This window comes from Nocardia fusca NBRC 14340 (assembly GCF_001618425.1).
Lineage (GTDB): Bacteria > Actinomycetota > Actinomycetes > Mycobacteriales > Mycobacteriaceae > Nocardia > Nocardia fusca.
Genome location: NZ_BDCU01000019.1, coordinates 1 through 96409, shown reverse-complemented (window position 1 = coordinate 96409; position 96409 = coordinate 1). Strand labels below are relative to the sequence as shown.

Here is a 96409-nt window from a genome sequence, read left to right as displayed (position 1 = left end):
ACGGGACCGAGGGGGCCTCGACCCCGCGCCGCCGAAGGCGGCGCCAATAGACTCGTGGCATGGAGGTTCTGCTGCACCAGATCGACGCGTTCGCCGACGCACCGTTCTCCGGGAACCCGGCAGCGGTGATGCCGTTGCCCACATGGTTGCCCGATACCGTGCTGCAACAGGTGGCCGAGGAGAACAATCTCGCCGAGACGGCCTTCTATACCTCCCGGTTACCCCCGGAGGCCGGGGTGCCGCCGGGGAGCTGGCCCGCCTACCATCTGCGCTGGTTCACGCCGATGACCGAGGTGGTGATGTGCGGGCACGCCACGGTGGCGGCGGCGGCGCATATTCTCTGCGATATCCAGCCGGGCGAGGACCGGGTCAGTTTCTTCACCCATAGTGGCTGGTTGCGGGTGGATCGCACCGATGACGACGAGTACGTGCTGGATCTGCCCGCGGTGGCCTCCGTTCCGGCCGAACCGGATGCGGCATTGGTGGCGGCGCTGGGGGTGGAGCCGGTGCGGGTGTACTCGGGCGCGGATGTGGTCGTGGTGGTGGACAGTGAGCGGCAGGTCCGGGAGCTGGCACCGGCCCTGAGCGCCTTCCCGAAGGTGCAGCGGGGTGTGGTGGTCACCGCCCGGGGTGACGAGGTGGATTTCGTCTCGCGGTTCTTCGCGCCGGGGGTGGGGGTGCCGGAGGATCCGGTGACCGGTTCGGCGCATGCCCAGCTGGCGCCGCTGTGGAGTGCCGAGCTCGGGCGCAGCAGGTTGACCGCGCGTCAGCTGTCCCGGCGGGGTGGCTCGCTCGGCGTCGAGCTGGTCGAGGACCGGGTGTTGCTGACCGGTCGCTGCCACCGCTATCTGGACGGTGTGGTGACGCTGGACTTCTGATCAGGCCGGTGGGACGGGCCCGTCGTCCGGCGGCGGGCCCACGGGGTCGGGGCTGTCCGGGAGCAGGGGTTCGACGGCGAACCGTCCGGCGACGGCGTCGGCCGGTAATGCGTGCACCGCGCGGATCCCGGGCTGCTCGGCGAGATCGCGGAGCCGGGGTAGCGGGGCCCGGACGACGACACCGGGAGAGCAGGCGCAGTCCGCGCGCAGGCGCGCGACGACCACGTCCAGGGTGCGGGCGGTGCGGTCGTCGCCGACATAGCGGCGTTGATCGGCCAGTTGCCAGGCGGCGTCCGCGCCGGAGCGCCGCAGTGCGGCGTCACCGGCGGGGGTCTGGACCGCGACCAGGGGAGTCGCGACCCGTGGGAGCGGCACGCGGTACAGCGCCTGTCCGACGCGCAGCTCCCCGACCTGGTCGCGTAACTCCGTGGCGGGCCGGTACTCGGTGAACGACACCAGCGCCCACCGATCCGCCCCATCGGCCCCGGTGAGCGATTCCCGCGCCCGGTCGAGGTATCCGGCGATGGATTCGCCCTGGTCGGGCCCGAGGCGGTCGGTGGAGACGATCTCCTCGGCCGGGGGGATCAAATAGCCGAGCGCGAGGACGAAGACACCGCAGGCGGCCGCGGCCGCGCCGTAGCCGAGCCCCCGGCGGATATTGCGGGGCCGGTGTGGCAGGGCTGCGGATACCTCGGTCATCGGCGGTCAGGCGTCGCGTAATACGCGCAGCGCGTGGGTGAGGTCGTCGGGGTATTCACTGGTGATCTCCAGGTAGCGGCCGTCGGCGGGGTGCTGGAAGCCCAGCGATCGGGCGTGCAGCCATTGGCGCTGCAACCCGAGCCGTTCGGCGAGCCGGGGATCGGCGCCGTAGGTGAGATCACCGCAGCAGGGGTGCCGGATCGCGGAGAAGTGCACCCGGATCTGATGGGTGCGGCCGGTCTCCAGATGGATATCGAGCAGGCTCGCTGCCTGGAACGCTTCCACGGTGTCGTAGTGAGTGACACTGGGCCTGCCGTCGGAGGTGACCGCGAATTTCCAGTCGTTACCGCGGGCGCGGCCGATGGGGGCGTCGATGGTGCCGCTGCTGGGGTCGGGATGGCCCTGGACCAGGGCGTGGTAGCGCTTGTCCACGGTGCGCTGTTTGAACGCGCGTTTGAGTACGGTGTAGGCGTGTTCGGACTGGGCCACCACCATCACCCCGGAGGTGCCGACATCGAGGCGGTGCACGATGCCCTGCCGTTCGTGCGCGCCGGAGGTCGAGATCCGGTAGCCGGCCGCAGCCAGTCCACCGACCACGGTGGGCCCGCTCCATCCGACTCCGGTGTGTGCGGCGACGCCGACCGGTTTGTCGACAGCGACGATATCGTCGTCGGCGTAGAGGATCTTCATACCCTCCACCGGTTCGGCTTCGATACTCAGTTCCCGGCGTGGTTCGGGGAACACCACTTCGAGCCAGGCGCCCGCGGTGAGCCGGTCGGATTTGCCCGCGGCCACTCCGTCGAGCTGCACCGACCCGTCTTCCGCCAGGGCCGCGACCGCGGTCCGGGAGAGTCCGAGCAGCCGCGCGAGGCCGGCGTCCACCCGCATCCCGTCGAGTCCGTCGGGGACGGGCATCGTCCTGGTCTCTCTCATGCGGCGGTCTCCTTGCCGTCGGCGGTGGCGGACATTCCGGGCCCGGCGCCGGTGGTGGACTCCGGGCCGGCACCGCCCGCGGAGCCCTCGGGGGTGGCGTCACCGGCGGAGCGGTCCCGGCCGGGGCCGGGCTCGTCGGACGGGGACGGGGCGGAATCCGCGGCGGAGGCGGCCTTTTCCTTCTCCTTGTAGCGGGTGCCGTCGGGTTCGAAACCGAAGACGGTGAGCGTCACCAACAGGATCGCCCCGCACACGATCGAGGAATCGGCCACATTGAACACCGGCCACCAGCCGATCGAGACGAAATCCACCACATGACCCTGCAGCGGACCCGGCGCGCGAAACAGCCGGTCCATCAGGTTGCCGAGGGCGCCGCCGAGGACCCCACCGAGCCCGATCGCCCACAGCGTCGAGCGCAGGGTGCGGCCGATGCGCAGCACCCCGATCACCACCGCGGTCGCGATCAGGGTCAGCAACCAGGTCATGCCGGTGGCCATGGAGAACGCGGCGCCCGGATTGCGCACCAGCGCCAGTTCCACGAAGTCACCGATGATCGACACCGGTTCGCCGGGACGTATCCGCGCGACCACGATGACCTTGGTGACCAGGTCGAGCGCGAACAGCGTCGCGGCGACCGCCAGCAGTAGCCGCAGCCGCTGCCGCGGTGGCGCGCCGGTCCCGCCGGGGCGGTCGTCGGGGTCCTGCTCTGGCGTAGGCCGGTCCTCACTCACGCCGACCATCATCTCTCGAGGAGAGACGGCCCAGTACCGTGGGCACCCGCGCGCACCGGTGACGGGCCGCCGCCCCGGTGTGTCGCGGCGCGGGCGCCGGTGCCGGGCGGTGTTTCCGGAAGTCGGCGCGATGTCCCAGCCCACGCTCAGGTACGCCTCGTAGGCTGTCCGGCGTGACGGTGTTGTGTTCGTTTCCCACGCCCCGCCTGGCAAGGTCCAGAGTGCTGATGGTGGTTCTCGCGGTGGGTCTCACCGCTTTCGGTTCCGGCTGCGGCGACGGCGGCGACTCCGGAGCGGAGGCCGACGGCACCGAACCGCTCGGAATAGGCGAGGTCACCGTGCCGATCGCGGCGGCCGCGGTCACCACGGTGGACCACGGGGAGGAGCCCCGTTCGATGTTGCGGCCGTCCTACTACGACGGCACGATCCAGGCGGTGACGTTGCGCACCGATCACCGTATCCAGCAGCAGATCGATTCCCAGCAGGTCCGCGATTTCTCCAGTCCGGCGCTGACCATCCCGATGACCGCCACCACCGATGCCGACGGGGTGGAGCTCGCCCTCGGTTCGGTAACGACTTCCGATCCGGCGCTGTCGGAGGCGCTGACCGCCGCCGACGGGACGCACGCCGGGTTCGAGATGAGCGAACTCGGCGGAATCACCGCGCTGCGTCTGGCGCCTGCTCCCGACACCTCGAATTCGGCGCGAGCCGCCCTGGAACAGGCTTTCTACCAGGCGGTCTACCGATCCATCACCTTCCCCGACGAACCGGTCGGGGTGGGCGCGGTATGGCGGGTGCAGCAGACCGTGGGCGGCGGCGTCGACCTCGACCAGGTCACCACGGCCACCCTGGTCGCCCGCGACGGTGGGCGGTTGTCCATCCGGCTCGACGTCACCCAGACGCCGAAATCGAGTATCTGGGATCTGCCCAACGAGGCCGGCATGCTCGATATCGAGGACTACGCGATGCAGGGCAGCGGAGATATCACCGTGGATCTCGGCCTGCCGCTGCCGGTGGCCGGCTCGATCTCGATCGGCGGCCACCAGTTCTACCGCGACCCGCGCACCTCGACGGTGCTGCGCCAGCTCATCGAGACGAAGGTCAGCTGGGGCGGCTGATCCGGCGGCCGTGTTCGTCCACGGCCATCGGCGGGAACCGGGCATAGGCTCACAGGTGTCCGACACAACTCTCCGAGACCGGAGGTCCCGTGATGTCCGATGTCCCCCCTGTTCCCGAAGGCTATCCCACGATTTCCCCCGGTCTGGCGATCGCCGGAGCCGCGGACGCGGTGGAGTTCTACAAACGGGTGCTGGGGGCCACCGAACGGATGCGGATCCCGGGTCCCGACGACACCGTCATGCACTGTGAGCTGCTGATCGGCAATTCGGTGCTGATGCTCGGCGACCCGGCTCCGGATATGGCGTTCCGCGATCCGCATTCGATCGGTGGCACCCCGGTCAACCTCTATGTCTACGTCCCGGATATGGATGCGGCCCACGCCGCCGCGCTCGCCGCCGGCGCCACCGAGATCAGCGCCCCGCAGACCCAGTTCTACGGTGACCGGACCGGTTCGTTCGTGGACCCGTGGGGGCATCAGTGGACCGTCGCCACCCATGTGGAGGATATCGAGCCCGAGGAGATGCAACGGCGGATGGACCAGCTCGGATCCTGACCGACTCCGACCCCCGTACCCGACCCGCGGCCGAACGCCGATGACTACGATGGGCGAGTCGAAGGAGCAGGAAGGGTCTGGCGGATGCGGGTGCTGGCCGTGGATGACGAGCAGCCGGCGCTGGATGAGCTGCTCTATCTGTTGCGTGCCGAACCCGCGGTGACCGAACTGCACGGCGCCGCCGACGCGACCGGCGCGCTGCGGATTCTGCGGGCGCACGCGGTCGACGCGGTCTTCCTGGATATCAACATGCCGGGCCTGGACGGTATGGAACTGGCCGGGGTGCTCGCCGAATTCGTGCACCCACCGGCGATCGTCTTCGTCACCGCGCACGAGGACCACGCGGTGGCCGCGTTCGATCTGGGCGCGGTGGACTACCTGCTCAAACCGGTGCGTCGGCAGCGGCTGGGGGCCGCGGTGCGGCGGATTGCCGACCGCCGGACCCGCACCGAGCCGGAGCCGGAGCCGGGACCGGGTGCGGCCGGGGGCCACGAAGTCATTCCGGTCGAGCTGGGCGGGGTCACCACGCTGGTGCACCGGTCCCAGGTGAACTGGGTGGAGGCCGAGGGCGACTACGCCCGGCTGCACACCGATACCGGTTCCCATCTCGTGCGCATCCCGCTTTCGGCGTTGCAGGACCGCTGGCGCGAGGATTTCCTGCGGGTGCACCGCTCGTATCTGGTGGCGCTCGGGCGGGTGACCGGGCTGCGGACGGTGGGCTCGGGCACGCTGGTGTGTCTGCGCGGGGCGCAGCGGGTGGAGCTTCCGGTGAGCCGTCGCCAGGTGCGCGAACTCAAACAGCGGCTGGTGCACGGACCGCATCCGTCGCCGGACCGGCGATGATCGGCCCCGCCCCGCGGGGGCCCCGCCGGCGGGTGGTGCTCGCCGAACGCCGGGGCGCGCGGCGCGTCCGGACCCGGGTGGAGGTCGCCGAACAGACCGAGATCGGGGAGGCGCTGATCGGTGGGCTCATCCGGGCGCAACTGGGGCTGGCCCTGAGCTGTGGTCTGGTGATCGCCCTGCTCCTCGCCGCACTCCCGCTGCTGTTCGGCGTGACCGTGATCGCCGAAACCGTGGTGCTGGGTATCCGGCTGCCGTGGCTGGTGCTGGGCGGAGCCGCCTACCCGCTGCTGTGGCTCACCGGGCGGGTGTACCTGCGGCTGGCCGAGCGCAACGAGAACGATTTCCTCGAGCTCACCGGTGATTGAGCGGCCCGCGCCGGAGGCCCGGACCCGGCCGATGGGCGGACCGGGATGGTGACCGCGTCCGGCCTCACGGTGGCGGCGCTGCTCGCGGCGGCGCTGGCGACGGTCGTCCTCGGTGTGTACGGGGTGCGCTGGGCCCGTACGACCTCGGATTTCCTGGTGGCCTCCCGCAGTGTCGGCCCGCGCTGGAACGCCGCCGCCGTCTCCGGTGAGTATCTGTCCGCCGCGTCGTTCCTGGGGGTCGCCGGGCTGATCGCCAAATACGGCGCCGATGCCCTGTGGTACCCGGTGGGTTTCACCGCCGGGTATCTGTCGCTGCTGCTCTTCGTGGCGGCGCCGCTGCGGCGGTCCGGGGCCTACACCGTGCCCGATTTCGCCGAGTTCCGGTGGGGGTCGCCGCGGTTGCGCCGCCTCGCCGCCGTGGTGGTGGTGCTGGTGTGCGCGGTGTACGTGATCCCGCAGTTCCAGGGCGCCGGGCTGACGCTGCGCATTCTGCTGGGGGTGCCGGGCTGGGTGGGGGCGGTCGCGGTGGCGGTGATCGTGGTGGCCAATGTCGTGTCCGGGGGGATGCGGTCGATAACCCTGGTCCAGGCCTTTCAATATTGGCTGAAACTGACCGCGGTGGCGCTGCCCGCGCTCGTTCTGCTGGTGCATTTCTTCGCCGCCGACCGGCCCGGTGGCGATCGCGAACTCGGCGCGCCCGCCCCGCCGACGGTGAGCGAACAGACCACGGTGGAGGTGACGACCCCGGTACTCGTGCAATTGGCCGCACCGCAGTGGGTCTCGGTGCACGGGGTTCTGGACGACCGCACGGTGGACGGTCCGGTCCTGCTGGCGGCGGGTATTCACGACTTGGCCCGGGACACCCGGCTGGTGCTCGAACCGGGCGCGGCGGTGCCGGTGGTGGCGGGCGCCCCGGCAGACGGTGCGCACTGGCTGCTGCCCGGCGGCGGTTTCGCCGGACCGCATCCGCGATACCAGGTGTACTCGCTGATGATCGCCACGTTCCTGGGCACCATGGGATTGCCGCATGTCCTCGTGCGCTTCTATACCAACCGCGACGGCCGGGCCGCCCGCTCCACCGCGCTAGCCGTGATCGCGCTGGTCGGCACCTTCTACCTGTTCCCGGTGCTGCTGGGTGTCTTCGCCCGGCTCTACGTGCCGCAACTGCTGATCACCGGGACTTCCGACGCCGCGGTCCTGCTGCTGCCCTCGTCGGCGCTGGCGGGACTGCCCGGGCAGTTGCTGGCGGCGCTGGTCGCGGCGGGCGCCATGGCCGCTTTCCTGTCCACGTCCTCGGGGCTGGTGGTGAGTATCGCCGGCGTGCTGAGTACGGATGTGCTGCGCGGGCGGATCCGGGACTTCCGGATCGCGGCGCTGGTCGCCGGCGCGGTACCGCTGACACTGTCGCTGGGCGTGGTCTCGCTGGACCTGACCCGCACGGTGGGGCTGGCATTCTCGCTCGCGGCCGCGACCCTGTGCCCGCTGCTGGTTCTCGGGATCTGGTGGCGCGGCCTCACCGCGGTGGGCGCGGCCGCCGGTCTGGTGGCCGGTGGCACCGTGGCGGGCGCGGCGACCCTGGTCTCGGTGCTCGGCGGCGTCTCCGGCCGGCTGGCGGACGGCTGGGCCGCGGCGCTGCTCGGATATCCCGCGGCCGTGGCGGTGCCGCTGGCTTTCGCGACCATGGTGCTGGTCAGCCGCTGGACCCCGCGACCGCCGGGGGTGGGCCGGGCGTTCGTCCGGATGCACGCCCCGGAGCGGCTCGGAATGGGGGCCGACCGCGTGCCCGGATACCGGCCGGACTGATCGGCGGGGGCGTCCGGGCCCGACCGCTCGTCGCGGCCCAGCGACCGCTCACCGCACACTTCCCCGTCTCCACCGAGTGACTCCCGTCACAGGGGTCTCGAATTGCCTTCGGGCCGCTACCTTCTGCTCAGGTAATACACGTCACATGGTGAGGGACCCGGCATGACCGATATCGATCTCGACAAAAGCGGAGAGCGGGCCGGCCCGCCGCCCGATTTCGTCGCCGCGCAGGCAAGCCCGGAGTTCCAAGAACTCCGCAACCGGCTGCGCCGCTTCATTTTTCCCATGGCCGCCCTGTTCCTGCTCTGGTACCTCGGTTATGTGCTGCTCGGCGCCTACGCACACGATTTCATGGCCACTCCGGTGTTCGGTGAGATCAATATCGGACTGCTGCTGGGGCTGGGCCAGTTCATCTCGACCTTCGTGATCACCGGTCTCTACGTCCGCTTCGCCAACCGGGAACTGGACCCGCGGGCCGCCGCGCTCCGCACCGAACTGGAAGGAAACCGGTCGTGACCACGCTGTACGCCGCCGACGCCACGGTCGGCAATCCGGTCGCCAATATCGCCATCTTCGCGCTGTTCGTGGTGGTCACCATGATTGTGGTGTTCTGGGCGGGCCGCAACACCTCCGGCGCCACCGACTATTTCACCGGTGGCCGCGGTTTCACCGGGCCGCAGAACGGGATAGCCATCGCCGGAGACTATCTGTCCGCGGCGAGCTTCCTCGGAATCGCCGGCGCCATCGCGGTCTACGGCTACGACGGCTTCCTCTATTCGATCGGCTTCCTCGTCGCCTGGCTGGTGGCGCTGCTGCTGGTGGCCGAAATGCTGCGGAACACCGGCAAATTCACCATGGCCGATGTGCTCAGCTTCCGGCTGAAGCAGCGGCCCGTGCGTACCGCGGCCGCGATCAGCACCCTGGCCGTCTCGCTGTTCTACCTGCTCGCCCAGATGGCGGGCGCCGGTGGTCTGGTGGCCCTGCTGCTGGATGTGTCCAGTAAGACCGGGCAGGCCGTGGTGATCGCCGTGGTCGGTGTGCTGATGATCGTGTACGTGCTGGTGGGCGGTATGAAGGGCACCACCTGGGTGCAGATCATCAAGGCGGTCCTGCTCATCGCGGGCGCCGCGGTGATGACGGTGATGGTGCTGGCGAAGTTCGGGTTCGATCCCTCCGGCATCCTTTCCGGTGCGCAGAGCGCGATCGGCGGATCCGAGAACGCGAAGGTCGCCGCGCGGGATGTCCTCGCCCCCGGCGCGCAGTACGGCGGCAGCGAGATGTCGAAACTGAACTTCGTCTCGCTCGGCCTGGCGCTGGTGCTGGGCACCGCGGGCCTGCCGCATGTGCTGATGCGCTTCTACACCGTGCCGACCGCCAAGGAGGCCCGCCGTTCGGTGGTCTGGGCGATCGCGCTGATCGGCGCCTTCTACCTGTTCACCCTGGTGCTCGGGTACGGCGCGGCGGCCATCGTCGGCCCGGACCGGATACTCGGCGCGGCCGGGGGACAGAACGCCGCGGCGCCGCTGCTGGCCTTCGAACTCGGTGGCGTGATCCTGCTGGGAATCATCTCGGCGGTGGCGTTCGCGACCATTCTCGCGGTGGTCGCCGGACTCACCATCACGGCATCGGCCTCGTTCGCCCACGATATCTACGCCAATGTCCTGCGGCGCGGCAAAGCCGACGACGCCGCCCAGGTCCGGGTCTCCCGGATCACCGCGGTGGTGATCGGCGTGCTGGCCATCGCCCTGGGCATCCTGGCCAACGGCCAGAACATCGCGTTCCTGGTGGCGCTGGCGTTCGCGGTCGCGGCCTCGGCGAACCTGCCGACCATCCTGTACTCGTTGTTCTGGCGGCGGTTCAACACCACCGGCGCGCTGTTCAGCATGTACGGCGGGCTGATCTCCACGATCGTGCTCATCGTGTTCTCCCCGGCGGTCTCCGGGTCGTCGACCGCGATGCTGCCGGATCTGGATTTCGACTGGTTCCCGCTGTCCAACCCGGGGATCGTGTCCATCCCGCTGGCGTTCGCGCTCGGCGTGATCGGCACCTACCTCGGCGGCAAGGACACCGAAGATCCGGCGAAGGCCGCGGAGATGGAGGTCCGGGCACTGACCGGCGTCGGCGCCGAGAAAGCGGTCGCGCACTGAGCGCGGGCCCGGATGCCGTGTCGGCGGCATCCGGGCCCCGCGCCGCTCGGCGCCGGCCGGCCGGTCCCCGCTCTGTGAGGGTGAGCGGGGCTCGGCCGTTTTCGCGTCACGGCCGGATTCCGGGGCGGAACTTGGGCACCCGCATACTCACTCTCGTCCCGGCGCCGGGCGCGGTATCCACCACCAGTCCGTAGTCGTTGCCGAAGGCGGCACGCAACCGGTCGTCCACATTGGCCAGGCCGATATGCGCTCCGTCCGCGGCCGCGTCCAGTGACCCGGATCGCAGCAGATCCGGATCCATACCGGCACCGTCGTCCTCCACGCTGAGCACACAGTCGGTCCCGGCGTCGAGTGCTTCGATGGTGACCGTGCCGCCGCCCGGCGTGGTCGCCAACCCGTGGCGTACGGCGTTCTCCACCAGCGGTTGCAGGGCCAGGAAAGGCAGTGTGACGCCGAGCACCTCGGGGGCGATCCGCAACCGCACCTGCAACGCCGGTCCGAACCGGGCGCGTTCCAGTTCGAGATAGCGTTCGATATTGCTGAGTTCGTCGGCCAGTACCGTGTACTCCCCGGCGTCGCGGAACGAGTACCGGGTGAAATCCGCGAAATCCAGGATGAGTTCCCGAGCCCGGTCCGGGTCGGTACGGACGAACGAGGCGATGGTGTTCAGGGCGTTGTAGATGAAATGCGGGCTGATCTGGGCCCGCAGCGCGCGTACCTCGGCACGGTCGAGCCGGGCCCGGGAGGCGTCGAGTTCGGCGAGTTCCAGTTGGCCGCACGCATACCGGGCGACTTCGGCCAGCGCACCGAGCGCGCCGGGGCCCGGCCGGCTGCCGGTGACCATCCCCAGCGCCCCCACGACGGTGCCGTTGTCGCTGAGCAACGGCTGGGTGACCAGGGTGCGCCCCGGATGATCGGTCTCGGGCAGATGCGCCAGTACCGGGCGCTGCGCCGCGACAGCTCGCCGGGCCGTGCCGGTGAACTCGGCCGCCAGCGGCTCGTGCGCGCCGTCCCAGGCGAGGAGCGCACCATCGGGATCGCTCACCCCGAGCCCCTCTGCCCCGACCAGGGCCCGCAGATGCGGGGCGGCCTCCTGGGCGGATTCCCGGGTGAGGCCCCGGCGCAGCGGCCGGGCCGCCTGGGAGGCAGTGTGCAGCGCCGTGTGCACCGCCCGTTCGGCGGGGGTGGTGACCATTCGCCGCGGACGCGCCCAGACGAGCAGTGCCGCGGCGATCAGCACCGCCGCACCGGACACGGTGAGCAAGGTCGCGGTCATCGCACTCCCTGTCCCGTCCCGGCTGTCGCGCCGCTGTCCGATCCACCCGGTTCGCCGATCCGCCGAGCGGCTCCGCCGGCGAATGACCCGGGCACATGCTACGAGCCGGCGCACCGGCGGCTCGCGCGGCCCGGATCGCCGGGGAGCACCGCGGCTCGGCGTACCTGGCACGCCCGGCCTGCCGGGCCCTGTCGTGGTCCGGCTCACCGGCCGATCATTGCGGTCCGGCTCGCCGACGGGGGCCGGTCATCGTCTCACGCTCCCCGCGGCAACCGCCATTGCCGCGGGGAACCTTCTCCGGAAGCGATGACCGGCCCGCGTCGGCGAGCCGAGGCCGGAGTTCTGGCCTCGCGAGCGCGGCAGGTCGAGGGGGCGACCGCTCGGGGCCGCCAGGGATCGATTACGCCGAACGGGCCGGGTGCTGTCTGCGGGGGCCGGTGATCACCCCTGATATTTCTGGACGACGAATTCCACCGACCCCGATTCGGGGGTGTGGACCGCGCCGACGGTGACGGTCGCGGTGAAACGCCCGATTCCGGGACGGAAGAGGGCGGAGCGGCCGTCGTTCATCCAGTGCCCCGGGCCGTTCGCGTGCTGCGTGGCCGACCCGGTCTCGCCGGTGTCGAGGTTGCGCCAGTTCAGGGTGATCGGCAAGCTGCACGACCCGATGCCGAACATGATGGTCGAGACGGTGAACGACGCGTGCTCCGGATAACCGGGGCCGTTGACCGAGGTGTCGACCTGGGCGACGCACGGGCCCTCGGTGAGGGAGTAGATCGTCTGGAACGAACCACCGTCGGCCGCGGCGGGAGCGGCGGTGGCCATCAGCGTTCCCACCGCGAGTGCTGCGGCGGCGGGCAACGCGAGCGCGGTCCTGCGTGCTGTCATCGTTCACCTCGCTGGTCGGTCGAACACGTGCGGGGTCGATCGTGGGTCGGGCGGCGATCCGCCGGATGTGACGCGGCACGACCCTACCAGTGACCGGGCGTGCCAGGGGCCGAATCGGTTTCCCGCGCCGGGACACCTGGGCCGACACGCCCGGCCCCCGTGGGCACGCCCATCCGGCGCCGAACCGGTCGGACGGTGGGCATAAACTCGCTACACCAACCCCCGCCGAGCCATTGGGAGGAAGGACAGATCTTGGCCGCCTCGTCCGGATTCGTTCATCTGCACAACCACACCGAGTACTCGATGCTCGACGGTGCCGCCAAGATCTCACCGTTGTTCGCCGAGGCCGACCGGCTCGGTATGACCGCGGTGGGGATGACCGACCACGGCAACATGTACGGCGCGGCCGAGTTCTTCCATTCGGCGAAGAAGGCCGGTATCAAACCGATCATCGGTATCGAGGCCTACATCGCTCCCGGCTCCCGGTTCGACACCAAACGTGTCCTGTGGGGTGATCCCAGCCAGAAGAGCGACGATGTCTCCGGTTCCGGTGCCTACACCCATATGACCATGGTCGCCGAGAACGCGACCGGTCTGCGGAATCTGTTCAAACTGTCCTCGCTGGCCAGTATCGAGGGCCAGCTCGGTAAATGGGCCCGGATGGACGAGGAACTCATCGCCGCCCACGCCGAGGGCATCATCGCCACCACCGGCTGCCCGTCCGGTGAGGTGCAGACCCGGCTGCGGCTGGGGCATGAGCGCGAGGCGCTCGAGGCCGCCGCCAAATGGCAGGAGATCTTCGGCCGCGACAACTTCTTCCTCGAGGTGATGGACCACGGCCTGTCCATCGAGAAGCGGGTCCGCCAGGGTCTGCTCGAGGTCGGCCGGGCCCTCGACATCCCGCCGCTGGCCACCAACGACTGCCACTACGTCACCAAGGAACACGCGAGCAACCACGAGGCGCTGCTCTGCGTCCAGACCGGTAAGACCCTGTCGGACCCCACCCGGTTCAAATTCGACGGGGACGGTTACTTCCTGAAATCCGCGGCCGAAATGCGTGCGCTGTGGGATGCCGAAGTGCCCGGCGCCTGCGACAACACCGTCTGGATCGGGGAGCGGGTCCAGTCCTACGCCGAGGTGTGGGAACACCGCGACCGGATGCCGGTCTTCCCGGTGCCCGAGGGCGAGGACCAGTCCGGCTGGCTGCGCAAGGAGGTGCACCGCGGCCTGGAGCGGCGTTTCCCGAACGGGGTGCCGCGCGAGTACGTCGAACGTGCGGAATTCGAACTCGACGTGATCATCGAAATGGGTTTCCCGGCCTACTTCCTGGTGGTCGGTGACCTGATCAACCATGCCCGCGAGGTCGGTATCCGCGTCGGTCCGGGCCGTGGTTCGGCGGCCGGATCGCTGGTCGCCTACGCCATGGGTATCACCAATATCGACCCGATCCCGCACGGGCTGCTGTTCGAGCGCTTCCTCAATCCCGAACGCGTCTCGATGCCCGATATCGATATCGACTTCGACGATCGCCGCCGCGGTGAGATGGTGCGCTACGCCACCGACCGCTGGGGCAGCGACCGGGTGGCCCAGGTCATCACCTTCGGCACCATCAAAACCAAGGCCGCCATCAAGGATTCGGCGCGCGTCCAGTTCGGCCAGCCCGGTTTCGCCATCGCCGACCAGATCTCCAAGGCGCTGCCGCCGCCGATCATGGCCAAGGACATCCCGCTGTCGGGCATCATGGATCCCGAGCACGAGCGGTACAAGGAAGCCGCCGAGGTCCGCGAACTCATCGGCAGCAACCCCGATGTCGCGAAGATCTACGAGACCGCCCGCGGCCTCGAGGGCCTGATCCGTAACGCGGGTGTGCACGCCTGTGCCGTCATCATGTCCTCCGAACCGCTGATGGACGCGATCCCGCTGTGGAAGCGGGCGCAGGACGGCGCCATCATCACCGGCTGGGACTACCCGTCGTGTGAGGCCATCGGCCTGCTGAAGATGGACTTCCTGGGGCTGCGCAACCTCACCGTCATCGGTGACGCGCTGGACAACATCAAATCCAATCGCGGTATCGACCTCGATATGGACAATCTGCCGCTGGACGATCCGGCCACCTACGAACTGCTCTCCCGCGGTGACACTCTCGGCGTCTTCCAGCTCGACGGCAGCGCCATGCGCGATCTGCTGCGCCGGATGCAACCCACCGGCTTCGAGGACATCGTCGCCGTGCTCGCGCTGTACCGCCCCGGTCCGATGGGCATGAACGCGCACAACGACTACGCCGATCGCAAGAACGGCCGGCAACAGGTCAAGCCGATCCATCCGGAACTGGAAGAGCCCCTGAAAGAGATCCTCGCCGACACCTTCGGCCTGATCGTCTATCAGGAACAGATCATGCAGATCGCGCAGAAGGTCGCCGGGTATTCGCTCGGCCGAGCCGATATTCTGCGCCGCGCGATGGGTAAGAAGAAAGCCGAGGTGCTCGAGGCCGAATTCGAGGGCTTCGAGGCCGGTATGCAGGCCAACGGCTTTTCCAAACCGGCGATCAAAGCGCTGTGGGACACGATTCTCCCGTTCGCCGGATACGCGTTCAACAAATCGCATGCCGCGGGCTATGGGCTGGTGTCCTTCTGGACCGCCTACCTCAAGGCCAACTATCCCGCCGAATACATGGCGGGACTGCTCACCTCGGTCGGTGACGACAAGGACAAGGCCGCGATCTATCTGTCGGACTGCCGCAAACTCGGTATCACCGTGCTGCCGCCGGATGTGAACGAATCGGAGACCAACTTCACCTCGGTCGGCGCGGATATCCGCTTCGGGCTGGGCGCGGTACGCAATGTCGGTCAAAACGTGGTGAACTCGATCATCAACGCCCGCACCGAGAAATCGAAGTTCACCGATTTCTCGGACTACCTGAACAAGATCGATACGGTGGCCTGCACCAAGAAGGTCACCGAATCGCTCATCAAGGCCGGGGCCTTCGATTCGCTGAACCATCCCCGCAAGGGGCTCATGCTGGTGCACTCGGACGCCATCGACGCGGTCATGTCGACCAAGAAGGCCGAGGCCATCGGTCAGTTCGATCTGTTCGGCGGAATGGACGACGACAGTGGCGAATCGGTGGCCTCGGTCTTCGATGTGAAGGTGCCCGACGAAGAGTGGGAGAGCAAGCACCGCCTCGCGCTGGAGCGGGAAATGCTCGGCCTCTACGTATCCGGCCATCCGCTCAACGGCGTCGACCATGTGCTCGCCGCCCAGGCCGATACCCAGATCCCGACCATTCTCGAGGGCGATATCAAGGACGGTACCCAGGTCACCGTCGGCGGCATCCTCGCCTCGGTGAACCGCCGGATCAACAAGAACGGCCTGGCATGGGCGTCCTGCCAGCTCGAGGACCTCACCGGCGGTATCGAAGTACTGTTTTTCCCGCAGGCCTATTCCGTGTACGGCATGGATGTGGTGGAGGACGCGGTGGTCCTGGTGAAAGCCCGGGTCTCCATGCGGGACGACCGGATCTCGCTCATCGCCAACGATCTCGCTGTACCGGATCTGTCGGCGATCGGGGTGGCGAAACCGCTGGCCGTCACCATCTCCACCCGGATGTGCACCCCCGATAAGATCGGCGAGCTGAAGCGGGTGCTGTCCCGGCATCCGGGGACTTCGGATGTGCACGTCCGGCATGTGGGCGCGCGCGAGAAGACGACCCTGCTGAAACTGGACGACAGTTTGCGGGTGGAGCCGTCTTCGGCGCTCATGGGTGATCTGAAGGCCCTGCTCGGGCCGGGCTGCCTGGCGAGCTGAACGTCCGGGCGGACGGCTGTCGCGCCGCCTGCTCGACGCCGGTGGCGTTGTTGTCGTCCTGGACACCGAAGTCCGTGGCGACCGCGACCAGCGAAAGCCATGGGACTCATCCTGATCCGTTATCCTGGGGCGGAACTAGGGAGGTCGCCCATGCCCATCAGGTTCCGTAAACGCCAGTCCTTCGGACCGTTGAAGTTGAACTACACCCAGTCGGGGTTGTCCTCGTGGAGTATCAAGATCGGCCCCTGGTCGTGGAACTCCAGGACCAAGAAGAACAGCGTCGATCTACCGGGACCGCTGAGCTGGCGCCAGCGCTGATCAACAATCATCGGCTACCGCCACACCCGACCATTCCAGTGCCTGACCGGGTTCGTGTCGAGGACGGGCGGCCGGACCCGGGTCATCGGACCGGGCGCAGCTCGATCACCACACCGCCCTGCTGCCAGGTCTGGTAGATATCGGCCTTGTTCGGATTGCCCGCGGCATCGAAACCGATGCCGTTGTAGCCCGCGTTGGTCCGGTTGTCCCGGGCGATGATCTCGAACAGCCGCAGTACGTCCTCGGCTTCGGTGTGCACGACCGGATCGAATTGTTCGGGCCGTCCGCCGCGGGTGATGGTGAGTGGGGTGCCGGTCGTCAGGTTCGTCACCCACGGTCGCCGGGCCGTGCCGATCAGCAGCGTCTGTCCGTGCGCGGTGTAGGCGACCGGGATATCGTAGGCGCGCCCGGATTTGCGGCCCACGACGTGCAGGGTCGCCAGTCGTTTACCCACTACGCGGGACAGGCCCGGGAGCCGCAGCAGCGTGCGGACCACCCGGTTCGTCACGCCCTGGGCCCGGCCGGGGTGCCGTGGTCCGCTGGTGGTGGGGGTGCCGTAGGGGTTCGCCGTCGGGGAATCCTCGCTCATGGGTTCAGTATCGTCGCCTCACAGCACTTGGTCGAGAAACCGTCGCAGCCGCGGCGTTCCGGCGTTGTCGAACAATTCGTCCGGACTGCCCGCCTCCACCACCACACCGCCGTCCATGAACACCACATGGTCGGATACGCTGCGGGCGAACCCCATCTCGTGCGTCACCACGATCATCGACATACCGCCCGCGGCCAGCTCCGACATCAGCGCGAGCACACCCTTGACCAGTTCCGGGTCCAGCGCGGAGGTGGCCTCGTCGAAGAACATGATGTCCGGTTTCATGGCCAGCGCCCGGGCGATCGCCACCCGCTGTTGCTGACCACCGGAGAGGTTGGCGGGCCGGGAGTCGGCCTTGCCGGTGAGCCCCACGACCTCGAGCTGTTCCAGCGCCAGGGTGCGGGCCGCGTCCTTGGACAGGCCGCGCAGCTTGCGTGGTCCCAGCGCGATATTGTCGGCCACCGTCCGGTGCGGGAAGAGATTGAACTGCTGGAAGACCATCCCGATGCGCTGCCGCAGCCGGTCGGGGTTCTCGGTGAGCACCGAGTCGCCGTCGATCAGGATGTCCCCGGCGTCGGGTTCGTGCAGGCGGTTGAGGACGCGCAGCAGGGTGGACTTCCCGGAACCGGACGGGCCGATCACCGTGGTGGTCTTCCCGGCGTCGACGTGGATGTCCACTCCACGCAGAATCTGATTACCGCCCAGCCGTAGGTGGAGGCCGGTGCCGGTCAGTGAGGCGCTCATCGGTTACCCCCGGCCTTCGGTGATGGCGGCCTGCTCGACCGGGTCGATCGGCTGATCGGGCCGGCCGGTGCGCATGCGCCGGTCGATGTAGTTCACCAGGTGGGTGAGTGGGACGGTCAGCAGCAGATAGACCAGACCGGCGGCCACCAGCGGTGACAGGTTCCCGGTCTGGGCGTTGAGGTCGCGGCCGACCGCGAACAGTTCGCGCTGGGTGGCCAGCAGCCCCAGGAAATAGATCAGCGACGAATCCTTGATCAACGCGATGAACTGGTTCATCAGCGCGGGCAGCACCCGGCGCACCCCCTGCGGGATCACCACCAGCGTCATCGCCTGCCGGTAGCCGAAGCCGATCGCCCGGGCGGCCTCGAGCTGCCCCGGCTCCACCGATTGGATACCGGAGCGGAAGATCTCGCCGATATAGGCCGAGGCGAGCAGGGCCAGCGCCACCGCGCCGAGCCAGTAGGGATTGTTGCCGGTGAGGCCGCTGACCACCGGTCCGATACCCAGGCCGATGAGCAGGATGATGACCACCGCCGGCAGGCCGCGGAAGATATCGGTGTACACCCGGGCCGGCCAGCGCAACCAGCGGGTCCGCGAGATTCCGGCCACCGCGAGCAGCATGCCGATCAGGGTGCCCAGCACGCCGGAGACCAGCGCGAGGATCAGGGTGTTGGGCAGGCCGGTCTTGAACAGGTCCGGGAAGGCCTGCCGGTACAGCGACCAGTCGAAGAAGGTGTCGCGGAGCTGTTCCAGCGTCGATTTCGGCGCCTGCGCGGTCTGCTGCTGCGGGCCCTGGTCGGCGGCGAGGGCGGCGAAATCGGGCAGTTGCGGGGCCGGTGCGGCCTTCGACCCGGGTTTCCAGCCGGGGGGTAGTTCCCGCGGCACCCAGTCGCTGTAGAGGCGGGCGTAGGTGCCGTCGGCGATCACCGCGTCCAACCCGGAGTTGAGTGCGTCGATCAGCGGCTTGTTGTCCTTGGCGACCGCCCAGGCGACGAAATTGTCCAGGCTGAACGAGTTGTCCACGACCGAGGTCGCATCACCCGGCGCGATCGCGCCCTGGGCCTGCGCGGACGGGGCGACCCACGCGTCCACCTGGCCGGTTTTCACATTCGCGTAGGCGGTGTTGTAGTCGGGGAACTTCACCGGGTCCAGGCCGAGCTCGTTGACGACGTATTCGTCCTGGACCGTGCCCTGCACCACCGCCACCCGGGAACCGGGCCCGAGATCGGCGAACCCCTGCACCGGGCTGCCGTCCTTGACCACCAGCGAGAAGTAGCCGAAATCGTAGCCGTTGGTGAAACCGACCATCTCGCGCCGGGCGTCGGTGGTGGTGATGTTGGACGACCCCACATCGAACCGCTTGCCCGCGACCTGGGCCAGCAGGCCGGCGAACTCGGTACCGGAGAACTCGACCCGCAGCCCGATCTTCGCGGCCACCGCGCGCAGCAGTTCGTTGTCGAAGCCGGTGAACGCGCCGGCGGAGTTCACACAGATACTGGGCGGCGCGTCGGAGAGGGTGCCGACACTCAGCACGCCGGGCCGGATCAGGCCCAGCCGGGAGACGTCCACCGCGGCCGGCGGTTCGGTCGATCCGGTGGTGAAACGATCCTCTTTGCCCGCACCCGGTGCGGTCAGGTCGGCCGGGGCCGCGGTGGCCGCCTCCGGTCCCGGCGGCGCGCACAGGTCGCGGGCGGCGCCGTCACCGCCGCCGCTGCCGCACGCGGTCGCCAGCAGGGCGACGGCGACCAGCAGCACGGCGAGTAGCGCGCGGGCGCGCGGAACGGGCAGACCAGGCATGATCGACAACCCTAGCGTCCGGCCCGACCCGGTCCGGGCACCCGGGTCGGGTGTGGCCGCGGCGCCGCGACCACCGGTTCACCCGGCCGCGAAGAACCGGCGGGGTACCTCGACGAGCATCGTCTGCAGCTGCCGCTCCTCGATACCGCGATCGAGCACATAGGGGAAGACGTCGTCGAACAGGTGGGTGTAGTGCCACTGCGGCAGGACCGCCGCCCGCATGGCCGGTTCCATCCAGTCGATATAGCAGCTGGCGTCCTGCGAGAGCACCATGCGCTCGGCGTAGCCGCGGCGCACCATCTCGATGAGGGTATCGGCGCGCGCCTCGAAGGTGGTCTCGAGATTGATCCCGAATCGATCCATGCCCAGGACGAATCCGGCGTCGGCCAGCGCGGTCAGATAGTCCAGATCCGTGGTGTCGCCGCTGTGGCCCAGGACGATCCGGGTCGGATCGACCCCTTCCTCGGCGCACATGACGCGTTTGACCTCGAAACCGGAACCCGATTCGGGGTGGGTGTGCACGGTGATCGGCACCCCGGTCTCGTGGTGGGCCCGGGCCACCGCCCGCATCACCCGTTCGACACCGGGTGTCAGTCCCTCCGCGTCGATCGCGCATTTGAGCATGCCCGCCCGGACGCCGGTCCCGGCGATACCGTCCCGGATATCGCCGACGAACATATCGACCATCGGATCGGGGACATGGGTGCCGACCAGCGGGTCCAGCGCCGGTCCGCGGTAGTGGAAGAAGAACGGCACATCGTTGTAGGTGTAGAGGCCGGTGGCCACGATCAGTTGCAGCGGAACCCGCTGCGCGATCTGCGCGATCCGCGGAATGTAGCGGCCCAGTCCCACCACCGTCGGGTCCACGATCGTACGCACACCGGCCTCGTAGGCGGTGGTCAGCTGCCGGACCGCGTCCTCGACCCGCTCGTCCTCCGAACCCCACTCCTGCGAATAGTTCTGCTGTACATCGGAGCTGAGCACGAAGACGTGCTCGTGCATGAGGGTGACACCGAGATCGGCGGTGTCCACGGCACCGCGGACGGTTTGGATCGAGGGCACGAAAGTCTCCTGGAAAAGGGCAGCGCGCAGCGCGGCGACGCCGGCACGACGGGTGGGATGCGGTCCGCGACACCACCCGTGGTGGGCGCGGCGAACCGGTTGCCGGCGAGCCAACTGCTCAGGTGGACGCCGGTTTCCGGGGGTAACTGAACCTTACGGCGAGGCTGTGGGGCGGACCATATTCCGGCCGCATGAAAGCTCGGCCGGCATTTGTGCGCTGAGCACATGCCCGCGGCGCACTCGGCGAAATATTCGTCGTGCGCGCAGCATTGCGCCCGCCGGGTCCGGCCGGATTCGGTGCCCGTGGCTCAGTTCTGTCCCGGCTCCGGTCGCAGTACCGCGGCGCCGAGCAGGTGCGTGGCCTGTAGTGCCAGCCGCGGATACAGATCCGCGCCGGGTGCGTCGGTGCTCACGCCGATGAGGTTCAGCGCCTGCCGGACGCGGTACTGGACGGTATTGCGATGGACGGCCAGTCGGGTGGCGGCCGCCGCGTAACTGCGGTTCACCGCGAGGAACACGCGCAGCGTCTCCCGCAGCCAGAGATTGCGTTCGTTGTCCACCGCCAGTTCGCCGAGTTCGTCGGCGACGAACTCGCGCAGCGTATCGATATCGCCGGCGAGCAGCGCGACCGCCGAAACCTCGGGATGGGACAGGACCCGGGCGCCGTGGTCCCCGCCCAGCAGCGCGAGCCGGCGCACCCGGTCGGCCTGACCCGCCGTGCGCCGGAATCCGGCCACCCCGGTGCCGTAACCGCCGAAGGCCACCCGCACCGGCAGGGCGCGGTCGGAGAGCAACTGTTCGATCGCGGCGCTGTCGACGGGTGTCTCGTGCGGGAGGGCGAACCACATCCGGGCCTCGTGTTCGTCCACCGGCACCAGCAGGTTCCCGTGCGCCCGGTCGAACACGGTGGTCAGCGCCGTGCGGAGGTGGTCGAAAACCTCCACGGCGGTGGCGGGGTCGATATGCGGGTCGGTCCAGGCGTCGATCGCGAGATGCCCGCGGGTGAGTGGATAGTGCAGTACCTGCTCCGCGGCCTCGGTATCGGTGGCGGTGCCGTTGAGCAGCCGGGTCACCCACTGCTGCCGTAGCCCGCCCCGGTTGCCGACCCAGCGGTCGCGTTCCTGTTCGTAGGCGACACCGACCTGCTCGCAGACCCGGTCGATGTACACCGAGGTGCGGTTGACGATATGGACGATCGCCGAGGTGGTCACCGGGCCGCCGCCGCCGAATTCGATCGCGTAGCGCATACCGGTGTCCAGGAAGCCGGCCTGACCGATCCGGTACGCCCGGATCAACGCCGACGCCGGCACATCGCGCTGGGCGAGGATCCGGGCGTACACCAGGGCCCGCTCCGGCGCTCGGACATCGTCCTCGCCGGCCTCGTTCTGCAGGAACTGCAGGATTTCCATCAGGTTGTCGGTCGTCCCGTCCTCCATCAGTTCGCGCAGCCGCGGGTCCTGATCCAGCGCCGGCACCTGCGCGCGCATCATCTGCGACAACTCGTCGACGAATTGGTCGCGGTCCCGGAGGAATGTCTGCGCGACCAGTCCGACCACCTCTTCGGTGCTGTGCGCCGCCTGTCGTTGCTCCACAGTGGTAATGATCGCGCGGTCCACCGGCCGGGTGACCGGGCGGGCGGTCGTCCCCGGCCGCGGTGGCCCGGCCGGAGCCGAACCGGTGCCCCGACCGGCGCGGACGGTTAGAGTCGGCGGACAGGTGGACGGCCGGTGTACCGGACCGCACGCGGCAGTGTTGGGCAGGACAGACGGGGTGCGGGGCAGCTGTTATGAAGATTTCCGCCGGTGCGCCCGGATGGTACGACGCGTGCTCTCCGGCCGAACGCGCCGCCACGGTCGCGCTGGCCGCCACCCGCCGGAACTGGTCGGTGCTGTGGTCGGCGCTGGCCGCGACCGGTCTCGTCCTCGCCTGCTATCCGGTGGCGGCCGGTCTACTGCCGCTGCCCGGCCCGGAGCCCGCCGCCCCGCCCGGGGCGCTGTCGTTCGCGATCGGCGCGCTCGTGGTCGCGCTCGCGGTCCTGGTGGTCAACAGTGTGGCCTGGGGGCGGGTGGAGCGCGTGTTCTCCGGGGCGGCACCGGACGAGGTGGTGCGCCCGTTCCGCTGGGTGCGCTGGCTGCCCACCTCGCTGGTCTCGCTGCTGGGGACCGTCGCGATGCTCGTGGTCGGGGTGTACCCGCTCGCGCGATACGGCCAGGCGGGCCTGCGGGGGCTGTCGGCCGCCGATTGGGCGAGCGCCGGCGTGGCGGTGCTGTGTGTGCTGTGCGGTCTGTCGACCCTGTGGCTGAAGGTGATCCTGCGACCGGTCCGGACCGGGCCGTAACGGCGCGGACCGCCGCTACGCCCGGCGGATGGTCAGTTCAGCGGACTGCGCCGCTCCAGCAGTACCGCGTCGCGCCAGCGACCTTCGGAGCGGCCGCTGCGCTCCCGGATACCGACGGTGCGGAAGCCCGCCGCGTGATACAGCGAGATACCGATCCGGTCCTCCGGGAACGCGGTGGTCTGCAGGGCCCGCAGGCCCGCGTCCTCGGCGGCGGTGACCTGGCGGCGCAGGAGGGCGGTGCCGACACCGCGACCCTCGAGTTCGTCGGCGACCATCACGCAACTGTCGGCGACGTCCCGATAGAACTCGTGGCCCGAGACCGGGGTGAGGGCCGCCCACCCGGCGATCCGGCCGTCGGCTTCGGCGACCCAGCGGTGCCCGGGCAGCCACTGGCGGTCCAGGGCCTCCCGGTCGGGTGCGTCGGCGGCGCCGACAGCGGGATAGGCCGTCCCTCGGGCGGCGTGGATGGCGCGCACGGCTTCCCAGTCCGCGTCGGTCAGCGCCCGGACGGTGATATCGCCCGGTGGCTCCTCCGGACAAGGTGGGCGGGGGGTGAGCAGACCCATCACCGCGTCGGCGGTGTGCGGCAGTTCGGTGCAGCGGTGTGGATCGACGGTGACGAGGGTGGCAGTGCCCTCTTTGTGTACTGTCACGAACCCGGCGTCGGTGAGCTTGCGGACATGGTGGGAGACGGTCGGCTGTCCGATACCGAGTGCTTCGGCGATTTCGCCGATGTGGATGCCGGCGGGGCTCGTGGCGACCTGGTGCAGTAGCCGGACCCGGGTCGGGTCGGCCAGGCAGGAAAACCAGCCTGCGTAGATGGCCGCGTCGGCGACCGGGAGCGCGTCACCGCGCACCTGGTCCCGCGCGACCGGCGGTGCCAAGGAGGTCATGGGGCCCACTATATCGACGGAAGATATTCGACCCGAGAAAGTCGACTTTCCGCTGTTTATCCAGTGTCGTCGATATTGCCGGGAGCCGGTCTCGCCGGTAACCGCGATCCCTTTCGGGCGCGATTGCCGGTGGCCGGTGCACGGATATCGAATTATGCTGTCGACCGGGGAATCTGGCGAAGCCGTTTTCGCCGCGCACAGCTACGGCCCGTCGTGGCAGCAGATCGCGGATGGCCGGACGCGCGCCTATTCCCTGCCGGAGCGTGAGCGTGAATTCTTTACCGATTTGTTTCCTGTTATCCGATGGAATTGCCGCCGGGTCCGGGAAAGTGTCCGCGTCGAATTCTCCGGACGGTAGCCGTCCCGGACGATCACATTCGGATGTCCACGCGAAACCGGACGCCGGGGCGGTTCCGGTGGCCGGCCTCGCCGGGCTCGGCAGCGTACCCGGCCGGGACGGACATTGCCGGAAACCTCGGATGACCTTACTGTGTAAGGATGAGCAGCGTCGCTTATTCCGGCAGCGCCGGAGCAGAATTTCGGCGGCTGACGGCCGCATTCACCCGGGTCTACGGCGGCCGGAAGGGCGTAGGTGCGGCGCTGGCGGTGTACCGGCACGGGGAACCGGTTCTCGATATCTGGACGGGGGAGTCCGCGCCGGACCGGCCCTGGAGTCGCGATACCGGTGCGGTGGTCTTCTCGGCGACCAAGGGCATCGCGGCAACGGTTGTGCATCGGCTCGCCGATCGCGGTCTCATCGACTACGACGCCCCGGTCTGTGAATACTGGCCCGCGTTCGGTTGTAACAACAAGGACAAGATCACCGTCCGGCAGGTCCTCACCCATTCGGCCGGTCTGTCCGGTGTCGGCGCCTTGGCGGCGCAGGGTGCCGAACTGCTCGACCACGAACTCATGGCCGAACGGCTGGCCGCCGCCTCCCCGGACCGGCTGCTCGGTGTTCCGGCCTACCACGCGATGACCTTCGGCTGGCTGCTCGCCGGACTGGCCCGGGAGGTCACCGGCGTCAGCATGAAGGAACTGTTCCAGCGCGAGGTCGCGATCCCGCTGGGCACCGACGGTGTGCACCTGGGCCGCCCGCCCGCGGGATCGGTCACCGTGGCGGCCGAGAGCTTCGGCGCGGGCTTCTCCTTCGCCGGTACGCCGCGCGGTTCCCGGCTGGTCACCCTGTTGCAGGCCATTCCCGGCGCGCTCGGCGTCAGCAGCCGCTCCCTGTTCATTCCCGGCGCCGAGGCCATCCTGACCGGCCCGAATCCGCCGCTGCTGGACAGCGAGATGCCGGCCGCCAACGGTGTGTGCAGCGCCAACGGCCTGGCCGCGGTGTACGAACCGCTGGCCTGCAACGGACTCGCCGGAGGCCGGCGGTACCTGTCCGGCGCCGCCGTCCAGGCCATCCGCCGGATCGAACGGTTCCGGCCCGATACCGGGTTGTTCCTCTACATGGGACCCCTGTGGCATCTCGGGTACCACGCCATGCCCACCCTCGGCGCGCCCCGCGGGTTCGGCCATATCGGCCTGGGTGGCTCGTTCGGCTGGGCGGATCCGGATAGCGGTATCTCGCTCGGTTTCGTGCACAACCGGCTGGCGATGGAAACCCTGGCCGTGGACCAGTCCGCGTTCGCCTGGCTGCTGCCGCTGGTCATGTCCGGAGCCCGCACGGCCGCCCGGATCGGCCGCGGCGCACCCCGGGAGGCCGCGGCCTGATCGCTCAGGTCAGATAGCGGTAGGCCGGGGAACCCGGTTCGAGCCGCTCACACTGGATCGGCGAATGGGCGATCCGGTCCAGCAGCGGTTGCAGGCCGGTACGTTCGCCCAGTTCGACACCGACCAGTGCGGCACCGGTTTCCCGGTTGTTGCGTTTGACGTATTCGAACAGGGTGATGTCGTCGTCGGGGCCCAGTACTTCGTCGAGGAACCGGCGCAGCGCCCCTGGTTCCTGCGGGAAGTCCACCAGGAAATAGTGCTTGAGCCCCTGGTGCACCAGGGAACGTTCGATGACCTCGCCGTAGCGGGACACATCGTTGTTCCCGCCCGAGACCACGCAGACCACGGTCGATCCGGGTTCCGGGGGTGATTCCAGCAGCCCGGTGATCGCCAGCGCGCCCGCGGGCTCGGCGATGATCCCCTCGCTCTGGTACAGGTCCAGCATGGCGGTGCAGACGGCTCCCTCGTCCACCCGCAGCAGCCGGAAGGAGCCGGTACCGCCGGGGGGGTCGATCGAAACGAGCAGGGGCAGGGAGCCGTGCGAGACCACCCGCCCGCCGAAACCGGCCACCGCCTCGTAGGGCACCCGGCCGATCCGGCGGACCGCGGCGCCGTCGACGAACGGGTCGACCTCGGGCAGGGTCACCGGCCCGCCCGCGACCAGCGCCGCGGTCATCGAGGCCGCGCCGGCGGGCTCGACCGCGAGGATTGCCGTCTCCGGGGCGCGTTCCCGCAGATAGGTGCCGATACCGGCGAGGCACCCGCCGCCACCGACGGGGACCACCACCAGATTCGGCGCGGTGCCGAGCTGATCGAGGATTTCGGCGGCGATGGTGCCCTGACCGGCAGCGGTCCGGGTGTCGTCGAACGGGGGCACCATGGTGGCGCCGGTGCGCCGGACATCCTCGGCGGCCGCGGCGGCCGCGGCGTCGAAGGTTTCGCCGACGGCGATCAGTTCGACGAATTCGCCGCCGTGGACCCGGATCCGGTCGCGCTTCTGTTTGGGCGTGGTGGTGGGGACGTAGATGCGGCCGGTGATACCCATGGCCCGGCAGGCGAACGCCACGCCCTGGGCGTGGTTACCGGCGCTCGCCGCGACCACGCCCGCCGCGCGCTCGGTGTCGCTGAGCTGGACCACCAGGTTGTATGCGCCGCGCAGCTTGTAGGAGCGCACGACGGTGAGATCCTCGCGTTTGAGGTACACCTGGGCGCCGGTCAGCTGCGATAGGCGCGGGCATAGTTGTAGCGGGGTGGGCTCGATAATGTCGGCGATGCGTTTGGCTGCGGCGTCGATCTCGTCCGCGGTCAACGCGGGACGGGCTTCTGGCAGGTGAGTGAGCACATCGGACACCCCGTCCATGCTGCCACCCACCGCGGCCGGAGCGCGCGGCGGGTGGCCGTGTCCTGCGCTTTCGTTCATCGGTGCGGCGTGGTCCCGGACTGCCGGAACCTCGCCCGGGCCGGTTTCGTCAGCGCGGGGTGAGCACGAAGACCGGGATCTGGCGATCGGTCTTGAGCTGATAGTCGGCATAGGGCGGGTAGGCGGCGACGGCCCGCGTCCACCAGAGCGCCTTCTCCTCGCCGAACACCTCGCGGGCGGTGTAGTCCTTGGTAACGGTGCCGTCCTGCAGTTCCACATGGGGGTCGGCGACCACATTGTGGTACCAGACGGGATGCTTCGGCGCGCCGCCCAGCGATGCGACGATCGCGTATTCGCCGTCGTGTTCGACCCGCATGAGCGCGGTCTTGCGAAGTTTGCCGGTCTTGTTGCCGACGGTCGTCAGCACCACCACCGGCATGCCCTGCAAGGTGGTGCCCTTGGTACCGCCGGAGTTCTCGATCTTCTCGGCCTGCTCGCGGGCCCAGTCGGAGGTGGACGGTGCGTATTCTCCAGTCAATGGCATATCCCGGGAAACGTCCCGGACGGCCCCGCTTGTTCCCGGGGCGGTCCGACCTGGCCGGACAACGCCCGCGGGTGGCGGGGCGCGCCGAGCCGGCCGCCTGCGCGGCGTTTCGCGCCGGACGGCGGAGTCTGTGGGCAGGAAGACAAAAGTTCGATGGACCGAACACCACCTCCACGGGTAGCCTGAACATATGACCGCATCTCGTCTCACCGCCCCGCGCGCCGCTGTCCGCGGTCCGGCGGCTGTCGATATCGCGGGGTCGCGCTGGCCGGTGTACAAGCTGGAGGCGCTGGTCGTGGGGTTGCTGATGTTTCTGGTGGCGGCGATCGTCCTGGGGTCGGCCCAGACCGGGGTGCTGCTGGGGGCGGCCGTGGGCGTGCTGCTGTGGTCCGCCGGGTGGTGGCGCTCGGCGCGCCGGTAGCCGCCGCGCCCGGGCGCCGCGCCGGGTGCAACGAGCCCCGCGCGGTTCCGCTCCGTACTAGTCTGGGCCGAGTTGAACACACGTCCACTTGGCTCCGGGTCGGATATCCGGGACCCCGAGGTACACGCGAGCCGATTCATGACCGATCGAGTACATGCCTTCACCGACGACGCGCTGGGCGAACACGATGCGGTGGCGCTCGCCGCCCTGGTCCGCGCCGGTGCGACGAGTCCGGAGGAACTGGCCCGCGCGGCGCTGGCCCGGGCCGACGTGGTGAATCCGCGGTTGAACGCGATCGCCTACCGGTGCCCGGAGCCACGACCGGCCGCCGCAGCCGGAGACGGCGTGTGGTACGGGGTGCCGGCCTTCGTGAAGGACAACGCCGATGTGGCCGGGCTGCCGAGTTGTTACGGCAGCGCGGCCGTCACGGCGCATCCCGCCGGTAAGCACGACCGGTTCACCGCCCAACTACTGAGCACCGGGGTGACGGTCCTGGGCAAGACCACCATGCCCGAATTCGGCTTCACCTCCACCACCGAGTTCGAACACAGCGACCCGACCCGCAACCCGTGGCACACCGGGTACACCGTCGGCGGTTCCTCGGGCGGATCGGCCGCCCTGGTGGCGGCGGGTGTGGTGCCGGTGGCGCACGGTAACGACGGGGGCGGATCGCTGCGCATCCCGGCGGCCTGCGCGGGTCTGGTCTCGCTGAAACCCAGCCGGTTCCGGCACCTGGACAACGCCCAGGCGCGGCAGTTGCCGATCAAACTCGTCTCCGAGGGTGTGCTGTCCCGGTCGGTCCGCGATCAGGCTGCCTATCACGCCGCCGCCGAAGCCTATTGGCGCAATCCGAAACTTCCGCCCATCGGCACCGTCGAGGGACCTGCCACCCGGAAACTGCGGATCGGTCTGCTGACCACGGCGTGCAACGGTCTGGAACCCGACGCCGAGACCCTGGCCGCCGTGACCGCGACCGCCCGGATCCTGGAGAGCGCGGGACATACGATCGAGCCGATGCCCTCGCCGGTCTCGGCGGAGCTCGTCGCCGATTTCCTGCAGTACTGGGGATTTCTGGCGCAGATGTCGGGAGTCACCGGAAAACTGAGTCACGGCCGCTCCTTCGACGCCGCCCGGCTGGAGACCTTCACCAAAGGGCTTGCCGCCGCCTTCCGTCGGCGGCTGTTCGCCACCCCGGGTGCGCTGTACCGGCTGAACCGGGCCCGCGCCGACTACGACGCGGTGCTCACCCGCTACGACGCCATCCTCTCGCCGGTGCTCACCCACACCACACCCGAGATCGGATATCTGAATCCGGGAGTGCCGTTCGCCGAATCGATCGAGCGGGTCACGAATTTCGTCGGCTATACACCGATCAACAATGTCACCGGGTCGCCGTCCCTCGCCGTTCCGGCCGGTCTCACCGCGGCCGGGCTGCCGGTCGGGGTCATGCTCAGCGGGCCCTACGGTGGCGAACGGACCCTGCTGGAACTGGGTTTCCTGCTGGAAGCGCAGGCGCCGTTCCCGCGGATCGCCGCCGCGGCGACCGGATCCTGACGGCGGCGCGCTCAGCGGACCAGCAGCGCGACCGGAAGGCGGGCGAACAGTTTTTCCGTGCGGGCGCGGTTCTGGAACGTATGCCCGGTGAGACGGTCGGTCCAGGACCCGCCCGAGAGTTCGATATAGGTGTCGCCCCAGCCGGTTTCCCCGATCGCGACACTGTGCCGGGTGACGGCGACGATGATCTCCGGGTCGGCGCCGACCCGGCCCCGGGCGTAGGCGACGAGTTTGTCGGCGTGCTCGCCGTGCCCGAATACCGGGGTGTAGGTACCGCCGACGAAACATTCCGGGCGTTCCCGCCGCAACCACAGCGCGTAGGCGACCAGCCACATCTTGGCGGCGCCGGTGATGTCCAGCGGCGGCGTCGTGGTGAGGGTGTGCAGCATCCCGCCCCGGGATCCGAAATCGACCGGGCGGCGATTGTCGGGGTCGACCAGCGAGTCCTCCCAGAGCTCGCATCCCTGGTAGATGTCGGGGATCCCCGGCGCGCACAGCTGCAGCAGTTTCTGTGCCAGTGAATCCGACCAGGCGTGCGGGGCCAGATCATGGGCGAGATCGGTGAGCTGGCGGCCGACCGGCCCGTCGATCACCTGGTCGAGCCAGGCGTGCACCGCGTTCTCGAAATCGGCATCGGGTTCCTCCCAGGAGGTGTGCTCCCCGGATTCGCGCATCGCCTTCTCGGCGAACCGGTGTACCCGGTCGCGCAGACCCGGCACCGAGGGTGCCGGACGCCCGTCGGCCGGCCACATGCCGAACATGTTCTGCAGCAGGAACAGCGCGGTGGCGCCGTCGGGCGGAGGAAGCTTCTCGAGCCACAGGGTGACCGCACGGGCCCACATCCGGGGGACCTGGGAGAGCACCCCGATCCTGGCCCGCACATCTTCACCGCGTTTGGTGTCGTGGGTGGACAGGGTGGTCATCGACGCGGGCCAGCGGCGCGCGCGCGAGGCGTTGGCGAGATGGAATTCGTTGACGGTGCGGCCGAAACGCGCCGGGTTACCACCGATCTCCTGGAGCGACACCAGGCGGACGGCGCGGTAGAAGAGGATGTCCTCCACGGCTTTCGCGCCGATCGCGGTGCTCACCTGATGGAACCGGGTCCACGCGGTACGGCCGGCGATCAGCGCGCTCACCAGGACCGCCAGCGGTACCCGCAGTTCCGCGTTGCGTTTCTCCACCTCGGCGACCACCGCGCTGACCATTCCGGCCAGCGGGGTGTAGTCGGCCCGGGCGACCGGCAGAAAAGACAGCACCTCGATGGTGGCATTGGTGAGGGCCATGGTGTCGAAATCGTCGGCGCCCGCGTCGGCTTTGATCGCGGCGACCAGGCGGCGCAGCTCCGGCGCCAGGATGCTCTCCGCGACCGCGCGTTTGATGCGGTGTTCCTTCTCGCCGACCCACACCCGATCGCTGCCGTGCCCGGTGATGTGGCGGGACAGTTCGGTGAGGATCTGTTCCCCGGCCGGTTCCAGCAGCACCCCGCCGAAATCGGCGATGCCGTCGTAGCCGGTGGTTCCGTCGATCGGCAGGGTGGGGTCGAGGGGTTCCCGGTTGGCGAGGGTCTTCTCCACCAGCAGCAGCCGGGTGGGTCCGATGAGCTGCCGTAGGCGCTGGAGATATCCGGCCGGGTCGGCGAGGCCGTCGGGATGGTCGACCCGGACACCGTCGATCAGATCGTGTTCGCACCAGGCCGCGAGTTCGCGATGGGTGGCCTCGAACACCACCGGATCCTCCTGGCGCAGCGCCGCCAGCCCGCTGATCGACAGGAACCGGCGATATCCGCAGATCCCGGATTTCCAGCTCACCAGCCGGTAGTGCTGTTTGTCGTGGATCCGCAGCGCGTTGTCGCCGTCGGTGCCGGGCGCGATGGGGAAACGGAGTTCGTGCAGGGCGAGCAGCGGTTCGGGGCCGGACCGGTCGACGGTGAGGGCGGCCGGGTCGTTCGCGCCGCGCAGGACCGGGAGCGCCAGCCGGCCGCCCACACCGTTGCCCGGACTCCAGTCGATATCGAAGAACGACGCGAACTGGGATTTCTGACCGTACTGCAGCACATGCCACCACCACAGGTTCTGCTGCGGATCGGCGACCCCCACATGGTTGGGCACCAGGTCCATGATCAGGCCCATCCCGCGGTTGTGCACCTCGTCGGCGAGTGCCTTGAGTCCGAGCGGGCCGCCCAGCGCGGCGGAGACGGTGGTGGGGTCGGTGACGTCGTAGCCGTGGGTGGAGCCGCGCGCGGCCGTCATCACCGGGGAGAGGTAGATATGCGAGACCCCCAGTTGCTGGAGGTATTCCGCGGTGGCCGCGGCCTGGGCGAAGGTGAGTCCGTCCGGGCGCAGCTGAAGCCGGTAGGTGCTGCGGACCGGAGTGGCGCGCGGGTTGCGGCGGAAGCTCGGCGGGTCTGCGGGCATACGGTTCTCGTCGGGGTCCTGAGGAGCGCGGCGGATGGAAGGGCGCCGGAGCCGTCCGGCGCGGGGTGCGGGGACCGGCCGGAATCAGCGCGGATGCTCGGCGTCGCCCGAGGGCCGGGTGCCACACGGATACACCACCGGCGGTGTCACTTCCTCGATCAGCGAGTTGGACGCGTCCATGGACAAGACACTAGCGCCATTTCGGCGCGCGGATGCCGGGGGTCACTGGCCGATTGCTCGGCTCCGGCCGGCCGGGCTCGTCCAGCGGCGTGCGTAACCGGTTCGCCGGGCGATTGCGGCGAGGCTGCCCAGGGTCGCGCGCTGCAGCCAGGCGGGTATTCCGGCGAGGTAGCCGTCCTGTAGTTCCCAGAGCAGGGCGAGTGCCAGCGGATTGCGGGGGACGCCGGAGCGAGTGGTCGCCCCCGACCGGTCAAGGGCGCTCCACAGCGCGAACATCTCCAGATGCCGCAGCGGTGGGCGGATCTCGTGGTCGAGCACCGTATCGGGCGCGACACTACGGAATTCGTGGACGGTGCGGGCCGCCGCGCGCACCGTATTGCCGGGGCCGGCCGTGATCTCGCGGCCGTCGACGCGGAACGCGAGCGCGCCGCGCCGCACCGTCCAGCTCTCGCCGATCACGGGGTGCCAGTGCGGGCCCGCCTGCCGGCCGGGGGTGGGCAGTTCGTGGCGCAACCGCAGATAGGGGCCGTGCGCGTCGGTGCCCTCGTCGACCACGGTGACGCGGTGACCGTTGCGGAAGGAGATGACCCGGTCTGGCATCCTTCTATTAGAAAGGTTACCTTCTTAATATGTCAACCACCCCGTCGCTGCTGAAACTCCTCACGCTGGCCACCCGGGCCGTCGAAGCGGAACTGAACGACGCACTGCGGACGCGGCTGGCCGCGGAGTTGCGTCCCGCGCACTACGCGGTGTTCCGGTATCTGGATCCGGGGGGATCGCGGGTGGGTGAATTGGCGGAGGCCGCCGGGATGACCCAGCAGTCGATGGGCGAACTGCTGGGTCAGCTGGAGCGGGCGGGGCTCGTGCGCAGGCAGGTCGATCCGCGGGACCGGCGGGCCCGGCAGGTGGTGTGTACCGAGGCCGGACGCGCGGCGCTCCAACTGGCAGGGGAGCGCATCGCGCGGATCGAGGATCGGGTACGGGCGGATGTGGGAGAGGCCGGGACGGTGGAGTTGCGGCGATTGCTGACCCGGGTGGCGGCGGTGCTGGACGGGGCCGGGTGACGATCGGGGTGCGGGCGGATGGGCGCGGATGCGCGGCGGTCGCGCCTCCTGTGACACCGGCGGCTGCGCGCCGGGGTGGGTCCCTGCTGCGCGGCCCGGCCGGTCCGGGTTGGTAACTTGAACGGTGTTCAAGGTTTCGTGCGGCCGGCCGCGGTCGCGCTACGAGTGGAGGATCGCCGTGCTCGCCGCCCCCGCAGAACTCACCGCCGCGCAGATCTCCGACCTCGACGCGCGCTATGTCTGGCACCCTTACGGCGGGTTCCCGCCCACCACCGAACCGCTCGTCGTCACCGAGGCCGCGGGCACCCGGCTGACGCTGGCCGACGGCCGCGAACTGGTGGACGGGATGAGTTCGTGGTGGGCCGCAGTGCACGGCTACCGGCACCCGGTCCTCGACGAAGCGCTGGTGGCGCAGTCACGCCGGATGAGCCATGTGATGTTCGGCGGGCTCACCCACGAACCGGCGGCCCGGTTGTGCGAACTGCTGGTCCGGCACACCCCCGTCGGCCTGGACCGCGTGTTCCTCTGCGATTCCGGGTCGGTCGCGGTGGAGGTCGCGGTGAAGATGTGCCTGCAGTACTGGCGGTCGGTGGGGCGCCCGGAAAAACGCCGGTTGCTGACCTGGCGCGGCGGATATCACGGCGACACCTTCACGCCGATGAGCGTATGCGATCCGGAGGGCGGGATGCACGCGCTCTGGACCGATGTCCTGGCCGAACAGCTCTTCGTCTCCGCGCCACCCCGGGACTACCGCGACGATTACGTGCGGGAGCTGGAACACGCCGTCGCCCGGTACGCGTCCGAGCTGGCCGCGATCGTGGTGGAACCGGTGGTCCAGGGGGCGGGCGGGATGCGCTGGCACGATCCCCGCTACCTGGCCGACCTGCGCCGGCTGTGTGACTTGCACGGGGTCCTGCTGGTGTTCGACGAGATCGCCACCGGGTTCGGGCGGACCGGCACGCTCTTCGCCGCCGAGCAGGCGCGGGTCACACCGGATGTCATGTGCGTGGGCAAAGCACTCACCGGCGGATATCTGACCCTCGCCGCCGCGCTGTGCACGGGCGAGATCGCCGAGTCCGTCAGCGCCGCGCACGGGGGACTCATGCACGGCCCGACATTCATGGGCAATCCGCTGGCCTGTGCCGTCGCGGTCGCGTCGGTGGAACTGCTGCTCGCGCGCGACTGGCAGGCGGAAGTGGCCCGGCTCGGGGCCGGCCTGCGGGCGGGTCTGGCTCCGGCGCGGGAACTGCCGGGGGTGACCGACGTGCGGGTGCTGGGCGGTATCGGAGTGATCGAGCTGGAGCAGCCGGTGGATATGCGGGCCGCCACCGCGGCCGCCGTCGCCGCGGGCGCCTGGATCAGGCCGTTCCGCAACCTGATCTACGCGATGCCGCCCTATATCAGCGACGGGGCCGATATCGCGACCGTCACCGCCGCCATGGTCGCGGCGGCACGCGCGGGCTCCTGAACCGCAACAGACAGCCCCGGCCCGGGTGGCCGAGTGCCACCGGGGCCGGGCCGCGGGCCGGGGATCAGCGCGGTGCGGCGGACCCGGAATCGTCCCGGTGGGCCGCGCTCTCGGCGAATGCCCGGGCGTAGCGGGTACCGGCGATGAGCAACAGCACCCCGACCACCAGGAACGCGGTCACCCGGATGAGTCCGTCGAGGGTGGCCAGATCGAACAGGAACAACTTCGCCAGCGCCGCGGCCGTGACCAGCAGCCCGGAGCCGAGGGCGATCTTGGCGGCCGTCGGCGTCCCCCCGCCCAGCCGGCGCAGCCCGTACAGCAGGGCGGCCAGCGCACCGGCCATCCAGACGATGGTGGCGATACTGTGGCCGACGACGAATCCGTCGGCGATACCGGAGACGACCCCGAGCGATACGGTCGTGGCGGTCACCAGATACAGGGCCGCGACGCTGCCGCCGACCCACAGCAGGGTGGCGCGGGAGTCGGTGGATCCGCCGGGATGCCGCGGCGCGGCGAACCGGCCCGCACCCCACAGCGCCACCACGACCACCGCGAGCCCCGCGATCGCCGAAGCCGCCGTCCCGGCCGAGAGTTCACGCACGGCGATCCATTCGGTGGACAGGGTGCCCGGCCCGGCGACCACCAGGAAGGCGAGCCCGCCGAGGGCGGCGGACCCGGTGCCCAGCGCCGCCGCGACCCGATTGCGGGTGCGGCCCGCGATCCCCAGGTAGCAGGCGGCGACGAGGAACAGGCCCATGGCCAGCGTCGCCTCGGTGGTCACGCCCCAGAGGGTTTCCAGTAGGGCGAACGAACCGGCGACAGCCGCGACGGTGGCGGTATGACCGGGTACGCGGGCGATATCGCGCGGCAGCAGCGCGGTCGCGGCGAGCGCCAGCAGGACGACGGCGTAGCCCGACGAGATCGCGGTGGCGACCGGCCGATCGAACAGGGCGGCCGCGGCGAGCAACGGGGTGGTGGCCAGCGCACAGGTCAGGGTGGCAACGATATCGCCGGGCCGGTGCCGCACCACGACGACGGTGCCCGCCAGGCCCACCGCGGCGACCGCGACAGCGGCCACGAGCACCAGCACCCTCCGGCCGGGATCGTCGGTGCCGATCGCCGCGGCGACGATGGCGATCTGGGTGGCGAGTACGGCCGGAACCGTGCGCACCAGGTGCAGGAACGGCCAGTCGTACCGGTACTGCACCGGCACACAGGCCAGTTGCAGCACGATCAGAAAGGCGAGCAACGACAGCTCGGTGCTGACGAACGGGGCCAGCACCGCGGCACCCGCGACGACGAGAACCGCCAGGGCCTGGGAACGCCACTGCACCGCCAGCCCCACCCCGGCCGCGGCGACACCGAGTGCGACGGCGAAGCCCGGCACCGGGTGCAGCCAGTCGTAGATGGTGGTCGTCGCGATCACATCCAGATAGGCGCCGGCGAAGCCGGTGGCGGCCAGCGCGACCCCGCCGACCCGGCCGCCGGTGCGCCGGTACACCCGCACACCGGCCCCCACCAGGGCCGCCGAGAACGCCGCCCCGGCGACGACGCGGGGGACCGGGCCGAAGATACCGGCCTGGGCGGCCAGCACCAGCAGCATCACGACACCGATGAGGGTCACCGCCACCCCCGCCACCGCGAGCAACCGGCTGATCACGCCTTCGCGCTGCCACCACGGCGTGCGCGGCGCGGCCGGTCCGGCAGGGCCGCGGCCGGGAGGTACCGGTGGTGCCACCGGTGGCCGGTTCCGGTAGATCGGGTACGCGCCGGCATATCTGCTGTGCGGCTGTGGCGGTGGGACCGGCCAGGGCGGCTGTGGCGTGGCGGCCGCGGGGATACCCCAGGGGGCGGGGCCGGGAGGTGCCGGCACCGGTCCGCCGGCCGGTGCACCCGCGGCCCCGCCCGCCCGGGCACCGGACGTCCCCGCCGCGTCCGGTGTGGTGGCAGGCGACTGCGACACGGCCGGCTCCGTGGTGTCCGGAGCAGCCGATCCCTGTTCGGCCGTCGGCGCGGACGCACCGGAGATACCCGGCTCCGATCGCTGCGGGGTCACCGTATGCATCTGCCGGTGCAGCGCCTCCAGATCGCGGCCGAGGGTGCTCAGCCGACCGCCGAGCGTGGTGAAATCACCGGCGATCGAGGTGAACTCGCCGGACAGGCGGGCGACCAGCGCCGGATCGATCGAAGTCGTCATACCTCGATGGTCGGCGGCCCCCGGGCCGCGCGGATGAGTAGGACTACTCGGGCCGGCGCCGGGATCTACCCGAATTACCTGAATCGACTGCGGCTCAGTCGTCGAGCCCCTGCTCGATCACGTAGCGGGTGAGCTCGACCCGATTGGCGAGCTGTAGTTTACGCAGGGTTGCCTGCACATGGTTTTCGACCGTGCGATGGCTCAGATCCAACCGGGTCGCGATCTGTTTCGCGGACAGGCCCTTGGCGACCAGCCGCAGCACTTCGGTCTCCCGGTCGGTCAGCGCGGGCCGGTGCGGGGCGCCGGGATCGGCCGGGGCGGTGGCCATCCGGCGGTACTCACCCAGGACCAGGCCGGCCAGTCCAGGGGTGAACACCGCCTGCCCGGCGGCCGTCGCGCGGACCGCGGCGATCAGTTCGGCGGCCGACGCGCTCTTCACCAGATAGCCGGAGGCCCCGGCCTTCACCGCGTCCAGCACATCGTCGCGTTCGCCCGACGCGGAGAGGATCAGGACCCGGCTCTCCGGGGACACCCGCAGCACCTCGGCGGTGGCCAGCGCCCCGTTGCCGTCGGGCAGCTGCATATCCATCAGCACCACCTGTGGCCGGGTCGCGGCGGCCCGGCGGGTGGCGGCCGCGGCGTCCTCGGCGGTGGCGGCCACCCGGAAACCGGCCTCGGTGAGATCGCGGGACACCCCCTCGCGCCAGATCGGGTGGTCGTCGACCACCATCACCGAAATCGTCTGCGCCGCCTGTCCGCTCACGCCGCCGCTCCTTCCGCGTTCGCGCCGTCCTCATCCTGCCAGAGCCACGGGGCGCGCCCGGGTGCCGGACACCCGGGACAGGTTCACCCGCGGGGAATACGGAACTCCCATTCGGTGCCCTCGCCGACGGTGGCCGCGGTGAGCAGTTCGGCGGTGCCGCCCAGCGCCGCGATCCGGCCGGTGATCGATCGCGACACCCCCATCCGGCCCTCGTTCTCGGCCTCGGTGAGCCGGCCGGGCGCGATCCCGACCCCGTCGTCGCGCACGCTCACGATCAGCTCCGGGCCGGTGTCCTCCAGCAGCACGAACGCCCGGGCCGCCGGGCCCGCGTGCAACTTCACATTGGTGAGGGCGGCCGCGACGGCGGCGGCGATCTCGTCGGCGGTCCAGCGGCCGAGCCGCACCGGATCGCCGGGGGTCGAGACCACCACGTCCGGCGCGGCGTACGCGGTGAGCAGCGGACGCAGGTCGACGGTCGTCGCGTCGCCCCCGGACGCGGCGCCCTGTTCGGAGATGAGCCGCCGTAGCGCGATCTCCTGTTCCTCGGCGCGCTGGGCCAGTTCGGTGGCCGGGCCGCCGATCGCGGTGCCGCGCCGGGTGATGTAGGAGAGGATCTGCAGGACGCCGTCGTGCACCTGCCGCGCCAGCCGTTCCCGTTCCGCGGCGGCCGCGGTGAGCCGCACCGCCCGCTGGAGCTGCGCCTGGGCGCGCCGCGCCGTATTCGCGGCCAGACCCAGCGCCAGGCCCACCGAAACCAGCACCGGGGCGGTGGCATCGGCCCAGACATCCTGGCCCCATTGCTGTCGCATGGTGATGATGGTGGCCGCGACGACCAGGCCCGAGACGACTCCCGCGACGGGGCCGCGCAGAATGGCGGCCGAGATCACCGCGTTCGCCGACCACATGGTGGTGGGTAGGGGCTGATGGCCGTGGTACCAGTCGTAGTCGGCGACCAGCGGTGTCGCCGCGATCAGGCCGAGGACCACGAGATGGTCGCCGACCACCACCAGCGTGCGGGTGCGTGCGGTATCGGGGGTGTGCCACTGGGCGAGCAGCAGTGCCGAGACTCCCGACCAGAGCACCATGAGCGCGATGAAAACCCAGCTCAGCCGCTGGTTCTCGTAGTACTGCACGGAGGCGATCTGCTGACCCACCGCGTACAGCAGAGTAACCAGCCGGAAGGCCTGCACCGCCCGCCACAGCGGCGCGGTCGCGGCATCGGCGGGATCGGGTTCGCCGGTCCGGTGCGGGCGCATACGGTGCCTTCCTCGTACGACTTCCGGCAGGGCAGTGGCGACCGGCCGGTGCCGGGATCGCCCGGCCCTCCGCGAGCGTGACGAGCGTGCCCGGCGTCGCGTGGACCGAGGCGCGCGCCGCGTCTCGCTCGCCCGATTCGCGTGGTGGCCGTACCCGAACCTTAAGGAGCCGAGGCGGCGATCGGTGGATGAATCCCCGGTTCGGTGGCGGCCGGTCCGAGATACCGCTCGGCCCAGGACCGGTCGAACCAGCCCGGGGCCGCCGCCCGGAAACGTTCCGGGCGCCACGACCCCGCACCCGCCGGTACGGCACCGACGAGTTCGACGCCGGTGACCCGCGGCAGGTCCGCGCGGTTGGTCCGGGTCGCGAGGTCGGGTCGTTCGGGCCACGAACCCACCACCAGGCCCGCGCATTCCACCCCGGCCTGCCGCAGCGCCCAGGTGGTGAGTTCGCTGTGATTGAGGGTGCCGAGGCCGGGAGCGGCGACCACCAGCACCGGGGCCGCCAGTTCCCGGGCGAGATCGAGCAGGGTGAATTCGCCGAGCCGGACCAGCAGTCCGCCCGCGCCTTCCACCAGCACCAGGTCGGCGGATCCGAGATCGGCGATGGCGGCGGCGGTTTCGGCCAGGGTGAGCAGCGGAGCGCCGCAGCGGCGGGCGGCCGTGGCGGGGGCCAGCGGTTCGGGGTAGCGGGCCGGTTCGACGGTCCGGGTCACTCCGGCGAGGGCGGTGACGACGGCGAGATCACCGGGTTCGCCGGGGGCGATACCGGTCTGGGCGGGTTTGCAGACGGCGACCTCGCGACCCGCCGCGGCCGCGACCGCGGCCAGTGCGGCGGTGGTGACGGTTTTGCCGACCTCGGTCGAGGTGCCGGTGACGAAGAGCAGGTTGACGTCCTCCCGGCCGTGTTCGACCGGGATTCCTCCTGAACCTTGCGGTTCTGCGGTGGGTTCCTGTTTCACAGGGGCGTGCCTTCCGCTAAGCGGCGGGACTTACCGCCCCTCCGCAGGCGTTCAACCTCTCGGCCCGTCCGGCCGCGAGTATGTTCTCGGCCGCGTTGAGATCGCGGTCGTGAACGGTTCCGCACGTGCATGTCCATTTCCGGACGTGCAGGGGTTTCTTCCCGCTCAAGACCCCGCAGACCGAGCACATTCGGGTGGAGGGGAACCAGCGATCCACCTTGGCGAAGGTCCGCCCGTATCGGGCGGCTTTCTCTTCCAGCATGCGGGTGAACATGCCCCACCCGGCATCGTGGACCGATTTCGCCAACCGCGTGCGGGCCAGACCGGACACAGCAAGGTCCTCGACGAATATCGCTTGGTTGTCGCGGACGATCGTCGTGGAATGCTTGTGCGCCCAGTCCCGCCGCGTGTCCGCGACCCTGGCGTGAGCCTTCGCGACCCGCACGCGGGCCTTGGCTCGGTTCTTCGAACCTTTCTCCTTGCGGGAAAGGCTCTGCTGCGCTTTCCGCAACCGGCGTTCGGCGTGGCGCAGGAATCGCGGCGAGGCGATGGTTTTGCCGGTCGACAGGACAGCGAACGTTGTGAGTCCGAGGTCGATACCCACCTCGCTGCCTGTCTCGGGCAACGGTTGCTCGGTAACCTGCACCACGAACGACGCGAAATACCGCCCGGCCGCATCCTTGATCAAACGAGCGTCCTGACATGCCTGGACCAACGCAACCGATGCTATGTCGCCCAACCATGCACGTTTTGGGGTCTTCTTCGCTTCGGTGACGACACGGCGCTGCACTTCGGTGTCGGAGATCTTCTCCCCGGACACGTACGCGTCCCGGCGGGCGCGGAGCGCGTCGTTGTACACCACCCGCGCGCACCCGAACGCACGAGCCAACAAGACCTGTTGGCCGGGCGTCGGGTAGACGCGATAGTTGTACCGAAGCTGCACAACCCAAACCTACTGTCGACCACCGACACACTCGATACGCAGGCCCGGCCCTGAAGGACCGGGCATGCGCGCTACGCTTCCCGGTCATATCGCCACCGCCCCGGCACCGCGGGCCCGGACGAGAACCGGGGTCAGGACGGCGGCGATGGTGGCGAGATCGGCGGCCGACAGGTCGGCGCGGGCGGTGATCCGCAGCCGGGAGGTGCCCTCCGGCACCGACGGGGGCCGGAAACAGCCGACCTCCAGGCCCTGTTCGCGACAGGCCACCGCCGCCTCGTAGGCGACCCGGGGCTCGCCCAGCACCACCGGGACGACCGCCGAATCAGGGGTGGCCACACCGGCGATCCGGGCTATCTCGGCCGCCCGGTCCAGCACGCGCCGGGGCAGTCCGGGGTCCCCGCGCAGGATCCGCAGTGCGGCGCGGGCGGCACCGACGGCAGCCGGCGCCAGGCCGGTGTCGAAGATCATGGTGCGGGCCGTATCGATCAGGTGCGCCCGGATCCGCCCGGCGCCGAGGACCACGCCGCCCTGGGCGGCGAGGGCCTTCGACAGGGTCGCGGTCACCACCACGTCGGGTTCGCCGGCCAGTCCGGTCTCGTGGACGAGCCCGCGTCCGCCGGCACCGCGCACACCCAGCCCGTGCGCCTCGTCGACCAGCAGTACCGCGCCGTGTGCGCGGGTCACCCGGTGGAGTTCGGCCAGCGGTGCGAGGTCGCCGTCGGCGCTGAACACCGAATCGGTGAGTACCAGGGCGCGTTCCTCGCTGCGGGTGGCCAGCAGCCGGCGTACCGCGCCGATATCGCGATGCGGCGCGATCTCCACCCGGGCGCGGGACAGGCGGCAGGCGTCCACGAGGGAGGCGTGGCAGCCGGCATCGGAGACGATCAGCGAACCCCGGCCGGCCAGGGCGGTGACGGCGCCCAGGTTGGCGGCGTAGCCGGAGGCGAACACCAACCCCGCCGCGAATCCGGTGAACTCCGCCAGTTCGGTTTCGAGAAGTTCGTGGTCGGTGGTCGTCCCGGTGACCAGCCGTGAACCGGTGGACCCCGCGCCCCACCGGTGCACGGCCTCGACGGCTCCCGTGATCACCTCGGGGTGCCGGGCGAGCCCGAGGTAGTCGTTGGAAGCCAGATCCAGGCCGGTCGCGACGGCCGGGCGCGGTCGTAGGCGCCGTCGTAGTCCGGCGGTGGTGCGCGCGGCGGCGTTGTCGTCGAGCCAGGCCAGTGGATCGTGGGTCACGGAGGCACCATACTTGAACGGTGTTCAAGGTTGTGTCGAGTGTCCCTCGGTCGAGGGCCGCGCGCCCCCCGCGGTCAGCGGATCTCGGCGCCGAGGCGGTGCCGGATACCGGCGGTGAACAGTTGCAGGCCGAAATCGAAGCGGGCCGTCGGATCCTCGGACGCGGCGAGGGCGCCGGTCTCCGCGGCCAGGGCGCCGGCCGAGTCCATCTGCATCCGGGACTGTTCGTCGACGGTGTGCCCGAGCACGTAGTACAGCAGCGTGTACGCGGCGAGTTCGGCCTCCGCGCGCGGAATCCCGGCGCGGATGACCGCGGCGGCGAGTCGTTCCCGGCCCTTGCTGGTGGTCAGGCGGGAGGCGTAGGTGGCCGAGACCAGTTCCGCGCCGTCCCGGTAGGTGAGCAGGCAGTCGCGCAGTCGATGGGCCAGCTCGGCGAGTGCTCCCGACCAGTCGCCGGCGCGTACCGGGTGCTCCATCGGGGCGAGGATCCGGTCGGCCACGGCGCCGAGCAGTGCCTGTTTGTTCGGGAAATGCCAGTACAGCGCGCCGGGCTGGACCCGCAGCGCGCCGGCGAGCCGACGCATGGTGAGGTCGGCCAGGCCGTACTGGTCGAGGATGGCGATGGCGCCGTCCACGACGTCGTCCCGGTGTAACTGCACGGTGCGGACCTCCCGATATCGCTGACTCCTCCTGACGCTACCCCAGCCTGAACACTGTTCAAGCTTTGGCGCTACCCTGTCCTGAACACTGTTCAAGTCCTGGATTCCGCGCGGATGGGAGCCAGGAAAACCTTTCGGACGAAGGGAACCGCCCGTGACACAGGCACCCGCCGGGACACCCGATACCGCCGCCACCACCGAGGACGTGCTGACCCTGGCGCGGGACCAGGTCCTGGAGCGCGGAATCGGGCTGACCCGGGAGCAGACCCTCGACGTCCTACGCCTCGGCGACGACCGTCTCGAACCCCTGCTCGAACTCGCCCACGAGGTACGGATGAAGTGGTGCGGTCCCGAGGTGGAGGTCGAGGGCATCATCAGCCTCAAGACCGGCGGCTGCCCGGAGGATTGCCATTTCTGCTCCCAGTCGGGCCTGTTCCAATCACCCGTGCGCGCGGCCTGGCTGGATATCCCGAGCCTGGTGGAGGCGGCCAAACAGACCGCCAAGACCGGCGCCACCGAATTCTGCATCGTCGCCGCGGTGCGCGGACCCGACGAGCGGCTGATGGCCCAGGTGGCCGCCGGTGTCGAGGCCATCCGCAACGAGGTCGACATCCAGGTCGCCTGTTCGCTCGGCATGCTCACCCAGGACCAGGTCGACCGGCTGGCCGCGATGGGTGTGCACCGCTACAACCACAACCTGGAGACCGCGCGGTCCTACTTCCCGAACGTGGTCACCACACACAGCTGGGAAGAACGCTGGAACACACTGCGGATGGTGCGCGCGGCCGGGATGGAGGTCTGCTGCGGTGGCATCCTCGGGATGGGCGAAAGTCTGGAACAGCGCGCCGAATTCGCCGCCGACCTGGCCGCACTCGAACCCGACGAGGTCCCGCTGAACTTCCTCAACCCGCGGCCGGGCACGCCCTTCGGTGACCTCGAGGTCCTCCCGGCCGCCGACGCGTTGCGTGCCGTCGCGGCATTCCGGCTCGCCCTGCCCCGGACGCTGCTGCGGTTCGCCGGTGGTCGTGAGATCACCCTTGGCGATCTCGGCGCCCGCCAGGGCATCCTCGGCGGTATCAACGCGGTGATCGTGGGCAACTACCTCACCACCCTCGGCCGTCCCGCCGAACAGGACCTGGACCTGCTCGGTGAACTCGAGATGCCGATCAAAGCACTCAACGAAACCTTCTGATCGGCGATGTCGTCCGGGGAAGGGCCGAGGCCGTGAGTACTGTCGGCGATATGGACGCGCGCTACAACCCGTTCACGGGCCGGCCGATCGTGCCCGGACTCGACGAACCGATCGCCCGGGCGGTGGAACTCGGGCTGGAACCGCCGCGGTTCTGCGAGCACTGCGGCCGCCGCATGGTGGTGCAGATCGACCCCGACGGCTGGTGGGCGACCTGCTCCCGGCACGGGCGGATCGATTCCGCCCGCCTGGAAAGGCGGTAGCGATGGCCGGGTGGAACCGGGCCGGGACGCGTCGTGAAATGCGCGCCGCCCTCGTCCTGTTGCTCGCGGTGGTTTTGGTCAGCGTGCTGGTAGGCGCCCTGTGGGGGCTACTGGCGCCAACCGAACGGGTGCTGGTGGTCGAGCCGGGCCGCGGCGCCGCGCTCGTCGGAGAGAGTCTGCACCGGTTCGACGCGACGGCGTTGTTCGCCGGTGCCGGGGCGGTCACCGGTTTCCTGTCGGCGGTGGCGGCATGGCGGTGGCGCCGGATGCGCGGTCCCCTCCAGTGCGCCGGGCTGCTGCTGGGCTCGGTGGCCGGCGCCTGGGTCATGGCGTGGTCCGGGAACATGGTTGTCGCGTGGGATAATTCGCGGCCCGAGGACCCACCGGTCGGTCGGATCGTCGCCTTGCCCGTGGAGTTGGGCACTCAGCTCGCGCTGGTGGTGCAGCCGCTGCTGGCCGGACTGGTGATCCTGCTGCTGGCCGGGTTGAGCCCGGCCGAGGATCTCGGGACCGGTTTCGCCAGTGCCTTCGACGACTCCCGGCCCCAGCCCTACGCCGATCCGGAGTCCGACGACATGGCGTATCGCCCCGGCCCACCCGGCACCGCGCCATCCGCCGATCCGGCCCGAGCCGGTGCGGGGGCCGGCTTCGGCGGTGCGGCCGGCGGCGATCCGCCCGCTGCCCCGCCGAGCCCACAGAGCTGAGTGCCGGGCGCGGAGCCGAGGGCCACCACGCCACGCCGGGTAATCGGACCGCTGTCGCGAGCGGAGACACACGCGCGTGCCAGGTCGTCGCCACGGAGGTGCTGCACGGTGATCCGCCGACAGCCCTCCGGAATGTGCAGGCCGACATACGACGGATTCGCATTGCGGTCCTGGCCGATGGGGTTGCGACAGTCGGCCGGCCGGGACGAGGTGTCCCTGTGTCCCTGTGTCCCTGTGTCCCTGTGTCCCTGTGTCCCTGTGTCCCTGTGTCCCTGTGTCCCTGTGGGCGGGGCGGTCCGCGCGGCCGGTTCCCGGGGTCGTCACTTACGGTCGTAGGCTGAGCGAATCCGATGTGATGACAGGGAGATTGCTTCGTGGGGTTCACCAGTGCGCTCGTGGTCGAGGAGATCGATGGGACGTTCTGGAAGGTCCGCGAACCGCTGGGTTACGCGGGGGCGGACGAACATTTCGAAGTACCCGTCGGATTCCGGACCGATTTCGCTTCGGTGCCGCGGCCGGTGGTGTGGCTGATACCGCGCTACGGCGTGTACACGCGGGCGGCCATCCTGCACGACTATCTGCTCCGCTCGGAGTCGGTGAGCAAGGTCGACGCCGACGGGCTTTTCCGGCGAGCGCTGCGCGAATGCGCGGTATCGCTGCCGCGCCGCTGGATGATGTGGGCGGCGGTGCGGTTCGGTAGCCGGCTGCAGGGTGCCTCCCCGGCGGCGCTGGCGGTGTTCACTGTGATCGCGGTGCTGTCCGTCCTGTTCCTGCTGATTCCCACCGTGGTGGTGACGGTATTCCTGCTGCTGTTCTGGGTGATCGAGGTGATCGTCTGGCCGCTGGACCGCGGGGCCCGGCGCCCGGAGAAGCAGCCGGTACCGCGGCCGGAGCTGCGGACCTGATCCCGGTCCGCGCCGCACGAGCGGATCTCCGGTGCGGCCGCGGGCGGCGTCAGGCGCGCGGCCGGAGCGCGGCGAATTCATCGGTGACGCGTAGTCCGGAATCGCTGAACCGGTAGACCGAGGCGGGGCGTCCGCCGGCCCGTCCCGGGGCGGCGGTGTCCCCGGTGGGGGTGATCACCTTGCGCCGCGTCAGGACCCGCTGCAGGTTCGTCGTATCCACATCGTAACCGAGTGCGGCGCAATAGATCTCCCGCAGTGTCGACATGGTGAACCGATCCGGCGCCAGGGCGAAGGAGATATTGGTGTAGGAGAGTTTCGCGGCCAGCCGCGCCCGGGCGTGTTCGACCACGGTGCCGTGATCGAACGACATCTCCGGTAGTGCGGCCACGCGGTGCCAGGAGGTGTCGTCCGGCAGGTGCGGGTCGGCGGTGAGGGGGACCAGGCCCAGGTAGGCCGAGGCGATCCGGCGCGGGCCGGGGACACGGTCGGGGGCACTGAACACCGACAGCTGCTCGAGGTGGTCCACCTCGCGCACGTCCACCTTCTCGGCCAGCTGCCGGCGCGCCGAGGTGTCCAGGTCCTCGTCGTTGCGCAACCGGCCGCCGGGGAGCGACCAGGTGCCGCGCTGCGGGTCCAGCGCACGTTGCCACAGCAGGACCGCGAGTTCCCGCTGTTGGCGGGGCGGACGGCGGTCCCCGGCCGCTGCGCCGCGATGACCTGCGGAGTTGTCGGTGGGGAAGCGGCGAACCTGGAACACCGCGGTGAGCGATTCATGGATGGTGCTAAACTGGTCCACGTTTTCGATCATAAGTCGAAAACCTGGTTGAGTGCGAATCGGCAGAGGGGCCGATCGCGCGGAGGAAGGAGCGACCATGGCGACGATGGGAGCAGAATTGGCCCCGGCGCCGGGTACCGCACTGCGGGAGCGGATCAGCGACGGGCCGTCGGGCTACACCGGGGTCGAGGCGACACCGGAATGGGCGGCCGAGGTGAAACGCCTGGCCCGGCAGCGCAACGCCACCATTCTCGCGCACAACTATCAGCTGCCCGAGATCCAGGACGTGGCCGATCACGTGGGTGACTCGCTGGCACTGTCCCGGATCGCGGCCGAGGCGCCCGAGGAGACGATCGTCTTCTGCGGTGTGCACTTCATGGCCGAGACCGCGAAGATCCTGAGCCCGGAGAAGACCGTGCTGATCCCCGACGAGCGCGCCGGATGCTCGCTCGCGGATTCGATCACTGCCGAGGAACTGCGCGACTGGAAGGCCGAGCACCCGGGCGCGGTGGTGGTGTCGTACGTGAACACCACCGCGGCGGTGAAGGGGCTCACCGATATCTGCTGCACCTCGTCCAACGCGGTCGACGTGGTCGCCTCGATCGATCCCGCCCGCGAGGTGCTCTTCCTGCCCGACCAGTTCCTCGGCGCGCACGTCAAGCGCGAGACCGGTCGCGAGAACATGCACATCTGGATGGGCGAATGCCATGTGCACGCCGGGATCAACGGCGACGAACTCAACGCCCAGGCCCGGGCGCATCCCGACGCCGAACTCTTCGTGCACCCCGAATGCGGCTGCGCGACCTCGGCGCTGTACCTGGCCGGTGAGGGCGAATTCCCCGCCGACCGGGTGCACATCCTGTCGACCGGCGGCATGATCGACGCCGCCCGCGCCGCGAAATCGAACCAGGTGCTGGTCGCGACCGAGGTGGGCATGCTGCACCAGTTGCGCAAGGCCGCCCCGGGTATCGACTTCCGGGCCGTCAACGACCGCGCCTCCTGCAAGTACATGAAGATGATCACCCCGGCCGCGCTGCTGCGCTGCCTGGAGGAGAACCGCGACGAGGTGCACGTCGACCCGGAGACCGCGGCGCTGGCCCGGCATTCGGTACAGCGGATGATCGAGATCGGCACCCCGGGCGGCGGGGAATGACGCCGGGCCGGGCGTGACACCGTCCCCCCGGACGTGGAGTACGTGATGACCGAGCAACTCGATCGCGCGTGGGAGGCCCGCGCCGACCTCGTGGTGGTCGGCGGCGGGGTCGCCGGGCTCACCGCCGCCCGCGCGGCCGCACGGGCCGGAGCGCGGGTGCTGATCCTCAGCAAGGGCGGCCCGGCCGATACCGCCACGCAGTACGCGCAGGGCGGTATCGCCGTCGTGGCCCCGGACGGGGATTCGGTGGACTCCCATGTCGCCGACACCCTCGCCGCCGGCGGCGGACTGTGCGATCCCGACGCGGTGCGCTCCATCGTCGCCGGCGGCCCGGACGCGGTGGCGGCACTCACCGACCTCGGCGCGGTCTTCGACCTCGGCCGGGACGGGCAGGTGTCGCGGACCCGGGAGGGCGGGCACAGCACCCGCCGCATCATTCACGCCGGCGGCGACGCCACCGGCGCGGAAGTGCAGCGGGCACTGTCGGCGGCCGGATTACCGGTGCTGTTCGGGACCTCGGTGCTCGAGGTCGTCACCGGCGCGACCGGGGTCCAGGGGGTCCTCGCCGTCTCCGAGCGCGGCCTCGGCCGCGTGCACGCGCCCGCGGTGCTGCTCGCCACCGGCGGTCTCGGGCAGCTGTACGCGTTGAGCACCAATCCGGCCGGCGCGACGGCCGACGGTGTCGCCCTGGCGCTCTGGGCGGGCGCGGCGGTGGCGGATCTGGAATTCGTGCAGTTCCATCCCACCGTCCTGTACACCCCCGACGGTTTCGGACGGCAGCCGCTGATCAGCGAGGCGGTGCGCGGTGAGGGCGCGCGCCTGGTGGACGCGCGGGGTGATTCGGTGACCGCCGGTGTCCATCCGCGCGGTGATCTGGCGCCCCGGGATGTGGTGTCCCGGGCCATCGCGGCGCGGATGCGGTCGCTCGGCGCCGACCATGTGTACCTCGACGCCCGTGAGGTCCCGGAGTTCACCCGGCGCTTTCCGACGATCACCATGTCCTGCCGCGCCGCGGGTATCGATCCCCGCCGCGATCTGATCCCGGTGGCGCCCGCCGCGCACTATCAGTGCGGCGGGGTGGTCACCGATCTACACGGGCGTACCGGCGTGCCCGGGCTCTACGCGGCCGGAGAGGTCGCGCGCACCGGGTTGCACGGTGCCAACCGGCTGGCCTCCAACAGCCTGCTCGAGGGGCTGGTGATGGGTGAGCGGGCCGGGCTGGCGGCGCTGGAGCGGCTGGGTGAACCGACCGGCGCCACGGGCGGATTCGGGAAGGTCCGGCCGGTGCTGCCGCGCCCGGTGCTCCAGCAGACGATGACCGAGCACGCCTCGGTCGTACGCGACGGCGCCGGGCTGGCCCGGGCGGCACGGCTGCTCGACACCGCGCGGGCCGACGAGCCGGCCGCGTCGGCGACCGCCGTACCGGCGCCCCGATCCGGGACGTCCGCGGACGCCGTGGCCCGGGTCGAGGACGCGGCGCTCACCGTGACCGCGCGGGCGCTGTTGCTGGCGGCGCGAGTGCGTACCGAGAGCCGCGGCTGCCACACCCGCTCCGATCATCCGCGGACGGCACCGGGCCCGGCGCAGCCGATCATGGTGCGCCTCGACGAGGGCGGGGCGCCGCGAGTGGTCACCGAACCGACGCCGCTGGCGGCGCCGTCGTGAGCGGTCGCGAGGCCGCGGCGTTCGCGACCTGCCCGCTACCGGAGCCGGCCGGTCCGGTGTCCGCCGACGAAGCGATCCCGCGCGCCTGGGCGCCCGGATCGAGAACGAGGAGAAGACGATGACAGTGGATCCCGGTCTGGATCCGGCGGAAGTCCGCGCTCTCATCCGTACCGCGCTGGACGAGGACCTGCGCTACGGGCCCGATATCACCACCACGGCCACCGTCCCCGCGGACGCGGTGGTGAAGGCCGCGGTGGTGGCCCGGCAGCCGGGCACCGTCGCCGGAATCGATATCGGGCTGCTGGTGCTCGACGAGGTGATCGGCGCCGACGGCTACGAAGTCACCGAGCGGGTGCCCGACGGTACCCGGATCGCGCCCGGGCAGACGGTACTGGCGCTGGTGGCCCCGACCCGCGGCCTGCTCACCGCCGAACGCACCATGCTCAACCTGATGTGTCATCTCTCGGGTATCGCCACCGCCACCGCCGACTGGGTGGACGCGGTCGAGGGCACCGGCTGCCGGATCCGGGACAGCCGTAAGACGCTGCCCGGCTTGCGCGCCCTCCAGAAGTATGCGGTGCGCGCCGGTGGTGGCGTGAACCATCGCATGGGTCTGGGCGACGCCGCGCTGATCAAGGACAACCACGTCGTCGCCGCGGGTTCGGTGGTCGAAGCGCTGCGGGCCGTCCGCGCCGCCGCGCCGGAGATCGACTGCGAAGTCGAGGTCGACGATCTCGACCAACTCGACGCCGTACTCGGCGAGAACGTGCAATTGGTCCTGCTCGACAATTTCCCGCTCTGGCAGACCCAGGCCGCGGTCCAGCGCCGTAATGCCGTCGCACCGGAGACGAAGCTGGAATCCTCCGGCGGCCTCACCCTCGATATGGCCGCGGACTACGCCCGGACCGGCGTCGATTTCCTGGCGGTGGGCGCCCTGACCCATTCGGTCCGGGTACTGGACCTCGGTCTCGACATGTAGCAGCACCATTCGGCTGTCGTGCGGTGGCTGCTCGGATGCCGGGATGGTGGGATGTGCCCGCCCGAGTCCCGGCTGCCCACGGAGCGTGCCCACCTCGGCCGCCCGGCCCCCGGGGTTGCCGGTTCCCGGAGACCTGGAACATCCGGTGAGTTCGCGCGGTTGCTCGTTTCGTACCCGGGTGAAAGGGATGAGATGTCGAAACCGGCCGACGCCGCGTATCACTGGAACGGCGCAGCACTGGATCTGGACGCGTACCTGGCGCGGATCGGATATACCGGCCCGCGCACTCCGACGCTTGCCGTGCTGCGGGACCTGGTGGCCGCGCACACCACGGCGGTGCCGTTCGAGAACCTGGAGGCGGTGCTGGGGCGGCCGGTGCCGCTGGATCTGGACACCCTGCAGGACAAACTGATCCGGCGGCGGCGCGGTGGATACTGCTACGAGAACGTCACCGTGTTCGCGGCGGCGCTCGAGCGTTTCGGGTTCGGTGTCACCGGCCTGTCCGGCCGCGTCACCATGGGGTCGGGCGGACTGCGCCCGGCCACCCACGCGCTGTTGCGAATCACGGTCTCCGACGACGACCGGGTGTGGCTGGCCGATGTGGGGTTCGGGGCGGGGCCGTCCGAACCCTATCCGCTGGTCGAACGTCCGGACGAGTTCACTCTCGGCGGCTGGCGGTTCCGGCTCGAACGCACCCGGGGTGAGCTGGGTGGTGAGGAGTGGGTCCTGCACCAGTTCGCGTCCGCCGGCTGGGTGGACCGCTACACCTTCACGCTGGAACCGCAGTACCGGATCGACTACGAGGTCGGTAACCATTTCGTCTCCACCTCGCCGCGTTCGCCGTTCACCCAGCGGCCGTTCGTACAGCGGTTCCTTCCGGGCGTCCATCACACGCTCGACGGCCGCACGTTGACCACCGAATATCCGGACGGGACGAGCGATTCCCGGGAGCTGGAACTCGCGGAGTTGGCGAAGGTGCTCGGCGAGGTCTTCGATATCGATCTCTCGGACGGGGATGCCGAGGCACTGATCGCCGCGCCGTGGACGACCCGCTGACCGGCCCGGCCGGGGCGCCGCGCGGTCTGCGTCGGCGGCCGGTTTGTGGGAGTTGCCAACAATTGCTTGCTAGATTCCGGTTATGAAGATCGCGCACGAGGACGTCCCCGGCAGGCTGCGTTCCCTGCCGACCCGACTGATCAACCAGACCGCGCTGCTCGCCGCCCGCGCCACCGAACAGGCGATGGCCGATACCGGATCGCGGCGATACCACTATGCCGTGCTCACCACCCTGCGGGAGTCCGGCGCCGCCAGTCAGGCCGAACTCGGGCGTCGCACCGGAATCGACCGCAGCGATATGGTGGCGGTCCTCAACGACCTGGTCGGCCGCGGTTTCGCGGAACGGGACGCCGATCCGGAGGACCGCCGGCGCAATATCGTCACCCTCACCGAGGCGGGCGGCGCACACCTCGACGACCTGGACCGCCGGCTGGACCGGGCGCAGGACGAACTGCTCGCCGCCCTCACGGCGGCGGAGCGGCGCACGCTCGTCGGTCTGCTCACCCGGATCCTCGACGCGCATACGGAGTCCGCGGCTCGCGGCCGGGCGTGACCGTAGCCGGACCCGGTACGGTTCCGGTCACGCCCGGTGCGGCTACCAGCGGATCACGGTCCGCTGGTAGCCGCGTGCACACCGGGGTCCGGCCGGCGTGGCGGCTGCGGTACGGCCGTACCCGCCAGCAGCTGAACCAGGCACAGACCGGCCAGCAACCAGAGGACCGGCTCCCAGGAACCGCTCCACAGGTGCAGGGCGCTCTGCGTCGCGACCCCCGCACCCGCCAGCGCGTAGCCGATGCCGTGGGTCGTCGCCGACAACACCGTCACCGAGTCCGGGTCGGGCGCGCGCAGCGAGATCAGGCTCAGGGTGAGCGACAGAGTGCCCAATCCGACCCCGATCATGGCGGCCCACAGCCACGGCACCGCCTGCGTCCCGGCGATCAGCAGCCCGGGGCCGCCGGCAACGCGCACGATCTGACCGGCCGCCATGATCGCCAGCGCGGCCGCGAAGGCGTGCGCCGGATCCCATGCCGCCGCCAGCCGCGGGGTCAGCAGACCGCCCACCGCATAGCACCACAGCGGCATGGTGACGATCCAGCCGAGGACCGCCGAGTCGATGCCGGTCGCGGCCGGGACGAATTCCAGCGCCGCCCCCAAACCGGTGATCGGCGGACGCAGGGCGAATCCGGCGAGGACCAGCGCGGCGGCGCCGAGCAACCAAGCCCGGCCGGGGGTACGGGAAACGCTATCTCTCCCCAGCGCCGGCGCTCCGGTCATCTCGGCACCGGGGCGCCGTTGCGCCCGGCCGGCGCCGCCGCGGCCGCGGCCGGACGAGACGGGGCCGGTGTCAGCCCGAGCAGTTCGCTGATATTGCGCCAGGCGACCCGTTCCAGCAGTTCGTCGTCGGCAGCGACACCCAGCTCATCCACCCGCCACCGTGCCCGCAGCGCGGCCAGCTGCGGACCCATCTCCTCCATCGGATAGTCCAGCGCCACGGCCACCCGGTCGGCCCCGGCCCCGGATACCGCCGCCCAGAACGCCATCGGGTCGGTCACCCCCGAGGTGGTGACGAACAAGTTGGTGCGCAGGTAGTGCGACGGTGGATGGTCGAGCCGGAGGCCGTGCCGCTGCGCGTTGGCCACATGCCAGCGGGAGTCCAGCCGGGACGGGGCGGCGAGCAGGCCCTCACCGGCGTGGCCGAGGATCACCGTGAGCTCACGGGTCGCCGGGCGGTCGAAGACGCCCGCGCACAGCAGCCGCAGGAAATGGGCGGCGATCTCGACGCCCCAGCCGAACAGCGGCCCGCGCAACTGTGGATGACCGGCCGTCCAGGCCGCGGCGTCCGGCGCGTTCGCCGGGTGCAGATACAGCGGAACACGCAGACGGCCAGATCCGCACCGGTCCACCCCTGTCGGCTCAGCAGCGCCCGCAGCGCGGGCGCCAGGCCGGGATGGAACGCACCGCCTCGGTGGTGAGCCGGAACCGCGGCCCCTCGTCGGTGACGGCCCAGGTGATCGCGTCCGAAGTGCCGGGCACCTCGTAGCGGGCGATATCCAGCAGCTCCACGCCCTCCTCGAGCGAGGTGGACACGACAGCGGCCGCCGCGGCATCGGAGAATCCAGCGCTGCCCCCGCGGCGGGTACCGCGTAGGCGTGGAACGCGTCCCAGGCCGCGGCGTTGCGGGCCGCGAATCCCCGCATCGCCATGATCTCCTCGATACGCAGGTGCATGGGGTGCATATCGATCGCGAGCCGTCCGGCCATCGTGAGGGCGCGTTCGACCGCGCGGGCCTGCGGGCTGCCGGGCGAGAACACCCGCTCGTACCGGCCGCGTACCGCGTCGACGAGTTCGGTGTGCGGGATCGCGTATGGCGGAACGGTCACCACCGGGACCGATAGCCGGGGATGCCTGGCGGGCGGGTTCACTGCGCGTGCGTCCAATCTCTGCTCCGGCGCGTCGCCGTCTGCCACGAATTTCGTGCCGGCGCCGCTGCCGCCCCCAGGATCACCGATATCGCGGGCCCGCGAACAGTAGGGAGATCCCTACATTCGCGCACCGCCGGCGAGAAACTCGGCGCGACAGAAGGACTCGGGCTGGCTACCATCCTCGGCCAAGGCCCGGAGAGATCGGCGAACCGGGCCGCTGGGCCCGGAGGTAGTGGAGCGGTGATTTCACCGGGACGAGACGGTCGGTCCCTGGTGGGCAGAACGGTGGAACTGCAGGCGATTCAGGCGGCGTTGCTCGCCACCCGGCAGGGCGCCGACGGTGCGATCCTGGTCACCGGTGAACCGGGTATCGGTAAGACCCGGCTGTTGCGGGAGGCCGCCGACCGGGCCGCGGCGCTGGGGTTCCAGATAATGCACGGGGGTGGCACCGAACTCGAGCACGCGATCCCCTACGCCGCCGTGATCGACGCCCTCGACGAGCCGCTGAGCGCACTGCGCCGCGCCGATCTCAGCGCCCTCGGCCGCGACAGCCTGGCCGAACTCGGCCGGCTGCTGCCCTCGCTGGCGGCGTGGGCAACGCCCTTGGCCACCACCCTGCAGATCGAGCGCCATCGCTGCCATCACGCCGTTCGATCGGTACTTCATCGGCTCGCGGCACGGCGGCCGGTGCTGCTGGTGCTCGACGACGTGCAATGGGCGGACCACGCCTCCGTCGAAGTGGTCGTGCACCTGTTGCGGCACGGGTCGCCCCGGCTGATGCTGCTGCTGGCCCATCGCCGCCCGTCGCTTCCCGATATCGCGTCCGCGGCCCTGTACCGTGCCGCCTACGACCGCACCCTCACCGTGCTGGAACTCGAGGCACTGTCGCTGGGCGAGACCGCCGAACTGGTCCACGACGAAGCTCTCGACGCCGGCGAACTGACGCAATTGCACACCCAATGCGGCGGTAATCCCTTCTATCTCCAGGAACTCGCCCGTGTCTGGCGGCGATCGGCGACCGCGGTGGCCGGCGATGCCGGCGCCGGCCACGCCGAGATTCCCGCCGCCATCCGGGCGGCACTGGCGCAGGAGGTCCGCGCTCTGTCTCCCGACGCCCGTCGGCTGTTGCACGCCGCGGCCGTCGCCGGTAGCTCCGTCGAATGGGATCTCGCTGTCGAGATCAGCGAACTGACCACAGTGCAGGCGCGTCGCGCGACCAACGAAGTAGTGGATACCGGCATCGTGCACGGGTCGGCGACACCGGGCCGGCTGGTGTTCCGGCATCCCATCGTCCGCCTCGCCGTCTACGAGGCCGCGGGCTACGGATGGCGGACCCAAGCGCATCGCCGCGCGGCGACCGCGCTGGCACGGCGCGGTGCGGGTCTGTCGATCCGCGCTCACCACTGGGAGTTCTGTGGCACGGTCGGCGACGAACAGGTGATCACCCTGCTCACCGAGGCGGGCGTGGCGGCGGCCCCCCGGGCACCGGTTGCCGCGGCGCGCTGGTTCCGGGCGGCCCTGCGGCTGCTGAGCGACGACGCACCGGCCGGACATCGGCTCTCACTATCCCTTTCGCTCGCCGACGCGTTGAACGCGACCGGTCGCCTCGGCGAATGCAGCGAGGTGTTGCGGCACGCGCTGGACCTCATTCCCGCCGAGGCCGTCACCGACCGCGCCGGTGTGCTGACCCGGATCGCGCTGACCGAGCAGGGGCTCGGCAACGCCGCCGAAGGCGGGCGGTTGCTGACCGCGGCATTGGCACTGACCCCACCGGGGGGTCTCGCCGCGGGCGCGCTCCGGCTCGAGCTGGCGAAGAACCATCTGATGATGCGGCACTGGGACGAAGCGGCCCGCGTGGCCCGGGAGGTGCGCCACAGCGCGCAGGACTGCGCGGACCGGCGGTTGTATCTGGCCGCGACCGCTGCCGGTGCCTACATGGGCACTCTGCAATACGGGGACTCGCTCGTGCACGCGTCGGCGCACCTCGACGAGTCCACCTCGGCGCTGGACGCGCTCACCGACACCGAGGTCGCACCCGACCTGCTGGACGGGCTCACCCATGTGGTGTACGCCGAGGTATCGCTGGAGCGGTTCGCGTCCGCGGCCGCGCACGCGGCGCGCGGTATCCGGCTCTCGCGGAATACCGGTCACGGTAGGCATCTGGTGGAACTGCAGCATCTGCACGCACTCGCCTTTCTCATGCAGGGCCGGTTGGAAGCCGGGCTCGCGACCGCCGCGAGCGCCGTGGAAAGCGCGCTGCTGCTCGGCAACTCGCCGATGGTGGCATTGACCGAGGCGACACGCTGCTGGCTGCTGATGCTGCTGGGCCGGGTCTCCGATTCTCTCGCTTCCGGGGCGCTGGCCGTCCGGGTGAACGCACAGGCGCCGAACGCGCTGTTCGCCTGGCACGCTCCGCTGGTGCACGGCGCCGCGCTCATCGAAGCCGGCCGCTACCGCCACGGCCGCCGGGAACTGCTCGCCGTCGCCGGGGGACACGAGCAGCTGCCGATGTTTCCGACCACGATGCCCTACTTCTACCGTTACCTCGTCGACGGCGAACTCGCCCTCGGGCGTGTCGAGGCCGCCGAACAGACCACGCGCCAGGTCGAGAGCATCGCCGATGCGATGCCGATGTTGTCCATGCGCTCCGGTGACGCCAAATACTGCCGGGCCAGAGTCCAGCTGACCTGTGGCGACAGCGCTGCCCGCGTCACCGCCGAGCAGTCCGTCGCCGCCTACCAGGCGGCCGGAACTCTCGTGGAGGTCGCTCGCGCGCGGCTGCTGCTCGGGCACACGCTGGCCGGCGACGATGCCCCCGCCGCCGAGCGGGCGTTCGACAGCGCGTTGAGCACCGCGGAGCTCTGCGGGGCGGCCCGGCTGGCCGAACAGGCCCGCCTGGGCCTGCACCGGGTGGGCGGGCGCCGGTCGTCGAGGCGCAGCGACCGGCCCCGGGCGACCACGGACCGGCTCGGCGACCTGACCGAACGACAGAGCGAGATCGTGGCCCGCGTGGTGCTCGGGCGGACCAACCGGCAGATCTCGGAAGAACTCCATGTCAGCGAGAAAACCGTGGAGGCTCATCTCACCCGGCTGTACACCAGGCTCGGAGTCTCGTCCCGGACCGAACTCGCCGCCGTGGCCAGCGACAGCTGGTCTTCCGTCGCCGGCGGCCCACCACCTGTATGAAGCGGTTCGAGGCAGCTCGTTTTCTCGGATTCGGGGTGTTCAGGCCGTCAGTTCCCGCTCCAACGGTGTACGGAAACGCGGGATCGGGCGCAACTCACCGAACCAGCCGGCGGCACGCTCGGCCTCGGCCGCCACCAGGGCCGCACCGTCGGCGCCGATATCCTCCAGGAGCCGCGTCACGATCTCGCCGTCCGTGCGCTGGGCCCAGCCGCCCACGATCCGGCCGTCGTACCAGATGGTCGGCCCGATATTGCCGTTGCGGTCGAAGAGCCGGGGCTGATGCCCACCCAGATACCAGGCGCGCGACTGCCAGCCCATCGGAGTCGGGTCCAGTGCGGGCAGCAGCGCGGCCCACGGTGGTGGATCGGCCACCGGTTCGAGGTCGTCGGCCAGGAGTACGCCTGTGCCGGCGTCCAACTCGACCTCCACGATGTCCAGCCCCGCCAACGCCTTGCGTACCTGCCCCAGCGTCCACCCGGTCCACCATTTGATATCGCCGATCGGCGCCGGGCCGAACGCGCGCAACCAGGCCCGGACCAGATCGGTACGGGCTTCGTCGATTCCGGTTTCGGCAAGCGGTCCGGACAGCCAGGACTCCACCGGTGCCCAAGAGTACTGGCTGCTCGACCAGGTGCCGTTCGGCCGGGTCCGCACGATCCGGCCCTCGGTCCCGAGCAGTACCAGCACCCAGCTGGTGATACTCGTCGGCCGTGAATACGCCTTCTCCGGTGCGGTATTGATCTGCGTACGCAGTTCGGGGACGTCCTTGCTCAGCTGGGCCCCGGTCGCGCTGCCCCGGGCCAGCAGTGCCCGGTGGGTGCGATCGGCGACATCGGCGAGCCAGCCCGCCGCGTCGCCCTCGCCGATGCCCGCCTGTTCCAGGTACCGCGCATAGGTTCGGCGCTGTTTGACCGCCAGATCGGTACCGCAGGAGGCATGCAGCACGGGTACCAGCTCGACCGGTGCGACGAACATGGTGCGCCGCATGGCCAGCATGCGCACCAGCGACCGGTCCTCGTACAGGGCCCGCTCCACCTGCGCGGGGCCGAGGTCGTGACCGCGTGCCGCCACGGACAGGTGCACGGTGGCCGGGTCGGTGGCGTGCAGCACCACCAGCGACCGCACGATCTCGGCCGGGCCGGTGCCGCGGTGCGCGCCGGCGAGCCTGTGCCGGACGCCGATCCGGGCCCGGCGCTGCGCGGTGCTGATCGAATACATGGCCCGGATGCTAGCGGCGAGATCCGACATCCCGGCCGGTCGCGGCGCGGTTCCTGCGAATGTGTGCCGCGCCGTGGAATATTCGAAGGATGAGCAGACGCGTGATGAGCTTCCTGGCCGGGGTGCTGTTGGCGTCGGCCGCGGCGCTGCCGGCCGCCGCGCCCGCCGGCGCGACCCAGGCGTGCTCGGTCCAGACCCGGCCGGTCTCGATACCGGTCGACGGCGAGCAGGCCACCGGCCTGCTCTACGAACCGCACGGCTGCGCGGTCGGGAATGCGCTGATCGTCGCGGCGCACGGACACAAGGGGTCGTCCGCCCAGTACGCCGAGTACGTCACCGCGATCGCCGCGCGGACCGGGACCCCGGTCCTGTCCATGGATATGCGGGGCAGCGCTCAGTGGCGTACGGGGGAGTGGAACCTGTGGGCCGGATGGCGGGACCTGGTCGCCGCGACCCAGTGGTACAAGGGCGCCCATCCCGGCGTCGCGCGGACCATCCTGTGGGGCTGGAGCCAGGGCGCGATGACCTCCGGCCTGGCCGCCGCCTACGGCCCGGCCGGGTTGTTCGACTACTGGGTCGATACGTTCGGCCCTTCCGATCTGTTCGCCCACTGGTCGGGTCCGGCCGCGGACTACCCGGCGCTGCAGGCGCAGATCCAGCGGGACGCGGGTGGTTGCGTTCCCGTCGTCTGCCCGCTCGCCTATGCCGACCGGTCGCCGGCCCTGCAGGCCGGGCGGATGGGGATCCGGCACGCCTTCCTCGTCCACGGCACCGCCGACGAGGTGGTGCCGTTCTCGGCCAGCACCCAGATGCGGGCCGCGCTCATGCTCGCGGGCAAACCCAGCACGCTGTACTCGATCGTGAGCGGGCGCACCGTGAACGGAACGGTCGAACCGGGCCGCCACAATGTCGGCCCGGCCCTCTTCGAGGCGGGTTGTGTGGTGGAGCGGCTCGCGCTCGGGACCGAACCACTCGACGGTAACCGCGACTACGTGGTCGATGTCGCCCGCGGCATCGTGGCCGCGCCCCCGCCGCCACCGAACGCCAAATGCGCCGCCTAGCGTTCGGCTGCGGATCAGAGCGATTTCACCCAGTTGGACAGGAGCTGCGCCCCCGCGTCACCGGACTTCTCCGGGTGGAACTGCGTCGCCGAGAGCGCGCCGTTCTCCACCGCGGCCAGGAACCGGCCGGTGCCGTATTCGCACCAGGTCAGTCCGGGGGCGGCGAGGTGGTCGCTGGGCGGCAGCTCCCAGCTGCGCGCGGCGTAGGTGTGTACGAAATAGAAGCGGGTGGTGGGGTCCATACCCGCGAAGAGCACGCTGTCGGCCGGCGCGGTGACGGTGTTCCAGCCCATATGCGGCAGCACCGGCGCGTCCAATTTGTCGACGGTGCCGGGCCATTCCCCGCACCCCTCGGTCTCCACGCCGAACTCGACACCGCGGTCGAACAGGATCTGCATCCCCACACAGATACCCAGTACCGGCCGCCCACCGGCCAGGCGTTGCCCGATGATCCGCTCCCCGCGCACCTCGCGCAGACCGGCCATACAGGCGGCGAAGGCACCGACGCCGGGGACCACCAGGCCGTCGGCGGCGAGCGCGGCCTCGGGGTCGGCGGTGACCTCCACCCGCGCGCCGGCGCGCACCAGCGCCCGCTCGGCCGAATGCAGATTCCCGGACCCGTAATCCAACAAAACCACCGACGTCATAGCACTTCCTTCAGAAGTCCTACATACGGCCCGCGGAGCCCGGAGCGAAGGCGGAGAGATCGCATCATGGCACTTCCTTCAGAGGTTCGGCATACGGTCCGCGGAGTCCGGAGCGAAGGCGGAGGGATCGCATCAGAGCGCTCCCTTCGTCGAGGGCACACCTTGGACGCGGGGATCGGGTTCCACGGCGGCGCGCAGCGCCCGGGCCACCGCCTTGTACTCGGCCTCGGTCACATGGTGCTGGTCGCGCCCGTAGAGCACCCGGACGTGCAACGCGATCCGGGCATTGAGGGCGATCGATTCGAAGACGTGCCGGTTGAGCACCGTCGAATACGGTGCCCCGGGGTCGTTGCGGCCGCGGACCGGTGCGCCGGGGATGACGGCGTGCAGCAGGTGATCGGGTTCGCCGGTGTGCACACAGTAGGGCCGGCCCGAGACGTCCACGGCGGCGTGCGCCAGGGTCTCGTCCATCGGGATGTAGGCGTCGCCGAACCGGCGGATGCCCTTCTTGTCGCCGAGCGCCTGCCCGAGGGCCTGCCCGAAGACGATCGCGGTGTCCTCGACGGTGTGGTGCGCCTCGATCTCGATATCCCCGTCGGCTCGCACGGTCAGATCGAAACTGGCGTGGGTGCCGAGCGCGGTGAGCATATGGTCGTAGAACGGGACCCCGGTGGCGATATCGGTTTTGCCGGTGCCGTCCAGGTTCAGTTCCACCACGATGCCGGATTCCTTGGTGGTGCGCTCCACCCGCGCGGTTCGGTTCATACTCACTTCCGTCTCGGTGCTCAGCTGTGCGCTGTCGGTTCGGTGGCGGCCAGTTTCGCGCTGACCCGCAGGAATTCGTCGTTCTCCGCGGCCAGCCCGATGGTGGCGCGCAGATAACCGCCGATCCCGACATCGCGGATGAGCACACCTTCGTCCAGGTAGTGCTGCCAGGCGCGCGCGGCATCCACGAACTTCCCGAACAGCAGGAAGTTGGCGTCACTGGGGACGACCTCATACCCCATCCCGGTCAGTGCCCGGGCGACCCGGTCGCGTTGCGCGGCCAGTTCGGCGACACTCGCCAGCGTCTCGTCGGCATGCCGCAGCGCGGCCCGCGCCGCGGCCTGGGTGACCACCGAGAGGTGATAGGGCAACCGCACCAGCAGCAGCGCGTCGATGACCGCGGGGGCGGCGACGAGATAGCCGAGGCGACCGCCGGCGAAGGCGAACGCCTTGCTCATCGTCCGGCTGACCACGAGTTTGGCGGGGTATCGGTCGATCAGGCCGACGGCGCTGGGCGCCGCCGAGAATTCCGCGTAGGCCTCGTCCACGATCACGATTCCGGGTGCGGCGTCGAGTATCCGGGCCAGATCCGCGGGTGCGATGCTGTGCCCGGTGGGGTTGTTCGGGCTGGTCACGAAGACCACGTCGGGCTGCCGTTCGGCGATGGCGGCGAGGGCGGCGTCGATATCGATCGCGAAATCGGCGCCCCGCTCGGCCTCGACCCATTCGGTATCGATGCCCTCGGAGATGATCGGGTGCATCGAATACGAGGGCACGAAACCCAGTGCCCGCCGGCCGGGCCCGCCGAACGCCTGCAGCAGCTGCTGCAGGATCTCGTTGGACCCGTTGGCCGCCCACACATTGGCCGCGTCCACGGCGACGCCGGTCTGCCGGGTGAGGTAGGCGGCGAGATCGGCGCGCAGGGCCACCGCGTCGCGATCCGGATAGCGGTGCAGGTCGGCGGCGGCGGCCCGGACCGCCTCGGCCACATCGTCGATCAGCGCGCGGCTCGGCGGATGCGGGTTCTCGTTGGTGTTGAGCTGCACCGGCACGCTGAGTTGCGGTGCGCCGTAGGGGGATTTGCCGCGCAGGTTCTCCCGCAGCGGGAGCGCGTCGAGACCGATGGCGGATCCGGGAATCGCGGTCGCGGTGGTCGCCGCGGCGTCGGGTGCGGTCACGACAGCGCCTCGAAACGCGCGCGGACGGCCTGCCCGTGGGCGGGCAGGTCCTCGGCATCGGCCAGCGCGACCACATGTCCGGCCACATCTTTCAGGGCCGTCTCGCTGTACTCCACCACGTGGATTCCGCGCAGGAAGGTCTGCACGCTGAGCCCGGAGGAATGCCGGGCGCACCCGGCGGTGGGCAGGACGTGATTGGATCCGGCGCAGTAGTCGCCGAGACTGACCGGGGCGTAGGGGCCGACGAAGATCGCGCCCGCGCTGCGTACCCGGGCGGCCACGGCCGCGGCGTCGGCGGTCTGGATCTCGAGGTGTTCGGCGGCGTAGGCGTTGACCACCCGCAGGCCCTGCTCGATATCGTCGACCAGCACGGTGCCCGATTGCGTCCCGGTCAGCGCGGTGGTGACCCGCTCGGCGTGTTTCACCACCGTCAGCTGCGCGGTCAGCGCCGCGTCCACCGCGTCGGCCAGTTCGGGGCTGTCGGTGACCAGCACACTGGCGGCGAGCACATCGTGTTCGGCCTGGCTGATCAGGTCGGCGGCCACGTGTACCGGATCGGCGGTGGCGTCGGCCAGCACGGCGATCTCGGTCGGACCGGCCTCGGCGTCGATCCCGACCAGGCCGCGGCAGAGCCGTTTGGCGGCGGTCACGTAGATATTGCCGGGACCGGTGATCAGGTCGACCGGCAGCAGATCGGCGCCGTCGGTATCGGTGCCTCCGTAGGACAGCAGCGCCACCGCCTGTGCCCCGCCGACCGCCCATACCTCCTCGACTCCCAGCAGCCGGGCGGCGGCCAGGATGGTGGGGTGCGGAAGCCCCTCGAACTGTTGTTGCGGCGGCGAGGCCACCACCAGTGATTCCACCCCGGCGGCCTGGGCCGGGACCACGTTCATCACGACGCTGGACGGGTAGACGGCGTTACCGCCGGGCACGTACAGCCCGACCCGCTCCACCGGAACCCAGCGCTCGGTCACGGTGCCACCCGGCACCACCTCGGTGGTGGTGTCGGTGCGCCGCTGATCGGCGTGCACCGCGCGGGTGCGGTCGATCGCGACCTCGAGCGCGGCGCGTACCGCGGGATCGAGTTCGTCCAGGGCCGCGGCGAGCCGCTGCGCCGGGACACGGACGGAGTCCGGGGTGACACCGTCGAATTTCGCGCCGAATTCCAGCGCCGCGGCCGCGCCGCGGTCGCGGATGGCCTCGACCACGGGCCGCACCTGATGCAGTACCGAGTCCACATCGACACCACCGCGCGGCAGCGCGGTGCGCAGTTGCGCGGTCGTGGGAGTGCGACCGCGCAGATCCACGCGGGCGAGCTCGATACGGGATGTCATGGTGGTTTCGATCCTTGTCTCCGGCCTGGCTACATCAGCACAAGGTGCCGTTCCAGCCTAACGGGCCGCTACCACCGAATATCCGCGTGGTCGGTGATCAGGAGATGCGTGTGTAGGTGAAATCGAGCCAGTGTTCCCAGCTGCGCGGGTCCAATTCGGAGTCCGAGCGCTCCCAGGTGGCGCGGAATGTGGTACTCGTCTCGTCCAGGTTCCCGGTGAACCGCTGCGAATGGCCGGGTGCATCGCGCCACACCCGCCACAGGGGTCCGTCGAAGGAACCCTGGTAGACGCGGTGCTCGCCGAACTGGTCGTAGTGCAGGATGACGAGGCGCTCCTGGTACAGATCGTCGGCGCCGACGAGCCACGTCCAGCTGACCCCGGGATCCGGGACCGTGTAGCGGACCGTCAGGAACCGTGCGTCGGGCATCCACCCGATCGCCGTATGCCCGGTGATATCGGGGTGCAGACTCGTGGTCGTTTTCCACTCACCGACCATCCTGGCCATCGCGGCCAGCGCCGACTCGGTCATCTGCGCGTCTCCCATCGGTGGAGCGAACTCGGATGTTCAGCTGCAGCGGCGACGCAGTTCCGGGACCCCTTCGCCCTCGAGTTCGTCGAGGACCACCGGACGGCCCACCATTGCCAACGCTAGCGCCTCCGCCCGTCCCCGTACCGGAGGACCGGACCCTTTGACCCAGTCGAAATCTGTCGCGGCGAACTGCAACCCCTTCGTATACCGCCACGGGCGGGCGAACGGGTCGGGGCGGTCGAGTACGGCGCGCAACCGGTCGGCGGGGATCTCGCGGGTCCGGCCCAGCGGGCGGCGGATGTCCTGCTGGTGGACGAACAGGTCGGCGAGACCGAGCCGGGGCCACCAGCGCGATACCGATCCCGGGGCCGCGGCGAACTCCGCCAGCAGTTGCGCCGGTGTGCGCTGGGTCCCGATGGCGGCCATGGCGTTGTTGACTCCATCGATGGAGAAGCGATTGCGCATCGTGATCCGGGCGTACTCGGCGAGGGAGATGCTGTCGTAACGCAGATGCCCCACCAGTTCCCGCACCCGCCAGCCGGTGCACAGGGTCGGCGCATCCCACTCCGCCTCGGACAGCTCCCGCAGCAGGGCGGTCATCTCGGCGCGCTCGTCGGCGAGCATCCCCCGAATATCCATGTCGCACACCATAACCCGGCCGGTCTCCGGTGTCCCGGAGCCGACCGGCGGTCAGCGGGTATCGCTGTCGATCAGCAGACTGCCGCCGGAGCTGATGATCCGCAGGGTCGGCGTACGGGTCTGGCCGCCGTAACTCAGGTTGTTCACCCGCATATCCACCGAACCGTCGGGGTTGTTGCCCTTGTATGCCTCGATCCGGCTGAAATTCTGCACGGTGCGGGTCGACCAGTACTGCTGGAACTCCTGCTGGCTGCCGTATACCTGCTGGGCGGCGGGGGTCAGCAGCGACCAGGACCCGGCGGGATCCAGATAGAACTGCTCGATCAGCTGTCCGGCCTGCACCCATTCGACCGAACCGGTGCTGGCCGTGGAACCGACCGTGGGATTGCTGGCGGCCGGGGTATCGGGCGAGTTCGAAACGGTGGCGCTGGTCGTGGTGTCCGCCTGCGCCGAACCGCTGTCACCGGAATCGGAGGAGTTGAAGAACAGCACCCCGCCGACGACCGCGGCCCCGGCGATACCGCCGATGACCACCGCGCGTTTGACTCCGCCGTTACCGCCCGATTTCCGCGCCACCGGCTGGGTGCTCGTGGGCGGGTGGTTCGCCGGCCGGCGCGGCGGCCGCGACTCCTGCTCGTCGCGTCCCGCCGACCGTGGTTCCGGCCGGCGCCGCGGCCGGGGGTCTTCGGCCGGACCGCCGTAGCGGCCGGGAGCCGGCGATTCCATCGTGCTGACCGCGGCGCCGCCGTGCCCGTTGCCGCCGTGGCCGTTGCGGTCGAAGGCTTCGCGCGCCGGTACGAAACCGCCGTGCTCGGCCGCCGCGTTCTCGAACCCGGCGAACCGGGTCAGCGCTTCCCGGGCCTCGCGCATGGTCGGCCGGTCCCGTGGATCCGAGCTGAGCAGATCCAGCACGAAATCGGTAGCGGGACCCGCGTTCTGCGGTTCGCTCACCTGGCCGTTGGCCGCCGCGTAGAGCACCTTGAGCGGATTACCGGATCCGAACGGCGGCTCGCCCTCCAGCGCGTGGAAGAGCGTGGCGCCGAGGGCGAAGACGTCCGCGGCCGGTGTCGGATCGGCGCCGCGCGCCACCTCCGGGGCGAGATACGCGGCGGTCCCGCAGATCAGGCCGGTTTCGGTGAGCGTCACATCGCCGGTGGCCCGGGAAATACCGAAATCGGTGATCTTCACCGTGCCGTGATCGTCGAGCAGCACATTGCCCGGTTTCACATCGCGGTGCACGATGCCGGCCTGATGCGCCGCGATGAGCGCCGAGGCCACCTGTTCGCCGATCCGGGCGACCTGCGGTAGCGGTAGCGGCCCCTGCGCCGACAGCACCTGCGCCAGGCTGCGGGATTTCATGTACTCCATCACCAGGCACGGATCGCCGCCGTGCTCGGTGATGTCGAAGACCACGATGGCGTTCGGATGCTGGAACCGGGCCGCGTTGCGGGCCTCCCGGGTCGCTCGCTGCCGGAGCACATCGCGCTCCGCGGGCGGCAGACTGGGTTTGATGTGGATCTGCTTGATCGCCACCGACCGTTGCAGACGCTCGTCGACGGCACGCCAGACCACGCCTGTGCCGCCGCTACCAATCTGCTCGACCAGGCGGTAGTGATCCGCGATCAACTGACCGGTATCGATGGCGCCTACTCCGAACCTTCTCGAAATCGTGACATGCCGCGTTCTTGACCACTCACGCGTTCGGGACGAGTGTAGCGGGCACCTCGACCGCCCCAGTGGGTGATGTCACCTTAGCGGGCGGCCGGTCGCGTGAGTGCGCCGGCCGGAGGGTGCGCGTGTTCGTCCGCCGGTGCGGCGGGCGAACACCGGGCTAACCGGTCCGCCACCCCTCGGGTCCGGTTGTGCGTGGACTGCGGATGGGTCCTGCCCGGCCTTACCTACTAGGCTGTTCCGAGTGAGTCTTGTGCTGCTGCCCGCTGTCGATGTCGCCAATGGAGAGGCCGTCCGCCTGGTACAGGGCGCGGCGGGCAGCGAAACCAGTTACGGTTCGCCCCGCGACGCGGCCCTGGCGTGGCAGGAGGACGGCGCCGAATGGGTCCATCTGGTCGATCTGGACGCCGCGTTCGGCCGTGGCTCCAACCGTGAACTGCTCGCCCGGGTCGTCGGCGAACTCGATGTCGCCGTCGAACTGTCCGGCGGGATCCGCGACGACGAATCGCTGAAGGCCGCGATGGCCACCGGTTGCGCCCGGGTCAACCTCGGCACCGCCGCCCTCGAGGACCCGCAGTGGTGCGCGCGGGCGATCGCGGAGTACGGCGAGCGGGTCGCGGTCGGGCTGGATGTGCAGAAGGTCGACGGGGAGTACCGGCTGCGCGGGCGCGGCTGGGTCAGCGACGGCGGTGACCTGTGGGAGGTGCTCGAACGCCTGGAACGCGACGGCTGCTCCCGGTACGTCGTCACCGATGTCACCAAGGACGGGACCCTCACCGGACCGAATCTGGACCTGCTGCGCGAGGTGTGCATGGCCACCGACGCACCGGTGATCGCCTCCGGCGGGGTGTCGGCGCTGGCCGACCTCACCGCGATCGCCGACCTGGTGCCCGACGGCGTGGAGGGAGCGATCGTGGGCAAAGCCCTGTACGCGGGCCGGTTCACCCTCCCCGAGGCGCTGGCCGCCGTCCGTTGAGCCGCGACGATCGGGGGCCGAGACGATGACGGGAACAGACAGCGAACTGGCCACTCTGCTGGCCACCGCCGCCGAAATCCTCGACGGGGTGAGCGGCCGTTTCCTGGAGGGCCGGGGCGCGCCCAGTGCGGTGGCCAAGGGGTCGCGGGATTTCGCGACCGAACTGGATTTGGAACTCGAACGCACCATTTCCGCCCAGCTCGTCGACCGGACCGGGATCGAGGTGCACGGCGAGGAGTTCGGCGGGCCCGCGCTCACGAGCGGTACCGCCTGGGTGCTGGATCCCATCGACGGCACCTTCAACTATTCGAACGGGCACCCGCTCACCGGCACCCTGCTGGCGCTGGTCCGCGACGGGGAGCCGGTACTGGGCCTGGCGTGGTTTCCGCCGCTGGGCCGCCGGTACGCGGCGGTCGCGGGCGGCCCGCTGCTGCTCGACGGTAAGCCGCAGCCGCCGCTGGCCCCCGCCGTGCTCGACGAGGCGATGATCGGGTTCGGGGCCTTCAACATCGAATCCACCGGGCGGGTCCCGGGCCTGTTCCGGCATCGGGTCCTCGGCACGTTGAGTGCGCTGTCCTCGCGGGTGCGGATGCACGGGTCCACCGGTATCGACCTGGCCTTCACGGCCGAGGGCACGCTGGGCGGAGCGATCGTCTTCGGGCATCACCCGTGGGACAACGCGGCCGGTGCGCTCATGGTGCGGTGCGCGGGCGGCGTGGTCACCGACCTCGAGGGCGTGGACTGGACCATCGAATCCGGTTCGGTGCTGGCGGCCGCGCCGGGTGTACACGCCGAACTGCTGGATATGATCGCCGCGACCCGGGGCAGCGGGTACACCTCCGTCTCCGACCGGGTGGATACGGCCGGCCCGCGCGGCGAGGAGGAGAACCCATAATGCTTGCTACTCGGGTGATTCCTTGCCTGGACGTCGATTCCGGGCGTGTGGTCAAGGGCGTGAACTTCCAGAACCTGCGGGATGCCGGTGACCCGGTGGAACTGGCGGCGTCCTACGACGCCCAGGGCGCCGACGAACTCACCTTTCTCGACGTCACCGCCTCCAGCGGCGACCGCGGCACCATGCTCGACGTGGTGACCCGCACCGCCGAGCAGATCTTCATCCCGCTCACCGTCGGCGGCGGGGTCCGCACCGTCGAGGATGTGGACCGGCTGCTGCGCGCGGGAGCCGACAAGGTCTCGGTGAACACCGCCGCCATCGCGCGACCCGAGGTGCTGCACGAGATGTCGCAGCGATTCGGGTCGCAGTGCATCGTGCTGTCGGTGGACGCCCGGACCGTGCCCGACGGGGAGCCGGCCACCCCTTCGGGCTGGGAGGTCACCACGCACGGCGGGCGCCGCGGCACCGGAATCGACGCGGTCGAATGGGCCATCCGCGGCGCCGAACTCGGGGTGGGGGAGATCCTGCTCAATTCGATGGACGCCGACGGCACCAAGGCCGGCTTCGATCTGCGGATGATCGGTGCGGTGCGGGCCGCGGTCTCGATCCCGGTCATCGCCTCCGGTGGCGCGGGTGCGGTGGAACATTTCGCCCCGGCCGTGCAGGCCGGCGCGGACGCCGTCCTGGCCGCGAGCGTATTCCACTTCGGCGATCTGACCATCCCGCAGGTCAAGGACGCCATGCGGGCGGCGGACCTGGTGGTGCGGTGATGGACCAGATCCTCGATCCGGCGATCGCCGCCCGGCTCAAACGCAACGAGGCCGGGCTGGTGGCCGCTGTCGCGCAGGAACGCGCCACCGGCGATGTGCTGATGATGGCCTGGATGGACGACGAGGCGCTGGCGCGCACCCTGGCCACCCGCCGGGCCACCTACTATTCGCGGTCTCGGCAGCAGTACTGGGTGAAGGGTGAGACCTCCGGGCACACCCAGTACGTGCACGAGGTGCGGCTGGATTGTGACGGCGACACCGTACTGCTGATCGTCGACCAGGAGGGCGCGGCCTGCCATACCGGTACCCATACGTGCTTCGACACCGATGTACTGCTGGGCGGAGCGTAGGCCGACGGGTCAGCGCCGCGAATCCGAGGCCGGCCGACCGGACCGTCCCAGTACCGTCCCCAGATGGGTGGTGAGGGTTTCGCCCAGATCGGCCAGGGCCGCGATCTGCTCGGCGTCCAGGCCCTCGAACACCAACCGGCGCACCACGTCCATATAGCCGGGCGCTGTTTCCACCACCTTCTGCTGGCCCTCGTCGGTGAGCAGGGCCAGTACACCGCGCCGCCCGGTGGCCGCCGTGCGGGTCGCCCACCCCATCCGCTCGAGCTTGGACACCACATGCGACAGCCTGGATAGCGATGAGTTAGCTCTTTGCGCGAGTTCGCTCATCTGCAGCCGCCGGTCCGGCGCCTCCGAGAGCAGGGTGAGCACCCAGTACTCGAAATGAGTGACACCGGATTCTCGCTGCAGGTCGGTGTCCAGAGCCCCCGGCAGGCGGTTCAACAGTGCGACCACCGCGCGCCAGGCGCGTGCTTCGACCGGGTTCAGCCAATCCGTCACTTGTCCGCCTTCTCTCCACCCCGGCGACGATTGCGGCAGTGGTCGCTCGGCTATGGAGAGTTTGCCACGACTTCGCTCGGTCGTGTGGCATCTCGGAAACGAAGGTGAGTTCATTCACAGGGCCCGCGCGGGCCCCGCGGCGGATCAGGCGGCGGTGCGGCCGCGGAGGAACTCCAGCGCCTTGTCGGCGTGCACATTCGCGCGCAGTTCACTGCTGATCACGGTCAGGATCCGGCGGTCGGTACCGATCACGAAGGTATTGCGCTTCACCGGCATCAGCTTGCCCAGCAGGCCGCGTTTGACTCCGTATTCCTCGGCGACCGTGCCGTCGGCGTCGGAGAGCAGCGGGTATTCCAGCCGCTGCGAGCCCGCGAACCCGGCCTGCACATCCACAGCGTCGGCGCTGATCCCGGCGCAACCGGCGCCGAGTGCGGCGAATTCGGCGGTGAGATCGCGGAAATGGCAGGCCTCGGCGGTGCACACCGGGGTGTTCGCGGCGGGGTAGAAGAACAGGACGAGTGGCCCGTCGGCCAGCAGGGAGTCCAGGGAGCGGGGCGTGCCGCTCTGATCCGGGAGTTCGAACGAGGGCGCGAGCGAGCCGATCTTCATACCCGGACAGTACCTGTGACGGTGGGTCGCGCGGGGTGCGTCGTGACGCCTCCGAGCGGAACTGGAATGATAGGGCAAATGCACGGCGCGCCCACTCCCGCGACTACCTCCCGCGAACGATTCCTCGAACTCGCCGCCGAACACCGGGTCGTTCCCGTGACCCGGAAGGTGCTGGCGGATTCGGAGACTCCACTGTCGGCCTACCGCAAACTGGCCGGTGACCGCGCGGGCACCTTCCTGTTCGAATCCGCGGAGAACGGCCGATCGTGGTCGCGCTGGTCGTTCATCGGCGCGGGTAGCCCGTCCGCGCTCACCGTCGTGGACGGCGCCGCCACCTGGCTCGGCACCACTCCGGCGGGTGCGCCCTCGGGCGGCGATCCGCTCGATGCGCTGCACGAGACCCTGGAACTGCTACGCACCGAACGGCTGCCCGGTCTGCCGCCACTCACCGGCGGCATGGTCGGTTACCTCGGCTACGACGCGGTGCGCCGGATGGAACGGCTGCCCGAGCACGCGCTCGATGATCTGCGGCTGCCGGAGATGGTGCTGCTGCTGGCCACGGACCTGGCCGCGTTCGATCATCACGAGGGCGCGATCACCCTGATCGCCAATGCGGTGAACTGGAACGGCACCTCCGAGAACGTCGATGCGGCCTACGACGACGCCGTCGCCCGGCTGGACCGGATGACCGCCGCGCTCGGGGCGCCCGCCCCCTCCACGGTCTCGGTGTTCGATCAGCCCGAACCGCAGTTCCGGCGGGCCCGTACCCCGAACGAGTTCGGTGCCGGCGTGCGTCGCCTGGTCTCCGAGATCGAGGCCGGTGAGGCGTTCCAGGTGGTGTTGTCGCAGCGCTTCGAGATGGACTACGGCGGCGCGCCGCTCGATCTGTATCGGATGCTGCGCGCGGCCAACCCGAGCCCCTATATGTTCCTGCTGCACATACCGGACGGGGACGGCAACACCGCGTTCTCCATCGTCGGATCCAGCCCGGAGGCGCTGGTGGCGGTGCAGGACGGGGTCGCGACTACGCATCCGATCGCGGGGACCCGGTGGCGCGGCGCCACCGAGGAGGACGATCTGCTGCTCGAGAAGGGCCTGCTGGCCGACGAGAAGGAGAACGCCGAACATCTCATGCTGGTCGATCTCGGCCGCAACGATCTCGGCCGGGTATGTGTCCCGGGGACGGTACGCGTCACCGAATACCGGCACGTCGAGCGGTACAGCCATGTGATGCACCTGGTCTCCACGGTCACCGGGCGGCTCGCTCCGGGCAAGATCGCCCTGGACGCGGTGCGGGCGTGTTTCCCGGCGGGCACGCTCTCCGGGGCGCCCAAGGTCCGCGCGATGCAGTTGATCGAAGAACTCGAGCCCACCCGGCGCGGAGTGTACGGCGGGGTGGTCGGCTACCTCGATTTCGCCGGCGACGCCGATACCGCGATCGCCATCCGTACCGCTCTGCTCAAGGACGGTATCGCCTACGTGCAGGCCGGCGCCGGTGTGGTGGCCGACTCCGAGGCCGAATACGAGGACACCGAATCCCGTAACAAGGCGATGGCCGTACTGCGCGCGGTCGCCGCCGCCGAAACGGTGCGTGCCTTCGACGAGGGCACCGACGCCGACCCGCGCCGGGACGGGGATCGCGCATCCGCCGCCTCGGTGCCCGGCGGCGGCCTATGACGGCGCCCGGCGACCCGGCCGCCGGCCCCGGTCCCGACGACACCCGTGGTGCCGCCCCGGGCGGTTCCGATTCCGGTGCGACCCGGCCGGGGTCCCTCGACTGGGGCGACGAGGAACTGCCCGCCGCCGAGTCGGCCGCACCCGCCCCCGGTAGCCGGTACCCGGTGCCCGCGATCGGGTTGCTCGCCGTGGCCGCGGCCGCGCTGTGGGGGTCCTCGCGACTGACCTGGGTCACCGTCACCTCGGCGGACGGGCTCACCGAACCGCGCACCGACGAATTGAACGGTGGCGTCTGGTTCGGCGCGCTGACACCGCTGGCGCTGGTGCTGTTGGCCGCGATCGCCGCCGTCCTGGCGACCCGCGGGTGGGTGCGCCGCCTGGTGGGGGTCCTGGTGGCGTTGATCGCCGCGGTGACCGCCGTTCCGGCGCTGGCGCTGCTCACCGGGTCCGGGGCCACCGAGCAGCGGGCGGCGGCGCTGGCCGAACTGCCCGGCCGGGCGCAGGTACAGGAGTTGGTGACGACACCGGGCGCCGCCGTGCTCGCGCTGGCGGGGGCGGTGGCGGCGTTCGGCGCCGGACTGCTACTGGCCCGGATGCCGGTCGGTGCGAAACAGCTCTCCGGCAAATACGACGCCCCCGCCACCCGCAAGGCCGCCGCGACGCGGGCTGTCCAGGAGGGTACGGCGGGCGGGCCGCTGCCGGAACGGGTGCTGTGGGATGCCCTCGATGCCGGTGCCGACCCGACCGAACCCGCGGGTATGGAACCGGCGGCGCCGGGCGACACACCGGACACGCCCGATACCCATTCGGAGGCACCGGGAAACATTTCCGGCGCACCCGCCGAGGGCGAGAACCGGCCGGGTACGGCCGGAAAAGCGGATTCGAAGGAATCCGGCGACGCCCCTTAGCAGGTCGGCCGGGGCGGGGTGATCGGCCCCCGGCGTCACGGCGCCGCGCGCTTCCATTTACTCTTGTTCAGCATCGGTGAGACATCGCCTGGGGGAATCCTGCAGGCAATAACTCGCGTCTCCCCAGAAAGGATTCGAGCCAGATGACGGTACTCGACTCGATTCTCGACGGGGTCCGCTCGGATGTAGCCGCTCGGGAAGCGGTGCTGGACTTCCCGGCAGTGAAGGCAGCGGCCGCCGCCGCGGCCCCGCCGCTCGACGCGAAGGCCGCCCTTCTCGAAGACGGTATCGGCGTGATCGCCGAGGTCAAGCGGGCCAGCCCTTCCAAGGGGGCACTCGCCGAGATCACCGATCCGGCGAGTCTCGCCAAAGCCTACGAGGACGGTGGCGCACGCGTGATCAGCGTGCTCACCGAGGGCCGCCGGTTCCACGGATCGCTGGACGATCTGGACGCGGTCCGGGCGACGGTGAACATTCCGGTGCTGCGCAAGGATTTCGTGGTCGGCCCGTACCAGATCCACGAGGCCCGCGCCCACGGCGCCGATGTGATCCTGCTGATCGTCGCGGCGCTGGAGCAGGACACGCTGGCCTCGCTCATCGACCGCACCGAATCGCTCGGGATGACCGCGCTGGTCGAGGTGCACACCGAGGAGGAGGCCGATCGGGCGCTCACCGCGGGCGCCACGGTCATCGGTGTCAACGCCCGGAACCTGAAAACTCTCGAGGTCGATCGGGACTGCTTCTCCCGGATCGCCCCGGGCCTGCCCACCGAGGTCATCCGGATCGCCGAATCCGGGGTCCGCGGCACCGCCGATCTGCTCGCCTACGCCGGTGCCGGCGCGGACGCGGTACTGGTCGGCGAGGGGCTGGTCACCAGTGGTGACCCGCGCGCGGCGGTATCCGAACTGGTCACCGCGGGCACGCATCCGTCCTGCCCCAAACCGGCCCGGCGGGGGCGATGATGGCCGCGGGCGGCCCCTCGTCCACCAGCGCTCCGCTGCCCGCCGCCAGCCGGGGAGTGGCCCAGCGCAGCGAGCACGAACCCGATGAGGGCGGCCATTTCGGCGTCTACGGTGGCCGGCATGTGCCCGAGGCGCTGATGGCGGTGATCGAGGAGGTCACCGCCGAATACGACAAGGCGCGGCTGGACCCGGACTTCCTCGCCGAACTGGACCGGCTGCAGCGCGACTACACCGGCCGTCCGTCACCGGTCTTCGAATGCGTGAACCTGGCCGAGCATGCCGGGGGCGCGCGGATCCTGCTCAAACGCGAGGACCTGAACCACACCGGGTCGCACAAGATCAACAATGTGCTGGGCCAGGCGCTGCTCGCCAAGCGGATGGGCAAGACCCGGATCATCGCCGAAACGGGCGCCGGGCAGCACGGTGTCGCCACCGCCACCGCGTGCGCGCTGCTGGGCCTGGAATGCATCGTCTACATGGGCGCCGTGGATACCGCGCGGCAGGCGCTCAACGTGGCACGGATGCGGTTGCTCGGTGCCGAGGTCGTCTCGGTGACGCAGGGCTCGCAGACGCTCAAGGACGCGATCAACGAGGCGCTGCGCGACTGGGTCACCAATGCCGACGACACCTACTACTGCTTCGGCACCGCCGCCGGACCCCACCCCTTCCCGGTGATGGTCCGCGACTTCCAGCGCGTCGTCGGACTGGAGGCCCGCGCGCAGGTCCAGAGTCTGACCGGGCGCCTACCCGATGCGGTGACCGCCTGCGTGGGCGGCGGCTCCAACGCCATCGGAATCTTCCACCCCTTCATCGACGACCCCGGCGTCCGCCTGATCGGATACGAGGCGGCCGGTGACGGTGTGGAGACCGGACGGCACGCGGCCACTTTCGCCGGTGGTTCCCCGGGTGCGTTCCAGGGCGCCTACTCGTACCTGCTGCAGGACGAGGACGGCCAGACCATCGACTCGCATTCCATCTCCGCCGGGCTGGACTATCCCGGGGTCGGCCCGGAGCACGCTTTCCTGAAGGATATCGGCCGCGCCGAGTATCGCCCGATCACCGATACCGCCGCGATGGACGCCCTGCTGCTGCTGAGCCGCGCCGAGGGCATCATCCCGGCCATCGAATCGGCGCACGCCGTCGCCGGATCGCTCGAACTCGGCCGGGAACTCGGCGAGGGCGCGATCATCCTGGTGAACCTGTCCGGGCGTGGTGACAAGGATATGGATACCGCCGCCCGCTGGTTCGGGCTTCTCGACGATCCGGACACCGGCAAGGAGAACGGTCAGTGAGTTCCGATTCCCGACTCGGCCCCACCTTCGCCGCCTGCCGGGCCGAAAACCGGGCCGCGCTCATCGGATATCTGCCCGCGGGTTACCCGGATCTCGAGGGATCGCGCCGGGTCGTGCGTGCGATGGTCGAATCCGGTTGCGATATCGTCGAAGTCGGCGTCGCCTACTCCGATCCGGTGATGGACGGGCCCACCATCCAGGCGGCGGCCGATCAGGCGCTGCGCGGCGGGGTCCGGGTGCGCGATGTGTTCTCCGTGGTCGAGGCCGTGACGAGTGCGGGTGCGCAAGCCGTGGTGATGACCTACTGGAACCCGGTGCTCAAATACGGTGTGGACCGTTTCGCCCGTGATCTGGCCGCGGCCGGCGGTGCCGGGCTGATCACCCCGAACCTGATACCGGAGGAGGCCGGCGACTGGTTCGCCGCCTCCGAGGCCCATCACCTCGACCGGATCTTCCTGGTCGCCCCGTCCTCCACCGAGGAGCGTCTGGCGTCCACCCTCGAGGCCAGCTCCGGTTTCGTCTACGCCGCGTCGACCATGGGTGTCACCGGCACCCGGGACGCCGTCTCGACCATGGCGCCCGCCCTGTGTGCCCGGATCCGCGAGCACAGCGAGATCCCGATCGGTGTGGGCCTGGGCGTGCGCTCCGGCGCGCAGGCCGCCGAGATCGCCGCCTACGCCGACGGCGTGATCGTCGGGTCCGCCCTCGTATCGGCGGCCGCGCAGGGCCTGGACGCGGTCCGCGCCCTGACCGGCGAGCTGGCCGGCGGGGTCCGCGCGGCGACTGTCGCGTCCTGATCGGCGTGCTGCCCGTGACACACGGGTGGAGCCCGTACTTGCCTGGATAATCGGCTCGACTACGGTTGCCCCGTGACCGTTATCGCCGCACCGGATACCGTCGCGACCGCCGGAACCCCCGGCGGCGCCGTCCCGCACGCCGCCGATCTACTGGCCTACCTCCCCAGTCCGCCGCAGGGCGTCTGGGAGATCGGGCCGTTCCCGCTGCGGGCGTACGCGATCTGCATCATCATCGGGATCATCGTCGCCATCTGGTGGGGCGAGAAACGCTGGCAGGCCCGCGGTGGCGAAGCCGGCACCGTGCTGGATGTGGCGGTCTTCGCCGTCCCGTTCGGGCTCGTCGGCGGACGCCTCTACCACGTCGCCACCGACTGGCAGAAGTACTTCGGCGCCGACGGCAACCCGATGGATGCGCTGAAGATCTACCAGGGCGGGCTCGGTATCTGGGGCGCGGTCTTCTTCGGCGCCATCGGCGCCTGGATCGCCTGCCGCATCTACAAGATCCCGCTGCCCGCGCTCGGCGACGCCGTCGCCCCGCCGATTCTGCTGGCGCAGGCCATCGGGCGGCTCGGCAACTACTTCAACCAGGAGCTCTACGGCCGGGAAACCGATCTGCCGTGGGGTCTGGAGATCTATCTCCGGTTCGACGATTCCGGCCGGCTCGACATGATGAACGGTGTCTCCTCCGGCGAAGTGCATTCGATCGTGCACCCCACGTTCCTCTACGAGCTGATCTGGAACGTGCTGGTGGTGGTCGCGCTGGTGTTGATCGACCGTCGTTTCCGGATCGGCCACGGACGGCTGTTCGCCCTGTACGTGGCCGGTTACTGCTTCGGCCGGTTCTTCGTCGAACTCATGCGTGACGACGAGGCCACGCAGATCGCGGGTATCCGGATCAACTCGTTCACCTCCGGTCTCGTGTTCCTCGCCGCGGTCGCCTATGTCCTGTTCGCGACCAAGGGGCGCGAAACGCCCGAGCAGCTGCGCCCGGACGCGGCCCCCCGGCCGTGGCCGTGGCAGCTGGGCGCATTGCGGGCGGCGGGGGCCGCCGGCGCGGCGGGTTCGGTGGCGACGGCAGCGGGCCTCGCCGACGAGGCGGTCGAGGACACCGCCGGTGACGCGGCCGAGCACACCGGAAAGGACGAGGCCGAGGACACCGGAACCGCCGGTGCCGCATCGTCATCCGAGCCTGTGACAGGAAAGGAAGCTTCCGGCGACTCCGAGGCGAGCGAATCGGGCACCGCGGACTCCGATGTGGCGGAGGCGAAGCCGGGTTCCGGCTCGGCCGGGGCGGAATCGGCGGCGGCCGCGTCCGAGCCATCCGATGATTCCGTGCCGGATAAGGACGGCGAAGCCGCCGAATCCGCTGCCCCGCGAGGCAAATAGGACTCCGTTCGGCGGTCGGTGCGGGCGTCTGGCAGCATCTTGTCGGAGGGGAGGCGACATCAGGTTGTCTTCCGCTGCCGGGGGCACCGACCAAGGAGGAACGATGACCGATCCGTACCAGCAGGGTGGGCCACAGTACGGCCCACCCGGAACCGGGCCGGACCTGAGCAAATCGCCCGGTGCGCCGGGCTACCCGTCGCAGCCGCAACCGCAGCCCTACCAGTCCTATCCGTCCCAGCCGCAGCCGTACCCGCCCCAGGGCCAGTACGGGGCGCCTCCCGGCTACGGCCAGCCGCCGGCCGGCTACGGCCCCCCGATGGGCCCCGGCGGGTACAACCCGATGGACCCCGAGGCGCCCTACGGCCGGGATATGAACGGTGTGCCGTACTCGGACAAGCAGAAACTGACCGCCGGCCTGCTGCAGATCTTCCTGGGCGCGTTCGGTGCGGGACGGTTCTACATCGGCGATACCGGTATCGCCATCGCCCAGATCGCGGTCACCTGGCTCACCTGCGGTTTGGGTGGGATCTGGCCGCTCATCGACGGCATCATGATGCTCACCGGCAGTGTGCAGGACCCGCAGGGACGGCCCCTGCGCGAGAACTGACCCGCCACACACTGTCCACAGACCCCCGGCGCCGCCGGGGGTCTGTTCCGTTTCCCGGGCGGCCCGCGCGTCGCTGCGCGGCCGCCGTCCGCGCCCCGGTTGCGGTCCGCTGACATGCCGATTCCGTATGCCGTAGCGTGGAGTTCACCATTGTGTAGCTATGCAGTGAATTTCGTATGGCAGAGTTAGCTTCGCAGGTCTACCCCTGATTCGCCGTATGCACCGGTCCGGCGGATCGCCCGGGGGCGGACGGAGCGGGACAACTCGGCAGGATTAGGCTCGACACGTGATGCGACGGACGAAGATTGTGTGCACCCTCGGCCCGGCCACTGCCACCGAGGAACGTATTCGAGAGCTCGTCGAGAGTGGTATGGATGTCGCCCGGCTCAATTTCAGCCACGGCGAGCACTCCGACCACGCCGAAAACTACAAGAAGGTGCGGCAGGCCTGCGACGATCTCGGCCGCGCCGTCGGCATACTCGCCGATTTGCAAGGCCCCAAAATTCGACTGGGTCGTTTCGCCGAGGACCGGACGATCTGGGCGACCGGTGAGACCGTGCGTATCACCGTCGACGATATCGTCGGCAGCCACGACCGCGTCTCCACCACCTACAAACAGCTCGCCGCCGACGCCAAATCCGGCGACCGGCTGCTGGTCGACGACGGCAAGGTCGGGCTCGAGGTGATCCGCGTCGAGGGCAACGACGTGGTCTGCGAAGTGACCGAGGGCGGCCCGGTCAGCAACAACAAAGGTGTTTCGCTGCCGGGTATGGATGTTTCGGTGCCCGCGCTCTCCGAGAAGGACATCGAGGATCTGGAATTCGCGCTCAACCTGGGTGTGGATTTCATCGCGCTGTCGTTCGTACGGTCCCCCTCGGATATCGAACTCGTCCACGATGTGATGGACCGGGTCGGCCGCCGGGTGCCGGTGATCGGCAAATTGGAGAAGCCCGAGGCCATCGACAACCTCGAGGCCGTGGTCCTGGCGTTCGACGCGGTCATGGTGGCCCGTGGCGATCTGGGTGTGGAACTGCCGCTCGAGCAGGTGCCGATCGTGCAGAAGCGGGCGATCCAGATGGCGCGTGAGAACGCCAAGCCGGTCATCGTGGCCACCCAGATGCTCGAATCGATGATCGAGAACTCCCGGCCCACCCGCGCGGAGGCCTCGGATGTGGCGAACGCGGTGCTCGACGGCGCCGACGCGGTCATGCTGTCGGGGGAGACCTCGGTCGGTAAGTACCCGATCGAAACCGTGCGCACCATGGCCCGCATCGTGCACGCGGTGGAGACCGAATCCACCAGCGTCCCGCCGCTCACCCACACCCCGCGGACCAAACGCGGGGTGATCTCCTACGCGGCCCGCGATATCGGGGAACGTCTCAACGCCAAGGCCCTGGTGGCATTCACCCAGTCCGGTGACACGGTCCGCCGGCTGGCCCGGCTGCACACGCCGCTGCCGCTGCTGGCGTTCACCCCCCTTCCGGAAGTGCGCAGTCAGCTGGCACTGACCTGGGGTACCGAAACCTTCATCGTGCCCACCGTGGACAGCACCGATGCCATGATCAAACAGGTCGATCAGGCGCTGCTGAGCATGAACCGTTACCGCAAGGGCGACCTCGTGGTCATCGTCGCGGGCTCCCCTCCCGGTACCGTCGGTTCCACCAACCTGATCCATGTGCACCGCATCGGCGAGGAGGACCACTGATGACCGAGGATCGCGGAGCCGCCCGGTGAGCGCGCCGGTCGGCGACACCGAGACGGACAATCACACCGATCTCGACACCCTGCTGGAACTGCTGGACCTCGACGAGGTGTCCGAGGACGTCTTCCTCGGACACCATCCGGAGAAGGTGTCCAGCCGGACCTTCGGCGGCCAGCTCGTCTCCCAGGCGGTGATCGCGGCGGGCCGGACCGCCGGACATCGTCCGATCCACGTGCTGAACGCTCATTTCGTGCGCGGCGGCGATGTGAAGAAGCCGATCGAGTACCACGTTGAGCGGCACCGTGACGGGCGGGCATTCGCCAACCGCACGGTCACCGCCACCCAGGACGGCCAGGAACTGTTCGTCATGCTGGCCTCGTTCCAGGAGTGGGGCAAGGGCCTCGAGCACGCGCACGAGCGGCCCGAGGTGCCGGACCCGGAGACCCTGCCGCGGATCCAGGAGAGCTTCGCCGGATTCGAGGACAAACTCGAGATGTTCGTGAACGCCCCGCATCCGATCGATATGCGGTACACGAACGATCCGGCCTGGATTCTCAAGGGGACCGGGGAGAAGCTCAATCACAACCGGGTATGGATGCGCGCCGACGGCACCCTGCCCGACGATCCGCTGATCCATGTCGCGGCACTGAGCTATTCCTCCGATACCACCGTGCTCGATTCGATCATCACCACGCACGGTCTGTCGTGGGGTCTGGACCGGATCGTGGCCGCCACGGTGAACCATTCCATCTGGTTCCACCGGCCGTTCCGTTTCGACGACTGGGCGCTGTACTCCACCGAGTCCCCGGTCGCCGCGGGATCGCGTGGCCTGGCCACCGGCCGGTTCTACTCGCGGGCGGGCGAGCTGCTGGCCACCACCGTGCAGGAAGGCGTGATCCGGCACTTCCCGGCCCGCCGCTGAGCAGACGCGCACTGCCGGATCAGAGTCGCTCCGGCAACAGCGGCTCCCAGCCGAGATCGGTGCGCTGTTCGGCACTGAAGGTGAACGGTGCGCCGGGGCCGTGTGCGTCCAGGCCGCGGAGCAGCCGGTGTTCGAGGGCGGCGAGATAGTCGTCGGTGAGTTCGGCCGGATCGCCCGCCAGGCTCAGCGCGATCTCGAATGTCGCGTGCCCCTGCGGCTGCGCCCCCGGATTCGCGGTGCGCCAGCGGTTGTCGAACTCACGGTGCCGGGAATCGTCCTCGGCGACGGGCAGGGTGCAACGCCACGCGCAGATATCACCGTCGCCCAGATGCTCGTCCAGTTCCGTTCTGACGGTGTCGACGAGATCGTCCAGGATTTCCGGGGTCACATAAACATGAAGCGAAACATCCGAAATGCGTTTCGGCATGCCTGATTCCTGTCGTGTGTCGAACCTGCAACGGGATCGGATTCTTCGGATCGATGGTCCGGATGGCGAGTGTAGTGCCCGGAACGTGGAAAGTCAGGTTGCCCGTTGGTATTCGCGGCCGTCCGGGGCGTCGGCGGTCCGGACGCGGGTCCGCAGGGCCCGGCCTGCCGCTGCCCGGCGGGAAATAGGCGGGGCGCCTCCGGCGGTGGACCGCGCGCCGGTCAGGCCGGTGTTCGGGCTCGAGTCGTCATGCGTACCAGCCGGTATGCTGGGCCGCGACCAGGGGCGAGAGCCGCGGCGTGGCAGCATTCGGCTGCACCACCAGCGGCGGCCGGCCCCAGTGCTGATCCCCGGGCGTGGCGGCGGGGGCCAGGGCCACCAGCAGCGGCACCAGCGCATCGGCGATCCGGTCACCGACCTCGCAGTACGCCTTGGCCGACAGGCCCACCGGGTCGGCGATGTTCTCCCGCCCCACCCGGGACAGATTGTGCCGGTGGCGATGCAGATCGGCCACGGTGCGGGCACCGGTGACGCGGGCGATCCGGTAGGCCTCCAGCAGCGTGAAGGTCCGTGAGTTCGAGCCGACCGCCGTTTCGCCCACCTCGTCGCGAATGTTCTCGGTCATGGTAAGGACGATATCCGCGCGATCGATATGCTCGGGCCTGAGTTTGCGAGCACGGAAACCGCCGGGATCCCCACCGAGCCCGGTGATGGCCTCGGCCGCCCGCGGTTCCACCGGAAATCCCACCAGGGCCCGGGTGCCGGCACTCTCGGCGGTGATGCCGGTGAGCCGGTATTCGACCGCGATGGAACGGGTGAGCCGTTCGGCGATCACCGAGCGGCACACGTTTCCATTGCAGACGAACAGGATGTGCATAGCGGCAACGGTAATTCGCGCTGCCTGCGCCGAGCGCCGGTCTCTGTGCAATATCACAGCGCTCCGGGTGTCAATTCATCTGCGTGTAGCGTGCCGTACATAAATCCGGCCCGATTTTTCCCCGCGGTACGAAAAATGTTTCCGTGAAGACCGTGCCGTTCTCTCCGGTGGGTTCCGTGCGGTCCGCCTGCGGAGCTCGAATCCCGATGTGATCCCGCCCGGATGCCCGGCGGGTTTCTGCGGTCGGTTCACCCGGTCCGGGTGAACCGGGGCACACGAGCTGAGGCGTACGGTCGCCTCAGTATGCCCGGAGAACCCGTCAAGCGAGGGGAAGGTGGCTGCTCATGGCCGGTTCTGTGAGTTTCGCGGGACCGACGGTGACCCCGGAATACGCGCGGACGGTGGCGCGGACGGCGTATCTGTGGGGCTGGCCGCTGGTGAACATGCACAACCGACGCGTCGCGATGAACCAGCTCGCCGAACCCGGGCTGCTGGCCGGGATCGTGCCCGCCGGTCCGCCCGGCACGCTGAACATGCTGGGCGATTACCTCCGGCCCGAGGAACGGCTCGTCGCGTGCCCGGATCAGGACGTGGTCCACGGGTTCGGGGTATTGGACGGGCGGCTGGAGCCCTCGGTGGTGCAGGTGCCCGAATTCGGTGACCGGTTCTGGGTGTATCAGGCGGTGGATCAGCGCACCGATTCGTTCGCCCGGCTCGGTGCCGTGTACCGGACCGCGCCCGGGTTCTATCTGCTCGCGCACGACTCGTGGACAGGCTCGGTACCCGCCGGGATCACCGGCGTCTTCCGCTACGACACCCGCTGCGGGGCGGTGATCCCCCGGGTCTTCCTCGACGACACCGCGCGCGACCGTGCGGTGATCGCGCCGCTGGTGGACCGGATCACCATGTATCCGCTGTCGGAGTTCGACGGCAGTGTGCGGATCGCCGACCGCTCGTCGACGCCCTCCTTCGGCGCGGGTTCCGCGACCCGCGGCCGGCATGAGCGGCAGTGGGTGGATCCGGAACAGTTCTTCTGCGTACTCGGTGAGGTGCTCGACGAGGTGCCGGCGCGGCCGGGTGAGCAGGCCCTGTACGCGCGGTTGCGCGCGGTGCTCGCCGCGGCCGCGCACGACCGCGAGATCGCGGAGGTGCTGCGGCAGGCGGCGGTCGACACCGATGCGGCGGTGGGGGAGTTGTTCGAGTTCCGCAATATCGGAATCCCGGTGGCCCGGCACTGGACCACCCGGCACAACGGGGCTGCGTTCGGGACCGACTATCTCTCCCGGACCGCGATGGCGAAAGCGAACATCTTCGCCGGCACCCCGGACGAAACCGCCTGCTACTACCAGGATCTCGACGACGCGGGCGACCGCCTGTACGGTGCCCGCACCTACACGGTGCACTTTCCCGCCGGGCAGTTGCCGCCGGTCCGGGGGTTCTGGTCGCTGACGATCTACAACAGCCGGCATCTCTTCCATTCCAACGAACTGGACCGGTACTCGCTGGGGACCAGGAATCGGGACCTCGCCTACGGTGACGACGGATCACTCACCCTCACCGTCGGTGGTGCCGGCCCCAGCGATCCGATACAGCTCGCCAATTGGCTGCCCGCGCCCGATGACGAATTCTCGCTCGTCCTGCGCGCCTACTGGCCCGAATCCGGCATTCTCGACGGCAGCTGGGCGCCTCCCGCGGTCACGCCACGGGTCTGACCGCGCTTTCCGTCCGCGTCAGGTCTTCTACTACCTATGTAGACTACGGGCGTGCGAAAGACCCATGCGCTGGTCGGAGTGGCCGTGGCGCTGCTGGCCGAACCGGATGCACGGCACTGGGGTTACGACCTCGGTCGGCGGTCCGGCATACGGTCCGGGGTGCTCTATCCGATACTCGCCAGAATGCTGCGCGAGGGCTGGCTGACCGACGGCTGGGAAGATCCGGCGACCCGCACCGAGCGGCGCCCGCCGCGTCGCTACTACGAGCTGACCGAACACGGAAAACTGGAACTGGCCGCCACGGTGCGCGCGGCGCGCGCCGACCGCCGATTCTCCGCACTCGACCTGGGGTGGACATGACGACACTGCTGGAAATCGTGGCCTCATGGCAGAGCCTCGCCGCCTTCCTGGTCGCGGTGGCGACCTTCGGGTTCTTCCCGGGCTTCCTGCTCCGGCTCCTGGTGCGCCTCTATCCCCCCGGCGACCCCCGGCGGCACGAACTGCCCGCCGAGCTGTACGCGGTGCCGCGGCTCGTACGCCCGTTCTGGGTCGCCGAACAATTCGAAACCGTGCTGTACGAGGGCACCGGGCTCCGATATCGCGCCCGGCGGACCCGGGCGCTGGCCAAACGCCTCGCCGCCGACGGGCTCACCGCGCTGGACCACGAGGCCCGGCGCGCGATCGACGACGCCCGTGCGTGCGACGACGACATGGTGTTCGTCGAACTCGGAGCGACCACCCTGATAGCGCAGCGCGTGGGTGATCTGCGGCGGCGGAAACCGCGCTGGGTATCGGAATGGCTGCGGGGCGCCGTGCGGCAGGCGACATCGTCCCCGCGACGGCGCCGATACATCCGGGAGCTGCGATTCCGGATGACCGCACGGATCGGCCCGCCGGTGTCGTTCATCGGAGAAGTCGCGGGAGAACGGACGCCCGGGGACCTGCTCCCGGAGGATCCGGACGCGGTGCGGGCGGGAATGGGCCTCGGAGTGCGGGCAGCCGCGGACTCACCGCGGACTATGTGAGACGGAGGAGAATGGGCCGGGTGCGGAAATACCGTCCGACCTTGGTGCCGAGTGTGGGACTCGAACCCACACGTCCTTTCGGACAACGGTTTTTGAGACCGTCGCGTCTGCCAGTTCCGCCAACTCGGCGCACCGGGTGCACATAGTATCCGCTGCTTGCCCGGAACACCCAATCGCGGGGCCCGCGATAGCGCCGGATCCCGGTTACGCAGGGTATATGCACCGCCGATCACTGTGAAAGGTAGTCTCTACACCACCCGATCGCGTGACGGCGGATCGACGGCCGTACCTCGGCCGAGATCCGTCGTCCGTGCTCTCGGGACGAGGCATCGGAACCAGAGGGGTCGTTTATGAGCACTAGTGCGGACGCCGCGGCGAAACGCGTGGTCGTCGCCGAAGACGAGGCGTTGATCCGGATGGATCTGGTCGAGATGCTGACCGAAGAGGGATACCAGGTGGTGGGGGAGGCCGGGGACGGTCAGCAGGCGGTGGACCTCGCGGTGGAGCACCGGCCGGATCTGGTGATCATGGATGTGAAGATGCCGCGCCGGGATGGGATCGATGCCGCGGCCGAGATCGCCTCCAAACGTGTTGCGCCCGTGGTCATCCTGACCGCGTTCAGTCAGCGTGACCTGGTGGAGCGGGCCCGCGACGCCGGTGCCATGGCCTATCTCGTGAAGCCGTTCACCAAATCCGATCTGGTTCCGGCGATCGAACTGGCGGCCAGTCGCTTCCACGAGATCACCGCGCTGGAGAGCGAGGTCGCGGGTCTGTCCGAGCGGTTGGAGACACGCAAACTCGTCGAGCGGGCCAAGGGTGTGCTCATGCAGACGCAGGGGCTCAGTGAACCGCAGGCCTTCAAATGGATCCAGCGCACCGCGATGGACCGCCGCACCACGATGAAGGCGGTGGCCGAGGTGGTTCTGGAGAATCTCGCCCCGCAGTAGCCCCCGCGGTGGGCGTACCGGCCGTAACAGCCCGGAAACACAAACCGGAAAATAACATGCGGCGACATCATCGGAGATGATCCGAATGTGACACGGGATCAACATGCCGGAGCTATGTTTCTCACGAGTCGGAGTCTTCGGCTCCCTCGGCCGGCCGAGGTTGATGAGGAACATAGGGGTAGATCGTGCTCGGTTCGATATGGCTGTCGGGTGCCCCCCGGCGCGGACGCACGGTACGCGGAATACTGAGTGTCGGGGCTGCCGCCGTGCTGGTCCTGACCGGTTGCGGTGACAAGACCACCGAAAACACGGAGACGTCGGGAGCGGGGGGACTGTCCATCCAGCCGCTGATGCAGATCGACTCGGCGGGTAAGGAAGTACCGGCCGCCGATACCGGCGCCGCGGCCGATCCGGCCGGTAACGGGCAGGCGACCTGCCCACCGACCACCACCATTGCCATGGCCGGCGCGCTGACCGGCCCCGACGCGGCGCTGGGCATCAATATTGTCAACGGTGTGAAACTGGCGCTGGACCAGCACAACAAGGCGAATCCGGGCTGCCAGATCAAGCTGAAGGAATACGACACCGAGGGCGATCCGCAGAAGGCCAGCCAGGTGATCCCGCAGATCGTGAACGATCCGTCGGTGATCGGCGTGGTCGGTCCCGCGTTCTCCGGCGAGACCAAGGCCACCGGTCAGATCCTCAGCGACGCCGGGCTGGTCGCGGTCTCTTCCTCGGCCACCAATGCCACGCTGACGAAGAACGGCTGGAAGACCTTCTTCCGCGGTCTCGCCAATGACGACGTGCAGGGACCGTCGGTGGCGAAATACCTGGTCGGCACGGCCGGCTACAAGAAGGTGTGCGTGGTCCAGGACAACACCGATTACGGTGTGGGCCTGGCCCAGAGCATTACCGCCGGCCTGGGCGCGGCCGCCGATCCGGCCTGCGCGGCCAGTATCAAGAAGGGCGACAAGGACTTCTCCGCCACCGTCACCAAGATCTCCGGTGCCCGGCCGGACGCGGTCTTCTACTCCGGGTACTACGCCGAGGCGGCACCGCTGGTGCAGCAGTTGCGGTCCGGCGGGGTGGACGCGACCTTCGTCGCCGCCGACGGTACCAACGATCCCCAGTTCGTCTCTCAGGCGGGCGGTTCGTCGGAGGGCGCGCTGCTGTCGTGCCCGTGTGGCCCCGGGCCGGACGAGTTCTCCCAGGCCTACGAGGAACTGAACGGCCAGGCACCGGGCGTGTACTCGGTGGAGGGCTACGACCTCACCACCATCCTCGCGGCCGGTATCGATGCCGGCAAACTCACCCGCCCCGACCTGCTCGAGTTCGTCCGCGGGTACAGCGGGGACGGCCTGGCCCGGCACTACCAGTGGAATGCCGACGGCGAACTGTCCTCCGCGCTGATCTGGGTCTACAAGGTCGGATAACGGTCGGCGGGCGGTACGCGCACCGGCGCTCGCCGGGGGCGCGTACCGCGCGCTGCTCGGGTGAGGGTCCGATGACGATGAGGGCGGATTTCGAATGACAGCATCCTTGCCGGCCGCCGCGGCCGTTCTCGCGCAGGGATCGATCGACTTCAACTACCAGGGTGTTATCGATCAGTTCTGGCGGCTCACGGTCGACGGTTTGTCCTACGGTGCGATATATGCGCTGGTAGCGGTGGGGTACACCCTGGTCTACGGGGTACTCCGGTTGATCAATTTCGCGCATTCCGAAGTGTTCATGCTCGGGATGTTCGGGCAGTACGTGGGCCTGATGCTGCTGGGGTTCGCGCCCAGCGGCAACGTCTACAGCCAGGGCGTGATCCTCACGGTGACCTATATGGGCCTGGCGATGCTCTTCGGGATGGCGGTGTCGGGTGCGGCCGCGGTCGGATTGGAGCGCGCGGCCTATCGGCCGCTGCGCCGCCGCGGCGCCAAACCGTTGACCTTCCTGATCACCGCGATCGGTATGTCGTTCGTACTCCAGGAGTTCGTGCACTTCGTGCTGCCGAAGCTGTGGCCGGACCTGGGTGGTACCAATGCGCAGCAGCCGATCATGCTGGTCGAACCCACGGTGCAGTTCACCATCGGCGGCGCCGAGGTCACCAATGTGACGCTGGTGATCGTGGTGTCGGCGGTGACACTGGCGCTCCTGGCCGAGGTGCTCATCAATCGCACCCGGTTCGGGCGCGGTATCCGCGCGGTGGCCCAGGACCCCGATACGGCCACGTTGATGGGGGTTTCGCGGGAACGGGTCATCATGTTGACGTTCCTCATCGGCGGCCTGCTGGCCGGCGCCGCCGCGATGCTGTACGTGATGAAGATTCCCAACGCCATCATCTTCTCCGGCGGGTTCGTGCTCGGCATCAAGGCGTTCAGCGCCGCGGTACTCGGCGGTATCGGGAACCTGCGCGGCGCTCTGCTCGGTGGTCTGCTGCTCGGCCTGGTGGAGAACTACGGCCAGATGCTGTTCGGTACCGAATGGCGGGATGTGGTGGCGTTCGTGGTGCTGGTGCTGGTGTTGTTCTTCCGGCCCACCGGCATTCTCGGTGAAAGTCTCGGGAGGGCCCGCACATGAGCACGGTGCAGATCGAGAAGGCCGCCGGACACGGTCTGGGCGATGAGATCCGCGGCTGGTGGGCCGGGCTGAGCCGCCCGGCGCAATGGGCGGTGGGTATCCCCGCCCTCGCGGTGCTGGCGCTGCTGCCGCTGTTCCCGCCGCCGCTGCTGGACACCCCGGGGACCAGTTTCGGCGGGGTCATGGCGCAGTTCGCCATGTATGCCTTGATCGCCATCGGCCTGAACGTGGTGGTCGGCCAGGCCGGGCTGCTGGATCTCGGGTATGTCGGCTTCTACGCGGTCGGTGCCTATACCGTCGGCCTGCTGACCAGTCCGAACAGTCCCTGGAACCAGACCGACGGCGGCTGGTTGCACTCCGATTGGGGGTGGCTGGCCTGCGTTCCACTGGCCATCCTGGTGACCGCGGTGTCCGGGCTGATCCTCGGTTCGCCGACGCTGCGGCTGCGCGGGGACTATCTGGCCATCGTGACCCTCGGCTTCGGTGAGATCGTCCGCCTGCTCGCCGACAACCTGGGCGAACTCACCAACGGCAGCCTGGGTCTGTCCGGCATCGCCTATCCGCATATCGGCGAATCGGAAGCCCGGCCCAACGGGGTGTTCTCGGCCGGCAACGTCGGCGATCCGGCCAGTTCCGACCTGATCGACCGCGCCAACTCCGGGACCTGGTGGTACTGGGTCGGCATGCTCGCCGTGGTGGCGGTGCTGCTGCTGGTCGGCAACCTGGAACGCAGCCGGGTCGGCCGGGCGTGGGTGGCCATTCGCGAGGACGAGGACGCCGCGGAGATCATGGGTGTGCCCACATTCAAGTTCAAGCTGTGGGCGTTCATGATCGGCGCCGGGATCGGTGGCCTGTCCGGTGCCCTGTTCGCCGGGCAGGTGCAGTTCATCAACCCGACCGGGTTCAACATAATCAACTCGATGCTGTTCCTGTGCGCGGTGGTGATCGGCGGCCAGGGCAACAAACTCGGGGTGATCGTGGGGGCCTTCCTGGTGGTGTACCTGCCGAACCGGTTGATGTCGGTGGAGATCACCGACGACGAGACCACCGGATACGTCCAGCTCGCGGTCGCGATCGTGGTGGTCGCGGCGCTGGCGGTGGGCTGGCGGCTGCGGGCCCGGAATCTGATCGGCCCGTGGCGCTGGGTGTACCTCGCGGCCACTGTCCTGGCGGCGGTGTACGCGGTGCTGCTGCTGAGCAGCGTGCTCATGTTCTATTCCGGCGGTGCGCAGAGTCTCGGTGACCTCAAATATCTGTACTTCGGAATCGCACTGGTGGTGATGATGATCCTGCGACCCCAGGGCCTGTTCCCGGTCCGGCAGAAACTGCTCGCCTACGGCCGGCAGATAGTGCGGGCAGTCCGCCGGCCCGCCGCGGAGGTGACGTCGTGACCGGACCGAACGCGGGTGACGCGCTGTTCGACAACGAGGATCTGGCCGCCGGATACGCGGCCGACCGCCCGGTCGAATCGGCCGGCGAGGTCGATGTGGCCGCCGTCGATCCGGCGCTGGCCGACGCGGCGACGGTGGCCGAGGTGGTCGCCGCGCACCGGGAGATCCGCACCGAGGTCGGGGCGCCGCTGCTGCGTACCGAGAACCTCACCGTGAAGTTCGGCGGGCTCACTGCTCTCGAGGCGGTGAGTTTCGAGATCCGGCGCGGCGAGATCCTGGGTCTCATCGGCCCCAACGGCGCCGGGAAGACGACCTGTTTCAACGCGATCACCGGGGTGTACCGGCCCGCGGCGGGCGTGGTGTACTTCGACGGGAAACCGCTCACCAAGAGCAAACGCAACGCGATCACCCGGCTCGGGATCGCCCGGACCTTCCAGAACGTGCGGCTCTTCGGTGAGATGACCGCGCTGGAGAACGTGGTGGTGGGCACCGACGCCCGGCACCGGACCTCGGTGCCGGGGGCGATCCTGCGGACGCGGCGGCATCGCCGGGAGGAACGCGACGCGATCGAACGCGGGATGGCACTGCTGGAGTTCGTGGGGATCGCACCGCGCGCGGTGGAGAAGGCCCGCAACCTCTCCTACGGCGATCAGCGGCGCCTCGAGATCGCGCGGGCGCTGGCGACCGAACCGAAGCTGCTGTGCCTGGACGAACCGGCCGCCGGGTTCAATCCGAGCGAGAAATCCGCGCTCATGGACCTGATCCGCAAGATCCGCGACGACGGGTTCACCGTGCTGCTGATCGAGCACGATATGCGGCTGGTGATGGGGGTCACCGACCGGATCGTGGTGCTGGAGTTCGGGCGCAAGATCGCCGACGGCCTGCCCGAGCAGATCCGTACCGATCCCGCGGTCATCGCCGCCTACCTGGGCGTACCGGACGAGGAGCTGACCTCGGCGGATCTCGCGGCGTCCACGGCGGCGCTGCGCGCGGAGCAGGACGCGGCGAGTGACGCCGGGCACGGATCGGAGGAGCGGGGATGACCACGGCACCGGACCAGTTCGTGAAGGACACCGGCACCGAGCCGCTGCTCGAGGTCACCGATATGGTCGTCGGCTATGGCAGGATCCAAGCCCTGCACGGTATTTCGCTGCGGGTCGCACCGGGGGAGCTGGTCACCCTGCTGGGCGCGAACGGCGCCGGGAAGACCACCACCATGCGCGCCCTGTCGGGGCTGCTGCCGTTGACCCGCGGGCAGATCCGGTTCGAGGGCGGCGATATCAGCCGGTTGAAGGCGCACGAGCGGGTGATCGCCGGGCTGGTGCAGGCGCCCGAGGGCCGGGGTGTGTTCCCGGGGATGACCGTGCAGGAGAACCTCGATATGGGCTGCTACGCCCGGCCCTTCGCGAAGAAGACCGAGTACGCGGCCGCTCTGGAGCAGGTCTTCGAACTGTTCCCGCGGCTGCTGGAGCGGCGCAAACAGGCCGGCGGCACGCTCTCGGGCGGGGAGCAGCAGATGCTCGCCATCGGGCGGGCGCTGATGGCCCGGCCGCGGCTGCTGTTGCTGGACGAACCATCCATGGGCCTGGCGCCGATGGTGATCCAGCAGATCTTCCGGATCATCGCCGAGATCAACGCCACCGGCACCACCGTGCTGCTGGTGGAGCAGAACGCCCGGCAGGCGCTGGCCCGCAGTGATCGCGCCTACATCGTGGAAACCGGGAAGATCACCAAGTCCGGGCGCGGCCGCGAGCTGCTCGACGATCCCGCGGTGCAGGCCGCCTACCTGGGGGTCGGCTGAGGCCGGCCACCGGCTTCCGGGCGCACTCGCCGGCCACCGCCGCCGGAGGCGCGCCGGACCGGGGGTGTCGGCCGGGGCGGCGCTGCTGCCGGGGTGATGTCGACGGAGGCGAGCCGGGACCGGGCGGCGTCAGCGGACCGGTCCGATCCGGGGTAGGTGTCGGCTCGAGTCGACCCGTTGGTAGGTGGCGTCAGCGGTGCCGGCCTGGTACGGAGCGGTGTCGGCTCGAGCCGATCCGGTAGTAGGCGGCGTCGGCGGAGCCTGTCCGATCCGTGGCGGCGGCCGCGGCCGACCCGGTACGGGTGTGGGCGGGTGTCGGTGGGGGTCCCTAGACTCTCGGGGTGTGACCTCACCGACCACTGCGCAGCCGACGACCTCCGCCTCCGCCGCCCCGGGTTCCTCGGGAGATCGGCCCACGCTGCTGCTACTGGACGGGCATTCGCTGGCCTACCGGGCGTTCTTCGCGCTGCCCGCGGAGAATTTCCAGACGGTCACCGGGCAGACCACCAATGCGGTGTACGGGTTCACCGCCATGCTCATCAATCTGCTGCGCGACGAGAAACCGACCCATGTGGCCGCCGCCTTCGACGTCTCCCGGCAGACCTTCCGGGTGGAGGCATACCCGGAGTACAAGGCCAATCGGTCGGCGACTCCCGACGAATTCCGCGGGCAGGTCGAACTCACCAAAGAGGTTCTGGGCGCGCTCGGTATCCCGGTGATGGCGATCGAGGGTTACGAGGCCGACGACATCATCGCCACGCTCACCACCCAGGCCGTTCCGCAGGGATACCGGGTGCTGGTGGTCACCGGCGACCGTGACTCGATCCAGCTGGTCTGTGACGACGTGACGGTGCTGTATCCCCGGAAAGGGGTCTCCGATCTCACCCGGTTCACCCCGGAGGAGGTCGAGAAGAAATACGGTCTCACCCCGGCGCAGTACCCGGATTACGCGGCACTGCGCGGGGACCCCAGCGACAACCTCCCCGGTATCCCGGGCGTGGGGGAGAAGACGGCCGCCAAATGGATCCGGGAGTACGGGGATCTGAACACACTCGTCGACAAGGTGGACGAGGTCCGCGGCAAGGTCGGTGATTCGCTGCGCGCCAATCTGAGCAGTGTGGTGCTCAACCGGCAGCTCACCGAGATGGTGCGCGACGTCCCGCTGCCCTACACCCCCGATCAGCTGGCCCAGGGAGCCTGGAACCGGGAGCGGATCCACCAGCTGTTCGACGATCTGGAATTCCGGGTACTGCGCGACCGGCTCTTCGAAACCCTGGCCCCGCCCACCGTGGAGGCCGAATCGGGTTTCGAGATCAGCGGGCGCACGCTGGAGCCCGGCAGCGTCGCGGACTGGCTCGCCGAGCACGCGAAATCCGGTGCCCGGCACGGTATTTCGTTGTCCGGTACCAGTACTCCGGCGGCCGGTGACGTGCGAGCGCTCGCCATCGCCGCCGCGGACGGCGAATCCGGCTATATCGATATCACCGCCCTCACCGCCGAGGACGAGTCGGCGCTCGGTGCCTGGCTCACCGATACGACGCATCGCAAGGCCCTGCACGAGGCCAAGGGGGCGTTGCACGCGTTGCGCGGTCGCGGCTGGACGCTGGGCGGTCTGAGCAGCGATACCGCGCTGGCCGCCTATCTGGTCCGGCCGGGGCAGCGCAGCTTCAACCTCGACGATCTGTCGCTGCGGTACCTGCACCGGGAACTACGTACCGAAACCGAGGCCGCGCCGCAGCTCTCCCTGCTGGACGCCGAGGACTCGGTCGACGCCGAACTCGCGCAGAACGAGATGCTGCGGGCCCGCGCGGTCGCCGATCTGGCCGACGCCCTGGACGAAGAACTCGCCAAGATCGAATCCACACCGCTGCTCGACGAGATGGAACTGCCACTGCTCGGGGTGCTCGCCGAACTCGAGGACGCCGGTATCGCCGTCGACACCGATCAGCTCGGCGAATTGCAGCGGCAGTTCGCGGACAAGGTCGCCGAGGCCGCGAACGCCGCCTACGACGTGATCGGCAAGCAGATCAATCTCGGGTCCCCGAAACAGCTGCAGGTGGTGCTGTTCGACGAACTCGATATGCCCAAGACCAAGCGCACCAAGACCGGTTACACCACCGACGCGGACGCGCTGGAATCGCTCTACGAGAAGACCGAACATCCCTTCCTGCAGCATCTGCTCGCCCACCGCGATGCCACCCGCCTCAAGGTCACCGTGGACGGCCTGCTGAAATCCGTGGCCGACGACGGCCGGATCCATACCACCTTCAACCAGACCATCGCCGCCACCGGGCGGCTGTCGTCCACCGAGCCCAATCTGCAGAACATTCCCATCCGCACCGATACGGGCCGGATGATCCGCGACACCTTCGTGGTAGGGCCGGGCTACGAATCGCTGATGACCGCCGACTACAGCCAGATCGAGATGCGGATCATGGCCCATCTCTCCGGGGACGAGGGCCTGATCGAAGCCTTCAACTCCGGCGAGGATCTGCACAGTTTCGTCGCCTCCAAGGCGTTCGACATCCCGATCTCCGAGGTGTCCCCGGAGGTGCGCCGCCGGATCAAGGCCATGTCGTACGGCCTTGCCTACGGCCTGAGCTCCTACGGTCTGTCCGCCCAGCTGAAGATCAGCACCCAGGAGGCGAAGGAGCAGATGGACATCTACTTCGCCCGGTTCGGCGGTATCCGCGACTATCTGCACGCCGTGGTGGAGCAGGCCCGCAAGGTGGGCTACACGCAGACCCTCTTCGGCCGCCGCCGCTACCTGCCCGACCTCGACCACAGCAACCGCCAGCGCCGCGAGGCCGCCGAGCGGATGGCGCTCAACGCCCCGATCCAGGGCACCGCCGCCGATATCATCAAGGTCGCGATGATCAATGTGCACAGCGCGCTGGCCGAGTCCGGGCTGCGGTCGCGGATGCTGCTGCAGATCCACGACGAACTCGTCTTCGAGGTCGCGCCGGGTGAGCGGGAACAGTTGCAGGAGCTGGCCCGGGAGCAGATGGCCTCGGCCATCGAACTCTCTGTCCCGCTCAGTGTTTCGGTCGGCGTCGGGCGCAGCTGGGACGCGGCGGCGCACTGAGCCGCGCGGCGGCAGCGGTCCGTAGCGCCCGCCCGGACGGATGATCGTGAGCGGGCCCGGACCGTGCCGTGCTGTCCGGCGCGGACAGAAGTCGTGGCCGATTCCTACCGCGAGTTTCTACCGCGAGGCGCCGCCCGCCCGCGCCGATCCGCGTTCCGGAATCGGATGGACGGCGATTGTGCGCCGATCAGTGGAGTATTCGGCGCGTGGCCTGTGCCCGGTACCGGGCTCAGCTGTTTATGATGCTCCGCGAGTACTGTTTCCCGACTCATCGGCGAATCTCGGGTGCGGTACGGATATTGCTTCCGGGGTAATCGCCTGGAAATCGGGTTCGCCTGCGCGATCCGGATTTCGTGACAGTCGGCGGTGTCCGAGTTCGTGTGAATTTTCGATCCGAACATGAGGACTGGAGCACGATGAACCGCAAGTATTCATCCATTGTGGCCACGCTCGCCGCGGTGATATCGGCCGCCACCGGCGCTGTCTCCACTGTAGATACCGCGGCGCGAGCAGCGCCGGGGGAAATCACTTCCGGTGGGCTGCGCGTGGTGGCGTCCGCGAATTCCAGTACTTCCGAGCCGTCCGGTGACACGGCGATGGGGGTGCCCTTCGCGCACACGGTCAAGGTATCCGGCGACTTCTCGGTCGCCGCCGATGGCGGCTCACCACTGCGCGGCGGTGAAATCGTCGCCGGCTATCTGCTCGGCTGCGCCGTCGATATAGCCAACGGCATCTCGGTCGGTATCTCGCCGAGTGTCGCTGTCGCCACTGAGGTCGCACCTGAGGTGGGTGTCGATTTCGGGGTCGATCTCGGCCTCGGGGCGGTCGAACCGCCTCCGGTCGAACAAGGCCCCGAGGCGGACGAACCGCCTACGGTCGATCCCGGCCTCGACGTGGTAGCGCCACCCGAGGTAGGCGTCAGCGCCGGTGTCGGTGCTGCCCTGGCACAGGCCTTCGGCGTCGAGAACGGTCTCGCCGGCGAGCTCGCGGTCAACTTGGCACCCGGCACGGTGACTACGGCCGTGATCGGCGCGACGGAACTCGACGAGGAGTCGACCTTCCCGTACACCTTCGCGCACAGCAATACCCCGTTGGAGGTCAACGGCTGTCTGTCCCCGGCCTCGGCCATGCCGTTCGTCACCGTGCGTGCCGATACCGCCGGTGGCACCGTGCAGACGACGGGTTACGGCACCTCGTTCATATTCTGAGCGGGCCCGGCCGCCATGCCCACAGCCGGTGCCCTCGGGTGCTGCCCGCGCTCGAAGCGTGTCCCGGGACGCGGCGCGGCGAGTGACGAAGGTCACTCGTGCCCTGGTGGCCGTCGAACGCGTGCCGCCCGGGCCGCATGCGATGACGGTGTGCCGTGCCTGTCGTCCGGCACTGCGAGGCCGGGTCGGCGGGCCGCGGGGCGAAGGGAAGATTCGGGGGTCCGGATCATGAAGCATTCGAATCCGCGTCGAGAAGAGCCGATTTGCGGTCGACGAGTCGCGGCGATGTACGGCCCGGCGGCGGGCGGGGCTCCCGTTCGGCGTGGCTCACTCGGGCTTGCGCCGGCGGCGCGGCGTCTGTTCGGCCACCGGTACTCGGCGGCGCCTTTCGGGTTGCCTGCCGGTGACCAGGGAGAACAGTACGCGGCGGTAGGCGAAACGGCGCGCGAATATGGTTGCCATCTTCCCGGGGAGTCTTTATTCTCGACTCCGTGCAAATTCCTGCCGCCGGCCTGTGCGCCGCGCCGATGTTCGCAGATCGCGACGGTGCGGTGCTCCTCTCGCGTACCGCGGAGTCGGCTCGTCGGCTACTTGCCGTAGTAGTAACCCGCCGTAGCGGGGTCTGATTCGGACCGGCCCCCTCGCTGCGGGCCCCCTTTCTCTGCTTTTGCTGGTCCCCCAAACCTGCCGACCATCTCTGGGAAGACCTACGTGCTCATGACCACACTGACTCTGGAAAACGACGCCCTGACCACGGCCGCCCCGCGCAGCCTGCGTACCGAATGCGCGGAACTGACGGCCGATCAATTCCACGACCGCTACGGCGAATGCGCCGGCCCGATCCGGCTCGCGGGCTGGTCGTCCACCGGTGCGCGCGGCGGCGCCTTCACGGCGACCCTCGAATTCGCGGGCTGGTCCCGTTCGGTCGTGGCGGCGGGCAGCCCTATCGCCGCCATGACCTCGGCACTCTACGAAGCCGGCTACCCCGTCGAGATCCTGCGGTTCCATCAGCGTCGCACGGCGGCGGGCACCGCGACCTTCGTGCAATGTGAAAGCGACGGTCGCCGCGGCTGGGGCGCTGCCCTCGCCGCCGACGGCGCGGAATCCTCGGTGCGGGCGATGATCGCCAGCGTGAACCGCCTGGGGGCGCTGCG

The 96409-nt window shown here is 69.7% G+C and carries 92 protein-coding genes and 1 tRNA gene; 53 read left to right on the top strand and 40 right to left on the bottom strand.

Annotated elements, in window-relative coordinates; genetic code table 11:
• Positions 1–59 precede the first annotated feature (59 nt).
• Positions 60–878, top strand: coding sequence for a PhzF family phenazine biosynthesis protein (locus tag NF4_RS12490; protein WP_063127491.1), 819 nt, complete (start codon positions 60–62; stop codon positions 876–878).
• Here the strand turns inward: NF4_RS12490 and NF4_RS12485 are convergent, their stop codons facing one another.
• From NF4_RS12485 to lspA, 3 genes are read right to left on the bottom strand one after another with little or no spacing between them, the layout of a single operon-like run.
• Positions 879–1577 carry a hypothetical protein gene (locus NF4_RS12485; RefSeq protein ID WP_232330431.1) on the bottom strand — a complete coding sequence of 233 codons (699 nt, stop codon included), beginning with the start codon at positions 1575–1577 and terminating at the stop codon, positions 879–881.
• A gap of 6 nt (positions 1578–1583) precedes the next feature.
• Entirely contained in the window at positions 1584–2510 is a 927-nt protein-coding gene (locus tag NF4_RS12480; RefSeq protein WP_063127490.1) for an RluA family pseudouridine synthase, read from the bottom strand.
• A complete protein-coding gene (gene lspA / locus NF4_RS12475; RefSeq protein WP_084533078.1) occupies positions 2507–3253 on the bottom strand; it encodes a signal peptidase II in 747 nt (248 codons plus the stop codon). The genes NF4_RS12480 and lspA overlap by 4 nt, the downstream gene beginning before the upstream one ends.
• 215 nt (positions 3254–3468) lie before the next feature.
• Here lspA and NF4_RS12470 point away from each other — a divergent pair, with 215 nt between their 5' ends.
• The 7 genes from NF4_RS12470 (at position 3469) to NF4_RS12440 (ending at position 10071) form a co-directional block, all read left to right on the top strand.
• Positions 3469–4359 carry a hypothetical protein gene (locus tag NF4_RS12470; protein WP_063127504.1) on the top strand — a complete coding sequence of 297 codons (891 nt, stop codon included), beginning with the start codon at positions 3469–3471 and terminating at the stop codon, positions 4357–4359.
• Between the two features lie 92 nt (positions 4360–4451).
• A complete protein-coding gene (locus NF4_RS12465; RefSeq protein WP_063127489.1) occupies positions 4452–4913 on the top strand; it encodes a VOC family protein in 462 nt (153 codons plus the stop codon).
• An 84-nt stretch (positions 4914–4997) separates the two neighbouring features.
• Positions 4998–5756, top strand: a complete 759-nt coding sequence (locus NF4_RS12460; RefSeq protein ID WP_063127488.1) for a LytR/AlgR family response regulator transcription factor — start codon at positions 4998–5000, stop codon at positions 5754–5756.
• Positions 5753–6121, top strand: a complete 369-nt coding sequence (locus NF4_RS12455) for a hypothetical protein (protein ID WP_063127487.1) — start codon at positions 5753–5755, stop codon at positions 6119–6121. The genes NF4_RS12460 and NF4_RS12455 overlap by 4 nt, the downstream gene beginning before the upstream one ends.
• Positions 6122–6166: 45 nt before the next feature.
• Positions 6167–7924, top strand: coding sequence for a sodium/solute symporter (locus NF4_RS12450; protein ID WP_063127486.1), 1758 nt, complete (start codon positions 6167–6169; stop codon positions 7922–7924).
• 162 nt (positions 7925–8086) lie between these two features.
• Positions 8087–8440 carry a DUF485 domain-containing protein gene (locus tag NF4_RS12445; RefSeq protein WP_063127485.1) on the top strand — a complete coding sequence of 118 codons (354 nt, stop codon included), beginning with the start codon at positions 8087–8089 and terminating at the stop codon, positions 8438–8440.
• Complete coding sequence (locus NF4_RS12440) at positions 8437–10071, top strand: monocarboxylic acid transporter (protein WP_063127484.1); 1635 nt, start codon at positions 8437–8439, stop codon at positions 10069–10071. The genes NF4_RS12445 and NF4_RS12440 overlap by 4 nt, the downstream gene beginning before the upstream one ends.
• A gap of 106 nt (positions 10072–10177) precedes the next feature.
• On the opposite strand, the gene NF4_RS12435 is transcribed toward NF4_RS12440, so the two are convergent.
• Both NF4_RS12435 and NF4_RS12430 read right to left on the bottom strand, forming a co-directional pair.
• Complete coding sequence (locus NF4_RS12435) at positions 10178–11347, bottom strand: sensor histidine kinase (protein ID WP_063127483.1); 1170 nt, start codon at positions 11345–11347, stop codon at positions 10178–10180.
• Positions 11348–11788: 441 nt separating this feature from the next.
• Positions 11789–12235: a hypothetical protein gene (locus NF4_RS12430; protein ID WP_063127482.1), complete on the bottom strand. Its 447-nt coding sequence runs from the start codon at positions 12233–12235 to the stop codon at positions 11789–11791.
• Positions 12236–12487: 252 nt separating this feature from the next.
• On the opposite strand from NF4_RS12430, the gene dnaE reads away from it, so the two are divergent.
• Together dnaE and NF4_RS36485 are read left to right on the top strand one after the other, a co-directional pair.
• Positions 12488–16039: a DNA polymerase III subunit alpha gene (gene dnaE, locus NF4_RS12425; RefSeq protein ID WP_084533077.1), complete on the top strand. Its 3552-nt coding sequence runs from the start codon at positions 12488–12490 to the stop codon at positions 16037–16039.
• 150 nt (positions 16040–16189) lie between these two features.
• The gene (locus NF4_RS36485; protein WP_081877120.1) at positions 16190–16357 is read left to right on the top strand and encodes a DUF4236 domain-containing protein; all 168 of its coding nucleotides are present in this window, start codon (positions 16190–16192) and stop codon (positions 16355–16357) included.
• Positions 16358–16439: 82 nt separating this feature from the next.
• On the opposite strand, the gene NF4_RS12420 is transcribed toward NF4_RS36485, so the two are convergent.
• From NF4_RS12420 to NF4_RS12400, 5 genes are all read right to left on the bottom strand, one after another.
• Positions 16440–16946 (bottom strand): PNPOx family protein, encoded by a 507-nt coding sequence (locus NF4_RS12420; RefSeq protein ID WP_063127481.1) that lies wholly within the window; start codon positions 16944–16946, stop codon positions 16440–16442.
• An 18-nt stretch (positions 16947–16964) separates the two neighbouring features.
• Positions 16965–17690: an amino acid ABC transporter ATP-binding protein gene (locus tag NF4_RS12415; protein WP_063127480.1), complete on the bottom strand. Its 726-nt coding sequence runs from the start codon at positions 17688–17690 to the stop codon at positions 16965–16967.
• 3 nt (positions 17691–17693) lie between these two features.
• Entirely contained in the window at positions 17694–19487 is a 1794-nt protein-coding gene (locus NF4_RS12410; RefSeq protein ID WP_063127479.1) for an ABC transporter substrate-binding protein/permease, read from the bottom strand.
• A 78-nt stretch (positions 19488–19565) separates the two neighbouring features.
• A complete protein-coding gene (locus tag NF4_RS12405) occupies positions 19566–20549 on the bottom strand; it encodes a phosphotriesterase family protein (protein WP_084533076.1) in 984 nt (327 codons plus the stop codon).
• A gap of 308 nt (positions 20550–20857) precedes the next feature.
• Positions 20858–22141, bottom strand: a complete 1284-nt coding sequence (locus tag NF4_RS12400; RefSeq protein ID WP_157120247.1) for a PucR family transcriptional regulator — start codon at positions 22139–22141, stop codon at positions 20858–20860.
• 194 nt (positions 22142–22335) lie between these two features.
• On the opposite strand from NF4_RS12400, the gene NF4_RS12395 reads away from it, so the two are divergent.
• Complete coding sequence (locus NF4_RS12395) at positions 22336–22887, top strand: hypothetical protein (RefSeq protein ID WP_063127477.1); 552 nt, start codon at positions 22336–22338, stop codon at positions 22885–22887.
• Positions 22888–22919: 32 nt separating this feature from the next.
• On the opposite strand, the gene NF4_RS12390 is transcribed toward NF4_RS12395, so the two are convergent.
• Complete coding sequence (locus NF4_RS12390) at positions 22920–23780, bottom strand: helix-turn-helix domain-containing GNAT family N-acetyltransferase (RefSeq protein WP_063127476.1); 861 nt, start codon at positions 23778–23780, stop codon at positions 22920–22922.
• Between the two features lie 154 nt (positions 23781–23934).
• On the opposite strand from NF4_RS12390, the gene NF4_RS12385 reads away from it, so the two are divergent.
• Positions 23935–24138, top strand: coding sequence for a hypothetical protein (locus NF4_RS12385; protein ID WP_063127475.1), 204 nt, complete (start codon positions 23935–23937; stop codon positions 24136–24138).
• A 140-nt stretch (positions 24139–24278) separates the two neighbouring features.
• A complete protein-coding gene (locus NF4_RS12380; protein WP_063127474.1) occupies positions 24279–25502 on the top strand; it encodes a serine hydrolase domain-containing protein in 1224 nt (407 codons plus the stop codon).
• A gap of 4 nt (positions 25503–25506) precedes the next feature.
• Here the strand turns inward: NF4_RS12380 and ilvA are convergent, their stop codons facing one another.
• Both ilvA and NF4_RS12370 read right to left on the bottom strand, forming a co-directional pair.
• Positions 25507–26862, bottom strand: coding sequence for a threonine ammonia-lyase IlvA (ilvA, locus tag NF4_RS12375; RefSeq protein WP_063127473.1), 1356 nt, complete (start codon positions 26860–26862; stop codon positions 25507–25509).
• Positions 26863–26971: 109 nt separating this feature from the next.
• A complete protein-coding gene (locus tag NF4_RS12370) occupies positions 26972–27406 on the bottom strand; it encodes a nitroreductase family deazaflavin-dependent oxidoreductase (protein ID WP_063127472.1) in 435 nt (144 codons plus the stop codon).
• A 190-nt stretch (positions 27407–27596) separates the two neighbouring features.
• Between NF4_RS12370 and NF4_RS12365 the strand changes: the two genes are divergently transcribed.
• Both NF4_RS12365 and NF4_RS12360 read left to right on the top strand, forming a co-directional pair.
• A complete protein-coding gene (locus NF4_RS12365; protein ID WP_063127471.1) occupies positions 27597–27827 on the top strand; it encodes a hypothetical protein in 231 nt (76 codons plus the stop codon).
• Positions 27828–27965: 138 nt separating this feature from the next.
• Positions 27966–29381: an amidase gene (locus NF4_RS12360; RefSeq protein ID WP_063127470.1), complete on the top strand. Its 1416-nt coding sequence runs from the start codon at positions 27966–27968 to the stop codon at positions 29379–29381.
• An 11-nt stretch (positions 29382–29392) separates the two neighbouring features.
• Here the strand turns inward: NF4_RS12360 and treY are convergent, their stop codons facing one another.
• Together treY and NF4_RS12350 are read right to left on the bottom strand one after the other, a co-directional pair.
• A complete protein-coding gene (gene treY / locus NF4_RS12355; protein ID WP_063127469.1) occupies positions 29393–31795 on the bottom strand; it encodes a malto-oligosyltrehalose synthase in 2403 nt (800 codons plus the stop codon).
• A gap of 222 nt (positions 31796–32017) precedes the next feature.
• Positions 32018–32575: a cupin domain-containing protein gene (locus NF4_RS12350; protein ID WP_063127468.1), complete on the bottom strand. Its 558-nt coding sequence runs from the start codon at positions 32573–32575 to the stop codon at positions 32018–32020.
• A 29-nt stretch (positions 32576–32604) separates the two neighbouring features.
• Between NF4_RS12350 and NF4_RS12345 the strand changes: the two genes are divergently transcribed.
• Positions 32605–33039, top strand: a complete 435-nt coding sequence (locus NF4_RS12345) for a MarR family winged helix-turn-helix transcriptional regulator (RefSeq protein WP_063127467.1) — start codon at positions 32605–32607, stop codon at positions 33037–33039.
• A gap of 178 nt (positions 33040–33217) precedes the next feature.
• Positions 33218–34507, top strand: coding sequence for an adenosylmethionine--8-amino-7-oxononanoate transaminase (locus tag NF4_RS12340; RefSeq protein ID WP_063127501.1), 1290 nt, complete (start codon positions 33218–33220; stop codon positions 34505–34507).
• 64 nt (positions 34508–34571) lie between these two features.
• Here the strand turns inward: NF4_RS12340 and NF4_RS12335 are convergent, their stop codons facing one another.
• The 7 genes from NF4_RS12335 to NF4_RS12305 form a co-directional block, all read right to left on the bottom strand.
• Complete coding sequence (locus tag NF4_RS12335; protein ID WP_063127466.1) at positions 34572–36704, bottom strand: DUF2339 domain-containing protein; 2133 nt, start codon at positions 36702–36704, stop codon at positions 34572–34574.
• Positions 36705–36798: 94 nt separating this feature from the next.
• Positions 36799–37434 carry a response regulator gene (locus NF4_RS12330; RefSeq protein WP_063127465.1) on the bottom strand — a complete coding sequence of 212 codons (636 nt, stop codon included), beginning with the start codon at positions 37432–37434 and terminating at the stop codon, positions 36799–36801.
• 116 nt (positions 37435–37550) lie between these two features.
• Positions 37551–38723 (bottom strand): MacS family sensor histidine kinase, encoded by a 1173-nt coding sequence (gene macS / locus NF4_RS12325; RefSeq protein ID WP_063127464.1) that lies wholly within the window; start codon positions 38721–38723, stop codon positions 37551–37553.
• 161 nt (positions 38724–38884) lie between these two features.
• On the bottom strand, positions 38885–39643 hold the full coding sequence (bioD, locus tag NF4_RS12320) for a dethiobiotin synthase (RefSeq protein ID WP_063127500.1): 759 nt from the start codon (positions 39641–39643) through the stop codon (positions 38885–38887).
• Between the two features lie 58 nt (positions 39644–39701).
• Positions 39702–40628, bottom strand: coding sequence for an RNA-guided endonuclease InsQ/TnpB family protein (locus NF4_RS12315; RefSeq protein ID WP_063127463.1), 927 nt, complete (start codon positions 40626–40628; stop codon positions 39702–39704).
• An 84-nt stretch (positions 40629–40712) separates the two neighbouring features.
• Positions 40713–41867 (bottom strand): 8-amino-7-oxononanoate synthase, encoded by a 1155-nt coding sequence (locus NF4_RS12310; protein ID WP_063127462.1) that lies wholly within the window; start codon positions 41865–41867, stop codon positions 40713–40715.
• A 74-nt stretch (positions 41868–41941) separates the two neighbouring features.
• Positions 41942–42526 (bottom strand): TetR/AcrR family transcriptional regulator C-terminal domain-containing protein, encoded by a 585-nt coding sequence (locus NF4_RS12305; protein WP_063127461.1) that lies wholly within the window; start codon positions 42524–42526, stop codon positions 41942–41944.
• Between the two features lie 154 nt (positions 42527–42680).
• On the opposite strand from NF4_RS12305, the gene bioB reads away from it, so the two are divergent.
• From bioB to NF4_RS12285, 4 genes are all read left to right on the top strand, one after another.
• Positions 42681–43718: a biotin synthase BioB gene (bioB, locus tag NF4_RS12300; RefSeq protein WP_030523787.1), complete on the top strand. Its 1038-nt coding sequence runs from the start codon at positions 42681–42683 to the stop codon at positions 43716–43718.
• 50 nt (positions 43719–43768) lie between these two features.
• Positions 43769–43978, top strand: coding sequence for a biotin synthase auxiliary protein BsaP (gene bsaP / locus NF4_RS12295; RefSeq protein ID WP_063127499.1), 210 nt, complete (start codon positions 43769–43771; stop codon positions 43976–43978).
• A 2-nt stretch (positions 43979–43980) separates the two neighbouring features.
• Positions 43981–44682 carry a DUF2567 domain-containing protein gene (locus tag NF4_RS12290; protein WP_063127460.1) on the top strand — a complete coding sequence of 234 codons (702 nt, stop codon included), beginning with the start codon at positions 43981–43983 and terminating at the stop codon, positions 44680–44682.
• 374 nt (positions 44683–45056) lie between these two features.
• Positions 45057–45587: a DUF1353 domain-containing protein gene (locus NF4_RS12285; RefSeq protein WP_063127459.1), complete on the top strand. Its 531-nt coding sequence runs from the start codon at positions 45057–45059 to the stop codon at positions 45585–45587.
• A gap of 49 nt (positions 45588–45636) precedes the next feature.
• On the opposite strand, the gene NF4_RS12280 is transcribed toward NF4_RS12285, so the two are convergent.
• Positions 45637–46395 carry an NUDIX hydrolase gene (locus tag NF4_RS12280; protein ID WP_063127458.1) on the bottom strand — a complete coding sequence of 253 codons (759 nt, stop codon included), beginning with the start codon at positions 46393–46395 and terminating at the stop codon, positions 45637–45639.
• A gap of 64 nt (positions 46396–46459) precedes the next feature.
• On the opposite strand from NF4_RS12280, the gene nadA reads away from it, so the two are divergent.
• The 5 genes from nadA (at position 46460) to NF4_RS12255 (ending at position 51768) form a co-directional block, all read left to right on the top strand.
• Complete coding sequence (nadA, locus tag NF4_RS12275; protein ID WP_063127457.1) at positions 46460–47515, top strand: quinolinate synthase NadA; 1056 nt, start codon at positions 46460–46462, stop codon at positions 47513–47515.
• Between the two features lie 45 nt (positions 47516–47560).
• A complete protein-coding gene (locus NF4_RS12270) occupies positions 47561–49180 on the top strand; it encodes an L-aspartate oxidase (protein WP_063127498.1) in 1620 nt (539 codons plus the stop codon).
• Positions 49181–49298: 118 nt separating this feature from the next.
• Complete coding sequence (gene nadC, locus NF4_RS12265) at positions 49299–50159, top strand: carboxylating nicotinate-nucleotide diphosphorylase (protein ID WP_063127456.1); 861 nt, start codon at positions 49299–49301, stop codon at positions 50157–50159.
• A 192-nt stretch (positions 50160–50351) separates the two neighbouring features.
• Positions 50352–51215 carry an arylamine N-acetyltransferase family protein gene (locus NF4_RS12260; RefSeq protein WP_063127455.1) on the top strand — a complete coding sequence of 288 codons (864 nt, stop codon included), beginning with the start codon at positions 50352–50354 and terminating at the stop codon, positions 51213–51215.
• An 82-nt stretch (positions 51216–51297) separates the two neighbouring features.
• A complete protein-coding gene (locus NF4_RS12255) occupies positions 51298–51768 on the top strand; it encodes a MarR family winged helix-turn-helix transcriptional regulator (protein WP_063127454.1) in 471 nt (156 codons plus the stop codon).
• Positions 51769–51821: 53 nt separating this feature from the next.
• Here the strand turns inward: NF4_RS12255 and NF4_RS12250 are convergent, their stop codons facing one another.
• From NF4_RS12250 to NF4_RS37735, 3 genes are read right to left on the bottom strand one after another with little or no spacing between them, the layout of a single operon-like run.
• Positions 51822–52490 carry an MFS transporter gene (locus tag NF4_RS12250; protein ID WP_157120244.1) on the bottom strand — a complete coding sequence of 223 codons (669 nt, stop codon included), beginning with the start codon at positions 52488–52490 and terminating at the stop codon, positions 51822–51824.
• A complete protein-coding gene (locus NF4_RS12245) occupies positions 52487–53119 on the bottom strand; it encodes an amidohydrolase family protein (RefSeq protein WP_063127452.1) in 633 nt (210 codons plus the stop codon). Before NF4_RS12245 ends, NF4_RS12250 begins: the two co-directional genes overlap by 4 nt.
• 10 nt (positions 53120–53129) lie before the next feature.
• Entirely contained in the window at positions 53130–53303 is a 174-nt protein-coding gene (locus tag NF4_RS37735) for a hypothetical protein (RefSeq protein ID WP_157120242.1), read from the bottom strand.
• Positions 53304–53911: 608 nt separating this feature from the next.
• On the opposite strand from NF4_RS37735, the gene NF4_RS12240 reads away from it, so the two are divergent.
• Complete coding sequence (locus NF4_RS12240) at positions 53912–56824, top strand: helix-turn-helix transcriptional regulator (protein WP_198165317.1); 2913 nt, start codon at positions 53912–53914, stop codon at positions 56822–56824.
• A gap of 39 nt (positions 56825–56863) precedes the next feature.
• Here the strand turns inward: NF4_RS12240 and NF4_RS12235 are convergent, their stop codons facing one another.
• Complete coding sequence (locus tag NF4_RS12235) at positions 56864–58042, bottom strand: winged helix DNA-binding domain-containing protein (protein WP_063127450.1); 1179 nt, start codon at positions 58040–58042, stop codon at positions 56864–56866.
• 89 nt (positions 58043–58131) lie between these two features.
• On the opposite strand from NF4_RS12235, the gene NF4_RS12230 reads away from it, so the two are divergent.
• Positions 58132–59103 (top strand): alpha/beta hydrolase family protein, encoded by a 972-nt coding sequence (locus tag NF4_RS12230; RefSeq protein WP_232330430.1) that lies wholly within the window; start codon positions 58132–58134, stop codon positions 59101–59103.
• Between the two features lie 14 nt (positions 59104–59117).
• Here the strand turns inward: NF4_RS12230 and hisH are convergent, their stop codons facing one another.
• The 7 genes from hisH to NF4_RS12195 form a co-directional block, all read right to left on the bottom strand.
• The gene (gene hisH / locus NF4_RS12225; protein ID WP_063127448.1) at positions 59118–59750 is read right to left on the bottom strand and encodes an imidazole glycerol phosphate synthase subunit HisH; all 633 of its coding nucleotides are present in this window, start codon (positions 59748–59750) and stop codon (positions 59118–59120) included.
• A gap of 132 nt (positions 59751–59882) precedes the next feature.
• Entirely contained in the window at positions 59883–60515 is a 633-nt protein-coding gene (gene hisB / locus NF4_RS12220) for an imidazoleglycerol-phosphate dehydratase HisB (RefSeq protein WP_063127497.1), read from the bottom strand.
• A gap of 20 nt (positions 60516–60535) precedes the next feature.
• Complete coding sequence (locus NF4_RS12215; RefSeq protein WP_063127447.1) at positions 60536–61693, bottom strand: histidinol-phosphate transaminase; 1158 nt, start codon at positions 61691–61693, stop codon at positions 60536–60538.
• Positions 61690–63027, bottom strand: coding sequence for a histidinol dehydrogenase (hisD, locus tag NF4_RS12210; RefSeq protein WP_063127446.1), 1338 nt, complete (start codon positions 63025–63027; stop codon positions 61690–61692). Before hisD ends, NF4_RS12215 begins: the two co-directional genes overlap by 4 nt.
• Positions 63028–63124: 97 nt before the next feature.
• On the bottom strand, positions 63125–63571 hold the full coding sequence (locus NF4_RS12205) for a hypothetical protein (RefSeq protein ID WP_157120240.1): 447 nt from the start codon (positions 63569–63571) through the stop codon (positions 63125–63127).
• Positions 63572–63592: 21 nt separating this feature from the next.
• On the bottom strand, positions 63593–64195 hold the full coding sequence (locus tag NF4_RS12200; protein ID WP_232330429.1) for a maleylpyruvate isomerase family mycothiol-dependent enzyme: 603 nt from the start codon (positions 64193–64195) through the stop codon (positions 63593–63595).
• A gap of 51 nt (positions 64196–64246) precedes the next feature.
• The gene (locus tag NF4_RS12195; RefSeq protein WP_063127444.1) at positions 64247–65821 is read right to left on the bottom strand and encodes a serine/threonine-protein kinase; all 1575 of its coding nucleotides are present in this window, start codon (positions 65819–65821) and stop codon (positions 64247–64249) included.
• 289 nt (positions 65822–66110) lie between these two features.
• On the opposite strand from NF4_RS12195, the gene priA reads away from it, so the two are divergent.
• Genes priA through hisI form a run of 4 tightly spaced genes read left to right on the top strand, consistent with a single transcriptional unit; the run spans position 66111 to position 68857 of the window.
• Positions 66111–66842, top strand: coding sequence for a bifunctional 1-(5-phosphoribosyl)-5-((5-phosphoribosylamino)methylideneamino)imidazole-4-carboxamide isomerase/phosphoribosylanthranilate isomerase PriA (gene priA / locus NF4_RS12190; protein WP_063127443.1), 732 nt, complete (start codon positions 66111–66113; stop codon positions 66840–66842).
• 25 nt (positions 66843–66867) lie between these two features.
• The gene (locus tag NF4_RS12185) at positions 66868–67737 is read left to right on the top strand and encodes an inositol monophosphatase family protein (protein ID WP_084533074.1); all 870 of its coding nucleotides are present in this window, start codon (positions 66868–66870) and stop codon (positions 67735–67737) included.
• Positions 67734–68507: an imidazole glycerol phosphate synthase subunit HisF gene (gene hisF, locus NF4_RS12180; protein ID WP_063127495.1), complete on the top strand. Its 774-nt coding sequence runs from the start codon at positions 67734–67736 to the stop codon at positions 68505–68507. Before NF4_RS12185 ends, hisF begins: the two co-directional genes overlap by 4 nt.
• The gene (gene hisI, locus NF4_RS12175; protein ID WP_063127442.1) at positions 68507–68857 is read left to right on the top strand and encodes a phosphoribosyl-AMP cyclohydrolase; all 351 of its coding nucleotides are present in this window, start codon (positions 68507–68509) and stop codon (positions 68855–68857) included. The genes hisF and hisI overlap by 1 nt, the downstream gene beginning before the upstream one ends.
• Before the next feature lie 9 nt (positions 68858–68866).
• Here hisI and NF4_RS12170 read toward each other — a convergent pair whose 3' ends face one another.
• On the bottom strand, positions 68867–69355 hold the full coding sequence (locus NF4_RS12170) for a MarR family winged helix-turn-helix transcriptional regulator (protein ID WP_063127441.1): 489 nt from the start codon (positions 69353–69355) through the stop codon (positions 68867–68869).
• Between the two features lie 144 nt (positions 69356–69499).
• On the bottom strand, positions 69500–69964 hold the full coding sequence (locus NF4_RS12165) for a peroxiredoxin (protein WP_063127440.1): 465 nt from the start codon (positions 69962–69964) through the stop codon (positions 69500–69502).
• A gap of 78 nt (positions 69965–70042) precedes the next feature.
• Here NF4_RS12165 and NF4_RS12160 point away from each other — a divergent pair, with 78 nt between their 5' ends.
• The 9 genes from NF4_RS12160 (at position 70043) to NF4_RS12120 (ending at position 80217) form a co-directional block, all read left to right on the top strand.
• Positions 70043–71641 carry an anthranilate synthase component I gene (locus NF4_RS12160; RefSeq protein ID WP_063127439.1) on the top strand — a complete coding sequence of 533 codons (1599 nt, stop codon included), beginning with the start codon at positions 70043–70045 and terminating at the stop codon, positions 71639–71641.
• Positions 71638–72549 (top strand): TIGR02234 family membrane protein, encoded by a 912-nt coding sequence (locus NF4_RS12155; RefSeq protein WP_063814563.1) that lies wholly within the window; start codon positions 71638–71640, stop codon positions 72547–72549. Before NF4_RS12160 ends, NF4_RS12155 begins: the two co-directional genes overlap by 4 nt.
• A 143-nt stretch (positions 72550–72692) precedes the next feature.
• The gene (gene trpC, locus NF4_RS12150) at positions 72693–73511 is read left to right on the top strand and encodes an indole-3-glycerol phosphate synthase TrpC (RefSeq protein WP_063127438.1); all 819 of its coding nucleotides are present in this window, start codon (positions 72693–72695) and stop codon (positions 73509–73511) included.
• On the top strand, positions 73508–74803 hold the full coding sequence (gene trpB, locus NF4_RS12145) for a tryptophan synthase subunit beta (RefSeq protein ID WP_063127437.1): 1296 nt from the start codon (positions 73508–73510) through the stop codon (positions 74801–74803). Before trpC ends, trpB begins: the two co-directional genes overlap by 4 nt.
• Positions 74800–75600, top strand: coding sequence for a tryptophan synthase subunit alpha (gene trpA, locus NF4_RS12140; RefSeq protein WP_063127436.1), 801 nt, complete (start codon positions 74800–74802; stop codon positions 75598–75600). The genes trpB and trpA overlap by 4 nt, the downstream gene beginning before the upstream one ends.
• 150 nt (positions 75601–75750) lie before the next feature.
• The gene (lgt, locus tag NF4_RS12135; protein ID WP_063127494.1) at positions 75751–76986 is read left to right on the top strand and encodes a prolipoprotein diacylglyceryl transferase; all 1236 of its coding nucleotides are present in this window, start codon (positions 75751–75753) and stop codon (positions 76984–76986) included.
• 103 nt (positions 76987–77089) lie between these two features.
• Positions 77090–77593, top strand: a complete 504-nt coding sequence (locus NF4_RS12130; RefSeq protein WP_063127435.1) for a TM2 domain-containing protein — start codon at positions 77090–77092, stop codon at positions 77591–77593.
• A 286-nt stretch (positions 77594–77879) separates the two neighbouring features.
• Positions 77880–79298: a pyruvate kinase gene (pyk, locus tag NF4_RS12125; protein WP_084533072.1), complete on the top strand. Its 1419-nt coding sequence runs from the start codon at positions 77880–77882 to the stop codon at positions 79296–79298.
• Between the two features lie 25 nt (positions 79299–79323).
• Positions 79324–80217, top strand: coding sequence for an acyl-CoA thioesterase (locus NF4_RS12120; RefSeq protein WP_063127434.1), 894 nt, complete (start codon positions 79324–79326; stop codon positions 80215–80217).
• Between the two features lie 19 nt (positions 80218–80236).
• Here NF4_RS12120 and NF4_RS12115 read toward each other — a convergent pair whose 3' ends face one another.
• Both NF4_RS12115 and NF4_RS12110 read right to left on the bottom strand, forming a co-directional pair.
• Entirely contained in the window at positions 80237–80644 is a 408-nt protein-coding gene (locus tag NF4_RS12115; RefSeq protein ID WP_063127433.1) for a type 1 periplasmic-binding domain-containing protein, read from the bottom strand.
• A gap of 247 nt (positions 80645–80891) precedes the next feature.
• Positions 80892–81521 (bottom strand): arsenate reductase/protein-tyrosine-phosphatase family protein, encoded by a 630-nt coding sequence (locus NF4_RS12110; RefSeq protein WP_063127432.1) that lies wholly within the window; start codon positions 81519–81521, stop codon positions 80892–80894.
• 344 nt (positions 81522–81865) lie between these two features.
• Here NF4_RS12110 and NF4_RS12105 point away from each other — a divergent pair, with 344 nt between their 5' ends.
• From NF4_RS12105 to NF4_RS12095, 3 genes are read left to right on the top strand one after another with little or no spacing between them, the layout of a single operon-like run.
• A complete protein-coding gene (locus NF4_RS12105; protein ID WP_063127431.1) occupies positions 81866–83233 on the top strand; it encodes a DUF1214 domain-containing protein in 1368 nt (455 codons plus the stop codon).
• A gap of 51 nt (positions 83234–83284) precedes the next feature.
• A complete protein-coding gene (locus NF4_RS12100) occupies positions 83285–83593 on the top strand; it encodes a helix-turn-helix transcriptional regulator (protein WP_063814562.1) in 309 nt (102 codons plus the stop codon).
• Complete coding sequence (locus NF4_RS12095) at positions 83590–84258, top strand: hypothetical protein (RefSeq protein WP_063127429.1); 669 nt, start codon at positions 83590–83592, stop codon at positions 84256–84258. Before NF4_RS12100 ends, NF4_RS12095 begins: the two co-directional genes overlap by 4 nt.
• 42 nt (positions 84259–84300) lie before the next feature.
• Here NF4_RS12095 and NF4_RS12090 read toward each other — a convergent pair.
• Positions 84301–84387: transfer RNA gene (locus tag NF4_RS12090), tRNA-Leu, on the bottom strand.
• Positions 84388–84608: 221 nt separating this feature from the next.
• Between NF4_RS12090 and NF4_RS12085 the strand changes: the two genes are divergently transcribed.
• The 8 genes from NF4_RS12085 to NF4_RS12050 all read left to right on the top strand — a co-directional run bounded on the left by NF4_RS12085 (position 84609) and on the right by NF4_RS12050 (position 95255).
• Positions 84609–85205, top strand: coding sequence for an ANTAR domain-containing response regulator (locus NF4_RS12085; protein WP_063127428.1), 597 nt, complete (start codon positions 84609–84611; stop codon positions 85203–85205).
• Between the two features lie 242 nt (positions 85206–85447).
• Positions 85448–86638, top strand: coding sequence for a branched-chain amino acid ABC transporter substrate-binding protein (locus NF4_RS12080; RefSeq protein WP_084533079.1), 1191 nt, complete (start codon positions 85448–85450; stop codon positions 86636–86638).
• A gap of 94 nt (positions 86639–86732) precedes the next feature.
• Entirely contained in the window at positions 86733–87770 is a 1038-nt protein-coding gene (locus NF4_RS12075) for a branched-chain amino acid ABC transporter permease (RefSeq protein ID WP_063127427.1), read from the top strand.
• Positions 87767–89161: a branched-chain amino acid ABC transporter permease gene (locus NF4_RS12070; RefSeq protein WP_063127426.1), complete on the top strand. Its 1395-nt coding sequence runs from the start codon at positions 87767–87769 to the stop codon at positions 89159–89161. Before NF4_RS12075 ends, NF4_RS12070 begins: the two co-directional genes overlap by 4 nt.
• A complete protein-coding gene (locus tag NF4_RS12065; protein ID WP_084533070.1) occupies positions 89158–90204 on the top strand; it encodes an ABC transporter ATP-binding protein in 1047 nt (348 codons plus the stop codon). The genes NF4_RS12070 and NF4_RS12065 overlap by 4 nt, the downstream gene beginning before the upstream one ends.
• The gene (locus tag NF4_RS12060; RefSeq protein WP_063127425.1) at positions 90201–90962 is read left to right on the top strand and encodes an ABC transporter ATP-binding protein; all 762 of its coding nucleotides are present in this window, start codon (positions 90201–90203) and stop codon (positions 90960–90962) included. The genes NF4_RS12065 and NF4_RS12060 overlap by 4 nt, the downstream gene beginning before the upstream one ends.
• Positions 90963–91305: 343 nt before the next feature.
• The gene (polA, locus tag NF4_RS12055) at positions 91306–94047 is read left to right on the top strand and encodes a DNA polymerase I (RefSeq protein ID WP_063127424.1); all 2742 of its coding nucleotides are present in this window, start codon (positions 91306–91308) and stop codon (positions 94045–94047) included.
• Between the two features lie 416 nt (positions 94048–94463).
• On the top strand, positions 94464–95255 hold the full coding sequence (locus NF4_RS12050; RefSeq protein WP_063127423.1) for an MspA family porin: 792 nt from the start codon (positions 94464–94466) through the stop codon (positions 95253–95255).
• Positions 95256–95582: 327 nt separating this feature from the next.
• Here the strand turns inward: NF4_RS12050 and NF4_RS39780 are convergent, their stop codons facing one another.
• Entirely contained in the window at positions 95583–95717 is a 135-nt protein-coding gene (locus tag NF4_RS39780; protein ID WP_269749594.1) for a hypothetical protein, read from the bottom strand.
• Between the two features lie 255 nt (positions 95718–95972).
• On the opposite strand from NF4_RS39780, the gene NF4_RS12045 reads away from it, so the two are divergent.
• The coding region (locus NF4_RS12045) for a 2-isopropylmalate synthase (protein ID WP_030526018.1) at positions 95973–96409 on the top strand (437 nt) is incomplete at its 3' end.

Bases quoted from the DNA above. Each gene is read 5' to 3' on its own strand.
- NF4_RS12460 (WP_063127488.1), top strand. From the start codon at position 4,998: ATGCGGGTGCTGGCCGTGGATGACGAGCAGCCGGCGCTGGATGAGCTG.
- trpC (WP_063127438.1), top strand. From the start codon at position 72,693: ATGACGGTACTCGACTCGATTCTCGACGGGGTCCGCTCGGATGTAGCC.
- NF4_RS12445 (WP_063127485.1), top strand. From the start codon at position 8,087: ATGACCGATATCGATCTCGACAAAAGCGGAGAGCGGGCCGGCCCGCCG.
- NF4_RS12105 (WP_063127431.1), top strand. From the start codon at position 81,866: ATGGCCGGTTCTGTGAGTTTCGCGGGACCGACGGTGACCCCGGAATAC.
- NF4_RS12115 (WP_063127433.1), bottom strand. From the start codon at position 80,644: ATGCCGAAACGCATTTCGGATGTTTCGCTTCATGTTTATGTGACCCCG.
- NF4_RS12230 (WP_232330430.1), top strand. From the start codon at position 58,132: ATGAGCAGACGCGTGATGAGCTTCCTGGCCGGGGTGCTGTTGGCGTCG.
- NF4_RS39780 (WP_269749594.1), bottom strand. From the start codon at position 95,717: ATGGCAACCATATTCGCGCGCCGTTTCGCCTACCGCCGCGTACTGTTC.
- NF4_RS12395 (WP_063127477.1), top strand. From the start codon at position 22,336: ATGAAGATTTCCGCCGGTGCGCCCGGATGGTACGACGCGTGCTCTCCG.
- NF4_RS12485 (WP_232330431.1), bottom strand. From the start codon at position 1,577: ATGACCGAGGTATCCGCAGCCCTGCCACACCGGCCCCGCAATATCCGC.
- NF4_RS12205 (WP_157120240.1), bottom strand. From the start codon at position 63,571: ATGGGAGACGCGCAGATGACCGAGTCGGCGCTGGCCGCGATGGCCAGG.
- treY (WP_063127469.1), bottom strand. From the start codon at position 31,795: ATGCCCGCAGACCCGCCGAGCTTCCGCCGCAACCCGCGCGCCACTCCG.
- NF4_RS12345 (WP_063127467.1), top strand. From the start codon at position 32,605: ATGTCAACCACCCCGTCGCTGCTGAAACTCCTCACGCTGGCCACCCGG.
- nadC (WP_063127456.1), top strand. From the start codon at position 49,299: ATGACAGTGGATCCCGGTCTGGATCCGGCGGAAGTCCGCGCTCTCATC.
- NF4_RS12130 (WP_063127435.1), top strand. From the start codon at position 77,090: ATGACCGATCCGTACCAGCAGGGTGGGCCACAGTACGGCCCACCCGGA.
- NF4_RS12410 (WP_063127479.1), bottom strand. From the start codon at position 19,487: ATGCCTGGTCTGCCCGTTCCGCGCGCCCGCGCGCTACTCGCCGTGCTG.
- NF4_RS12385 (WP_063127475.1), top strand. From the start codon at position 23,935: ATGCTGTCGACCGGGGAATCTGGCGAAGCCGTTTTCGCCGCGCACAGC.
- NF4_RS12235 (WP_063127450.1), bottom strand. From the start codon at position 58,042: ATGTATTCGATCAGCACCGCGCAGCGCCGGGCCCGGATCGGCGTCCGG.
- NF4_RS12470 (WP_063127504.1), top strand. From the start codon at position 3,469: ATGGTGGTTCTCGCGGTGGGTCTCACCGCTTTCGGTTCCGGCTGCGGC.
- NF4_RS12450 (WP_063127486.1), top strand. From the start codon at position 6,167: ATGGTGACCGCGTCCGGCCTCACGGTGGCGGCGCTGCTCGCGGCGGCG.
- NF4_RS12280 (WP_063127458.1), bottom strand. From the start codon at position 46,395: ATGATCGAAAACGTGGACCAGTTTAGCACCATCCATGAATCGCTCACC.
- nadA (WP_063127457.1), top strand. From the start codon at position 46,460: ATGGCGACGATGGGAGCAGAATTGGCCCCGGCGCCGGGTACCGCACTG.
- NF4_RS12455 (WP_063127487.1), top strand. From the start codon at position 5,753: ATGATCGGCCCCGCCCCGCGGGGGCCCCGCCGGCGGGTGGTGCTCGCC.
- NF4_RS12490 (WP_063127491.1), top strand. From the start codon at position 60: ATGGAGGTTCTGCTGCACCAGATCGACGCGTTCGCCGACGCACCGTTC.
- NF4_RS12095 (WP_063127429.1), top strand. From the start codon at position 83,590: ATGACGACACTGCTGGAAATCGTGGCCTCATGGCAGAGCCTCGCCGCC.
- NF4_RS12370 (WP_063127472.1), bottom strand. From the start codon at position 27,406: ATGCCATTGACTGGAGAATACGCACCGTCCACCTCCGACTGGGCCCGC.
- hisH (WP_063127448.1), bottom strand. From the start codon at position 59,750: ATGACGTCGGTGGTTTTGTTGGATTACGGGTCCGGGAATCTGCATTCG.
- NF4_RS12085 (WP_063127428.1), top strand. From the start codon at position 84,609: ATGAGCACTAGTGCGGACGCCGCGGCGAAACGCGTGGTCGTCGCCGAA.
- NF4_RS36485 (WP_081877120.1), top strand. From the start codon at position 16,190: ATGCCCATCAGGTTCCGTAAACGCCAGTCCTTCGGACCGTTGAAGTTG.
- NF4_RS12165 (WP_063127440.1), bottom strand. From the start codon at position 69,964: ATGAAGATCGGCTCGCTCGCGCCCTCGTTCGAACTCCCGGATCAGAGC.
- NF4_RS12465 (WP_063127489.1), top strand. From the start codon at position 4,452: ATGTCCGATGTCCCCCCTGTTCCCGAAGGCTATCCCACGATTTCCCCC.
- NF4_RS12270 (WP_063127498.1), top strand. From the start codon at position 47,561: ATGACCGAGCAACTCGATCGCGCGTGGGAGGCCCGCGCCGACCTCGTG.
- NF4_RS12415 (WP_063127480.1), bottom strand. From the start codon at position 17,690: ATGAGCGCCTCACTGACCGGCACCGGCCTCCACCTACGGCTGGGCGGT.
- lspA (WP_084533078.1), bottom strand. From the start codon at position 3,253: ATGATGGTCGGCGTGAGTGAGGACCGGCCTACGCCAGAGCAGGACCCC.
- NF4_RS12330 (WP_063127465.1), bottom strand. From the start codon at position 37,434: ATGGTGGTCGACGACCACCCGATCTGGCGCGAGGGGGTGTCCCGCGAT.
- hisB (WP_063127497.1), bottom strand. From the start codon at position 60,515: ATGAACCGAACCGCGCGGGTGGAGCGCACCACCAAGGAATCCGGCATC.
- ilvA (WP_063127473.1), bottom strand. From the start codon at position 26,862: ATGGACGGGGTGTCCGATGTGCTCACTCACCTGCCAGAAGCCCGTCCC.
- bsaP (WP_063127499.1), top strand. From the start codon at position 43,769: ATGGACGCGCGCTACAACCCGTTCACGGGCCGGCCGATCGTGCCCGGA.
- macS (WP_063127464.1), bottom strand. From the start codon at position 38,723: ATGCGCCCGCACCGGACCGGCGAACCCGATCCCGCCGATGCCGCGACC.
- NF4_RS12255 (WP_063127454.1), top strand. From the start codon at position 51,298: ATGAAGATCGCGCACGAGGACGTCCCCGGCAGGCTGCGTTCCCTGCCG.
- NF4_RS12360 (WP_063127470.1), top strand. From the start codon at position 27,966: ATGACCGATCGAGTACATGCCTTCACCGACGACGCGCTGGGCGAACAC.
- NF4_RS12435 (WP_063127483.1), bottom strand. From the start codon at position 11,347: ATGACCGCGACCTTGCTCACCGTGTCCGGTGCGGCGGTGCTGATCGCC.
- NF4_RS12290 (WP_063127460.1), top strand. From the start codon at position 43,981: ATGGCCGGGTGGAACCGGGCCGGGACGCGTCGTGAAATGCGCGCCGCC.
- NF4_RS12050 (WP_063127423.1), top strand. From the start codon at position 94,464: ATGAACCGCAAGTATTCATCCATTGTGGCCACGCTCGCCGCGGTGATA.
- NF4_RS12200 (WP_232330429.1), bottom strand. From the start codon at position 64,195: ATGGATATTCGGGGGATGCTCGCCGACGAGCGCGCCGAGATGACCGCC.
- NF4_RS12260 (WP_063127455.1), top strand. From the start codon at position 50,352: ATGTCGAAACCGGCCGACGCCGCGTATCACTGGAACGGCGCAGCACTG.
- NF4_RS12060 (WP_063127425.1), top strand. From the start codon at position 90,201: ATGACCACGGCACCGGACCAGTTCGTGAAGGACACCGGCACCGAGCCG.
- NF4_RS12480 (WP_063127490.1), bottom strand. From the start codon at position 2,510: ATGAGAGAGACCAGGACGATGCCCGTCCCCGACGGACTCGACGGGATG.
- NF4_RS12335 (WP_063127466.1), bottom strand. From the start codon at position 36,704: ATGACGACTTCGATCGATCCGGCGCTGGTCGCCCGCCTGTCCGGCGAG.
- hisD (WP_063127446.1), bottom strand. From the start codon at position 63,027: ATGACATCCCGTATCGAGCTCGCCCGCGTGGATCTGCGCGGTCGCACT.
- NF4_RS12075 (WP_063127427.1), top strand. From the start codon at position 86,733: ATGACAGCATCCTTGCCGGCCGCCGCGGCCGTTCTCGCGCAGGGATCG.
- NF4_RS12250 (WP_157120244.1), bottom strand. From the start codon at position 52,490: ATGACCGGAGCGCCGGCGCTGGGGAGAGATAGCGTTTCCCGTACCCCC.
- NF4_RS12420 (WP_063127481.1), bottom strand. From the start codon at position 16,946: ATGAGCGAGGATTCCCCGACGGCGAACCCCTACGGCACCCCCACCACC.
- NF4_RS12185 (WP_084533074.1), top strand. From the start codon at position 66,868: ATGACGGGAACAGACAGCGAACTGGCCACTCTGCTGGCCACCGCCGCC.
- NF4_RS12365 (WP_063127471.1), top strand. From the start codon at position 27,597: ATGACCGCATCTCGTCTCACCGCCCCGCGCGCCGCTGTCCGCGGTCCG.
- trpB (WP_063127437.1), top strand. From the start codon at position 73,508: ATGATGGCCGCGGGCGGCCCCTCGTCCACCAGCGCTCCGCTGCCCGCC.
- NF4_RS12155 (WP_063814563.1), top strand. From the start codon at position 71,638: ATGACGGCGCCCGGCGACCCGGCCGCCGGCCCCGGTCCCGACGACACC.
- NF4_RS12350 (WP_063127468.1), bottom strand. From the start codon at position 32,575: ATGCCAGACCGGGTCATCTCCTTCCGCAACGGTCACCGCGTCACCGTG.
- NF4_RS12110 (WP_063127432.1), bottom strand. From the start codon at position 81,521: ATGCACATCCTGTTCGTCTGCAATGGAAACGTGTGCCGCTCGGTGATC.
- NF4_RS12430 (WP_063127482.1), bottom strand. From the start codon at position 12,235: ATGACAGCACGCAGGACCGCGCTCGCGTTGCCCGCCGCCGCAGCACTC.
- NF4_RS12160 (WP_063127439.1), top strand. From the start codon at position 70,043: ATGCACGGCGCGCCCACTCCCGCGACTACCTCCCGCGAACGATTCCTC.
- NF4_RS12390 (WP_063127476.1), bottom strand. From the start codon at position 23,780: ATGACCTCCTTGGCACCGCCGGTCGCGCGGGACCAGGTGCGCGGTGAC.
- NF4_RS12380 (WP_063127474.1), top strand. From the start codon at position 24,279: ATGAGCAGCGTCGCTTATTCCGGCAGCGCCGGAGCAGAATTTCGGCGG.
- NF4_RS12070 (WP_063127426.1), top strand. From the start codon at position 87,767: ATGAGCACGGTGCAGATCGAGAAGGCCGCCGGACACGGTCTGGGCGAT.
- hisI (WP_063127442.1), top strand. From the start codon at position 68,507: ATGGACCAGATCCTCGATCCGGCGATCGCCGCCCGGCTCAAACGCAAC.